Source organism: Streptomyces albofaciens JCM 4342 (assembly GCF_008634025.1).
In the GTDB taxonomy this organism is placed as follows: Bacteria; Actinomycetota; Actinomycetes; order Streptomycetales; family Streptomycetaceae; genus Streptomyces; species Streptomyces albofaciens.
This window is the reverse complement of the sequence record NZ_PDCM01000001.1, coordinates 890165-1002898: the sequence shown is the minus strand read 5'-3', so window position 1 is coordinate 1002898 and position 112734 is coordinate 890165. Positions and strand designations below refer to the sequence as shown.

Sequence of the window (112734 nt, the reverse complement as noted above, 5' to 3'; positions counted from 1 at the left end):
GCGTCGGCCATGGTGTTCACCGCGCTGGTCAGCTGGGCTATCTCGTCCTTGCCGCCCAGCGGCAGCCGCGCCGTCAGGTCGCCCTCGGCGATCCGCTGGGCGGTGGCGGCCGAGGCGGTCAGCCGCCGTCCGAGCCGGTGGGCGACCAGCAGACCGACCACGCAGCCCAGCGCGGTGCCCGCGATGCCGGACATCCACAGCACCCGGTCCAGGCTGCGCAGGGTCTCCTGCTCGCGTACGTACGGGCGCTTGAGGGCGATGATGTCGCCGTCCAGCTCGGTCGCGGCCCACAGGTGCGGCTTGGGGCCGTCCGGTTCGAGGTAGACGCCGCGCTTGCCGTGCCGGACGGCGGCCTCCAGCGGGCCGGGCAGGTCCGGCGGGTTGACGATGGCCCGGCCGCTGTCCACGCCGGCCGCCCGGTCCTGCACCAGACTCTGCAGCCGTCCGTCGATCGATTCGGCCGCCAGGTCGAACTGCGCGTCCACGGTCCGGTTGTGGACGAGCACACCGACGAGGACCGCCACCACGGCGGCCGTGGCGGCGATGGCTATGCCGATCTTCGCGCGCAACCCCATGGCGGCCTAGAACTCCGGGGTGTGCAGGCTGACCCTGCCCAGTTCGGCCGCCTTCTGCGGCGACAGGCGGTCGGAGACGAGCGTGGCGCGCGAGTAGAACGCCACCCGGTCCCGTCCCTTCTGCTTGATCAGCCCGCTGAGCGTGACCTTGACCGGGTACGGCTGGTCCCCGCACCCGGGACGGCACCAGCCGCCGCTCAGTCCGCCGGTGGCCTCGGCGGTCGCCTCGCCCCAGTGCAGCCAGCGCAGGCCGGTCAGGCTGACCGACTCCTTGAGGACGAAGGAGGCCGGGCGCTGCAACGGCCGGCGCGCCTCGTCGGAGACGTACACCGGGTCGGTGACCCGGGCCGGACCGCTCGGCGGCGAGGGGGACACGGCGGGGCCCGCCACCCGCAGGCCGCGCGGGTCGGAGCAGCCGGACAGCAGCAGCGCGGCCGCGGTGAGCGCGGCGGCGCAGGCGGTCGCGGTGAGTGAGCGCACGAGGTCCTCGGTGTACGGGAGGGGCTTTTACGACAAAGGTATCCGTGTCCGCCCAGAGTGCCCCCACGCTAAGCAGCCCATTTCACGGCACCCCCACGGCCGTGTAACAGCGGCCCATCGTTGGCCGCGGGCCCGAACCCTGTCCACGGTGCCCTTCGGCATCGGCCCCATCCCCTACGCCTCTGCTCCTACCCCGCCCGCTTCCCTCTCCCTCTCCCTCTCCCTCTCCCCGCTTGACCCTCCCCTCACGTCAGGCCCCAGCCTTACCCCGTACGGCGCGGGCCGTACGGCGGCCCGCGGGCCGTGGCACGGAGGAAGGCGGTTCCATGGCGTACTCGGTCGGACAGGTCTCGGGCTTCGCGGGCATCACGGTCCGCACCCTGCACCACTACGACAGGACCGGCCTGCTCTCCCCCGGCGCCCGCAGCCCCGCCGGCTACCGCCTCTACAGCGACGCCGACCTGGCCCGCCTCCAGCAGATCCTCTTCTACCGGCAGCTCGGCTTCGCCCTCGACGAGATCGCCGCCATCCTCCGCGACCCGCAGGCCAACGCCCTGGACCACCTGCGCGCCCGGCACCGCCTGCTCACCGAGCAGATCAGCGAGCTGCAACGGCTGGTCGAGGTCGCGGAGCGGGCCATGGAAGTGCAGCGGACGGGGGTGGAGCTGACGCCCGAGGAGCGCTTCGAGGTCTTCGGCGAGGTGACCTTCGACCTCAGTTACGCCACCGAGGCGCACCTGAAGTGGCAGCACAGCGCGGGGCACCAGCGCTCCATGGCACGTGCCGCCGCGCACACCAAGGAGGACTGGGCGCTGATCATGGCCGAGGCCGGCGCGTGGCGGCACCGGCTGCTCGCCGCGTTCGACGCCGGGGAGGCCGCCGACGGCGATCCGGCCATGGACCTGGCGGAGGAGCACCGGGCACACATCACCCGCTGGTTCACCCCGTGCCCCACCGACATGCACTGCCGGATCGCCGAGGACTTCGCCACCGACGCCCGGGCCTTCGCCCTCGTCGTCCCGCCGTCCCAGCAGCGGCCGGGCCTCGCCGCGTACCTGCGGACGGCGGTGCTCGCCAACGCGGTACGCCAGGCCGCCGGCCCCGCAAAGGCCGATCCCCCAGAGGCCGCCCCCTCTCCCACCCCGGAGCAGTCATGAAGATCCTCATCGCGGCGGCCGGTTCGTACGGCGACGTCGCCCCGTACACCGGTCTCGGCGCCCGCCTCCGGGAGGCCGGGCACAGCGTTGCCCTGGCCGCCGACAATTCGTACACGCGGCTCGTACGGGCCGCCGGGCTGGAGTTCCGCGCGCTGCCCGCCGACCCCAGGAGGGAAGAGGGCGCAGCCCCCGGCGGCAAGCGGGAGCTGATGCGCCGGGCCGCCGCCTTCGTCCGGGAACTCGGGCCGGGCATCGCCGGTGCGGCCGCCCCCGGCACCGAGCTGCTGCTCCTCTCCGCGACCACGGCCCCGCTCGGCCGGCACGTCGCCGAAGCCCTGGGCATCCCCGCGCTGGACCTCCCCCTCCAGCCGAACGCCCCCACCGCCGCCTTCCCGCCCGTCGTCACGGGCACCCGCTCCCTCGGCCGCTGGGGCAACCGCGCCGCGGGCCGCCTCTCCCTCCGGATCGTGGACCGCCTGTACGCGGACGGAGTACGGGACCTGCGCGCGCGGCTCGGCCTGCCGCCCGCCTCGGCACGCGCGCTACGCCGACGCCGGAACGCGGACAGCCGCCCGGTCCTGCACGGCGTCAGTCCGGCACTCGTCCCCCGGCCCGCCGACTGGCGTCCCGGCCTGGAACTGGTCGGCAACTGGTGGCCGTACACCGCGCCGGACGCCACCCTCCCCTCCGAGTTGGAGGACTTCCTCGCGGCCGGGCCGCCGCCCGTCTTCGTCGGCTTCGGCAGCATGGCGGCGGGCGGCCGGGACGGCCGGGACGGCGAGGGCTCCGAACGGCTCGCCGCGACCGTCGTCGCCGCCCTGCGCCGCGCCAAGGTCCGGGGCGTGATCCAGTCCGGCTGGGCGGGGCTGGCCGGCCCGGCCGACGGCGCCGACATCCTCACCGTCGGCGAAGTGCCGCACACCCTGCTCTTCCCGCGTACGGCCGCCGTGGTGCACCACGCGGGCGCGGGTACGACGGCGGCCGCACTGCGCGCCGGGGTCCCGGCGGTCCCGGTCCCGGTCACCGCCGACCAGCCGTTCTGGGCCGCCCGGCTGGCCGCGGTGGGCGCCGGTACGGGCGCGGTGCCGTTCCGCGCGCTGGCGGCGGAGAACGCGGTCGATCACCTGGCCGAGGCCATCGGGCGCGCCGTACGGGAGCCTTCGTACCGCGACGCGGCGCGTGCGGTGGCACGGCGCATGGAGGCGGAGGACGGCGCGGACGCGGTGATCAAGGTGGTTGGGGGGTGAGGTGAGGGACGTCGGGCCGGGCGCTCCGGGCGGGCCCGGAGCGCCCGCCCCGCCCTCGTCAGCCCTCCGCTCCCCGCGACAGCCGTACGGTCACGATCTGGAACGGCCGCAGCGACAACGCCACCCGCCCGTCCCGCACCTCGCCGACCGCCGAGCCCTCCACCGCACGTTCCAGCAGGTCCGTCTCCACCGCGCCCGCCACCGGGAACCCGGCCGTCAGCGTCGCCGACGCCCGCCCCCCGTGCGCCTCGTACAGCCGGACCACCACATCGCCGCTCCGGTCCTCGGCGAGCTTCACGGCCTCGGCCACCACCGCGTCGTTGTCCACGCCGACCAGCGGCGCGACCGGGCCGCCGCCCCGCACCGTGTGCTCCGGGAGGTTGATCCAATGGCCCTCGCGCACCGCGTCCGCGATGCCCGCGCCGGGGGCCAGCGCGTAGCGCAGCCGGTGGAGGCCCTGGTCGGTCTCCGGGTCCGGGTAGCGGGGCGCACGGAGGAGGGACAGCCGTACGGTCGTGGTCTGGCCGCCGTCCGGGCGGATGTCGCGGGTGACGTCGTGCCCGTACGTGGAGTCGTTGACCAGCGCCGCGCCCCAGCCGGGCTCCTCAACCTGGATCCAGCGGTGGGCGCAGATCTCGAACTTGGCGGCCTCCCACGACGTGTTGGTGTGGGTGGCGCGGAAGACGTGCCCGAACTGGGTCTCGGACGCGGAGCGGTCGGCCTTCACGTCCAGCGGGAAGGCCGCCTTGAGGAACGTCTCGGTCTCCCGCCAGTCCACCTCGGTGTCGATGTCCAGCACCTTGGCGCCCGCCCGCAGCGTCAGCGTCTGCTCGACGGTGGAGCCGTGTCCGAAGGACCGGGCGACCTTGATCCGTACCTCTTCCGGGCCGGAGTCGGTGACCGTCAGCTCGTCGACGGCCACGAGGTCGGTGACGTTGTGGCGGTAGAACTCGTCCACGTCCCAGGCGTCCCACATGTTGGGGAAGTCCGGGTGGATCTGGAGCAGGTTGGCCGCCGCGCCCGGCGCCACGGCCTCCCGTCCGGCCTCGATGTCATATGCGGACACGACCAGACCGCGCGCGTCGACCTCGATGCGCAGCCGGCCGTTGGCGAGGCGGTGGCCGCCGGTGGCCCGGCCGTCCGCGGTCAGCGGCTCGACGGTCACCGGGCGTACGGTGACGGGCGTGCCGCCCTGGCCGGGCGCGGGTTCCGCGCCGCCCGCCGGGACGCCGCCGCGCGCGTGCGGCGCGGCGTTGAAGACGATCTCCTGGTCCCCCGGGCCCGCCAGCGCGGTCTGCGCGGCGACCACGATCGCGGTCAGCTCCTCACGGACCCGCGCGTACGTATCGCGGGCCTCCCGGTGCACCCAGGCGATCGACGAGCCGGGCAGGATGTCGTGGAACTGGTGCAGCAGCACCGTCTTCCAGATCCGCTCCAGGTCCTCGTACGGGTACGCGTAGCCCGGTACCCGTACGGCGGCCGTGGCGGCCCACAGCTCGGCCTCGCGCAGCAGCGACTCGCTGTGCCGGTTGCCCTGCTTGGTCTTGGCCTGGGAGGTGTACGTGCCGCGGTGCAGCTCCAGATACAGCTCGCCCGCCCACACCGGCGCGTCCGGGTACTCCGCGTGTGCCTTCTCGAAGAACGCCTCGGGCTTTTCGATCTCGACCCGCGGCGAGCCCTCCAGGTCGCGCAGCCGGGCCGCGCGCGCCAGCATCTCGCGGGTGGCGCCGCCGCCCCCGTCCCCCCACCCGAAGGGCACCAGCGAGCGCGAACCCCGGCCCTTCTCGCGGTAGTTGCGGGCGGCGTGCGCCATCTCCTTGCCGCCGAGGTCGGAGTTGTAGGTGTCGACCGGCGGGAAGTGGGTGAACACGCGGGTGCCGTCGATGCCCTCCCACCAGAAGGTGTGGTGCGGGAAGCGGTTGACCTGGCTCCAGGAGATCTTCTGCGTCAGGAACCAGTCGGCGCCGGACAGCTTGACCAGCTGCGGCATGGCCGCGGTGTAGCCGAAGGAGTCCGGCAGCCACACCTCCTTCGTCTCGATGCCGAACTCGTCCAGGAAGAACTTCTTCCCGTACAGGAACTGCCGGGCCATCGCCTCGCCGCCGACCATGTTGGTGTCCGACTCCACCCACATGCCGCCGACCGGCACGAACTGCCCCGCCTCGATCTTCGCCCGCACCTTGGCGAACACCTCGGGCCGGTGCTCCTTGATCCACGCGAGCTGCTGCGCCTGCGACATGGCGAAGACGAACTCGGGGTGCCCATCCATCAGGTTGACCATGTTCGAGGACGTACGGGCCACCTTGCGGACCGTCTCGCGCAGCGGCCACAGCCAGGCGGAGTCGATGTGCGCGTGGCCGACCGCGCTGATCCGGTGGGCGGAGGCGTGCGCCGGGGACGCCAGCACGTCCGCGAGCTGCGCGCGGGCCCGCGCGGCCGTGCCGGGGATGTCCTTCAGGTCCACCGCGTCCAGGGCGCGTTCGACGGCGCGCAGGATGCCGTGCCGCCGCGCGTCGGCCACGTCCAGTTCGCGCATCAGGCCGCCCAGCACCTCCAGGTCCTGGACCAGCTCCCAGACCTCGGTCTCGAAGACGACGAGGTCCATCCGCCGCACCCGGTACAGCGGCGCGTGGCTCGCGGTGAGCCGGTCGCCCTCGTAGGTGGGCCGGTGATCCGCCAGTACGGGGTTGGAGGCCGCCTCCACGTACAGCTCGACCTCCTCCCCGCCGGCCGCCGGATCGGCGACGCGCACCCAGTCGTTGCGCGGGTTGAGGCCCTTCACGGCCTCGCCGTCCCGGCGGTAGACCAGGCCCTCGCACTGGAAGCCGGGCATGTTCGCCTCGAAGCCGAGGTCCAGCACGGCTTCGACGGTGTGCCCGGCCCACTCCGCCGGAACCTGCCCCGTCACCCGGAACCAGGTGGTGCCCCAGGCGGGCCCCCACGCCTCCCCGGCCTTCGTCGGCTCGTAGTCGGCGGCCAGGCCCTCGGCCGGCGGCACCGGCTCGCCCGGCGCCTCCCAGCGCTCGATCGCCAGCGGCACGGACCGGCTGCGGACGGCGGGCACGATGCGGTCGGTCAGGACACGGCGTAGACGGTGTTCGACGATGCTGCGGTCGTCGTGCATGGGGCGCTCCGGTGGGTGCGAGGCGGGTACGGAAGTCGATGGGTGGTGGGGTTCTGCGGGGTTTCTGCCCGGTGTGCCGGTGGCCTACCAGGTGAATACGGCCGTGGCCGCTGCCGACGAGGTGTGCGGTTCGCCGACCGCGCGCACTTCCGGCCGGGTTCCGGACTCGCCGGACGTACGCCGTAGTGCGGGCAGGTGGAAGGCGGTTCCGCAGGTGCCGCCGAGGAAGCGGCGCTTGCGGTCGGGGAGGGGTTGGTGGTTTTCGTGGTGGCGTACGGGCACGCCCTTGCCGGACGGCTTCCACATGAGGCGCAGTCCGGCCGCGCCGTCGCCCGTACCGCTGCGCCGCTCACTTCACGTCCGAGGGCCACACCACCTCCGTGATCCCCCGGCTCTCCAGGTACGCGGCGTCCCGAACCCGGTCCGCCAGTACGGCTCCGGCCCGTACGCCCTGGTCGGCCAGCCGTACCCAGGCCTCGAAGAAGGGGCCGCCCGGCGCGCACACCGACCGGTGCGGGGCCGTGGCCTCCTCCCCCGCGTCCAGGACGAGCGCGGTCGTCCGCCGCACCGGCCGGGGCGGCTCGGTCCGCAGCCGGGCCGCCACCTCGGCCAGCGCCCGCCCCGCCGGTTTGACCTCGCCGTCCGAGGTGAACAGCCCGAGCCCGTACTCCAGCTCGGGGAAGTCCGCCAGTTCCCGCGACACGTCGTGCGAGCACCACCAGGTGATGCCGGAAAGGCGCTCGCAGGTCAGGGCGTTCCCGACGGTCGCGGTGGCGAACGCGGCGGCGTGCTCGGGCGGTACGAGCGGGGCGGGGGCGCCCACCTCCTGGAGCCAGACCGGCCGCGCCGGGTCGTCCGCCCAGGCCGTGGCCAGCTCGATCAGGTACTCGGCCAGCCGGACGGTGGCGGTCCCGTCGTGCCCGTGCCGCTGGGCCGTGCCGTTGAAGACCCAGGAGTGGACGGTGGTGGCCCGCCCGAGCCGCGCGGCCTGCGCGGGCGTGAAGGGGTGGCCGTCCTGGAACCACACCGCGTCGTACTCGGCGTGGGTGTGCAGCCGCCCCGGCGCGGCCCGCTCACAGACCTCCAGCAGCCGCGTCAGCCACCGCCCGGCCTCCTCGTACGTACACGGGTCGGGGTCCGGGTGTGGCGGCCCGGAGAACTGGTTGATCTCGTTGCCCAGCGTCATGCCCAGGAAGTTGGGACACTCGGCAAGTGCCGAGGCGAGCGCCTCCAGGTAGCGGGCCGCGCCGTCGACGGCGTCGGGGTCGGTGAACAGGTTCCGCCGGTGCCAGGTGCGCAGCCAGGACGGTACGAAGTCGAAGCTCGACAGATGGCCTTGGAGCGCGTCCACCGCGACGTCGAGGCCGCACTGCGCGGCCGCGTCCACCAGCTGTCCGAGCTGTTCGACGGCGCGCGGGCGGACGAGGGAACGGTTGGGCTGGAAGACCGGCCAGAGGGCGAAGACACGCACGTGGTCCAGGCCGAGCGCGGCGAGCGCGTCCAGGTCGCGGCGTACCTCGTCGGGGTCGAAGTCCAGCCAGTGGTGGAACCAGCCGGTGCGGGGCGTGTAGTTGGCGCCCATACGGGGTGCGGCGTAGTTGGCGCCCATATGGGGTGCCGCGTCGTTGGGGCCCACGTGGGGTGCCGCGTCGTCGGCGCCCACATGGGGTGTCCCGTCGTTGGCACCCGTACGGGGTGCCGCGTCGTCCGGGCCGGTGGGCCGGAGGGGCCGCGGGCCGGAGGCCGTACCGGCAGACATCGTCACGTCGCTTTCCTCCACGTATCCCGTCACGTCTTCAACGCCCCCTCGCCCACGCCCCGGAAGAAGTACCGCTGGAGGGCGAAGAACAGCGCCATCATCGGGAGCAGCGCGGCCATCGCCCCCGCCGCGATGAGCCGCTGGTCATTGACCGTGGTGGCGCCGGCGAGCGATTTCAGACCGAGTTGCAGCGTGTAGTGATCGCTGTTGGTCAGCACGATCAGCGGCCACAGGAAGTCGTCCCAGGCGCCCATGAAACTGGTCAGACAGACCACCGCCAGCGCGCCCTTCGCAGCCGGCACGAACACCCTCGTGAAGCGCTGCCACTCATTGGCCCCGTCCAGGACGGCGGCCTCCTCCACCTCCTTCGGTACGGCGAGGAAGGCGGCCCGCATGATCATCAGGTTGAGCACGGATACCGCGCCGGGCAGCCAGACCCCGATGAGCGTGTCCACTAGGCCCATCGACCGCACCGTGAGGAACATCGAGATCATCACGGACTCGAACGGGAACATCAGCGTCGCGACCAGCACGGTGAAGACCGTCCGCCGCCCGCGCCACCCGGCCCGGGACAGCGCGTAGCCGCCCATCGCGGCGAAGACGCAGTTCGAGGTGACGGCCAGCGCGGCGACGATCAGCGTGTTGCCGACGTACTGGACCAGGGGGAACGATTCGGCGACGCGTACGTAGTTGTCGAGCGTCGGCTGACTGGGCAGCACGCCGCCGTAGACGTTCTCCCCGCGGCCCTTCAGCGAGGTCAGGAACTGCCAGACGATGGGGCCCAGCATGACCACCAGCATGAGGCAGAGGGTGAGGTAGCGGCCGGTGAGGCCTAGGGTTGCTTTGCGGGTGCGGTTGTGGCTGTGGCGGCGGTCGGGGCGGTCATGACGGCGGCCCGCGGTCAGGGCGCGCCGGGCCCGCCGTACGCCCGGCGAGGACAGTTCGGTCACCTCTCGTCCCCCTTCGACAGCCGGTGTCCCAGCAGGCTGAACACCAGCGTCAGCAGGAACAGCAGGATCGAGATGGCCGCCGCGTAACCGGTCTCCCCGGCGAAGCCCAGCCCCACCTGCCGGATCAGGAACGGCAGGGTCCGCGCCCCGCCGCCGGGCCCGCCACTCTCCCCGCCGAGGATGTAGATCTCGGTGAACACGCGCAGCGCCGAGATCGCCGACAGCGTCCCGACCAGCAGCATCATCGGCTTGACGCTGGGGACGGTGATGCTGAAGAAGCGGCGTGCGGCTCCCGCGCCGTCGAGCGCGGCCGCCTCGTACAGCGACGCCGGCACGTTCCCCAGCGCCGCGAGGTAGAAGACCATGTAGTAGCCGAGGCCCTTCCAGATCGTGACGATCATGGCGGAGATCAGCAGCATCGTGGAGTCGGTCAGAAACGGAACCGGCTCGGATATCAGGTGCAGCTTCTCGAACACGGTGTTGACCAGTCCGTCGCTGCGCAGCACCCACTGCCAGATCAGCCCGACCACAACCGCCGAGGCGATGACGGGCGTGTAGAAGGCGGAGCGGAAGAAGCCGATCCCGGGGACCTTGCGCTGGACGAGGACGGCCAGCGCCAGCGGCAACAGCACCAGGCAGGGCACGACGACGGCCAGGTAGACGACGCTGTTGACCGTCGCCGTCCAGAAATCGGGATCGCCGAGCGCCCGCCCGTAGTTCTCCAGCCCGACGAACCGCCCGCCCTTGAGGATCTGCGCGTCGGTGAGCGACAGGATGACGGTGTTGACGAACGGCCAGAGGCTGAACAGCGCCACCATGACCAGGCCGGGGAGGAGGAAGAGGTACGGGGTCCACCAGCGGCGGTGGGGGAGGCCCGGGTCGGTGGTGGGGGCTTTGGTGTGGGGAGTGGGGGTGGGGGTGGGGGTGGGGAGTTTTGCGGGGGTGGTGGGGTCGATGGAGTCGGCGGTGGCTGCCGGTGCGATGGGGGTCGCGTGCGTCGACGAGGGGACCGGGACGCGCGAGGCGGCCACCGGCGCCTTACGCTGCGGCCGCGCGGCCTTATCCATGTCCGTAACCTCGGCGTTGCGTGCCGCGTCCGTACGCGCGGTGGGTGCCATGTCCGCACGCGCGGTGGGCGCCGTCCCCGCACTCTCGATGCGTGTCGCATCCGTACGCCCGGTATGTGCCATGTCCGCACGCGCGGTGGGCGCCGTCCCCGCACTCTCGATGCGTGACGCATCCGTACGCCCGGTGTGTGCCATGTCCGCACGCGCGGTGCGTGTCACACCGGCACGTCCGGTGCGTGTCAGGTGCGCATGTCCGCTGCGTGTCAGATCCGCACGCCTGCTGCGTGCCATCGCCTGTCACTGCCGCTTCTTCTGCTGCGCGAGAATCTTGTTGGCCGCTTCCTGCGCGTTTTTGACCGCGGCCTGGGCGTCCTCTTCCCCCCTGATCCCCTTCTGCATCTCCCGGACCACCGCGTCGCCGACCTGCGTGGTCCACTCCACGGGCGTATTGGCGTCCAGTCGCGCGGACCTCAGCTCCTCGGCGCCGACGGTGCGTGCCATCGTCTCGGGGTCCTTGCCGTCGCCCTTGTCCGCGAAGTACGGGTCGGCCAGCCCCTTCGCGTTCGACGGGTAGATCGTCACCTGCTTCGAGAACGCGACCTGGTTGGGCCCGTTGGTCACCCACTTGGCGAACTCCGCCGCCGCGTCCGGGTGCTTGGTGTCCTTGCGTACGCCCAGCGACTGCGTATAGATCCCGATGTGCCCGAGCGTCCCCGTCACGGCCTTCGCGACCTGCGTCTTCCCGTACGCCGCCGGGGAATTGCGCTTGACGTCCTTGAGGATGCCGGGGGACCCGGGCCCGAACACCAGCTTCCCGGCCCCGTAGAGCTGCGCGAGATCGTCGGCCTTGGTCAGCGACTCCTTCGGCATCGCCCCCATCGCGTACAGCTTCTTCATCCGCTGCACCCACTCGACGGCCTTCGGCGTGTCGAAGACGAACGCGTCCTTCTCCTTGTTCAGGATCGGCACGCCCATCTTCTGCCAGTCCCCGGGCAGCCGCCCCTTCGGATCCGCCATGAACGCCGTGTACCGGCCGCCCGAAGCACCCGCGATCCGCTCCGCGTAGTCGAAGAACTGCTCCACGCTCGTCGGCGGCTTGTTCACGTCCAGCCCGGCGTCGGCGAAGAGGTCCTTGTTGTACGTGAGGATCTCGGGCGTCACGTACCAGGGGTACGCGTACACCCCGTCCCCCTTGCCCGGCAGCTTGTACTGGTCCCAGGCGCCGGGCACGTACTCCTTCGCGACCTTCGGGTCCAGCTTGGCGACGTCCGCGAGCATGCCCCGGTCGCCCAGCAGTTGGAAGGAGTCGGTGTTCAGGTTGATCACGTCCGGCAGCCCACCGGCCTGCGCGTCGGCGACCAGCTTCTCGTTGTAGCCGTCACCCGGCACGTCCTCCCAGGTCACCTTCACGTCCGGGTACTTCTTCTCGAACGCGTCGATGACGCCCTGCACGTACGCGGTGAAGTTCGGCTTGAGCTGCAACGTACGGAAGGTGATCTCACCGGCGACCTTGCCGGTCCGCTTCGGCTGCCCGTCCGCGGCCGCCCCCTCGGCACCGCCGACACCACAGGCGGCGGTGCCGGCCATCAAGGCGACGGCCAGCGCGGCGGACAGAGCGAGGCGGGGAGCGCGGTTGCTGCGGGGGGCATGGGCACCGAAGGCGTTATGGGGGCCATGGGTGTCATCGGTGCCGCGGGTGTCACCGGTGCCGTGAGTGTCACGGGTGGCATGAGTGGCACGGGTTTCACGGGTTTCACGATCGGAACTTATGGGGCCCAAGTGTCTGCGCGTCATGGTCACTCCTGCGTCGGGGAAACGCTTCTGCCCGGGAAGCGCGTCCGCGGCGGAAAGCGCTTCCACGGAGGAAAACCGCGAGGAAACAGCAAAGTAGACAGGCAAAGAAGACAGCGAAGAACCACGCACGGACCGGCACATGACCGGCCGCGCCGCCGGATGGCGATGCCAACGTTGTCGCCCGAATACGCTCCCGTCAACGCATCGCCCCCGACAACGCCCTGCGCCACCCCGCTCACCGGCCGCCCAACGCAACCCGCCCCCTTACCGCCCCCACCCGGCCACCACTCCCCACCTGCACTAATGCGCTAAAGCCAAGAGCACCGGAACCCGCTATCTCAATTCCATAACGAAGTCCGCGACTTGGCCTCTCGCCGCGCCTTCCGCACAGCGATTGACTTCTCCCGGACCTCCCGTGATCCTGAACGCACTAAAGCGCATTAGCAGTACGGACTAATGCGCTTTAGCCACGCCTCGCCCCTGACCGCCGACCACGGCAACGGGCGCACCACGGCGACCGACCAACAACCCGGGCCGTCCAGGCCGACCGGGCTGCCCAGGCCAACCGGAGGAGCTGACGCGCAACATGACCACCGGCACTGGCCCCGGCACCGGCCCCGGCTCTCCGCCCGCGGGCACTGATGCCCCCCGCCCCAACACCCCCCACCTCCCCACCACCCCCACTCCCACGACCACGCCCACTCCCACACCCGCTTCCACTCCCCCACGCCGCCGCCCGACCATGAAGGACATCGCCGAGCGCGCCGGCGTCTCCCCCTCGGCCGTCTCCTTCGCCCTCAACGACCGCGACGGCGTCTCCCCCGGCACCCGTGCCCGTATCCGCGAGGTCGCCGAAGAGCTGGGCTGGCAGCCGAACAGCGCCGCCCGCGCCCTGTCCGGCGAACGCTCCGGCTGCGTCGGCCTGGTCCTCGCCCGCCCCGCCCACACCCTCGGCGTCGAGTCCTTCTTCCTCCAGCTGGTCTCCGGCATCCAGGAAGCCCTGGCCGCCCAGCGCGTCGCCCTCCTCTTCCAGGTCGTCGAGGATTTGGAGGCCGAGTGCGCGATCTACCGACGCTGGTGGGCCGAACGCCGCGTGGACGGCGTCCTGGTCGTGGATCCCCGAGCCGAAGACCCCCGCCCCGCCCTCCTGGCTTCCCTCGCCCTGCCCACAGTCGTCATAGGCGACACCAGCACGCCATCAGCCCCACCCCCCACCAGCCCCTCCACACGCCCATCCCCCTCCACTCCCCTTTCCTCCCCCACCCCCTCACCCCCCTCCGCTTCTCCCTCCGTTTCTCCCTCCCCTCCCGGCCCCCCGCCCCCACCCCCCGCCCCCCTCTCCACCATCTGGGCCGACGACGCGGCCGCGATGCGGTCGATCATCGACCACCTGTACGCACTGGGGCACCGCCGCATCGTGCACATCGCCGGCCTGCCCGGCCTCGCGCACACCGAGCGCCGGGTCGCCGCCCTGCGTGCCGAGGCCGCCCGTCTCGGCCTGGACGCCGCCGAGGTCCGCTCCGTGTCCACGGACTACTCCGACGAGCAGGGCGCCGAGGCCACCCACCGCCTGCTCGCCGCTCCCCGCCCGCCCACCGCGATCGTCTACGACAACGACGTGATGGCCGTCGCGGGCGCCGCCGTGGCCGCCGGCCGCGGTGTGCCCGTACCCGCCGCCCTGTCCATCGTGGCCTGGGACGACTCCCCCCTGTGCCGCGTCACCCACCCACGCCTGACCTCACTCGTACGCGACACCGCCGGCTTCGGCCGCCTGGCCGCCCAGGAACTCCTCTCCCTCCTCGACGGCGCCCCCACCCGCCGCCTCCAGGCCGAACTCCCCCACCTCGAACTCCGCGAGAGCACCGCTCCCGCCCCCTGAGCCCTCCCCGTCCGACACCCCCGACGATCACTCACAGTTACCACTCGGTACGGGGAACCTCTCGGCCGTTCGGGCGCCCACCGGGCGTTTCCGGATGCGTCCGCCCGGCGTAGGGCGTGTCCTCACAACTATGAACTGGCTCCGCAGACGACTCCTGCTGCACGGCGTGGTGCCGACGGTCATCGGTACCGTCCTCGGCCTGACCGCGACCGAGGCGGTCCCGGCCGTGCCGGCCGGCCCGTGGACCCGCCCGATCGCCGCCCATGCCCGCATCAGCTCGCCCTACGGCGTCAAGGGCCACTGGGCCGCCGGCCACCACACCGGGGTCGACTTCGCCGTCCCCACCGGCACCCCGGTCTCCTCCGTCGGCTCCGGCACGGTCGTCCTGGCCAAGCGGTCGGGCGACTACGGCCTCGCCGTCACCATCCACATGACCGACGGCTACTACACCCTCTTCGGACACCTCTCCCGCATCACGGCCCGCGTCGGCCAGCGCGTCCGCGCCGGCACCCGTATCGGCTACAGCGGCGCCACCGGGCGCACCACCGGTCCCCACCTCCACTTCGAGGTCCGCAAAACCCGCCACTACGGCTCCGACATCAACCCCCTCACCTACCTGTCCCGCCGAGGCATCCGCATCACCAAACGCGCCCTCCAGCCCTAGCCCCACCCAGCCCGACAGGGCCGGGCAGCCACGCCCGCGCCCGAACGCCCCCACGCCCGACGAGGTCAGCCAGCCACACGCCGTACGCCGCATCCACGCCCGACGGCCCCGGCCCCTCGCCCTCCCCTAATCCCGCCCCCTCCTCACCCAACCCCTCCCCCTACCCCTCCCTCCCCGGCAACCCCTCGACCTCCGCCCGGTCGTACCGGCCGAGCCGCCCCGGCACCAGCCCGTGCCGCTCCGCCGTCACCTCGAACTTCCCCGCCGACCATCCCAGCAGCGCCGCCGCCTCCTTGGCCGTGACGCTCCGCTCGATCCACCGCTGCCGCTCGCCCACCACGGCCGCGACCCGCTCCCGGTCGAGTCCGTCGAGGCTCTCCAGACTGAACATGGGGTACCCACGGAACTCCCCCACCGGCCGGAGCGGCCCCTCCTCGGCCAGCACGCGTACGTCCTCGCGCTCGACCTCCAGCTCCGTACGCTCCGCCAGCCGTTTCGCCGCGTCGATCGACCCGAGCCCGGGGTGGTCGCCGAGCGTTTCCCTGATCCGCTCCGCCTCACCCCGCAGGCCGTCCACCACCTCCCGCGACCAGCGCTTGCCGTCCACGTCCGGTGGCGGGATCATCCCCAGCTGCCCGGCCCGGCCGACCTGCCACCGCTGGAGCTCCAGCTCGCTCGCCAACTGATGCGGCCCGAGCGCGTCCCCCATGACCGCCTTCCGGCGCCCGGCTCCGGCCTTGCCCCCGTCCGAAGCCTTCGCGTAGTTCTCGTCCCCCACCACGGACAGGATCTCCTCGACCCGGTCCGGCAGCGTCTTGGCCACCCCCTCCGACCACCGCTCGTCCCCCACGTCCGGGGGCGGAATCAGCCCCCTGGTCTCGGCGCGCCGTACGTGCCGAGGCTCGATCCCCAGCCACTCGGCCAGCTGATGCGGCCCGAACGCCCGTTCCTTGGCCATGTGCCCTCCCGTCGCCACCGCCATCGGATACCCGATCACGTACCCATGACGAAGCCCACCGGCCCCGCGAATCCCCACTTTAGGGCTCACCGCCGACACGCGAACTGGCCTGTGGATAACCTCCGTTCCGCCGCCATCGGCCCTGACCGCAGGCCCGCCCGACAGCGGCACGGGCCGGGACAGGACACCGGTGGGAGGATTCCGCGCATGCGAAAGAGCCCCACCGGATTTCTCCGGTGGGGCTCTGACGTCGGTGGACCTGAGGGGATTCGAACCCCTGACCCCCTCGTTGCGAACGAGGTGCGCTACCAGCTGCGCCACAGGCCCTTGCGACGAGTGAAACTCTAGCATCCCTGCCGGGGTGCTCAAAAATCGCTTCTTCTGCTGGTCAGCCGCGGGGGGTCACTCGTTTGCCGCGCGCGGGCGGTCGTCGTCGGCGTACTGGTCGAACAGGGGGGTGCGGCCGCGGGTGCGGCGGGACGTCGCGGGGTGGGGGCGCGGGTCGGCGGGCGGCGTCCGGCGGCGGGATTCGGTGGCGGGGCCGGAGCGGGCGGAGCTCCAGGCGTCGTCGGCGTCCAGGTCGACGTGGCTGGTGGCGCGGGGTGCCACCGGGGCCGTGACGTACGTCGGGAGCGGGACCGGGACCGGGTCCCAGCCGCCGGGCTCGGTGCGGTCGCGTTCGCGCTGCTGGTCGACCCACTCGGCGTGGTCGGTCTCCTCCACGAGGGCGCGCCGGCCGGCCGTGGACGCCGGCTCGGGCCGGGGGGCGGGCGCGGCGGAGTGCGACGGGTCGGCGAGCGGGGCGGCGGCGTCCTCAGCGGGGGGTTCGTCGGCGGCGGGCTGCTGGGACGCCTGCGGAGGGTGTGGCCTGCCCTCCCGCAGCCGCTGGGCCGCCGCCTCCGCCTGCCGCTGGTCCATGGTGAAGGTGAAGCGGCGGCGTTCCTGGGCGCGGAGGTAGACGATGTACGCGCTGAGGAGTATGGCCGGGATGGCCGGTGCCCAGAGGAAGGCGAGGCCACCGACGGCGGCGACGATCGTGCCGACGGTGAACGTCAGGAAGAGCACCGTGATGGTGCGCCGGCGGCGGGCCAGGACCTTGGCGCGCTTCATGCGCTCGGCGGTGTAGGGACGGCGGGAGCCGACCTTCTTACCGGAGCGCGGCGCGGCGCCGGACGAGGAACCGGCACCCGACGAGGACCCGGCGTCGGACACCGCGGCGTTCGACGCGGCTTCGGCACCGGACGGCGGGCCGCCGACCGCGGCTCCGGATCCGGACGGCGCACCGCCGGACACGGCCGCCGACGGGCGCTGGGCGGCGGGCGGCACCTCGTCCGCGGGCGCGCCGAAGTCCCGGACGTCGGCCGTCTCGGCCGCCGCTTCCGGGTCCCGCGCGTCGCTCGCATCGTCGGTGCGGCCGCCCTGTGCCGCCAGCCCCTTGGCGTAACGGCGTTCCATGGCCGCGCGTCCGGACAGGAGCCGGATGGCGGTACTGAAGCGTTCCGTCGGCCGGGCTTCATTGAGCTCGTCCTGCCTACGGAGCCACATCGGCACCAAGTAGGCGGCCCAGGCCCCGACGATGACTGCGTAGATGAGGCCGCTGCTGCTCACGCCTCACACGGTAGAGGGGTTTGCAGGGGGCCATCCGCCAATTGGGCCGGTGTGTCGCACGATCTGGCTGATATCTCGAACTTTTTTTGTGATTGTTGAGATCAGTCGCATGCGATTGTGAGCAACTGGTGAAATAATTCGAACACGTATTTTATTTGTGGGGTGTGCTGGGCTTCTCCCGGTGCCAGCGGTTGAGCAGGCCCTCGGGGACCTCCTCCGCCGTCAGCGCGAATACGAGGTGGTCGCGCCAGGCGCCGTCGATGTGCAGATAGCGCGGGCGCAGTCCCTCCTCGCGAAAGCCGAGTTTCTCCACGACCCGCCGGCTGGGCAGGTTCTCGGGGCGAATGCAGACCTCGATGCGGTGCAGGCCCACCGAGCGGAAGCAGTGGTCGACGGCGAGTGCCACCGCCGTCGGTATGACGCCCCGGCCGGCGACCGCCTCGTCGACCCAATAGCCGACGTGTCCGGAACACATCGATCCCCAGGTGATCCCGGCCACCGTCAGCTGCCCGGCCAGCCGCCCCCGGTGCTCCACGACGAACGGCAGCATGCGCCCCGCGTGCGCCTCGGCGCGCAGATGGCGGACCATCTGGCGGTACGTGGGACGGTGCGGCGCGGGGATGCCGGGCGGGGGCGGCGGGATGGTCGCCTCCCAGGGGCGCAGCCAGTCGCGGTTACGGCGGTTGACCTCCCGCCAGGCCCGCTGGTCGCGCAGCTTTATGGGGCGGAGGGCGGTCTCGCCGTCCGCCAGTACGACCGGCCAGGGGGCGTTCAGTGTGCGCTCCCGGTCGATCCCGGCCGCCCCGCGTGCGGGGCCGTTCCCGATGTCGCGCCGGTGTCCGGGCGCGGGTGGTCGCCGCCGCGCAACTGGTCCACCGCGTGCGGGAGGAGGTCGGCGAGTACGGCGAGGCCGTCGCGGACGCCGCCGGTGGAGCCGGGCAGGTTGACGATCAGCGTACGGCCCGCGACGCCGGCCAGGCCACGGGAGAGCGCGGCGGTGGGCACCTTCGCGCGGCCCGCGGCGCGGATCGCCTCGGGGATGCCGGGCACCTCGTGGTCGATCACGCGGCGGGTGGCGTCGGGGGTGCGGTCGGTGGGCGAGATGCCCGTACCGCCGGTGGTCACGACCACGTCGTACGCGGCGGTGACGGCCTCGCGCAGGGCGGCCTCGACGGGATCGCCGTCCGGCACCACCCGCGGCCCGTCGACCACGAAGCCCAGCGCGGCCAGCCCCTCGGCGAGCACCGGCCCGCCCTTGTCCGCGTACACACCGGCGGCCGCCCGGTTGGACGCGGTGATGACGAGAGCGCGGGGCGGGCCGGAGGGGACAGCCGTTACGTTCGCATCTACCGTGTCTGTCGCGCCTGCCGCACCTGTACCTGTTACGTCCGCATTTGCGACGTCCGCACCTGGTACGTCTGCATCTGCGACATCCGCACCTGTTACGTCCGCACGTGCGGCACTCGCATCGGGGGCCGTCCCCGGCCCCGGGTTCGCCGTCGTCCGCCGCGTGTCGTCGTCCGCCGCGTCCGGTCCCGGATTGGCGGTGGTGTTCCGTACGCCGTCCCGGACGCCCTGCTCCGGCTTCCGGTCCCCGGCGGTCACGACCGGCTCCAGGTGCCCGACTTGCCGCCCGTCTTCTCCTCGACGCGTACGTCCGTGACGACGGCGCCCTTGTCGACGGCCTTGACCATGTCGATCACGGTGAGGGCGGCGACCGAGACGGCGGTCAGGGCCTCCATCTCGACGCCCGTGCGGTCCGTGGTGCGGACCGTGGCCCGGATCTCCACCGCGTCATCGGCCACGTGGAGGTCCACCTCGACACCGGAGACCGCCAGCGGATGGCACAGCGGGATCAGGTCCGGGGTGCGTTTGGCGCCCATGATGCCCGCGATGCGGGCGGTGGCGAGCGCGTCGCCCTTCGGGACGCCCTCGCCGCGCAGCAGCTCGATCACGCGCGGCGCGACCAGCACGCGGCCGCTGGCGCGGGCCGTGCGCGCGGTGACGTCCTTCCCTGACACGTCGACCATGCGGGCCGCGCCCGAGGCGTCGAGGTGGGTGAGATCTTGCTGGCCGCTGCTCATCGTTCTCCCGGTCCGGACCGTGCCGCCTGTGCGACGACACCGTACCCGCAGGCGTCGGGCGTCACCCGGCTGCCCGGCGAGGACGGCGCACCCGTCTCCTCGCCCGCCCCCTTTTCCCTCCCCCTGCCCGGCCCCTCATCCCAGCAACACCACCTCCACTTCCGCCCCCGCCGCGACCTCCGTCGTCTCCTCCGGGATCACGATCAGCGCGTTGGCCTGGGCCAGCGCCTTGACCAGGTGGGAGCCGGCGCCGCCGACGGGCGTGACGGTGCCGGTGTCGGGGTCGTGGCGGCCGCGGAGGAACTGCCGTCTGCCCTTGGGCGAGTCGGCGACGGCGGTGTCACACGTGGCCCGGGAGGTGTGGCGGTGCACGTCGGGCAGGCCCATGAGCGTACGGATGGCGGGGCGGACGAACAGTTCGAAGGAGACGTACGAGCTGACCGGGTTGCCGGGCAGGGCCAGCAGCGGGGTGCGGTCGGGGCCGATGAGGCCGAAGCCCTGCGGTTTGCCGGGCTGCATGGCCAGCTTGCGGAACTCGACGACGCCCTCCTCGGCGGAGAGATCGGCGAGGGTCTCCTTGACCACGTCGTACGCGCCGACGCTGACGCCGCCGCTGGTGACCAGGATGTCGGCGCGGATGAGCTGGTCCTCCAGGGTGGCGCGCAGCGTCTCGGCGTCGTCGGCGACCGCGCCGACCCGGTAGGCGATGGCGCCGGCCGCGCGGGCGGCGGCGGTGAGCTGGAAGCTGTTGGAGTCGTGGATCTGACCGGGCGCCAGGGCCTCACCGGGCTGCACCAGCTCGCTGCCGGTGGACAGGACGACGACCCGCGGGCGCGGCCGGACCCGGACGGTGGCTCGGCCGATCGCGGCCAACAGGCCGATCTGGGCGGGGCCGAGGAGGGTGCCGGCCGGCAGGGCCAGTTCCCCGGCCCGGACGTCGCTGCCCTGGGCGCGGACGTGCTGCCGCTCGGTGACCGGGCGGTGGACGCGGACCTCGCCGCCGGCGGCCTCCGGCGCGGCGCTGTGCGCGGTCATCGCCTCGGCCGGGCCGCGGCCCGTGCCGCCGTCGGTCCACTCCACGGGGACGACGGCCTCGGCGCCGGGGGGCAGCGGCGCGCCGGTCATGATGCGGGCGGCCTCGCCGGGGCCGACGGCCGGCAGCTCGGCGCTGCCCGCGGCCACGTCGCCGACCACGGTCAGCGCGGCGGGGAAGTCGGCGGTGGCGCCCGCGACGTCGCAGACCCGGACCGCGTACCCGTCCATGGAGCTGTTGTCGAACGGCGGCAGGGCGGTGGGGACGGTCACGTCCTCCACCAGGACGCAGCCCTGCGCGTCGAGCAGATGCAGGTCGATCGGCTCCAGCGGGTGGATCTTGGACAGTACGTCGTCGAGGTGGTCGGCCACCGACCAGACGCGTTCCTGGTGGGTGGTCCGGTCGGTGGTGGCGCTCACGGTGTCACATCTCCTCGCTGACGAAGCTGCGCAGCCAGTCCCGGAACTCCGGGCCCAGGTCCTCACGTTCGCATGCCAGTCTGACAATGGCACGGAGGTAGTCGCCACGGTCGCCGGTGTCATAGCGGCGCCCCTTGAAGACCACGCCGTGCACGGGGCCGCCCAGCTCCGGGTCGGCGGCGAGCGCCTGGAGGGCGTCGGTCAGCTGGATCTCGCCGCCGCGGCCCGGCTTGGTGGTGCGCAGCACCTCGAAGACGGCCGGGTCGAGGACGTACCGGCCGATGATGGCGAGGTTGCTGGGCGCCTCGGCCGGGTCGGGCTTCTCGATCAGGTCGGAGACGAGCACCACGTCGTCGCCGTCGGGGGCGGCGGCCGCGCATCCGTAGAGGTGGATCTGCGCGGGGTCGACCTCCATGAGGGCGATGACGGAGCCGCCGTGCCGCTCCCGCACCTCGATCATGCGCTGGAGCAGCGGGTCGCGCGGGTCGATCAGGTCGTCGCCGAGCAGTACCGCGAAGGGCTGGTCGCCGACGTGCGGGGCGGCGCACAGCACGGCGTGGCCCAGGCCCTTGGGGTCGCCCTGGCGCACGTAGTGCATGGTCGCCAGGTCGCTGGACTCCTGGACGCGGGCGAGCCGGGACTCGTCGCCCTTGCGGTCCAGCGCCTCTTCGAGCTCGTAGTTGCGGTCGAAGTGGTCTTCAAGGGGGCGCTTGTTGCGTCCGGTGACCATCAGGACATCGCTGAGCCCGGCGGTGGCGGCCTCTTCCACGACGTACTGGATGGCGGGTTTGTCGACGACCGGCAGCATCTCCTTGGGCGTGGCCTTGGTCGCCGGGAGGAAGCGGGTCCCGAGACCGGCTGCCGGAATGACAGCCTTGGTGATCCGAGTACGCGATGGAGTCATGCGGATCACGATAACCGGCACTTTGCGCCGGAAGTCGGGGTCCCGGGAACGGGTCACAGGAGCGGGAGCGGCGGCGCATCATGAGCGGTTACGACGGTACGAAGTACGGGTTGCGGCGCGCCCTCCTGGACGTGAGGGCGCAGTTGCCGCCGGATGAAGTCCGGGCGACGGAAGCGGTCCTGGCGCGTCGCGCGCTGGCGCTCCCGGAGCTGGCGCGGGCGCGCACGGTCGCCGCGTACGTGTCGGTGGGGCGCGAGCCGTCCACGCGCGCGCTGTTGGACCGGCTGCGCGCCGCCGGGACGCGGGTGCTGCTGCCCGTACTGATGCCGGACAACGACCTGGACTGGGCCCCGTACGAGGACGCCGACGGCCTCGTACGCGCCGGACGCGGGCTGCTGGAGCCGGCCGGGCCCCGGCTGGGCCCGCAGGGTGTCACCGAAGCCGACGCGGTGCTGCTGCCGGGACTGGCGGTGGACCGGCGCGGGCTGCGGCTGGGCCGTGGCGGCGGTTCGTACGACCGGGTTCTGGAGCGTCTGGAGGCGGCGGATGCGTGGCCCACGCGGGTGGTGCTGCTGTACGACGCGGAGGTGCTGCCGGAGGTGCCGGCCGAGGTGCACGACCGGCCGGTGGACGTGGCGGTGACGCCGGGGGGTGTGCACCGGTTCGCCAGGTAGGGGCGGTTCGGGCGTTACGGCGGTTCAGGGGACGCCGCGGTGCGGGGTGCTACGGCGCTTCGAGCGGTACGGGAACGTATGTGCCCGGCGCGTATCTGCCCCCGTGAACGCCACCGGGCGGGCCCGAAGATCTTCGGGCCCGCCCGGCCTATGAGGTCAGCACCCCGTCACGGCGACAGCGTCAGCGTGTCCTCGGTCGCCGCCTTCACCGCCTTCTGGGAGAAGGCCCACGGCAGCAGTTCGCCCTTGGCCCACTTGTCCGTCTGGTCGTAGTAGTGGGCGCTGTACGCGTGGCCGGAGGCGCCGGTCAGGTTGATCCAGCGCGACTTGTCCAAGTCGGCCAGGTTCACGACCATGCGCATCGACGGGACCCAGGTGACCCCGTAGCCGCCGGCCGCGTTCCAGCCGGTGGCGTCCACGGCCGCCTCGCCGCCGCCCAGGTTCCAGGGGCCGCGGTTGAACAGCCCCTGGATCAGGCCCGGGCCGCTGGTGCCCAGGGTCTGGTTCTTCAGGGTCATCTGGTGCAGGCGGCCCCAGCTCCAGTTGTCGATGTTCTTGCCGAGCTTGCTGGTCAGCTCGTAGCGCGCGTCCTTCATGGCGTGCGCGAGGAGCTGGTCGCGGTTGGCGTCGAGCACGCGGCCGGGCCGGGACTCGGTCTTCCACCAGTCGTTCTTCGGGTCGTCGAGGATGGACCGCACGACCTCGAACCAGCGGTCGCCGCCGTCCGGCTGCGCCTGGTCGGGAGCCCGCTCGCCGCACTCGCGCACCAGCTTGTCCTGGTCGTCGACCGGGCCGGTGTCGTTGGCCGCGCGGACGTTGAGGCACTGGCCCTGGACCCGCAGCTCCTTGGGCATCTTGTTGCCGAAGGCCAGCTTGAGGGTGTTGCGCCAGACCGCGTTGAAGTACGCGGCGGCGGCCGAGTCGGGCTCCTGGGTGTAGTCCCAGCCCTCCAGCAGCTTCTGGGCCTCGCGGACGTATGCGTCCTTGACGTCGATCTTCAGCAGATAGGGCGTCAGCAGCTTGGCGATCTCGCTGCTGTTGTCCATCTGCATGGTCTGCATGTCGTCGGTGGAGACCTTGCCGCCGTCCTTGATCTTCGACTGGATGAGGTCGTTGATCCGCTGGCTGCGGGCGCCGTAGCCCCAGTCCTTGGTCAGCAGGTACGGGTACTTGTCCGGGTCGATGACGGCCTGGTTGGCGGTGACGATGTAGCCGCGCGCCGGGTTGTACTCGTTGGGCAGCGCCGACTGGGGCACGTCACCGGTCCAGCGGGCCTTCGGGTCCCAGCCGGGGGCGGGCAGCGTGCCGTCGTAGCCCTTGCCGCGCACCGGGATCCGTCCCGGCGCCTGGTAGCCGATGTTGCCCTTGGTGTCGGCGTAGATCAGGTTCTGCGACGGCACCTCGAAGTGCGAGGCGGCCTTGCGGAAGTCCGTCCAGTTCTTGGCCCGGTTCAGTTCGAAGACCGCGTCCATGGAGCGGCCCGGGTCCAGGGCGGTCCAGCGCAGCGAGATGCCGTAGCCGTCGCCGCGGTCCGGCGCCGCGTTGCCGACCGGGGCCCGCTTGCCGACCCGGGTCAGCTCGTCGTCGCGGTCGGAGATCAGCGGGCCGTTGTCGGTGGAGCGGACCGTGATCTCACGGCTCGCGCCGCCGGCGACCTTGATGGTCTCCTTGCGGGTCTTGAAGGGCTGCATCTTGTTGTCGACCAGGTACCCGTCGGCGTTGATCTTCTCCAGGTACAGGTCGCTGACGTCGGCGCCGAGGTTGGTCATGCCCCAGGAGATGTCCTGGTTGTGGCCGATGACCACGCCCGGCATGCCGGAGAAGGTGTAGCCGGCCACGTCGTAGTTGCACTTGGCGCTGGTGGTGCGGCAGTGCAGGCCCATCTGGTACCAGAGCGACGGCATCTGGGGGGCCAGGTGCGGGTCGTTGGCCAGCAGCGGCTTGCCGGTGGTGGTGTGCGCGCCGGAGACGACCCAGGAGTTCGAGCCGATGCCGCTGCCGTTGGGCCCGAGCAGCGCCGGGATCCGCTCCAGGGACTTGGAGACGGCGGAGAGCTGGGTCTTCAGGCCCCGGGTGGCGGAGGAGGCGGAGTTGGTTCCGGTGCCGGTGTTCGCGCCCGCACCCGTACCGCCGTTGTTTCCCGTACCCGTACCGGCGCTGTTCCCCGCGCCGTTACCCGTACCGGTGCCGTTCCCGGCGCCATTGCCCGTGCCGGCGCCCGTGTTCGCGCCGGAGCCGTTCTGCGGCTGCGTGTTGCCGCTCGGCGTGGCCTTGGCATCGAACTCCTTGGTGGCCTGGTTGACCGCGCCGCCCTCGACGATCGGCTTGTTCCGCTTGGCCGGGTACTTCGGGTACAGCTGGTCGATCTGGGCCTGGCTGAAGCGGCTGGTGAGCAGGGCCCGGTCGATCTCCTCCTGCATGTTGCCGCGCAGGTCCCAGGCCATGGCCTTGAGCCAGGCCACCGAGTCGACCGGGGTCCACTTCCCGGGCTTGTAGTCGTTCTGGAACCCGAGCGCCGCGTATTCCAGGGAGAGCGCCGAGCCCTCGTGGTCCTTGAGGTAGGCGTTGACGCCGTCGGCGTATGCCTGGAGGTACTTCTTCGTCTCCGGGGAGAGCTTGGTGTCGTACTCCCGCTGGGCGACGTCGTGCCAGCCGAGCGTCCGCAGGAAGGCGTCGGTGTCGACCTGGCTCTGGCCGAACATCTCGGAGAGGCGGCCGGCCGTCATGTGGCGGCGCACGTCCATCTCCCAGAAGCGGTCCTGGGCCTGTACGAAGCCCTGGGCGCGGAAGAGGTCTTCGTCGGTGTCGGCGTAGATCTGCGGGATGCCGTTGGCGTCGCGCGAGACATCGACGGGGGCGCTGAGACCGGCCAGCTTCAGTGAACCGGTGGTTTGCGGGTACGAGGCGCGGACGGTGCTGACGCCCCAGTACGCGCCGTAGCCGATGCCCGCCACGAGCAGAAGCACGACCGTGATCGCGACGAGGCGGCCGCGCCGCCCCTTCTTCTTGGGTTTCTTCACAGCCTTGTCAGGGGCGGGGGCGGACTTGTTGGCGGGCATCTCTGTCCTTCGAGGGGCAGGGTGGGAGTGCTGGAGCAACCATAGGCGCACGGGTCCGCCAAGCCCTACGCGGTGTAGCCGCCGACGCCTCCAAGGTTCAAGCAATGGTAAATTGTTAGTCTCAGTAACTAGATACAGTAAGGAAAGCCCGACCGCTCGACCCCTGTGCCCGACCCCCGTGCCCGTACCGGCCCGCCACGAGGAAGGACCAGCTCCTGACTGTCGACCACCTCAACGAACTCCTGCTGATCTGCGCCCTCGTCCTGCTCGTCGCGGTGGCCGCGGTCCGCGTCTCCTCCCGGAGCGGGCTGCCCAGCCTGCTCATCTATCTGGGCATAGGCATCGCCATAGGGCAGGACGGCTTCGGCGGCGTCGTCTTCGACAACGCCGAACTGACCCAGATACTGGGCTACACCGCGCTGGTGGTGATCCTGGCCGAGGGCGGCCTCGGCACGAAATGGAAAGAGATCAGACCGGCGCTGCCCAGAGCCGCGGTGCTGTCGACGTTCGGCGTCGCGGTGAGCGTGGGGGTCACCGCGGCCGGGGCCCACTACCTCGTCGGCCTGGAATGGCGTCAGGCGCTGCTCATCGGCGCCGTGGTGTCCTCCACGGACGCGGCGGCGGTCTTCTCCGTACTGCGCAGCGTGCCGCTGCCCGCCCGCCTGACCGGCGTCCTGGAGGCCGAGTCCGGCTTCAACGACGCCCCCGTCGTGATCCTCGTCGTGGCCTTCTCCACCGCCGGACCGGTGGAGCACTGGTACGTGCTCATCGGCGAGATCGCGCTGGAGCTGGCGATCGGCGCGGCCATCGGCCTGGCCATCGGCTGGCTGGGCGCGTACGGCATGCGGCACGTGGCGCTGCCCGCCTCCGGTCTGTACCCGATCGCGGTGATGGCCATCGCCGTCTCCGCCTACGCGGCCGGCGCGCTGGCGCACGGCTCCGGCTTCCTCGCGGTCTACCTCGCCGCGCTGGTCCTCGGCAACGCGAAACTGCCGCACTCGGCCGCCACCCGCGGCTTCGCCGAAGGCCTCGGCTGGATCGGCCAGATCGGCATGTTCGTACTGCTCGGCCTGCTGGTCACACCGCACACGCTGTACGACGACGCGGTACCGGCCCTGGTCATCGGCCTGATCCTGACGATCGTGGCCCGGCCCGCCTCGGTCTTCCTGGGGCTGCTGCCCTTCAGGGTGCCCTGGCGTGAGAAGGCCCTGCTCTCCTGGGCCGGGCTGCGCGGCGCCGTACCGATCGTGCTGGCCACCATCCCCATGGTGGGCGGCGTGCCCGGCAGCGACCGGGTCTTCAACATCGTCTTCATCCTGGTCGTCGTCTACACGATCATCCAGGGCCCGACGCTGCCCTGGCTGGCCAGGAAGCTGCGCCTCGGGGACGACGAGGAGGCCGCCGACCTGGGCATCGAGTCGGCGCCCCTGGAGCGGCTGCGCGGCCATCTGCTGTCCACCACGATCGCCCCGAAGTCGCGGATGCACGGCGTGGAGATCAGCGAGCTGCGGCTGCCGCCGGGCGCCGCGGTCACCCTCGTCGTACGCGACGGGACGAGCTTCGTACCGTCGCCGACGACCGTGCTGCGGCGCGGGGACGACCTGCTGGTCGTGGCCACCGACCCGGTACGGGACGCGGTCGAGAACCGGCTCCGGGCCGTCTCCCGGCACGGCAAGCTGGCCGGCTGGCTGGCGCCGGGCACGCCGGGCGGGCGGCGGCCCGTCAAGAAGGCGGGGGTACGGCCGGGCGACCGGTCCGGCGAGCGGCCGGAGGGGAAGGCCGGGAAGCCCGGCAGGCATCCGGACGGCAGGACCGGAGGGCGGCCGCCGCATACTCCGGCACGGTGAACGAGACGGCCGAAAACCCAGCGGGAGGCCCTGGTCGGCACCAGGGCTTTCCGCGTACCGGCCTGTACTATGTCATGGCAATCAAAGGAACCAACTCTGCCTGACGCAGAGCTGGCGCGACCGCTCGGCGGCCGCGGTCCCCTGCCACACGCAGCCACCTCTTCCAGGTGCGGACCACGCGGTATCACTCGGTCCAGCGCGAGAGGACAGCTCTCGGCGCGCACCCCGTGACAATCTCGCGGCAGCGCGCTACCAGGCGGCAGAAAGGCTCGGCCGTGGCATCCGCGGTCAAGGACAACGCGGGCAAGGGGACCGAGGGCGAAACCGCCCGGGAGACGACCGCCCCTGCCCAGCAGACTCCGGTCAAGGAAGCCCGTCCCGGTTACGGGCAGCTGCTGCGCACCCCCGGCGCATGGGCGTTCCTGCTGCCGGGCTTCCTGGCCCGCCAGCCCTTCGCGATGCTGACGTTCAGCATCCTGCTCCTCGTCCAGCACACCACCGGCTCGTACGGCACCGCCGGTGTCGTCTCCGCGGTGACCGGCGTCTCGATGGCGCTGTTCGCGCCGCAGAGCGGCAAGCTGGCGGACCGGTTCGGGCAGCGCGCGGTGCTCGTGCCCGGCGTACTGGTGCACGCCGCGGCGGTCGCCGTGCTGATCACGCTGGCGCTCTCGCACGCCCCCCTGTGGGCGCTGCTGGTCGTCGCCGTACCGACCGGCGCCTCGACGCCGCAGATCGGCCCGATGGTGCGCTCCCGGTGGGCGGCCAAGCTGACCGGCACTCCTCTGATGCCGACGTCCACCGCCTTCGAGTCGGTCACCGACGAGTTCACCTTCGTGGTCGGCTCGGTGCTGGCGACGGCGCTGTGCACCGGCATCCACCCGGCGGCCGGCCTGGTCGCCGAGGGCGCCCTGACGCTGGGCGGCGGCCTGCTCTTCGCGGCGCAGCGGCGCAGCCAGCCGCCGGTCCACCGCTCGGCGGACAGCTCCGCCAAGCGCGTCTCCGCGCTGTCGGTGCCGGGCCTGCGGGTCCTGATCGCGGCCCTCTTCGGCATCGGCACCGTCTTCGGCGGCATGCAGGTCTCCCTCACGGCCTTCACCGAGGACATCGGGCAGCCCGGCATCAACGGCCTGCTGTACGGCGTCTTCGCGGCGGGCAACATGCTCGCCGGCATCGTCTGCGGCGCGATCGCCTGGAAGGTCGGCCCGCGGCGCCGCCTGCTGATCGCGTACGCGCTGCTGACGCTGATGACCACCCCGCTGTGGGCGGTGGCCGTGGCGCCCCTGATGGGTGCGGTGGGCCTCCTGGTGGGCCTGTGCATCGCGCCCGCGCTGATCACCGGCTACACGCTGATCGACTCCCTGGTGCCGGCCACCGCCCGTACCGAGGCCTTCACGTGGCTGACCGGCGCGGTCGGCCTCGGCCAGGCGGCGGCGTCCACGATCGCAGGCCTGCTGGCGGACCACTTCGGTCCGCATGCCGGATTCCTGGTTCCGCTGTGCGGTACGGGGCTGGCACTGGTGGTGCTGGCGGTGTTCCGGGGACACCTGGTACCGCGCTCCGCAACCCGGGTGATCGAACGTGGGGTCGGTCACCGAACCCCGGCAACAGTGGACTGACGGGCCGGAATACTGCACTATGGAGCGTCGTTAGCACTCATTGAGTGAGAGTGCCAGGAGGAAGTCACAGTGCCGACCTACCAGTATCAGTGCACCGCGTGCGGCGAGGGCCTTGAGGCGGTGCAGAAGTTCACCGACGACGCGCTCACCGAGTGCCCCGCCTGCCAGGGACGTCTGAAGAAGGTGTTCTCCGCGGTCGGCATCGTGTTCAAGGGCTCCGGGTTCTACCGGAACGACAGCCGCGGCTCGTCGTCCAGCAGCAGCCCCGCGTCGTCCTCCTCGTCCTCGACGAGCTCCTCGTCGTCCTCGGGCAGCGGCGACTCGAAGTCGTCCAGCGGCTCTTCGAGCTCGTCCGGCTCCAGCTCGACGCCCAGCACGTCGGCCGCCTGAGCGGCGCTCCGCGCCCGGCACCTCTCGGCGGAAGCCCCGCCGTCCATGGCCTCATGGACGGCGGGGCTTCGGCGTACCCGGGGCGGCCTCCGTACGTCCTCCAGATGACCTCCGGACGGCCTCCGGGCCCCCTCCTCACCGCCCCGCTCCCCCGATTACCGTGACCCCATGGCTGACGCGGAGATCGGTGTCATAGGCGGGTCCGGCTTCTACTCCTTCCTCGACGACGTGACCGAGGTCGCGGTCGACACCCCCTACGGCGCCCCCAGCGACTCGCTCTTCCTCGGCGAGGTGGCCGGCCGCCCGGTCGCCTTCCTGCCCCGGCACGGCCGGCGGCACCACCTGCCGCCGCACCGCATCAACTACCGCGCCAACCTGTGGGCGCTGCGGTCGGTCGGCGTACGTCAGGTGCTCGGTCCGTGCGCGGTCGGCGGACTGCGCGCGGAGTACGGGCCGGGGACGCTGCTCGTACCGGACCAGCTCGTGGACCGTACGAAGGCCAGGGAGCAGACGTACTTCGACGGGACGCCGCTGCCGGACGGCGGCGTGCCGGACGTGGTGCACGTGTCGTTCGCCGACCCGTACTGCCCGGCCGGGCGGCAGGCGGTGATCGCGGCGGCCCGGGGGCGCGCGTGGGAGCCGGTGGACGGCGGCACCCTCGTGGTCATCGAGGGGCCGCGCTTCTCGACCCGCGCGGAGTCCCGGTGGCACGCGGCGCAGGGCTGGTCGGTGGTCGGTATGACCGGCCACCCGGAAGCCGTCCTGGCCCGCGAGCTGGGCCTCTGCTACACGTCGCTGACGCTGGTCACGGACCTGGACGCGGGTGCGGAGACGGGCCAGGGCGTCTCGCACGCGGAGGTGCTGGAGGTCTTCGGCCGGAACGTCGGGAGACTGCGCGAGGTGCTGTCCGACGCGGTGGGCGCCTTGCCGGCGACGACGGAGCGGGCCTGCCCGTGCGGGGGTGCGCACGAGGCCGGAGGGGGGTTGGACCACTCGGGCGGGTGAGCGGGTTTTCCACAACCGGCGGGTAGCGGGTCCGGCCGTCCACAGGGCCGAGCGGGCTCCGTCGAAGTCCGGCACGGTGGGGGTCGTCCGCACCGATTCCGGCAGCTCAGGCGGTGGTCACCGTGTCCCAGCCCTCCTCCCTCCACACCTTCCCCGGCCTCTCCCCGGCCCTCGTTCCCGCCCCTCCGCTCCCCCTCCCGCCGCCGTGTGAGGTTGCCCACTTCGCTCCCGTACGGGCCCGGGGCGGACGCCACCGACTGCGCCGCGCGGTGCGGCGGCGACGGCGGACCCTGACGGCGGGACTGGCGATGACGGCCGCGGCCCTGGCGGCGACGGCCCACCAGAGCGGCGAAGGACGCGCTTCGGGCGTCTCGGGGGCCTGCGCCGCGCCGACACCGGCATCGGGGACGACACCGGGAGCGGCGCCGGAGGCGCGTCCCGGAGGGGAGCGGTCATGAGGATTCCGACCGTCCTGCGGACCACACCGCGCACCACCCCCCGGACCGCCCCCAGGCAAGATCGAGTGGCCTTTGCCCGATTTGCTCGCCACACTGGCGCAAGTGGCGGGGTGCGTTCGGCATGCCGGCGGGAAGGCTCTTCCCCGGCTGGCCGGAACGACGCGGCGCCGATCCGTACGGACGCTCTGTCCGCTCACCGGTTCAGGTCATGGGATTGGACAGCCGCGCCCTGCCCTGCCGTAGGTTGCGGTGCTGTTCGTTGCACGGTTCGTAGTGAGTGTGGAAAGAGGCTTTCAGGTGAGCGGGAAGACGGGCGTACTCGCGGGGTTCAAGGAATTCCTGATGCGCGGCAATGTGATCGAGCTCGCCGTGGCGGTCGTGGTCGGAGCCGCGTTCACGAACATCGTGAACACCGTGGTCAAGGGCGTCATCAACCCGATCGTCGGCGCCCTGGGCTCGCAGAACCTCGACCACTACAAGGCCTGTCTGACCACCTGCCACACGGACGCCAAGACGGGCGACTACACCGACGGCATCTACATCCTGTGGGGATCGGTGCTCAGCGCGGTCCTGACGTTCCTGATCACCGCCGCGGTCGTGTACTTCCTCATGATCCTGCCGATGAACAAGTGGAAGGCCCGCCAGGAGGCCAAGAAGCCGGTGGACGACGCTCCGCCCGCCCCGACCGAGGTCGAGCTGCTGACGGAGATCCGCGACGCGCTCGTCGCGCAGCGCAACGGCTCGGTGAGCGGGTCGGTGAGCGGCTCGGGCCATGGTGGCGCCGGCTCGGTGGTCACACAGAAGACGCAGCAGTAACAGCCGTAGCAGCTGTAGCAGCGGTAAGGGGCTCCGGCCCCGGTCCCGCGGCGAAGCCGCCCCGGTGCCTCGGTCAGAGGTGGTGGGGCGGCTTTTCGTCGAGGAAGCGCGCCAGATCGGCGGCGCTGTCGTTGCCGGCCGGGCGCTCGCCCCAGCCACGGTCGGTGTCGTCCGAGGACGGGCGGCTCAGCGGATCATCGAAGATCAACGCGGCCGGCGCCTCGGGCCGGGGTTCAGGGGTGGTACTCACCCCTCCAGGGTACGGCCGTCGGAGCATCGGCCCTCAGCGGAACCGGGCAGCGGTCGTCCCGAGCCGGAAGTCGGTGGTCCGGAGCCGGGAAACGGTCGTCCGGAGCCGGAGCGCCGTGTGCGGGTCAGCGGGCGGCCAGGGCCTCGTGCCACCAGTGGTCGCGGCCCGCGGTCCAGGACACCGGGCGGCTGGTGCGGTTCACGACCAGCACGGACCGTACCTGCGGGCAGCCGCGCCGCAGCGCGCGGTCCAGTACGGGCTTGACCGGCCGTACCGCCCCGTCCCAGAACGCGGCGTCCGCCGTGATGACCACCTTCGCGCCGGACTCCCGGGTGCGGGCGGCGAGTTCCGGCACGGTCAGATAGACCGGCAGCGTCATGCGCACGGCGTCGAGCCGTCCACAGGCGAGTGTGACGATCACGGACTCCGGCACCAGCGGCAGATGCACCGCCACCGGGTCACCGGCCCGCACCCCGAGCCTGGCCAGCGCCGCCGCGGCCCGCTTGGCCTGGCCCATGAGCATGGTGTGGGTCAGCTCCTCGTGACGTCCCGGCTCGCCGTGCCAGGTGAGGGCTATCGGGGACGGGGACGCCGGGGGCTCTTGCGGTACCCGGGGCGTTTCTGCATGCTCGGAGATCACACGGCGCAACATGCGGACCAGCATGAAGATCAAAGATCAACGATCGCTGAACGTCCGCTGTACGCCATCGGCCGGCCGTACCGTACGGACGGCTCGCGCGGCGCACGATGTGCGGACCGCTCCAGCGGCGTCCCAGGACGGCGTCGCTTCTCGTGCCCTCGGGCGATATCCCGTGAGAGCCCGGAACTCCGAGTTCGGGCCCGCTGGGTGCCCGTAAGCACCCTCACGTCTTTGCCCCGTCTCCGGCACGCCCAATCCCCCACCTGCACCTTTTTCTTCCGTATGTGATGCGCCGCGCCGACCCGCGCGGCGCGGGAGGTGGGCCGGTGTACCGGATGTGCGAGGGGCGTGGCGAGCGCGGTGGTGAGAGTGGTGGTGAGCGTGGCCGTGGGGTGTGGGCCGTGGCGGCCGTGGCGATCGGTGGGTTCTGTGTCCAGCTGGACGCCTTCGCGCTGAACATGGCGCTGCCGGTGATCCGCCGGGACCTGCACGCCTCGGCGGCCGCGGGTCCGTGGGTGATCAGTGCGTACCTGCTGGCGGCCGGGGCGCTGATGCCGGCCGCCGGGCGGCTGGCCGATGTGTTCGGGAGGCGGCGGCTGCTGGTACTGGGGCTGGCCCTTTTCGGCAGTACGTCGGCGGCGTGCGCGCTGGCGCCGTCGTTGCCGTTCCTGGTGGCGGCCCATGTGGTGCAGGGCGTGGGCGGGGCGTTGGTCATGCCGGTGGGGCTGGCCCTGCTGACACGTTCCTTCCCGCCGGGGCGGGCGCGCGTCGCGACCGGATACGCCCTGGGCCTGGCCGGTCTGGCGACGGCCTGCGGTCCCTTCGTGGGCGGGGCGCTGACCGAGGCCGTGTCCTGGCGAGCCGTCTTCTGGGTCAATGTGCCGCTGTGCGGGGCGGCGGTGCTGTGCGCCCGGCGGGCTCCAAGGTCCAAGGACGGGACGAGTCCCCGGGAAGGCCGGACAGGCGGGGAAGGCCGGATGGGCCGGACGGACCGGACGGAGCAGGCAGAACGGACGGGCCGGATGGGGCGGACGGGCCGGGTGGGCTGGGGCAGGCTGGTCCTGGGGACCGGGGTGCCTGCCTGTTCGGCGATGGCCCTGGAGAGCGCGGGGACGTGGTGGGACGCAGGCGGTTGGGCTGCGGGCGCACTGGTGCTCGGGGTGCTGTTCGTACGGTCCGAGCGCCGGTCGCGCGCGCCATTGGCCGACCACACGTTGTTCCGTAACGGCCCGTACGTAGCTCTCACTTCAGCCGGTGCCGTCGGCAACGCGGCGACCGTGGTGCTGTTGTTCGTGGTCCCGCTGACGCTTCAGGACACGTTGGGGATGTCCGTACTGGGCGCGGGGACCGTCTTCCTCCTACCGGCGGCGGTGATGGCCGCGGCCGGGCCGGTGGCCGGGCGGGTGCCGCCCCACGCCGCAGAGCAGGTGATGGCCGCCAGTCTCGGCCTGGCGGGTGCGGCGTTGGGGGTACTGGCGGCGCTGCAACCGGCACCGTTCGGCGCGGTGCCGGTCAACGCAGTGCTGGGCGGCGACTCCTTGCTCGTACTGCTACCGGCCGCCACCGTGGCCGCCGCGGCCCTGGGCCTGGCGGGCGCCCTGGTGCTGACCGCCACCCAGGCCGTCGTACCCCCGCATCGCGTGGGCGAGGCGTCCGGGCTGACCAAGTGCGCGATCACGGTGACGGCCGGGCTGGGCCTGGCTCCCGCCGGGTCCGCCCCGGTCGCCGCCCTGCTCGGGGCCGCGGCCGGGTGCGCGACCGCCTGCCTGGCGCTGCTCGTCCGCAGGCGCAAGCGGCAGCGGCGGTGACGCACTCGGACCACACGCCCGGACGACAGCCCGGACGACAGCCCGGATGACCTGCCCGAACGACGTGCCCGGACGACGTGCCCGCACGACGTGCCCGGACGACGGTGGGGCTCAGCCGCGGGCGAACCGCCCTCACCCGCAAGCCGAAACGGCCCCCTCGTACCCCCCGACGATGTCCCGTACATCCCGGAATCCCCGGGCCTCCAGCAAGGCCGCGGCGATGACGGAGCGGCTGCCGCTGCGGCAGTAGAGGACGACCGGGCGGTCCGGGTCCAGCGTCGCGCAGCTGGTGGGGAGGGCGGCGAGGGGGAGGTTGACGGCGTCGGGGAGGGCGCCCGCCGCGTACTCGGACGGGTTGCGGACGTCGATCAGCTGGGCGTCGGCGGGAAGCGCTGCACCGGCGGCCAGGCGGTGGGTACGCGTCACCAGGTCGGGGCGGCGGGCCAGTTCGGCGGCCGGGTCCGGTACGTGACCGAGGACGTGGTCGTACCCGATGCGGGCCAGCCGCAGGCGTGCCTCGGACTCCGTACCCGGGTCGCTGATGAGGACGATCGGTGTGCCGGGCTCCACCACGCTGCCCGCGTACTCGGCGAACCGGGTGTCCAGGCTGGTGTGCAGCGACCCGGTGAAGTGCGCCTCCGTGTACGCGGCGAGGGGGCGGCTGTCGAGGAGGACGGCGCCCGCGTCGCGGCAGGCGGCCAGGGCCGCGTCGAGGGTGAGGGCGGCCGGCGGCGCGGGGTCCAGGAGGGGGTGGCCGTCGCGGTTGAGGGCCGCGTCGTGCGCGAAGTAGCCGGGGGTGGCGGGCTGCCCGGCGGTGACCAGCCGGATGAACTCGTCCTCCGGCATGGGCTGGAGCGCGTAGTTGTAGCGGCGCTGCTCGCCGATGGTGGAGGTGGTCTCGGTGGAGAGGTTGCGCCCGCAGGCCGAGCCCGCGCCGTGGGCCGGGTAGACGCGGGTGGCGTCGGGGAGGGTGAGCAGCTTGCCGTGCAGGGAGCGGTAGAGCCGCCCCGCCATCTCCTCCGGCGTCAGGCCGGCCGCGGCGAGCAGGTCGGGGCGGCCCACGTCGCCGACGAAGAGGGTGTCGCCGGTCAGTACGCCGTACGGCTCGGGCGCGTCCGGCTGTTCGTGGACGACGACGCAGATGGACTCCGGGGTGTGGCCGGGGGTGGCCAGGACGGTCAGCGTGACCCCGGAGGGCGCGCCCGCGGCGGCTCTGCCCGCTGTCCTGCCAGCCCTCCCAGCCCTGCCAGCCGCCTGATCGGCCCTGTCCGCCGCCCCACCGGCCGTGATCGTCGCTCCACCGGCCGTGGTCGCCGCCCCGTCCGCCGTGGTCGCCGGGTCCGCCCCCAGGTATATCCGCTCACCGTCCCGCAGCCGCCGTATCGGATAGCCCGTCTCCGCGCCTTCGCCGAAGGCGATGGTGGCGCCGGTGGCGCGGGCCAGTTCCAGGTGTCCGGAGAGGAAGTCGGCGTGGAAGTGGGTCTCGATGATCAGCTCGATGCGCAGTCCGGCCGCTTCCGCGTCGCGCAGGTAGTCGTCGATGTCGCGGCGTGGGTCGACGAGGACCGCGCGTCCGGTGGTCTCGTCGCCGATCAGGTACGACGCCTGGGAGAGGCAGTCGAGGTAGTACTGCGCGAAGTGCACGGTCGACCTCCGTGGTCCTGCGGGCCCGCCGAACCGCGGACCCCGCGGGGGGTTGTTGTGCGGATGCACGGATGTACGTACATTAGGCAGCCCAAGCCGCTGCCCACAAGTTCGGCACCGGACGGCACCGGACGGCACCGGTCGGCACCAGCCGGACGCCGGTCCGGCACCGAACCGGCGGAGAACGACGCAAGCGAACGACGCGAGTGAACAACGCAGCGGACGGCGAGGAAGAAAACGAAAGAAACGGCAACAGGGCCCGGGAGCCGCCGCGCCGGTGCGGTCCCCGCCCCGTCCATACAGCCCGTACCCGCTCGGAGGCGACTTCATGACCGCACACCCCCCGGGCCCGCGTCCCCTGGACCGGCGCTCGCCGCTTCCCCTGTGGGCCCAGCTCTCCGAAGATCTGCGGCGCCGCATGGAAGCGGGCGAGTTCACCGACGAGTTCCCCGCCGAACACCGGCTCACCGGGGAGTACGAGGTCAGCCGGCACACCGTCCGCGAGGCGCTGCGCAAGCTGCGTGCGGACGGGCTGGTGATCGCCGAGCGCGGGCGGGCCAGCCGCCTGAACACCCGGCGCATACAGCAGCCGCTCGGCTCGCTCTACAGCCTCTTCCGCGAGCTGGAGGGCCAGGGCGTGGAGCAGCGCAGCGAGGTGCTGCGGCTGGAGCGGACGGCGGACGGGCCGGTCGCCGACCAGCTCGGCCTCGTACCGGACGCGCCGCTGATCGTCCTGGAGCGGCTGCGGCTGGCGGACGGCGAGCCGCTGGCCCACGACACCACCTATCTGCCCGCCGAGGTGGCCGAGCCGCTGCTCGACGCCGACTTCCGGCACACCTCGCTGTACGGGGAACTGCAGCAGCGCTGCGGGGTGAAGGTCACCGGCGGCCGGGAGCGCATCCACCCCTTCCTGCCGGACATCCGGCAGGCGTGGCTGCTGGGGCTGGCCGACCGCGAGCCCGCGTTCGCGATCGAGCGGCTGGGCCGGTCCGGGGAGCGGCCGGTGGAGTGGCGCGAGACCGTCGTACGCGGCGACCGCTTCACCTTCGTCGCCGAGTGGACCGGCGACAGCCGGGCGGTCGAACTCGCGCCCCGGGCGTCGTGTCCGTCATGAGGGCGGGGGCTGGGCCGCGAACGCCCCGTCAGGCGCCATGCCGTTGCTAGCCGTGACGGCACTGCCCTGCGGACTGGTCATCGGGCTGCTGCTGGGCGCGCTCGGTGGCGGCGGGTCGATCCTCGCCGTACCGGCGCTGGTCTACCTCCTGCACCAGTCGCCGCACGAGGCAACGGCGGGCGCGCTCGTCGTGGTCGGCATCGGCGCGGCCTCCGGCCTGGCCTGCCACGCCCGCGCCGGCCGGGTCCGCTGGGCGGCGGGAGCGGCCTTCGGCGGGCTGGGCACCGCCGGTACGTACCTGGGCTCGCGCTGGAGCGCGGCCCTGGACCCGACGGTCCTGATGACCGCGTTCGCCGGGCTGATGCTGGCGGTGGCGGCCGTGATGCTCGTACGGACCTGGCGCGAGCGGGAGAAGGCACGCCCGACCGAACGGGAGAAAGCGAGCCCGACCGAACGGGACAAAGCGAGCCCGACTGAGCGGAAGAAAGCGAGCCCGACCGAACAGGAGTTGGCGCACCCCGCCGCACAGGAGGGAGAGCCCTCAGCCGTACAGGAGGGAGAGCCGTCAGCCGTACAGGAGGGAGAGCCCCCAGCCGTACAGGAGGGAGAGCCTCCAGCCGCACGAAAAAAGACACGGCCCGTCCCCCACCGCTCCCCGATCCCCTCTCCAATCCCCTCTCCGACCCCAGCTCCGACCCCCGCTCCGCCCCCGACCCCAACGCCCGCCACCCGCCTGGCCCCCGCCCTGCGCATCGGCGCGACCGCCACCGCCGTCGGCCTGCTGACCGGCTTCTTCGGTGTCGGCGGCGGCTTCGTCGTCGTACCGGCGCTGACGCTCGTCCTCGGCCTGGAGATGCCGGTCGCCGTCGGTACGTCCCTCCTCGTCATCCTCGTCAACTCCGTCACGGCCTTCGCCACCCGGGCCGGGGCCGGCGGTCTGGACTGGCCGCTGCTGGCCTCCTTCGCCGCCTGCGCCGCGCTCGGCAGCTGGCTCGGCAACCGGCTGGCCGCCCGGGTGCGGCCACAGGCCCTGTCCACGGCGTTCGCGTCGCTGGTCACGGTCCTCGCCATATCGATGGCGGTCACCAGCATTCCCCGCTTATAGCCACCGGGGCACAATCCCCCGGTCCCCGTCCTCGACCCCCAGGAGGAAACCCCCTATGACCCCCGCCTCGTCGCACCACCAGATCGTCATCATCGGCGGCGGTACCGCGGGCATCACCGTCGCCGCCCGGCTGCGCCGCGCCGGACTGCGCGACATCGCGGTGCTGGAACCCTCCGAGACGCACTGGTACCAGCCGCTGTGGACGCTGGTCGGCGGCGGGCAGGCGCCGCTGCGGGCCGCGTTGCGCACGGAGGCGGAGGTCATGCCGCCCGGCGTGCGCTGGCTGCGCGAGTCCGCCGCCTCGGTCGACCCTGCCGCGCGGACGGTCGGCACCGCGTCGGGGCGGACGATCTCCTACGACCGGCTGGTGCTCGCCCCCGGGCTGTCCCTCGACTGGGACGGCATACCGGGCCTGGCGCAGGCCCTCGGCCACGGCGGCGTCTCCAGCAACTACCGGCCCGATCTGGCCCCGCTGACCTGGGACTTCATCCGGCGCACCAAGCGCGGTACGGCGCTGTTCACGATGCCGTCCGGGCCGGTGAAGTGCGGCGGCGCGCCGCAGAAGATCGCGTACCTCGCCGCCGACCACTGGCGCAAGCGCGGGGTGCTGGGCCGCGTCCGTACGATCCTGGTGCTGCCCGAGCCCGCCATGTTCAAGGTGCCGGTCTTCAACCGGGCGCTGGAGGAGACGGCGCGGCGGTACGGCATCGAGGTGCGCCTCCAGTCGGAGCTGACGCAGGTGGACGGCGCCGCGCGGGAGGCGGAAATCGTCGACCACGCGACCGGCGAGAAGGAGACGATCCGCTACGACCTGCTGCACGCCGTACCGCCGCAGCGTGCGCCGCAGTGGGTGGCGGACAGCCCGCTCGCCGATCCGGCCTCCCCCTTCGGCTACGCCAAGGCCGACCGGGAGACGCTCCAGAACCCGGACTTCCCCGAGGTGTTCGCGATCGGTGACGTGGCCAACCTGCCGACGTCCAAGACGGGCGCCGCGATCCGCAAGCAGGCCCCGGTCGTCGTCGCCAACCTGCGCGCCGGGCTGCGCGGACGGTCCGCCACCGCCCGCTACGACGGCTACACCTCCTGCCCGCTGGTGACCGCCCGCCACAAGATGCTGCTGGCCGAGTTCGACTACGACCTGAAGCCCGCGCCGTCCATCCCGTTCATCGACACGACGAAGGAGCGGACGGACATGTGGTTCCTGAAGCGGTACGGGCTGCCGCAGCTGTACTTCAAGGGCATGCTCAAGGGACTCGCCTGAGCGACGTCCCAAGAGCAGCCCCCGGCGCTGGCCCCCTGCTACCCGGGCACCGACACGTCCGCCACCACACAGCTCACGTTGTCCGGCGCCCCCGCCTCATGGGCCAGCGCCACCAGGTCCCGTACGGCCTGGCCGGGGTCCGACGCCCCGGCCAGGACGTCCCGTACGGCGTCGGCGGGCACCACTCCCGACAGGCCGTCGGAGCACAGTAGGTAGCGGTCCCCGGGGCGGGCCTCGTGCAGTCCCACCTCGGGCTCACAGTCGGTACCACCGTCCAGGGCCCGTACCAGGAGCGCGCGTTGCGGGTGCGACTCGGCCTCTTCGGGAGTCAGCCGCCCCTCCTCGACGAGGGACCATACGTGGGTGTGGTCGTGCGTGATCTGCAACAGCCCGCCGTCGCGCAGCAGGTAGGCACGGGAGTCCCCCACGTGGGCGAGGGCGAGGTGGGAACCGGTCCAGAGCAGGGCGGTCAAGGTGGTGCCGGCGTGGTCCGTGCCAGCACCGGCACCAGAACCGGAACCGGTATCAGAGCCGGAACCGGTACCGGAACCGGCCGCCACCACCTCCCCCACCGACCGGTTCGCCTCCCGGGCCGCGTCCGCCAGCGCGTTCAGCAGGTCGCCGGGCCGCAGTGCCCCGCCGTCGAAGTCCTCCAGGCCGCGCAGCGCTGCGACCGCCGCGGCCCCGGCGGACGCCCCGGCCCCGCCGAACCCGTCGGCGACGGCCAGCAGCCGCTCGCCCGCGTACGCCGTGTCCTGGTTGCTCTCCCGGACCAGCCCGGTGTCCGACAGTGCCGCGTAACGGATCTCCAGGCGGCGCCGCGCCCGCGGCTGCCCCGCCGGTGTCCGCCCCGTGTGCGTGTCCATGCTCGTGCCCTTCCCTCTCAGGTGGTTCACGAGGAAGGCGGCCAGCTCACGGCGGGCGGCGGTGTCGGCCTCGGTCCGCGCCCAGTACGCCGCCACCGCTTCGGCGGCCGGTCCCGGCGCCAGCTCGCACACGTCCCGTATACGGGCCAGCGGCATACCGAGCTGCCGCAGCCAGGCGACCAGCCGCGCCCGCTCCAACTGGGCGATGCGGTAACGGCGGTACCCGTTGACGGGATCGACCTGCGCGGGCGGCAGCAGCCCCAGCTCGTCGTACAGCCGCAGCGCCTTCGGCGAGAGCCGCGAAGCCCTGGCGAACGCCCCGATACTCAGCAGTTCACCACGCCCCGGCAGCTGATGATTGCCCAGCGACTTCCCATCGCCCGCCAACTCCCCGTCACCCAGCAACGCGCCATCACCCAGCAGCGCCCCATGACCCGGTGGTACTCCGTCCGTTTCCTGACCCACCCGTTCACCCTCCTCGTACGGGGATGTCTCCCCGCTGCTCCGAGCCTGGGTCTTCCCCCAAGGGCAAGGTCAAGGGCAAGGTCAAGCGTCCGGCTGCGCCGCGAACCGCCGGGCCACGGGCGGCCGTTGCCTACGTGCGGTCCGCCCCGGGCCCACCGGCCGGATTCAAACGGCTCAGGGCCGCCACGGTGAGGGCCTCGACGCCCATGGTCAGTGTCGGCTGGCGCACCGGCGCGAAGTGCGGCGAGTGGTTCGAGGGGATGTCCTGGGCGAGGCGGCCGGAGGCCATGGCGGTGCGGAACTCGTCGGGATCCCAGCCGCCCAGCCACCAGTAGTAGAGCGGCGCGTCGGCAGCCGTGGCGATCAGGCCGGCGTCCTCGCTGCCGGCGGCCGGTTCGTAGGCGAACAGCCGCGGTGCGCCGAAGTGGTCGGTGAAGGCCGCGTTGACCTGCTCCAGCGTCCGGTCGTCGTTGCGGGTGACGGGGAACGTGTTCAGTACCTCGGTCTCCGGCTCCCGCGGCGCGCCGGAGGCGGCGGCCTCGGCCCTGGCGATGCGGTCGACGGCCGCCAGCACCTGGGTGCGGATGTGCTCGTCGAAGGTACGGACGCTGAGCTGCACCACGGCCTGGTCGGGGATGACGTTGGGGGCGTCCCCGGCCTGGAAGGAGCCGACGGTGACGACGGCCCGGTCCTTGGCCGCGATCTCCCGGGCGACGACGGACTGGAGGCGCTGGACGAAGGCGGCGGCCATCAGGATCGGGTCGACGGCCGTCTCGGGGCGGGAGCCGTGGCCGCCGGTGCCATGAAAGGTGATCTTCAGGCTGTCCGAGGCCGCCATGCAGGCGTCGTGCGCGTACGCGATCAGCCCGGCGCCGAACGGCGCGACGTGCTGGGCGAGCACCACGTCGGGGGTGGGAATGGCACCGTGCCCCTCCCCGAACAGTCCGTCCTCGACCATTGCCCGCGCCCCGTCGCCGACCTCCTCGGCGGGCTGGAAGAGCACCACCAGGGTGCCGGACCAGTGCTCCCGCCCCGCCGCGAGCAGGTCGGCGGCGCCCGCCAGACAGGTGACGTGCACGTCGTGGCCGCAGGCGTGCATCACGCCGGGGACGGTGGAGGCGTACGGCAGGCCGGTGCGTTCGGTGACGGGCAGGGCGTCCATGTCGGCCCGCAGCAGGACGACCGGGCCGGGGCCGTTGCGCAGCACGCCGACGACGCCGGTCCGGCCGATGCCGGTGGTGACCTCGTAGCCGTACGAGGTCAGGCGGCGGGCCGCCTCGGCGGACGTGCGGGATTCCTGGAAGCCCAGTTCGGGGTGGCGGTGGAGGTCTTCGTAGAGGGATTCGAGGTCCGCCATGCGGGCGTCGAGCGGGGCCAGTACGGTGTCACGCGCGCTATCGCTCATACGTAGCATTTGATCATGTAACGGACGTATGGGCGAGACCCGGACCGGTCGCGGCAGGGCCGGAAAAGGCCGCACCAGGCCGGGATCGACGGCCGGGGAAGAGGGCGGGGCGCACGCCGGATCCCCCGGAAACGCCGTACGGATAACGCGCGTTACCCACGAGAGGTTCCCGGCCGCCTTCAGACCCGCCCGGGGGACCCCCGCGCGTCTCGTGCCGCTTCCCGGCCACGGCGGGCTGTACTGGTACGCGGCACGGGTACGCGGCCCCCGAAGCGGACGGGAACGAGGAGCACCACATGCACTGGACGCACCAGAGACACTCGGCGCGTCAGAGGTACCGGACGCACCAGAGGCACGGAACGGCCCGCCCGTGATGGCCCGTATGCAGGCGCGCGGCCGTTCCGAGACGCACCGCGCCGCCACCCCGCTGGAGCTCTTCTTCGACCTGTGCTTCGTCGTGGCCGTCGCGCAGGCCGGCCGGCAGCTCGTGCACGCGCTCGCGGAGGGGCACCCGGGGCACGGCATCCCCGGCTACCTGATGCTGTTCTTCGCCGTGTGGTGGGCGTGGGTGAACTTCTCGTGGTTCTCGTCCGCGTACGACACCGACGACGCGCTGTACCGAGTGGTGACGCTCGTGCAGATCGCGGGCGTGCTGATCCTGGCGGCCAGCGTGCCACGGGCCTTCGACGGCGACTTCGCGGTGGTGTGGTTCGGCTACCTGGTGATGCGGCTCGCGCTGGTGGCGCAGTGGCTGCGGGCCGCGCGCAACAGCACCGGCCCGGAGCGGACCACCGCGCTGCGCTACGCCGCCGGGGTGACGCTGTGCCAGTTCGGCTGGCTGGTGCTGCTGCTGTCGCCGGACACCGCCCGGCCGTGGGTGTTCCTGGTGCTGGCGGTCGCGGAGATGGCCGTACCCACGCTGGCCGAGCGCGGCCACCAGACCTCCTGGCACCCGCACCACATCGCCGAGCGGTACGGCCTGTTCGTCATCATCGTGCTCGGCGAGACGGTCTCCGCCGCCACGGTGGCGGTGCAGTCCGCGGTGGACGAGCAGGACGCGCTGGGTGATCTGCTGCCCATCGCGGCGGGCGGCCTGCTGCTGATCTTCGCCGCGTACTGGATCTACTTCGCGGTTCCCATCCATCTCCACCTCGCCTCCAACCGGCAGGCGTTCCTCTGGGGTTACGGCCACTACCTGGTCTTCGGCTCGGCGGCGGCCATCGGCGCGGGCATCGAGGTGGCGGTGGAGGAGGCGGTCGGCAAGGCGCACCTCTCCGGCTTCGCGGCGTCCGCGGCCGTCACCGTCCCCGCCGCGCTGTTCCTGTTCACCGTGTGGCTGATCCACTCCCGCCACCAGAAGCGCAACCTGGCCCAGCAGCTGGTGCTGCCGGTGTCCTCCGTGCTGGTCCTGGCCTGTACGTTCGCGGGGCACGCGGCGGTCCTGCTGGCCGGGCTGACGGGAGCGGTGACGGTCGCGGTGGGCGCGACGCTGACGGCGCGGCAGGGACAGGCACTGGAGAGCTGACCGGCCGCCACCTCCATCCCTCCAGGCCCTCGGACCTCACCATTCCGGCCAATGGTCCCGTCTCTTTCGGCCATTGGGCGGGCGTGACGCATGAAGACGCGAGGTGCGGGGCCGGGCGTTTCCGTGGACGGTGTAGGGTGCGGATTGCCCGTTTTATGCCTACGACAGCCCACCGGCCCGGAGCCGACGGGCGAGGAGACGCCACGAACATGGCTGCCCGCCACGCCCAGCAACGCGGTACGCGAATAAGGATGACCCGTCGCGGCAAGGCCGTGAGCGGCCTCGCCCTGACCACGCTGGTGGGCACCGCGCTGTGGGCCTGGCCCGCCTCGGGCGACGACCACGACGGCCACCGCTCCGAGCAGGCCCGCCCGGCCCCCTCGGCGCCGGAGGTGCCCGCGCACGCCGCCGCGGGGCACGCGGGGGCGCCCGCGCCGCGCGCGATCCCGGGCCTGAGCGACGCCGCCCGCAAGCAGATCCCGGCGGACTCCCGGCAGGTGCTCGTCGTCACCGGGCAGGGCGTGGACCAGCACGACTCCTCCGTCGTCCTGTACACCCGCGCGCAGGACTCCGACGACTGGCGCCCCGGCGCGCGCTGGGCCGCGCACAACGCGTCCCGCGGCTGGACCAAGGACCACCGGTACGGTGACCTGCGCTCGCCTGAGGGCGTGTTCACGCTCAGCGACGCGGGCGGCAAGCTGGCGCCGCCGGAAGGCACCAAGCTGCCGTACGACCGCAACGACAGCTTCGTCGCGCACGGCACCGGCGTGGAGGGCGAGCCGCTGGGCGGTGCGTTCGACTACGTCATCGCCATCGACTACAACCGGGTCAAAGGGTCGTCCCCGCTGGACCAGCGGCGCCCGCAGGGCGCGGCGAAGGGCGGCGGTGTCTGGCTGCACGTCGACCACGACGGGCCCACACAGGGCTGCATCAGCCTCAAGCCCGAGGTGATGCGGGAGCTGCTGCGCACCCTGGACCCGGCGCAGCACCCGGTGATCGTGATGGGCCCGGCGGGGCACTGAGGGAGCGTCAGGCGGCCCACCGAGGCCCGTATCGCCCGTACCGCCCCCCGCGCCCGCATGGTACGCATGGGCCATGGCCGACGACACCGAACAGCAGCGCGACACGACCGGTACCCACGACACCCGCACCCCGGCCTCCCGCTCGGGCCCCCGCGACGCCCTGACCGACGTCACCGGCCTGCGGGTGGGCCACGCGCAGCGCCTCGGCGACGGGTGGCTGTCCGGCACCACCGTCGTGCTGGCCCCCGAAGGCGGAGCCATCGCGGCCGTGGATGTGCGCGGCGGCGGCCCCGGCACCCGCGAGACGGACGCCCTGGACCCGCGCAACCTGGTCCAGCGCATCGAGGCCGTCGTCCTGAGCGGCGGCAGCGCCTTCGGCCTGGACGCCGCGTCAGGTGCGGTGGCCTGGCTGGAGGAACAGGGCCGCGGCTACCGCGTCGGCCCGGACCCGGCGCAGGTCGTGCCCGTCGTACCGGCCGCGGCCCTGTTCGACCTGGGCCGGGGCGGCGACTGGCGGGCCCGCCCGGACGCCGCGTTCGGCCGCGCGGCCATCGAGGACGCGGCCGGTACGGACCTGGGCGCACCCGTCGCCCAGGGCAACATCGGCGCCGGCGCGGGCGCGGTGGCCGGCGGCGTCAAGGGCGGCATCGGCACCACCAGCCTGGTCCTGCCGTCGGGCGTCACCGTCGCCGCGCTGGCGGCCGTCAACGCGGCGGGGTCGGTGGTCGATCCGGGTACCGGCGCACTGTACGGACGGTACGGGGAACAGGCGCACGCGGCGGAGCACGGTACGCCCGTCACGCCCTCCCCCGAGGTCCACGCCGCCGCGCGGCGCCGCCTCGCCGAGGCCCGCAGCGCTTCCGAGCGGCGCTCGGCCACCTCCGTACGCCCGCCCCTGAACACCACCCTCGCCGTCGTCGCGACGGATGCGGCCCTCAACCGTGCCCAGGCCCAGAAGCTGGCGGGCATCGCGCACGACGGCCTGGCACGCGCGGTACGCCCGGCGCATCTGCTCAACGACGGCGACACCGTCTTCGCGCTCGCCACCGGGGACCGGCCGCTGGTGCCGGAAGAGGCCGCGGCCGACCCGGCGTTCGGGGTGCACGCCGAGGCCGGTGCGCTGAACGAGATCCTGGCCGCGGGGGCCGAGGCGCTGACCCGCGCGGTGGTCAAGGCCGTGCTCGCGGCGGAGACGGTGGACACTCCGGGCGGCTGCTTCCCGTCGTACCGGGACCTCTACCCGGCCCCGTAACCGGCCCGCGGCCTCCCACCCGTCGGAGCCCGCCACCCGACTCCGGTGGTAGAACGGGCCATATGTCCGCGCCGCCGCCTCCCCCCACGCTCGTCCAGCCGCCCACCGGAAGCAAGCCCGGCCCGCCGAAACGGCGCCGCCTGTGGTGGCACCGTCTGGTCCTCGGCCTCTGGTACCGGCCGGTCGAGGTGATGGACGAGGCCCGGGACCGCAGCGCCTGGAGTGCGGCGGTCCTGCTGTGCCTGGTCAGCGGCGCCCTCGGCATCGTGTCGGTGGACGCCTTCCGCAAGCAGTGGGCGCTGGACCAGCAGCTGGCGCTGCAACTGGCGGCGATCGCGGAGGCGGGGGTGCTGGTCGCCAGCCTCGCGCTGGGCGTGGTCACCCACGCCATCGCCCGGACGATCGGCGGGAACGGCCGGTTCGAGCCGACGGTCAGCCTGTTCGTCGTGCTGTTCTGGGTCACCGACCTGCCGCGGCTCGCGCTGGCGACCTGGCTGCCGCACAACTCCACCCTCGTGCAGGCCGTCGCCTGGACGACCTGGGGCTTCGGCTATCTGCTGGCCATACTGCTCATCCGGGGCCAGCACCACCTGTCCACCCTCAAGGCGGCGGTGGCGGTGGCGGTGCAGATGCTGGCGTCACTGGCACTGCTGAAACTGGGGCCGGTGCGGTGACGGGCTGACGGCCGACGCCGCGCTTGGCCGGCGGTTCAGTGCCGCTCGGGCCGCTCGTCCCCGTTCAGCTGCTTCAGTTGCCGTACGAGTCCGGCGAACGCCTCGCGCTCGGCGGCGCTCAGCTCCACCCGCTCGGACGGCGGCCCGGCCGGGCCGGTCTGCCGGGGCACCGCGCCGAGCATCGGTCTCGGGCCGCTGCCGCGCGGGATCTCGAAGCGGTGCCGGCGCACGACCCGGGCCTGGCCCACGGCCCACCCGATGGTGACGGCGAGCAGGATGGCCAGGCCGATCTGCTGGAGGAGCGAGACGGAGGGGAGCATGCGGTCCTCCAGGTCGGTGCGCGGTTCCGGGCCCGCTCACGGGCCCCGGCGGGGCGGACTCCAGCAGTAGACACCATGTCAGGGACCAACGTCAGGGGATTGAAAGGACTTACGTCCCACAAGTGACGTATCTCCCACACCTCCGCACCTCCCGCCCGCCGCCCCCACGCTTCACCCACACCCCGCCGGTCCGCCGCACGGACGCCCACGCCCCCTTCCCCTCCCCAAGATCGTCCCCCAGCATGTCGGCACACCGCCCGCGCGATGCGAGGAGTACGTACGTGCCGCAGCCGACCACCGCCGTCACCCCCACCACCGCCACCACCCCCAAGGCCCTGGCGGGCATCCTCGTGGCCGACTTCAGCCGCGTGCTGGCCGGGCCGCTGGCCGCCGCCACGCTGGCCGACCTGGGCGCCGATGTGATCAAGGTGGAGCGGCCGGGGACCGGCGACGACACCCGCTCCTGGGGGCCGCCCTTCGCCGCCGACGGCACGGCCGCGTACTTCGACGCCGCCAACCGCTCCAAGCGCGGCCTCGCCCTGGATCTGGCCGACCCCGATGACGCGGCGGCGGCCCGGGAGCTGGCCCGCCGGGCCGACGTACTGATCGAGAACTTCCGGCCGGGCGCGCTCGCCCGCTACGGCCTGGACCCGGCGACGACCGTCGCCGCCCACCCCGGCCTGGTCCACTGCTCGATCACCGGCTTCGGCTCCGGCGCGGGCGCGCACCTGCCGGGCTACGACTTCGTCGTCCAGGCCGCCGGGGGCCTGATGAGCATCACCGGCGAACCGGGCGGGCCGCCCCTGAAGGCGGGCGTCGCGCTCGTCGACGTACTGACGGCGAAGGACGCCACCACCGCCGTACTGGCCGCGCTGCGCCACCGCGACCGGACGGGGCAGGGCCAGCACGTCGAGGTCAACCTGCTGTCGTCGCTGCTCGGTTCGCTGGTCAACCAGGCGTCCGGGCAGCTGGCCACCGGCCGCGACCCCGGCCCGATGGGCAACCGGCACCCGAGCATCGCCCCGTACGAGACGCTGGCCTGCCGGGACGGCGAGCCGCTGGCCGTCGCGGTCGGCAACGACCGGCAGTTCCGCGCGCTGGCGCACGCGCTGGGCGCGCCCGGGCTGGCCGACGACGAGCGTTTCGCACGCAACCAGGACCGGGTGCGCCACCGCACCGAACTGGTCAAGGAGCTGGAGGAGCGGCTGGCGGCGGACACGCCCGCGGCCTGGACCGAGCGGCTGACCGCCGCATCCGTTCCCTGCGGGCCGGTCAACACCGTCGGCGAGGCGCTGCGGCTGGCCGAACGGCTCGGCCTGGAGCCGGTCGTGCCGGTCGGCGCGGACCGCGTACCGCAGGTGCGCAGTCCGCTGCGGCTGTCCGCCACACCGGTCGCCGCACCGTGCGCCCCGCCCGCGCTGGACGAGCACGGCGAGCCCCTGCGCGCCTGGCTGTCCGGCCCGCCCGAGGCCCCCCTGCCACCCCTTCACCATCCTTGAGGTGACGTTCATCACACCAGCGTCGGGAGTGCAACCAAACCCGCCCGTAGTTGCTGTTTACCAGCACTGACTCACAACACCCTTGCATGGAGCAGCCCGTGACAATGCCGGACAACACCGCGCCGCCCGCACCGTCCCGCACCCGTCGGCTGCGTCGCGGACTCGCGGCGGCCTCCCTCCTGGCCGCCGGCGCCCTGGCCCTGTCCGCCTGCGGCGGCGACGCCTCGGCGGGCGGCAAGGACGGCAAGGACCAGGCGGCCGGTGCGGATGCCGCGGCCGCCAAGGACGCCTCCGAGGCGAAGATCTCGGTCACCTCGAAGGACGGCGCCACCGACGCCAGCATCAACGACACCGGCGTCAAGGTCAGCGGCGGCAAGCTGACCGACGTCAAGCTGGTGCAGGCGGACAACGGCGCCGAGGTCAAGGGCTCGATAACCGACGACGGTTCGTCCTGGAAGCCGGCGAAGCAGCTGGAGCGCGGCACCAAGTACAAGCTGGTGGCCAACGCCAAGGACGGCAAGGGCCGGCCCGCCACCGAGAACCGCACCTTCACCACGGTCTCCTCGAAGAACAGCTTCATCGGCTCCTACACGCCCGACGGCGGCAAGACCGTCGGTGTGGGCATGCCGGTGTCCTTCAACTTCGACAAGGTGATCACCAACAAGAAGGATGTGCAGTCGCACATCACGGTGACCTCCAGCAGCGGCCAGAAGGTCGTCGGCCACTGGTTCGGCTCGCAGCGCCTGGACTTCCGCCCGGAGGAGTACTGGAAGGCCGGCTCCAAGGTCACGCTGAAGATCGACCTGGACGGGGTCAAGGGCGGCCAGGGCATCACCGGTGTGCAGTCCAAGACGGTGAACTTCACCATCGGCCGCTCGCAGGTCTCCACCGTCGACATGAAGACGCAGACCATGACGGTGGTCCGGGACGGCAAGACGGTCAAGTCGATCCCGATCTCCGGCGGCAGCCCGAAGAACCCGACCTACAACGGCCAGATGGTCATCTCCGAGAAGTTCACCCAGACCCGGATGGACGGCTCGACCGTCGGCTTCGGCGGCGAGTACGACATCAAGGACGTGCCGCACGCCATGCGGCTCTCCTCCTCCGGCACGTTCATCCACGGCAACTACTGGGGCAGCCCGTCGATCTTCGGCCGGGCCGGGACGAGCCACGGCTGCGTCGGCCTCCAGGACAACAAGGGCGGTGGCGGCGACACCCCGGGCAAGTGGTTCTTCGAGAACTCGCTCATCGGGGACGTGGTGGTCGTCAAGAACTCGCCCGACCGCACCGTGAAGCCGGACAACGGTCTCAACGGCTGGAACATGTCCTGGTCGGAATGGCAGGCGGGCAGCGCGAACTGATCCGCGCCGACACCCGGTAGCCCAACGGCAAGACGACGGTGGCCGGTCCCCATGGGGACCGGCCACCGTCGTTCCGCGTCCGTGCCGTCAGACGCCGGCCGGCTCCGGCTCGGCCGCCGCCGTCGCCTCCGGCCCGGCGCCCGCGGGCGCGTCCGTCCCGCGCAGGCCCTTCAGGAGGACGACCAGGGCGGCGGTGACCGCCGTACCGGCCAGCACGGCCACCAGGTACAGCAGCGGCTGCCCGATCAGCGGCACCACGAAGACGCCGCCGTGCGGGGCGCGCAGGGTGCAGCCGAACGCCATCGACAGGGCGCCGGTCACCGCGCCGCCCGCCATCGCGGACGGGATGACGCGCAGCGGGTCGGCCGCCGCGAAGGGGATGGCGCCCTCGGTGATGAAGGAGGCGCCCAGCACCCAGGCCGCCTTGCCGTTCTCCCGCTCGGTACGGGTGAACAGCCCGCCGCGTACGGTCGTGGCCACCGCCATCGCCAGCGGCGGCACCATGCCCGCCGCCATCACCGCGGCCATCACCTTCAGGCTGCCGTCGTTGGGGTTGGCCAGGCCGCCCACCGCGAACGCGTAGGCCACCTTGTTCAGCGGGCCGCCGAGGTCGAACGTCATCATCAGGCCGAGGATGACGCCCAGGATGACCGCGTTGGCGCCGGACAGCCCGCTCAGCCAGTCGGTCAGCGCCTTCTGGAGGGCCGCGATCGGCTTGCCGACCACCAGGAACATCAGGAAACCGACGACGGCCGACGAGATCAGCGGAATGACGACGACGGGCATGATGCCGCGCAGCGCGGGCGGCACCTGGACCCGCTGGACCGCCATCACCACCGCACCCGCGATCAGACCGGCGATCAGGCCGCCGAGGAAGCCCGCGTTGACGGTCAGGGAGATCGCACCGCCGACGAAGCCCGGCACCAGGCCCGGCCGGTCGGCCATGCCGTACGCGATGAAGCCGGCCAGGACCGGGACGAGGAAGCCGAAGGCGACACTGCCGATCTGGAAGAGCAGCGCCGCCCAGCTCGCGGACTCGGTCCAGACGAAGTGCTCGGCGACGGACGGCGCCTTGTTGATCCCGTACCCGCCGATCGCGAAGGCGAGCGCGATCAGCAGGCCGCCCGCGGCGACGAACGGGACCATGTAGCTGACGCCGGTCATCAGCCACTTGCGCAGCCGGGTGCCGAAGCCGTCGCCCGCCTGGCCGTCCCGGTCCATGGGCGCGGGCCCGGCCGTCGCGGGGGCGGAGACGTCGCCGCGCGCGGCCTTCTCCCGTACTTCCGCGATCAGTTCGGCGGGCCGGTTGACACCGGCCTTCACGCCCACGTCGACCGTCGGCTTCCCGGCGAACCGCGCCTTGTCCCGCACCTCCACGTCGTGCGCGAAGATCACGCCGTCCGCCGCCGCGACGACCTCCGGGTCCAGCCGCTTGAAGCCGGCCGACCCCTGGGTCTCCACGACCAGTTCGACCCCGGCCTCCCGGCCCGCCTTGGCCAGCGCTTCGGCTGCCATGTAGGTGTGGGCGATGCCGGTGGGGCAGGAGGTCACGGCGATGATCTTGAAGGGGGCGGCGGAGGCGGGTGTGTCCGCCGGTGCGGCGCCGGTCCCGGGCCCCGCCGCCTCGGGCGCGGCATCCGGCTCGGTTGTGGCCTCCGCCCCGGGTGCGGCCCCCGGCTCGGGTGCGGCCTTCGCCCCGGTTACGGCCTCCGGCTCGGGTGCGGGCGTCGGCTCGTCCCCCCGGATGAGCGCCGCCGCGGCCGCCGGATCGTCCGCCGCCCGCAGCGCCCCCGTGAACGCCTCGTCCATCAGGTGCCGGGCCAGCGTCGACAGGATCGACAGGTGGTCCGCGTCGCCGCCCGCCGGGGCCGCGATCAGGAAGATCAGGTCGGCCGGGCCGTCGGCGGCGCCGAAGTCGATCCCGGCGGCGCTGCGTCCGAAGGCGAGCGTCGGCTCGGTGACGTGCGCGCTGCGGCAGTGCGGTATGCCGATGCCGCCGTCCAGGCCGGTCGGCATCTGGGCCTCGCGCGCGGCCACGTCCGCGAGGAAGCCCTCCAGATCGGTGACCCGGCCCAGCCCGGCCATCCGCTCGGCCAGCGACCGCGCCGCCGCTTCCTTGCTCCCGGCGGACAGGTCCAGATCGACCAGTTCCGCGGTGATCAGCTCACTCATCGCGGGCTCCTTCGCTCGCTCCACATCCACGCCCGGTCCCGGCAGGAACCGGCCCGCTCCACCCCGCCCCGCTCATCCCGCCGGCTCCCGCAGCTCCCTCGCCACCGGAACCGTCTCCCCCACGGCCACCGCCGAAGGGTCCAGGTCCTTCGGCGTCGGCATGGCGCTGCCCGGCAGTTGCACCGCCGCCGCCCCGTACGCCACGGCCGAGGCCAGCGCCGGTACGCCGACGCCGCCCGCCGCCAGGAACCCGGCCAGCGACGCGTCGCCCGCGCCGACGTTGCTGCGTACGGTTCCGACCCGCGCGGAGGCGAACCGCGCCCCGTCGGCGTCCACGAGCAGCTGCCCGTCCGCGCCGAGGGAGGCGAGCACCGCCACCGCGCCCAGCGCCCGCAGTTCGCGTGCGGCCTCGACCGCGTCGCCGACGGTGCGCAGCGGCCGGCCGACCGCCTGGGCGAGTTCCTCCGCGTTCGGCTTGACCACGTCGGGGCGGGCCGCCAGGGCGGCGGTCAGCGACGGCCCGGACGTGTCGAGCGCGATGCGGGCCCCGGCCCGGTGCACCTGGGCGACCAGTTCCGCGTACCAGGAGGGGGCCAGGCCGCGCGGCAGGCTGCCGCAGCAGGCGATCCAGTCCGCGCCGGCCGACCGGGTGCGTACGGTGTCGAGCAAGGCCCGGGACTCGTCCCGCGACAGCTCGGGCCCGGCCGCGTTGATCTTCGTGAGGGTGCCGTCCGGTTCGACGGCGGAGATGTTCGACCGGGTCTGCCCGGCGACCGGCACGCCCGCGACCTCGATGCCCTCCGCCGCCAGCAGGTCGCCCAGCGCCGCGCCCGCCGGCCCGCCGAGCGGCAGCACGGCCAGCGTGCGGTGCCCGGCCGCCGCGACGGCCCGGGAGACGTTGACGCCCTTGCCGCCCGGGTCGATCCGGTCGGCGGTGGCGCGCAGCACGGCGCCGCGCTCCAGCGTCGGGATCTCGTACGTACGGTCCAGGCTGGGGTTGGGGGTGACGGTGAGGATCATGCGCGCACTACTTCCGTGCCCGCGCGCTCGATGGCGAGGGCGTCGTCGGGGCTGAGCCCGGTGTCGGTGACGAGCAGGTCCACGTCGTCCAGTCCGCCGAAGCGGGCGAAGTGCACCTGCCCGAACTTGCTGCTGTCCGCGACGAGCACGACCCGCCGGGCGGCGGCGACCGCCGCCCGCTTGACGGCCGCCTCGGCGAGGTCGGGGGTGGTCAGGCCGCCCTCCAGGGAGAAGCCGTTGGTCGCCAGGAACACCACGTCCGCGTTGATCTCGCGGTAGGCGCGCAGGGCCCAGTCGTCGACGGCGGCCCGGGTACGGTGCCGGATGCGGCCACCCACGAGGTGCAGGGTCAGGCCGGGGTGGTCGGCCAGCCGGGCGGCGACCGGCAGGGCGTGCGTGACGACGGTCAGCTCGGCCTCCAGCGGCAGCTCGGCGGCGATCCGGGCGGCCGTGGTGCCCGCGTCGAGGATCACGCTGCCGGGCGCGGAGCCGCCGGGCAGCTCGGCGAGCGCGGCCCGCGCGATGCGCTGCTTCTCGTCGGCGGCGACGGTGTCCCGCTCGGCGAGGTCCGGCTCGAAGTCCAGGCGCCCGGCGGGGATGGCGCCGCCGTGCACGCGGCGCACGAGCCCGGCCCGGTCGAGGGCCTTGAGGTCCCTGCGGACGGTTTCGGCGGTGACCTGGAACTCCTCGGCGAGCGAGAGCACGTCGACCCGCCCGCCCTCGCGCGCCAGTCGCAGGATCTCCTGCTGCCGCTCCGCTGCGTACATGGTGTTCTACGCCTGCCTCATGCCCGACCGTGTGGTTTCAAGCCAAAGGTACGACCGGAGGACCAGGAAGTAAACACATCCGGGCTGGTAATCAACACAAACGGGCATCGCCGGGCAGCAAAGAGCCCCGGTACCGAAGGGGGAAGCGGCACCGGGGCTCGTCTGTGGGGAAGGGGATCGCGGATCACCGGGGGCGCGGACAGCCGGCCCGTCATCCCACGTCGGGCCACCACCGACGGGAGCGCGGGAGCCGGGCGCGGGGCGCGTGCGCCCCTACGGGAGCGCCCTTACGCCGCCGCGTCGAACCCCGTGTCGCGCGCCATCCGCTTCAGCTCCAGCAGCGCGTGCTTCTCTATCTGCCGGATGCGCTCGCGCGTCAGGCCGTGCTGCTTGCCGACCTCGGTCAGCGTCCGCTCGCGGCCGTCCTCGATGCCGTACCGGGCCTTGATGATCGAGGCCGTACGGTGGTCGAGGCGGTCGATCAGGTCCTCCAGTTCCTCGCTGCGCAGCAGCGTCAGGACGGACTGCTCGGGCGAGGCCGCGGAGGTGTCCTCCAGCAGGTCGCCGAACTGGGTGTCACCCTCGTCGTCGACCGACATGTTCAGGCTGACCGGGTCGCGCGCCCAGTCCAGCACGTCCGTGACGCGCTCGGGCGTGGAGCCCAGCTCCTGGGCGACCTCGGCGGGCTCCGGGTCGCGGCCGTTCTCCCGGTTGAACTCGCGCTGGACGCGGCGGATGCGGCCCAGCTCCTCCACGAGGTGGACGGGCAGCCGGATCGTGCGCGACTGGTCGGCGATGGAGCGGGTGATGGCCTGGCGGATCCACCACGTCGCGTACGTGGAGAACTTGAAGCCCTTGGCGTAGTCGAACTTCTCGACCGCGCGGACCAGGCCCGCGTTGCCCTCCTGGATCAGGTCGAGCAGGGGGAGCCCGGAGCGCGGGTAGCGGCGGGCGACCGCCACGACCAGGCGCAGGTTGGAGCGGATGAAGATGTCCTTGGCCTTCTCCGCCTCGGCGGCCAGGGCTTCGAGCTCCTCGCGGGTGCCGCCGGCCGCGTTGCCGTCCTCGACGACCCCGTCGAGGATCTGGCGCGCGTAGACACCGGCTTCGATGGTCTGGGAGAGCTCGACCTCACGGGCGGCGTCGAGCAGAGGGGTACGCGCGATCTCGTCGAGGTACATGCCGACCAGGTCGCGGTCGGCGATCTCCCCGCCTACGGCGCGAACACTGTTGGCCCCGTCGGCACCGCTGCTGGTGGCCTGACGACGGGCGACGGCACGGGTTGCCATGCGTGTGCTCCCTTGCGATGAGTCTGCGTGAGTCCGGTCGCGGGATGGTGGCGGTGGGACACCGGGTGCTGTCTGGCCTCCGAGTACCCCTTCCGAAGGAAACAACGGCTGGAATCCGGACAGAATTCCCACGCCGCGCACCCATTTTCGTGATCATGCAGTACCCTGCATCCCCACCGAGGAGGGCGGATGCCGTCGGAGTACCGGGAAGTGCAGGTCAGAACGGCCACCGAAGCTGATCTCGGTGCCCTCACGGACCTCTACAACCACTACGTCCGTGAGACGACCATCACCTTTGACACGGAGCCCTTCACCCCCGAGCAGCGCCGCCCGTGGTTGCTCTCCCACCCTGAAGACGGCCCGCACCGCCTTCTGGTTGCTCAGGAGCGGGCACCCGGGGAGCGGGCACACGGGGAGCAGCCGCGCGGCGGGCGGCGCGCGGATCGCGGCGGACGGCTCCTGGGTTACGCGACCAGTAGCCCTTTCCGGATCAAGCCCGCCTATTCCACCTCGGTCGAGATCAGCGTCTACTGCGCCCCGCAGGCCGTGGGCCGCGGCGTCGGCACGCTGCTCTACAAGGCGCTCTTCGAAGCGCTCGCCGACGAGGACGTGCACCGCGCGTACGCGGGCATCGCCCTGCCCAACGAGGCGTCCGTCCGGCTGCACGCCCGCTTCGGCTTCCGGCACGTCGGTACGTACGGCGAGGTCGGCCGCAAGTTCGGACGCTACTGGGACGTCGCCTGGTACGAGAAACACCTGGGCACCGGCTCCTCCGGTTGACGCCCGCGGTACCCGGGTGTGGCCTGGAAGACGGGGAGAGTGAGAGGAGCCCGTCATGCAGACGCCCTACCACCGGCACGGCGCGACCGCCGCCCCCCAGTCGCGGAGCACGTCGCAGCCGGACACAGCGCACGCGAACACCCCGGCACAACCGGACACCCAGCCACACCCGGACAACCCGGCCGCGGCCTCCGGGTCGCACGGCATGTCCACCACCGCCGTGGCCCTGCCCGTCGCGGCGGCCCTCCTCTACGGCCTGTGGACCGTCTTCGTCGACCGCACCAGCGGTTCCTCGCTGGGCCACGCCTGGCTGCTGGGCCTGATCACGGCCATCGTCAGCGGCGTGCTCGGCCTGCTGCTGGTACGGATCCAGTCGACCCTGGTCACGGAGGTGCGGGCGCTGGCGTACGGAACGTTCTTCGGCGTCGCGATCGGCTACCTCTACAGCATCTCCAGCCCGGCCGGACACACCGTCCTGGAGTCGGTGCGCATGGGGCTGATCATGGGCGCGGTGATGTTCGCCGTCTCCCTGTACGTCTTCCGCACCCACCGCGTCCGCGAGCCCCACGGCGAACACCGCCCGCGCCGGGCCCATCGCCACCCGCACCCGTCCAACTGAGCACGCGCCCGCGGGGGTCCCGTTCTCCCGGCACGGCTGCCACTCTGCCGTCATGCCGAGACACCAGAGACCCCCGCATGTCAGCAGGCGCGCCTTACTGGCGGCCACCGCGTTCGGAGCGATGACCGCCGCCGGCGCCACCCCGGCGACGGCGGCCGTACGCGGCGCGCCCCGCCGCGTGACCTCCACCCCCATAGGCGACCCGAACGGCTTCCACATGTGGCAGCCGCTGGACCTGAACCGGCACGGGCACGTGATCGGAGCCGCGGACGGAACGGGCGGCACCGCCGACGCGCTGGTCTGGGCGGACCGGCGGCTGACCACGGCCCGGCCGCCCGCCTCCGGCGGCAGCATCTACCTGGAGGCGATCAACGACAACGGGCAGCTCGCGGGCAGTCACCGGGGCGGCGCGGAAGATCTGCAGACCGCCGCCGCCTGGCCCGGCGGGGCGGCCTCGGAGCCCGTGCTCCTGGAGACCGACCCGCGCTACCGGGACAGCCGCGCCCACTGCCTCAACAACCGCGGCCAGGTCGTCTACCGCTCCTCGGAGCGCCCCGCCCTTCCCTACCGCGGCTTCGTGTACGACCTGGCGAGCGGCGCCCGCACCGAGATCGTGCCGCCCGCCGGGCAGACCAGCGGCGTCTACCCGCGCGGCTTCAACGACAGCGGGCAGCTGATCAGCAGCGTCTACGACTCCGGCACGACGTACGCGTTCTTCTGGGACGGCCGTACCGCCACCGACCTGACCCCGCTGGGCGTCTCCGGCCTCACCGGCCTCAACGCCCGGGGCCAGGTGCTCGGCACCTACCGCCCGGCCTCGGGCGGCGGTTACAAGCGCGCCTTCCTCTGGCAGGACGGCCGGCTGACCGACCTGGGCGCCCTGGGCCCGTACGGCATCGATCTCTCGTTCACCCGCCGGCCCATGAACGACCTCGGCGACGTGATCGGGATCAGCCACACCGCCGACGGGCACCTCCCCTTCCTGTGGAGCGAGGGCCGGATGACCGAGCTGCCCGCCAACGGCAAGCGGGACGTCTGGCCGCTCGGCATCAACAACCGCCGCGAGATCGCGGGCCGTTACTCCACGGACGGCTATGCCACGCGGGCCTGCCTGTGGCGGCACGGGAAGTTCGTCGACCTGGGCACACCACGCGGTTACAGCGACTGCGAGGGCCTGATGGTCACCGAACAGGGCGACGTACTGGCCTTTGCATCCGACTACGACAGTCGGCGCAGCTGCACTTTCCTGATCACCGCTGCTTGATCACCGCTGCTTGATCACCGCGGTCCGATCGTCGCGACCCGGTCACCATGGCCCGGTCACCCCCGTTCGGCCGGCGCGACGCTCACCTCGGGCGGCTCGGCCCCGTTCCCCCGCCGGATGACGCGCAGGGGGCCGCCGGGCCGCCAGGTCTCCAGCACGATGTACGGATCCTCCACATACGTACGGACCACCTCGGTCAGCTCCGCCCGGAACAGGTGGAACGGCTCCGGCGGCTTCGTCTCGCCCACGTACCACGCGAGCACCGCCGGGTCGGTCACCTCCACGGCCCACCCGGCCACCCGTACGTCACCATCCGCCAGGTCCGTGCCGGACCCCGGATTGGCGTGCAGCGCGAAGCGCGGGTCGCGCCGCAGGTCCAGGGCCTTGCGGGAGCCCGCCATCATGCCCAGCCACAGTTCGCCGGCGCGGAAGTCCGCCTCGATGCCGGTCAGGCGCGGCGAGCCGTCGCGGCGCAGCGTCCCCAGGACGTGGTGCCGGTGCGCCCCGAAGCGCGCCTCCACCCGCTCCGCCGTCCCCGGCAGCGCGGCCACGAAACCGGCCCAGCTCACACCCGGGCTCTCACTCGTACGCTGTTCATCCCTCGTCATGCCGCCACTCTCCCCTCGATACCCGACACCCCCTGTCCGGTATCGAGCGGCGTGACGGCACGGCGCCGACCGTCCCCAGCCCTACGACCGTCCTCGGCCCTACGACCACCGCCGGCCGTACGACCATCGCCGTACGGGGGCGTAGGACCGCCGTCCGTTACCGCGCCCGCACCACCGACCTAGCCTCGGCGCATGGACACCAAGAGCGGAATTCTCGACGAGGCCCTGGAGCGCCTGCACGCCTCGGGCCCCGAGTTCCAGGGCTTTCTCGCCAACCACGGACCGATGGCCGTGGAGGCGCTGGTCAGGCACGGGCAGGCGGGTGCCGTGCACCGCTGGCTCGATCACTACGAGGAGAAACTGGAGGACGTACCGAGCCTCCAGGGCGCGGTCACCGACGCCAACTGGCGGGAGGCGCTGGGCGATCCGCGCCGGGTCGCCGACTGGACCGCCTACTTCACCCGGCTCGTCGCCGAACGCCCGTGGCGCGACGTGCTCGCCGAGTGGTGGCCGCGCTTACTGCCGGGCATCGCCGGGGCCGCGACGCATCCGGTCATCCGCGTCGGCCATGTCGTACGCACGCTCCTTGAGGACGGCGAAGAGGCGCCGCGCGTCGCGGAGTTGGCGCACGCCCTCGGGTACTGGGCCGCCCGGCACACCGCCCTGCCCGTCTCCGTGCACCCCACCGGCACCGCCTCCCCCGCCGACGCGCTGGCCGCTCTCCCGCGCGTCGCCGACCAGCAGGTGTTGCCCCTGGACGGCCTGGCCCAACTGCCCGGTACGCCTGGCTGGCAGGCCACGGCCGAATCGCTGAACGTACCGGCCGACGACCCCGACGCCGTACGCGATCAGCTCACCGCGCTCGTCGGAGCCGCCGTGCACCACTATCTCGGTCACGGGCACGGCCACGGCGTCCTGATGGTGCACACCGCCACCGCCCCCAACGCCGTCCTGCGCACCCTGCCCGCGCTGCCCCGCGAGCTGTGGGCGGCCTCGCTCGGCGCGGTCTGGACGGCGAGCGCGGCGATCACGTCGGTCTACTCGGCCGCCGAGGTTCAGCCACCCTCGGAGGAGGGCGGTCGGCTCATCGCCGGGGAGGTCTTCGAACGGGCGGCGCGGCACGGCGACGAGCACGTCATCAAGATGACCGACACCGCACTGGACGTGGCGAAGTGGTCCGCGGAGAGTGACGCGGACGCGGAGGGCGGCGCGAACGGCGGTACGGGCGGTGGCGCGAACGGCGGTACGGAGGGCGGCGCGGACGGCGGTACGGACGGTGAGGTACGCGGCCCCGGTCGGGCTTTGGCCGCCGCCGTGCGCGCACAGCAGCTGATTCCCGCTGTTTCCTGAACGGATCGGCTTTGTTTCAGAGCATCCCTGAAAAAACCGGAGCCCCATGTAGACGCCATGTACGGCGGCTCACCTGCGCGTTTCCCGACTGTCACCCTTAGTTAAAACTTCAAGAAATGACGGAGCGGTGAGACAGTGGATGGTATGAGCAACGAACCCGCAGGCGAGCCGCGCTGGCTCAGCGACGAAGAGCAGTACGCCTGGCAGTCGTACCTGCATGCCACCACGCTCCTGGAGGACCATCTCGACCGCCAGCTCCAGCGGGACGCGGGCATGCCGCACGTCTACTACGGGCTGCTCGTCCAGCTCTCCCGGGCGCCCCGGCGCCGGTTGCGGATGACCGAACTGGCCCAGAACGCCAAGATCACCCGGTCCCGGCTGTCGCACGCCGTGGCGCGCCTGGAGAAGAGCGGCTGGGTCCGGCGCGAGGACTGCCCGTCGGACAAGCGCGGCCAGAACGCCGTCCTCACCGACGAGGGCCTGCGCGTCCTGGAGAAGGCCGCGCCCGGCCATGTCTCCGCCGTACGCGCGGCCATCTTCGACCGGCTCAGCCCGGAGCAGGTCGGCCAGCTGGCCGCCATCTGCCGCACGGTGGCCGACGGCCTGCAACCGCAAGGCGCCGACCTGCCCTGGCTCCGCTGAGGAGCGAGGGCGGGCCGGCGCCGTAGGGGCCTGTGACCGTGCCGGTCACAGGCTTCCGCGCATGCGGGCAGACGGTGCAGCCGGTCAGTGCGCCATGACCGGGACCGGCACCTCCGCCTCCGCGTCGGCACCCGCCGCCGCGTCCGCGCCGTCACCGGAGCGGGCGACCGGTCCGCCGCCCTGGCTGCCGGTGGTGACCATGGTGAACGCGATGGCCGCGGCGACGGCCAGGATGCCGACCGCCCACCAGATCGCGGTGGTGTAGCCGTGCACCATCGCCTCCAGCTTCAGCAGGTCCGCCGAGGGCGCGGCCTTCGCGTGCGAGGTGGCGTACGCGGTGGTGGCGCTGGCCGCGATGGTGTTCAGCAGGGCCGTGCCGATCGCGCCGCCCACCTGCTGCGAGGTGTTGACCATCGCCGAGGCGACACCCGCGTCCCGCGGCTGGACGCCGTGCGTGGCCAGCGACATCGCGGGCATGAAGGCCGTACCCATACCGAGGCCGAGCAGCAGGAACGCGGGCAGGATGTGCGCCGCGTAGGACGTGTCCAGGTCGATCCGGGTCAGCAGGAGCATGCCGATGGAGGCGAGCAGGAAGCCCGGGGCCATCAGCAGCCGCGGCCGGACGCGGGTCATCAGCCGGGCGCCGATCTGCGTCGAGCCGGTGATCATGCCGACGATCATCGGCAGGAAGGCCAGACCGGTCGTGACCGGCGTGTAGCCCTTCACGATCTGCATGTAGTACGTCAGGAACAGGAACAGACCGAACATGCCGATGACGGCCAGGCCCAGCGACGTGTAGACACCGGCGCGGTTGCGGTCGGTGAGCACCCGCAGCGGCAGCAGCGGGGACTTGACCTTCGACTCGACCAGCACGAACGCGGCGAGCAGTACGGCGGCCGCCACGAACAGGCCGATGGTCATGCCGGCGCCCCAGCCGTCGGACTCGGCGCGGGTGAAGCCGTAGACCAGGGACACCAGGCCGAGGGTGGCCAGGATGACGCCGGGCACGTCCAGGCGGGACGGGTTGCGGCTGCCCGCGGGCTCACGGATCACCAGCAGCGCGCCGGCCGCGGCGACCACGGCGAACGGGATGTTGACGAAGAAGGTCCAGCGCCAGTTCATGTACTCGGTCAGGACGCCGCCGAGGATCAGACCGACGGCACCGCCGCCACCGGCGATGGCACCGAAGATGCCGAACGCCTTGGCCCGCTCCCGCGCCTCGGTGAACGTCACCGCGAGCAGCGACAGCGCCGACGGCGCCAGGAGCGCGCCGAAGACGCCCTGGAGGGCGCGGGCGCCGAGCAGGACGCCCTCGTTGGACGCGGCGCCGCCGAGGGCCGAGGCCAGCGCGAAGCCGACCAGGCCGATGATGAAGGTCCGCTTGCGGCCCCACAGGTCGGCGACCCGGCCGCCGAACAGCAGCAGGCCACCGAACGCGAGCGCGTACGCCGTGATGACCCACTGCCGGTTGGCGTCGGAGATGCCGAGGTCGGCCTGGGCGGAGGGCAGCGCGATGTTCACGATCGTCGCGTCGAGCACGACCATGAGCTGCGCCAGGGCGATGAATATGAGCGCTTTCCAGCGCCGGGGATCGACGTGCGTGGCCGATTCAGACATGGGTGGGTCCACCTAGTGGTGCGTGAGCGAGCAGCGGGACGTGGGCGTGAGCCGGTGTGATGTGCGTAAGTGAGAAGGCCGGTGCTGTTGTGGTGTTGATTTGGTGTTGAACGTGTGTTGATCGGGCGTTGATCGGCTTGGGGTACGGCCGGGCGGGACCGCCTGTGCCAGGGCTCGCGAAAACCGGTGGCCGGACAGCGGCGATTTCCGGCCGGACGGGCCGGAGCCGTGAGGCGGCCTTCCGCCACCGCGCGATCAGCGTCAATGCCCCCGCCGGGCCGCCCCGGCCGGGTCCCGATTCCCCGTGTTCCCCCGTGTTTCTCCATTCCCCCGTGTGGTCCGCTAGCCGTGCCGGAGGTCCTCCAGCGTGGCCGCGCAGCCGGGCAGTTCGGAGCGCGCCGGCGCCCGCAGTCCGTCCAGGAACAACAGCAGGTGCCGGTACACGAACCGGTCGAAGTCCGTACAACCGCTTCCGGGCAGCGGCCGTGTCAGTTGAGTCAGCGCGACCATCAGGTCACCGACGGCGATGTCGGTACGCAGCTGGCCGCTGTCGCGCGCGGCGCCCATCAGGGCCTCGACGGCCCCCTCCAGGCGTCCACGCGCTGCGAGCAGGTCGGGATGGTCCTTGTCGACACCGTCCGAGAGCAGCGGGCACAGGGCTCCGATCCGCTCCTCGACCGCCGCGAACACGAAGCGCCGCAACGCCTGGAAGGCGTCGGGCTCCTCGCCGAGCGCGGCCTCCGCCTTGTCCGCGGTGCGGTCCATGACAGAGAGCGTGACGTGGTGGATCAAATCCAGGCGATCCGGGAAGTGACGGTAGAGCGTCGCATTGCCGACACCGGCACGTCGAGCGATTTCATCGAGCGGGATCTCGGCCCCGAACTCGACCATCGCCTCACGCGCCGCCCCGATGATCCGCTCTCGGTTGCGCAGCGCGTCCGCCCGCAGCCGGTGCGGGGGCGTCGCCGCGCATGCGCCGGGGGCGCGGGTGCGGGACCGGGTGGCGGTCATGTCGGCACGTTCCTCTCGTGGTCGTCGTGTCGTCGCGTCGTCGTCGCGTGTCTTCGGTCGCGTCTCTTTGGATGCGCCTCTTTGGACACGGCGGCGATCCGCTAAGCGGGGAGTGATCCCCCGCTTCGGTCGGACATCCGGTTAAACGGGGAGGGCCTCCCCGGTTATTTCGGCCACGTCTGTGTTCTGCGCCACACGGGTTTCTGCGCCCAGACGGGCTTCTGGCCCCAACGGGCCTCTGCGCCACACGCGCCGTACGGGTCTCGCGCGGTACGGCGCGCCGCGCGCCGTGACGTATACATGCGCCATGAAGGTTCCGCTCCGCCCGGCCGCCCCGGTCCGCGCGGTCCGGTCGTACGTACGCCGGGCCCCCGGTACGTTCGCCTGGCTCGCGATCCTCTTCGTGACGTCGGTGATCATGCACCACCTGGCACCCGACACGCTGGAGCACGTCCTGCAACGCCGCTCCACCAACATCCACAACCTGGTGCTCTCACCCGGCCGGGTACTCCTCACCAGCGCGCTGTGGCTCGACGGCGGCGGCTGGCCCCTCTACTTCGTCCTCTTCAACATCTTCCACGTCCCCGCCGAACGCTGGCTCGGCACCTACCGCTGGCTCGCGGTCATGGGCGTCGCCCACATCGGTGCTACATATCTGAGTGAAGGCGTACTCGCCCTCGCCATCCCTACGGGCGCGGCGCCGCACTCCGCCGTCAACACACTGGACGTCGGCGTCAGCTACGCGCTGGCCGGCATCGCGGCCGTCCTGACATACCGCCTCCCCTGGCGCCCCCTCCGCTACGTCTACGCCGCAGGCGTCCTCGCCTTCTACGCGGTCCCCCTCTTCGACGACCTCACTTTCACCGACATCGGCCATTTGTCCGCTGTGCTGCTGGGGTTGGCGTGTTACCCGCTCACCCCGGGTTGGCGTCGCCGTCACACGCGTACGGGAGAAACGCGGCCCAAGCACTGGCCCCGAACGCAAGCTGGGGACCCTTCGGATCCGCGGAGTCCCGGACGTGGATAGTGTTCGGAGGTTCGGAATCCTCGATCGCCATCGCGCCCGCCTCCCGCTACTCGCGTAGTTACGACACGACGAACGCTAGACCCACCCACTGACAATCGCGCCAAACGTCTTACTTACGCGATCATTTGGTCATCCCTCGCCATCCGGCGATCAGGAAATGGCATCGTGCCAGTGCTGACGCCCGACGCTGATGAGATGCAACTGCCTGCGCGCAGTTCGGGCGACCGCCCGCCATCGCTCCGAGTCCACGCCCGAACCTTCGCCCTCCCCGTCGCTCACGTCCAGGAACGCCGAGGCCGTCATCACGAGGCGGTCGACGTACAGCTCGGCCAGCATCCGCACATCCTCGTCGCTCCAACCACGCGACACCGGTTGCGCCTTGAGCGCCGCCGCGACCTCCGTGGCGAAGCGGTCCAGTTCGCCCGCTATGGCCTGCCGTACGGCGCGTACGCCACCGTGGCGCTCGCGCGCGATGAACCGTACGTGCGCGGGGTGTTCACGTACGTACCGTTCAACGACCGCCACCGTGTGGTCGATCCGCTCCTCCGCGCCGGCCTGCTCCGCGAGGACCGCCCGCACCGTCGCGTGGAGGCTGGCCAACGACTCCTGGACCAGGGCGACCCCGAGTTCGCCGAGGTCGCGGAAGTGCCGGTAGAAGGCGGTGGGGGCGACGCCGACCGCGCGGGTCACCTCGCGCAACCCCATGCTGCTCAGGCTCTGTTCCTCCAGCAGGTCCAGCGCCGCGTCGAGCAGGGCCTGCCGGGTGCGCTGCTTCTGGGCCTGCCGGACACCGACGGTCTCCCTGTGACTCATGCCATCCAGTAAACAACCGTTCTCTCAGTTTCTCCAGCCCTACACTGGGCACCCGAGCACTGAGTGAACAACTGTCCTCCGAATGGGAAAGGCAGATCATGTTCTTCCTTGTCGCAGCCCTCCTCCTGCTGGGGATTGTGGTGGGTACCGCGGCACATCTCCCGGTCCCCGTCACGATCATCGCGGCAGTGGCCATCGGTTGCTGGCTGCTCGTCTTCGCCATCCGCGAGCGCCGCCACCACACCACCCACACCGAGGGAGCGTCCCGATGACCACCCTCATCACCGACACCGAGACCGAAGACAAGACCGGCGCCAAGCCGTCCGCCGAGCCGAAGCCCGCCCATCGCCCCGCGCCGTACGGCCAGGCCGACGGCATGGCCGTGGCCGCGTTCGTGCTCGGCCTCGTCGGCACCCTGGTCGCCAACGTCATCCTCGGCCCCTGCGCCCTCGTACTCGGCGCGCTGGCCCTGGCCCGCCACACCACCCGGCGCGCCCGCGCCGCGCTCGGCATGGCCCTCGGCGCCGCCGACCTGATCATCCTGGCGACGCTGGCCACCGCCGACGGCTCCCTGAGCTGGACGTTCGGCGGCTGACCGGACCGTTCCCCACCTGCGCGGCCGCCCGTCACCCCACCAGGGTGAGGGGCTGCTCGCATACGCGCCGGCCGGGCCCGCGCGGCGCGCCCGTGCTCGGGTACGCGTATTCGGGCGCGCAGGGCCGCTGCGCTTCGCGGGCCGACCGTACGGCATCGAGCGCGGTGAGCGTCTGGACCAGGTACGCGGCCGAGGCCAGCGTCATGTGGCGGTGCCAGCCGTCGTACGACCGGCCCTCGAAGTCGCGCAGGCCGGTACGGCCGCCGGTGCGGACGCTGTCGCGGGCCACGCGCGCGGCGGTCCGGGTGAGCAGGTGCAGTTCGGCCGGGACCTTCCCGGCCACGGCGGACGTGGTCAGCCAGAAGTCCGCGCGGGCACCCGTGCCGTGCCCGTCGTACGCCTCGGCGTCCTCGTACCGCTGGGCGTAGAGCAGCAGCTCACCCGCGCCTCCGCTCTCGCCGGTCCGCGCGGGGGCGACGCGGGCCAGAATCGCCCGCACACCAGGGGCGACGTTGTGCACCGGCAGGCTGAAACGTTCCGGGGCGGCGAGGATGCGCTGCGCGGGGAGGGCGCCGCGGCGGGACGGGCGGCCGTAACGGTCCACCAGCAGGAGCGGCAGCGATCCGGGCGTACGAGCCATGACGGGCAGTCCGAGCGGCGTCAACGCGCCCAGCACGTCGGCGGCGTGGTGCATCTGGCTGTCCCAGACCATCGGGGGAAGCTCCGCGGTCTCCGGGCAGGCGGACCGGCGCGCCAAGGAGAGGACCCGCGCAACACCCTCGTCACTCAGGGCGAACGGCCCGGAGTCCGGTGCCGGCAGATGCAGGCGCCAGTCGACCGGGGCGACGAGGGACTGGTTCGCGTACCAGAGGCCGTACGCCAGTTGCCCGTTGACCAGCTGCCCGGTGGCGGGGACGAAGCGGCGGTGGACGCCGACCGAGTTCGTACCGGACTTGGGGATGAGCATCGGGCGGACCACCCAGGAGCGCGGCCGGGCACGCCGCACCAGGTACTCCGACAGGGCTTCGCGGACGGCGCGCCAGTTCCACGGGGCGTTGCAGATGAAGTGGTGCAGGCGCTGGGCCGCGCCGGTGTCCTCCAGGGTGCGGGCGATGTTGCGGATGGACTTGCGGCCGGGGGCGGTGAGCAGTCCGCGTACGTACTGTTCACCCTTGAGGTGGTGGTCCGCCCTGGTGAAGGACACGAAAAGGTGTCTGCACAGGTCCTCGATCCACGCGTCCTGGGTGCTGGCCGGCCGCCCGGGGAGAGGCGGCGGAACGGCGGTGCGGGCTGCGGGCACGGACAAGGGACTGGCCCCCGGGGAGAGGTTGGCAGGCGGGCGACAGCCTGAGAATAAAGAACGTTCGCTATTTTTCTGGAGCCGGTGAGCGGATCACGGACTACTTCACAAAGTTCCGGAGCGGCACGAAGCCGGGGTCGCGGGAGCCCGGCCATGGCGTCGGAAGCCGCCCGCCCCGGGGCGGACCACGCCGGACGTACGGGTACGGCTGACCTTGTGCCCCCACCCGGCTCTCGGCCACCTACCCGGCCACAGCCACCTACCGGATCTCGGCCACCTGTCGGCCCGTTGTCGGCGGTCCGTCAGCGAGGCCTGGCACCTTTCCGGTGACCCTGCCAAGCGCCCGCCCGGCAGGCGTACGACGGCGAAGGAGCCACCATGACCACTCACGTAACCATCATCGGCGCCGGTCTCGGCGGCCTCACACTCGCCCGTGTCCTGCACGTCAACGGCATACCGGCCACCGTCTACGAGGCGGAGTCCTCCCCCACTGCCCGCCACCAGGGCGGGCTGCTCGACATCCACGACTACAACGGGCAGCTCGCCCTCAAGGCAGCCGACCTGATGGACGAGTTCCAGGGCCTGATCCTGGAGGGCCGTCAGGCGCTGCGCGTCCTCGACCGGGACGGGACCGTCCTGCTCGACAAGGCGGACGACGGTACGGGCGGACGCCCCGAGGTGCAGCGCGGCGAGTTGCGGCAGGTCCTGCTCGATTCGCTCCCGGCGGGCACCGTCCGGTGGGGGCACAAGGTCAGCCGTACCCGCACCCTCGGCGAGGGCCGCCACGAGGTGACGTTCGCCGACGGCAGCTCCGTCGAAACCACCCTGCTGGTGGGCGCGGACGGCGCCTGGTCACGGGTCCGACCGCTGCTCTCCACCGCCACCCCAACGTACACCGGCATGTCGTGCGTCGAGACCTATCTGTTCGACGCCGACACCCGGTATCCGGCCACCGCGAAAGCGGTCGGCGGCGGCATGCTGCTCACGCCCGCGCCGGGCAAGGGCATCCAGGCCCACCGGGAAAGGGGCGACACCCTGCACGCGTACGTGATGCTGGCCAGGCCCCAGGAGTGGTTCGCCGCCATCGACTTCACCGATGCGGCCGCGGCCACCACGCGGATCGCGCGGGAATTCGACGGGTGGGCACCCGAACTGACCGCGCTGATCACCGAAGCTGACACCACGCCCGTCCTGCGCACCATGAACACACTGCCGGTCGAGCACCGGTGGGGCCGGGCACCGGGGGTGACCCTGATCGGCGACGCCGCCCACCTCGCGCCCCCGAACGGCGAAGGCGCCAACCTGGCCATGCTCGACGGCGCGGAACTCGGCCAGGCCCTCGCCGCGCACCCCGATGACATCGAGGCCGCGCTCACCGCGTACGAGCAGGCCATGTTCCCGCGCAGCGCCGAGGTCGCCACCGAGGGCTCCGGACTCTATGAGTTCATGTTCGGCGACGACGCGCCCCACAGCCTGATCGCCGCGTTCGCCGAAGACGAGCAGGAGCAAGGCCAGGACCCGGGCCAGAACCGAGGCCAGGGTCAGAACCAGGGCCAGGGTTAGAGTCAGGTCCAGGTCCAGGTCCAGGTCCAGGTCCAGGGTTGGTAGGGGCTCAGTCCTCCAGGCCCCCGGCGAACGGCGTCCCCCGCCACTGCTCGACGGCCGGCTTCAGGGCGTCCGCCAGCATGGGCAGTCGCGGTACGAACGCGAAGCACGCCACCGCCCGCAGCATCCCCACGGCGTTGATGGCGCGCATGGCGCGCTCGTCCAGCTCCCGGAGGCCCAGGCGGCGCGCGGCGCCGTTGTACGCCGCCTCGCACTCGGGGCCGAGGGCCGCCATGTCCCACTCGACCGGCCCGAGTGTGGCCAGCTCGAAGTCGGAGTACAGCGCGCCGCTCGTCGTGGTGACGATGTTGACGGCGGGCGCGTCCCCGTGGACCGGCTGGAAGCCGACGCCGGGGAACGCCGCCTCGAACGCGGCGCGCGAGCTGACGAGCGGCTCCAGGACGGCCCATTCGCGCCGCGCGCGGTCGAGGTCGGACGGCTCGATGAGGTCGGTGCGCCCTTCGAGACCGGCGAGCCCTTCGGTGACGAACCGAGGTTCGGCGGCCGCCAGGAACGGCAGCTCACCCGGGTACGCGCGCAGCGCGGCGTGCAGGTCGGCGACCAGGCCGGAGTTGCGCACGTAATCAGGTTCGCCGTTCGCGTCCTGCTCGACGAACTGCCAGAAGGTCATGGCGAAACCGTCCCGCTGCACGGGCTCCCGGGGCACGAGCGGGCTCGGCGGCACCACCGGAACCCCCTGTTCCGCGAGCCAGGCCACGACATCCAGCTCCACCCGCTGACGCGCCGCCTGGCTGTCGGGGGTGGCGTACGACGGCAGGACGGTCGGGACCCGCACCACCACGGGCGAGGGGGCGAGGTGGACGACGACGGAGAACACGTCGTGGAGGACCTGAGGATCGGTGACCGTGAGCCCCAGGTCGCGGCCTGCGCCGACGGCGGCGTCCAACGCGCGTGACGTACGGGCGGCGAGCTGGTCAGGCGTCATGATCGCTGGCAAACCTGGCATGCCGGTGATGGTGCCATGCCGGCCGTGCGGCTGCGATGGATTTTTGCGCTGGGGACGGCTGCGGCGATCGGGGGCATGTGGTTGTGGCGATCGGCGGGGGCGTCTGGTTGCGGCGGTCGGCGGGGGGTGCGTCGTGGCGATCGGCGGGGCGTCGGGTTGCGGCGATCGGCGGGGCATGTGGTTGCGGGAGCGGGTGGGGGCACGCGGTCGTGGTGATCGGTGGCGGCACTCGGTCGCTGCAACCGGTCGTCGCAACCGGTCGCCACAACCGATCGCTACAGCCCTCATCCGACGGCGAAGCCGTCACCGCGTAGCGGCTCCCACCGGGTTCTCGTCGTTTACGGGGTCCTCGTCGCCCAGCGGGCTCCCGCCGCCCACTGGACTTCCGCCGCCCAGCGAGCTTCCGCTGCCCAGCGGGCTCCCGCCACCGCCGAGCGGATTCTCTTCGCCGCCCACCACCAGCGGCGTGCGGGCCCCCAACAGCAGCCCCCAGACCCGGTCCACGTGCTCCCACGGCGACAGCCCGGCCGTGGCGCCGCGCGGTACGCCGATACGGGCCGCGAATTCCGCGCCGGTCACCACGGACAGCGCGGTGGCGGTGACCGCTTCCGGGGTGGTCCAGCCGGCGATGTCCGCGCGCGCCCGGTCGACGAGGTCGCCGAGCCACGGCAGCCACATCGCGTACCAGGTGTTGCCGTCGCCGGGAAAGTCCCAGGCGAGTCGGGCGGCGGCCCGTACGGTCGGCTCCTCTTCGAGGAGGCGTGCAAGCGTGCGCGTGAAGGTGACGACCCGTCGCAGCTCGCCGTGCGCACCGGGGTTCGGGCGCGCGCCCGGCCTCATGAGGGACGCCAGCGCGCTGCGCGTCAGGGCGCACCCGGAATCCCGGACCGCCTCCGCGAGCGCGGCCTTCGAGGCGAAGTGGAAGGTCAGGGCGCCGATCGTCACCTCGGCAGCGGTGCTGATGCGGGCCAGCGAGGCGCCCGCGTACCCCTTCTCGGCGACCTCGTCGGCAGCCGCCCGCAGCAGGGCCCGGCGCGTCCGCTCAGCTCGGTCCTGTCGCGCCATTGTCCCGCCTCGGTGATCGCCCTCGGTTGCCAGCGCCGTACCGGTGACACCCAACCGCCCATGCTAGGGCCGGGGTTCGGCGGCCCGCACGGCGACGGGGGCAGTTGGCGGAGACTTGATCAGTATGGGAACCGGGGGCCCTCAAGGGGGCTCTTGCAACGATCGCGAGGCCGGTCGGGGCCGGGTCGGCGCAGAGGGCGAAGCGGAATCCGGGGCGCGACGCCGGGGCAGCCTCGGGGCGGATCGCCTGCCGGTCGGCGGGGGCGCGTACGGACCGGCCGGGCGCCGCTGCCGTATCGCCGGCGCGCCCCCTGTCCGGGCGCCCGCGCACCCCGGTCTCCACAGTCGCCCGAGCGTCGCTCAACAGCCGCCCGACCCGGTTCCGGGTATGACGGAAACAGCCCCGGACCTCGCGGGCTCGCAAAAAAAACGATCGTTCTTTATTCTTTGCTGGTCGGCGCCCGATCCACGGGATGACCACGGGAGGGAACGAACACATGACGACAGAAACTGCGCAGCCGACCACCCGCACACCCGCACGATCCCTGTCCGCCACCCTCCCTTCCGGCCACCCTCTCGCAGCCGTCGGCGCGACCGACAAGTCCGGCGCCCGTGATCGTTCCGGCGTCCCGGCCGACGCCTTCCCCGGCGGCACCGGCCGCGCCGCACGACCGGTCCGGGCCACTCGGTCCGCCGCGACCGGGACCACCGGCCGGACCACCGCCACCGGCCGAACCGGAAGCGCCCGCCGGAGCGGCAGGACCGGCACCACCGCCGCGGCCCCGGCCGCCACCACCGGTTCCGGTCGCGCCGCCGCCGACGCGTCGGGCTCGTTCGACGCCTTCGCGGACGACCTTTTCGGCCATCTGCCACGCACCGACCAGCGCCGCTGGGCGCACGCATACCTGCTGGCGCTGCTGACCACCGAGGGCAAGAAGTCCGTACGCCGACTGGCCGCCGCGGTGTCCGACTCGCCGACCGCCTCGCAGTCGCTGCACCAGTTCCTCAACGCCAGCCCCTGGGACTGGAACCCCGTACGGCGCGAGATCGCGCGCCGGGCCGAGGCGTCCGGCCCGGCCCGGGCGTGGATCCTGGCCCCGGCGGTGCTGCCCAAGCGGGGCGGCCACTCCGTCGGCGTGCACCGTCGCTTCTGCTCCCGCGCCGGGCGCACCGTCAGCTGCCAGCTCGCGATGGGCATGTTCCTGCCGGTGGGCGACGCGGCCGCGTCCCCCGCCGCCTCGACGGCGAGCGTCACCTCGGCCGCCGAGTGCGGTGACAGCTCGGCCGTATCCGTCGACTGGCGGCTGTTCCTGCCGCCCCAGTGGGCCGGTGACGAGGAGCTGCTGCGCCGCAACCGCATCCCCGCCTCGGAGGCGAACAACCCGCGCCCGATGTGGGTGCACGCCCTCGACCTGGTGGAGGCGCAGGCCGCCCGTACGTGCTCCGCGCCGGCGCCCGTCGTCGCCGACCTGAGCGAGTACTCCGACTCCGTACGGCTCATCGAGGCGCTGGCCCGCCAGGGGCGCGACTTCGTCATCGCCGTGCCGTCCGCCACCGCGCTGGCCACCCCGGCCACGCCCGGTATGCCCGGCGACCCGGGCGCCCGCCCGCGCCTCCTCCAGACCGCGCCCACGCCCGTACGGGTCCCGGGCTCCCCCCACACCTACCGCGCCTTCGCGGAGCCGGGGCAGACCTCCGCCCGGCCGAACCGGGTCTGGCTCACCAACATGGCGCACCGCCGCATGGGCCAGCTCGTCGGCCTGGCCCGGCTGCACCAGCTGCCCGCGGCCACCCTGCGCGCCCTGGAGACGGACTTCGGACTGCACGACTTCGAGGGCCGCTCGTTTCCGGGGTGGCACCACCACATGACGCTGTCGTCCGCCGCGCATGCCTATCGTGCCCTGACGGCGGTGCAGGACGAACAGACCCTTACTCGGGTGCGGTTCGTGTCCTGACCCTGGCAGGGGGCAGGGAGAAAGCAGGCAGGCCGACGCGCCGGGTCTTCGAGATGGCCCGGCGCGTTGGCGTGTTCGCCCGGCGCGTTCACCAGCTCTCACACCGACGCTCACACCGGCGTGCGCACCGGTACGTCCACCGGCGCGAGCTCCGGCGCGGGCGGGTCTAGGCACGCGTCTGCAAGCGGGCGCGGAGGTGGGTCCGGTACCAGTCCGCCGAGTCCGCGAGGCGCGCGAGCGGGCCGGGGCCCGGGTCGCAGGCCGCCGCCGTCCACACCTCGTCGCTGCGGTACCAGTGGTCGCGGGCGAGAAGGGCGAACTGCCGCTCGCTCACCCGGCCGGGGACGGCTTCGAGGCGCTGGAGGCAGTCGGACCAGGAGAGATCGGGGAGGGCGGCCGGAGCGTCGGGGAAGACGTCATGGGCGAGGAGGGTGTCCATGAGGTCGCCGTTGCTCACGGGGGTGGGGTGGCTGGCGTGGTACACGCCGCTGGGAATGCCGGGGGTGCCAGGGATGCCGGTGGTGGTGGACGTGTTGGGCGTGGTCGAGGTGATGGAGGCGCCAGGAGTGCCGGGGGTGTCGTACGGGGCGAGGGCCAGCCGTACGAACAGGCGGGCCAGGTCCTCGACCGCCACGACCGAGAGCAGTCCGCGGCCCCCGTCCCAGCGCGCCGGCACCCGGCCCAGCAGCTCGGCCAGCGCGGGCACCACCCACCGGTCACCGGCGCCCAGCACCAGCCCCGGGCGCAGCACCGTACCGCCCGCCGCCAGCACCGGCTGCTCGGCTGCGAGCCGGGTACGGCTGGCGGCGGAGACCGGGGCGGGCGGGATCTCGTCCACATCCAGGCCGGAGTGCGGCCCCGCCCCGTACACGGCGGCGGTGGAGAGGTGGACGATACGGCCGACACCGGCGCGTACGGCCTCGTCGACCAGGGCGGCGGTGCCGCGCACGTTCACCAGCTCGCAGTGCTCCTCGTCCCGGCCGATGTCGGAAGCCAGGTGGAGCAGCACATCGGCGCCCTCGCACAGGCCGCGGAGGGAGGCGGCGTCGGCCAGGTCGGCTCGGGCCCAGTCGATGCGGGGGTCGGAGCCGGAGCCGGAGTTGGCTCCCGAGTCGGGGCCCGAGTCGGGGCTGTCGATGCCGGAGTCGGCGGGGGGCTTGCGGGACGTGGCGCAGATCTGGAGGGGGCGCGGGGAGGGGGTGGGGTCCGTAAGGGAGGAGACGGGTCCCGTAAGGGCCGGTTCCGTAAGGGCGGGTCCCGTAAGGGCGGGTTCCGTAAGGGAGGGGGTGGGTTCGGTATGCGGGCGGGGGCTCGGGGAAGAGCCCGGTTGCGTACGCAGGAGCTCTCGCAGCACCGCGGACCCGATGAAGCCGGTCGCTCCGGTGACGACCACACGCCACGGGCGGGCCGTCTGCCCGCTACCGGCCTCCGCCCGCGCCTCGTCCTCCGTGTTCCCCGTGTTCACCGCGTTCGCCGTCACGCTCGTGCACTCGCTTCCTGATGTGCTGCTGGAACCGCTACGTGCCATGGTCTCGTACGCGTCCGTGAAGGCCCGCACCGCCTCCTACAGCGGTCCCTGCCCCTCCCGCTCACACGGGCTCACCCTCACGCCACCACCCGGCGCCGCCGTGCCGCGAAGGTCAGCAGCGGCCTGAGGGGCGGGACGGCGACGCCGGGCAGCAGATAGCGCCAGAGGGAGACCACGCGCTGGTGCAGATCGGCGCGGCCGGAGGAGATTTGCGAGAAGAGTTGCGTACCCGTGTAGGCGCTGACCAGAACCCAGGCCAGTTCGTCCACGTTCACTTCGGGGAGCAGTTCGCCCTTCTCGCGGGCGGCGCGCAACTGGCCGCCGAACTCCTCGGCCCAGGCGCGGTACGCGGAATCGTCCTGTACCCCGAACTCCCCTTGTTCCACCGCAAGTCGGACGCCCGCCCGCAGTTTGGGATTTGTCTGCAATTCCTCGGCCAGATACAGGGTGATGTCGATCAGGCGCTGGAGGCCGTCCTCTCCGGGCGGCAGGTCCAGGCCGCCGCCCTGCTCGACCATCACGGCCTGGGCCAGTGCCTCTTTTGACGGAAAGTGGAAGTACATCCCACCCTGCGTCACTCCGGCCCGCTTCATGATCTTGCTGATACTGGCGCCGCTGAACCCGAACTCGTCGAACACTTCGGCGGCCGCCCGGAGGATGACCTCACGTGTCCTGACCGCACGCTCCTGCATGGACAGCACCAGCTCCCTCGACAAACAAAACGAATACTATTTATTTTATGAAAGCCGAGGCTCTCACGCCGTGACGGCCGAACCGACCGCACAGTCGCCCGCGTTGGCCGCCTGGCGGCCGTCCAGGAACGTAGCGGACCGGCCAGAGCGCCCCGGCGGACCACCAACGGGCCGCAACGGACCGGACCTGCAGACACTCCTCAGGGGGATACCCGCATGAGCACCACCGGCCAGCTTCCGAAGTTTCCCGCACCTGCTGCCGCCGGACCTTCCCCGCGCACGCTGACGACCACCGTGCCCAAGGAGTATGTGCACAAGACGGCGTTGTCCGAAGTTCTGCTCACCAGTTGGCAGGAGACGGCCCCGGATGTCCACACCGTGACCGCGGAATGGCCGCGGGCCCATACGTTCTACTCCTCAAGAAATCGGCTGCACGACCCGCTTCTGCTCATCGAGACGATCCGGCAGACCATTCCGCTGCTCTCACATCTCGCTTACAACGTGCCGTTCGGACACCAACTCATCTGGGACCACTTCACTTATTCGCTGGTCCCTGAAGCACTGCGTACCGAGACTGCCCCCACCGAGATCGAACTACGCATCGCCTGCTCCGACATCAAACGCCGTAAGGACACACTGAGTGCATTGACCATGGATGTCGAGGCCACCCGGAACGGTGTTCACCTCGGCACCGCGGTCGCACGTTTCACCAGCCACGCACCGGCCATCTACCGCCGGCTGCGCGGTGAATACAGCGATGCCCGGGAAGCGATGGCCCGCGCTGTTCCGCTGCCGCCGCCGGTGGCGCCGCACAGGGTGGCCCGCGAGCAGTTCGAGAGCGTCATGCTCTCGCCCACGGACACCCGCAACCGCTGGCAGCTCCGCACGGACACCACCCACCCGGTCATCTTCGACCACCCCGTCGACCACGCCCCCGGCATGTTGCTGCTGGAGGCCGCCCACCAGGCGGTCCACGCGGCGCTCCACCCGATGGAGGTCATACCCGTCGGCCTGAGCACCGTCTTCACACGGTACGCGGAATTGGACGCACCGTGCTGGATAGAGGCGACGGTACTCGGCCGCCCGGAAGCGGGGGCGGGAAAGATGACGAAGTCGGGATCGGAGACGGAAGCGGGGACGGGACCGGAGACGGGGGCACGGGCAGCCACGGGCGCCGCGGATTCGCAAGCCGAAGTTCCGGCCCGAGTTCCGTCCCGAGTTCCGGTCGAAGTGCCGATCGAGGACACGGCGGGGGATACGCCGCAGACCGACGACGACGGCCTCATCCACACCCGCGTCACCGCACTTCAGAACGGGCACGAGCTGTTCACCGCGAGGGTCACGGCGAGGCCGCTGGAGAGCGTGACGGGCAGGGATTCGTAGACGGTTCATTGAGGGGCCCGCGCATAGGGCCCCTAAAAGGCGCGTACGGAACGGCGGGCGGCCTTCGACGGAATTCCAGCTCCGGCCGGGGAAGGGAGAACCGCCCCGGGCTTGCCCTGAACTGCCCCAGGGATCGCGCGGCGGCCGACCGGCGATTGCCCGCTGATGGCGCGGTGATCCGCTGACGGGGCGTGGGGGCCGCCGCGCTCATTTCGGCGCGCGCTCGGGAGTCCTCCCGACCCGCACTCCGGGGCCGCTCCGACGGGGCCAGGAGCACTTCCAGCGGGCGTGCGCGGGTCATATCGACGGACGTACGCGGTCGTTTCGGCGGGTGCGCGCGGGTCGTATCGACGGACGTACCGGTCGTTTCGACGGACGTAAGCGGGTCGATTCGACGGGCGCGCGCGGGTCGATTCGACGGACGTACGCGGCCGATTCGGCGGGCGTCGGGGAGGCGTCTCGCGTTGGTCGCGGGGAGGGTTGACGCAGCCCTCCCCGCTTCGTGTTTCGGGTGATTCCGGGGTACTCCCGGAGCACTTCCGGATGCTTCCGGGCACCTCCGGGGACTCCCCGACGAGCCCACATTGGCCGCCATCCCGACGCGACTTCGGGACATCCACCGGGCCTTCACCTCACAGCCACCTGGCCGTAAACCAGCCACCCGCTCACGTTCCAGCCACAGGCCCACTTGACATGCTCATGTTGTACCAATCGCCGGCCCCACCCTTTCCCTTGGCGCACATTTCCAGCCAAGAACGACCACTATCGGCCACGAGTACCCGCCAGGCCATGGCCACAATAGGAAGGATCAAGCCAAAACAGACCCCTCACGCCCGCGTTTGAGCCATCGGGACCCGGTGAGCCTTTGACGATCACTTGGTCTTTCTTTTACGTTCTGGAGAGCGGCACCCGCGCGGCTTGCGTGGCTGATCATCGCCGTTTTCCACCATCCCCTGCCTGCGGAGGCTCGACGGACATGGAACAGCTGATCAAGAAGATGGCCCAGGACGGCGTCTGGCGTGAGTGGGTCGCCCTGAACTCGCCGCGCGGAGCCGGGAAGGACGGCTGCATCAGCGCCACGAAGTCCGGCTGCATCAGCGCGACCACGGCCGCGCCCAAGACGGGATGTATTTCCTGACCGGGCGCTGAGCCCTCCCGGCGGGGACCCGGTCGGCGGCCCGCACAGCACCGGCCGGCTCCCCGCCACTTCAGGCCCGCACAACAGCCGCTGCCCGTGCAGCCATGACCCGCACACCTGCTGCCCGTGCAGCCGCGACCCGCACACCTGCTGCTCGCGCATCCGCTGCTCGCGCAGTCGCTGCCCGTACCACCGACGCTCGTACAACGACCGCCCGCACCACCAACGTTCCCGGCACGACGCAGGTCCCACACCCCGCTTCCCGTACGCCGCGACACCGATCACTCCCCGTCCGCCACACAAGACAGACCTGAGGGTGACCATGGATGGCCAGCCGAGCCGGTCGGGACAACCGACCGCCGACATCGTGAACCGGATAAGGGACATACCCATCTACCGCGCGTCGATAGAGCGGGGGCATTTCCCCATACTCGACAAACCGGAGATAGCCCGGGGCTTTCCGGACAATTGGATGACACCGGAACTGGCCGCAGCGCTCGCCGCCGGCAAGGCCGAGTACGTACTCTCCACGGGCACCAACCACGCCCGTATGCAGATCATTCGGCCGCCGTACTTCCTGCTGAACTCCTATTACCGGCTGTGGAGCGAGCACCCGGACATCGCCGACACCTGGCATGCGGGCTGCCAACGCGTTTCGCTGACCACCGTGTTGGCGACGGAACACGTGGCGCGCGTGAACGCGAAGAAACACGGGCGGACCACGCTCGCGCCCGTACCGGACCTGGACGACCGACGGCTCGACGACCGGACCTTCTACGTCAACCTGACGCTGGACCCGGCCCATTGGGACCGCGCGGATGTGGAACGGATGCTCGCCGAGATCCGTACGGCCCGGGAAGCGCACCCGGACGGCCGCTACCACCTCGACTGCTCCGGCTACCACCTCGCGCACCTCGTGCGGAAGGTCAGCGAATGGGGGCTGTGGGACCGGTTCCCCAAGCCGGCGAGCATCGTGCACGCCTACGAGTACACGCCGGTCAACGTACGGCGCTACCTGTACGAGCACTTCGACTGCCCGGTCATCGACCTGTTCGGCAGCACCGAACTGGGCTACCTCTACTACAGCGACCGCGACGGCCGTTACCACCCCTACCTCGACAAGATGAGCGTCGAGCTGGTCCCGGTGGCGCCGGGCAGCGGCATCTTCAGCATGATCGTGTCGAGCGTGCGGAACCCGTACATGCCGTTGATCCGCTACCGGTCCGGTGACTGCGCGCGCACGCTGGACGGCACACCGGACCCGACGAAGATCGTCCGGTTCTGCGGCCGCGAAAAGGAGCTGCTCAACTCGGCACACGGCCGAGGACCGGTGGCCCAGGGCGACCTGGACGACTGCGTGAGCGGCGCGTCGTCGAGGGTGTTCGTCCATCAGCTGCGGGTGGTTGGGGACGGTCAGGGAGGGACTGGGCTCGGCGAGGCCGAGCTGCGGTACACCACGTTCGACGGCGGCCCTCTGGACGCGTCGGAGACGGCGGCGCTGAGCGCCGGAGTGGAACGGCTGACCGGCATGGCGTGCCGGGTCGAGCACTGCGCCCACATCCCGATCGGGAAGTCGGGGAAGTACGCGTGGCTCGACCGGGGGACGGGCGGCGCGGACGGGATGGGCGAGACGGACGGGGCGAGCTGAGCGGGTGGGGGGATCCACCCGTCGCCGTACGGGCCGGACGGGCCGGACGGCATACGCGAGATCCGCGAGACCCACGAGATCCGCGCGATACGCGAGATACGCGCAGTCGCTGCGGCATACGCGGTCGCTGCGACACACGCGGTAACCGCGACACACGCGGCAGTTGCGGTGCACGCGGCAGCTGCGACACACGCGAAGACCACGGGAGAACCATGACCACGCACCTGCAGGAACAGCTTCCGCCCGCCGATCAAGAGCCCCGCATCTCCCCGGACGACCTCGTCGCCCTGCTCGGCGACCGCCTGCACGCCGAGGTGGTGGAGCATTTCGTGGCGCTGGGCGACGGCGCGGAGCCCGCGTACGTGGAACGGCAGGTCACCGAGTGCCTGCGGTACCTCTACCTCGTCTCCCGGCACCGCGAGCAGCTGAGCGGCCTCTTCCTGCCCGTCGAGCAGGACATCGACGAGATCTGGCACTACCTCATACTCCAGACGCGCGAATACCGGCAGTTCTGCGAGGAACGGCTCCCGGGCCGGTTCTTCATCGAGCACCGCAGCATCGGATACGAGGACTACCAGCAGGAGCCCGGCCGCGAGCAGGCGATCGAGGAAGCCCTGCGCTGGATACCGCTCTACGTCCGGGAGTTCGGCCCCTTCGACGAGGGTGCGCTGCCGCACTGGACGATCGTGCGCTTCCTGCACGACCAGCTGAACATGTCGCTGCGGGACATCGCGGCCCTCCAGCCCGCCGGCGCGCCCTGAGGGCGCTTCCGGGGCAGCCCGCCCCTCCCCATCACGAGGACACGGACCCATGAGCGCTCGGCCCGGCGAACCGGCCCCCCACGCCACACCACCCCATGGCCCGCACGCCGCTTCGCACAAAAACGCGCCCCCGGAGGCGCCCGAGCCCCCCGAGCAGAGGCGCGTACTGACCGTACTCGCCCTCTCCCAGACGCTCAGCGGCGCGGGGCTGGCCGCGGGCATCACGGTGGGCGCGCTGCTCGCCGAGGAGATGCTCGGCTCCACGGGGCTGGCCGGCCTGCCCGCGGCCCTGTTCACGGGCGGTGCCGCGCTCGGCGCCGTCGGGATCGGCCGCGTCTGCCAGCGCTGGGGGCGGCGCCCGGGGCTCACCCTGGGGTACGCCACGGCCGGCCTCGGCAGCCTCGGCGTCGTCATCGCCGCGGCCGCCGGCAACGTGTGGCTGCTGTTCCTGTCCCTCCTCGTATACGGGGCGGGTACGGCGACGACCCTGATGGCCCGGTACGCGGGCGCCGACCTGGCCTCACCGGCGCGCCGGGGGCGCGCGGTGAGCCTCGTGCTGTTCGCCACGACGCTCGGCGCGGTGGTCGGCCCGAACCTGGTCGGCGTCACGGGCGATGTCGCGCACGTCTGGGGCATTCCGCGCCTGGCCGGTCCGTTCCTGCTGGCCGTGGTCGCGTACGCGGCCGCGGCGGTGGTGCTGGGGGCGTTCCTGCGCCCTGATCCGCTGCGGCTGGCGCGGGCCCGCGCGGCGGCAGCGGAGTCCAGGGATGAGCTGGTGAGCGAGGCGGAAACGGAAGCGGAAGCGGAAGCGGCCGACGCGCCCGCGCCCGCGCCTGCACCCGCACCCACTCCCGCGCCCACGAACATCCGCGGCATCGTCTCCGGCGCCGCCGTCATGACCCTCACCCAGCTGGTCATGATCGCGATCATGACGATGACGCCCGTCCACATGCGGGCGCACGGCCACGCGACCGAGACCGCCGGGCTCGTCATAGCCCTGCATGTGGCGGCGATGTATCTGCCGTCGCCGCTCACCGGCCTCCTCGTGGACCGGATCGGACGACAGCGGGTCGCGGCGGCCTCCGGCGTCGTGCTGCTCGCCGCCGGTCTGCTGGCCGCGCTGGCGCCCGCGCACTCCGTACCGGCGCTGGCCACCGCACTCGTACTCCTCGGCGTCGGCTGGAACTTCGGCCTGGTCAGCGGCACCGCCATCGTCACCGACGCCGTACCGCTGGCCACCCGCGCCTCGACGCAGGGCCTGGTCGACGTGGGGATCGCCATCGCGGGCGCCACGGGCGGCATGGCGTCGGGGCTGGTCGTGGCCTCGGGCGGGTACTCGGCGCTGGGACTCGGCGGCGGGTTGGTGGCGCTCGGTCTTGTCCCTCTGCTGGCGCTTGCCGGGCGGTCGAAGGGCAAGGCCCGTACGACGACTGCCGACGCCCCGGACTCGCCCATCGTTACCGCCGCTCCCGGGGAGCGGGCATGAACGGCCGGCGCTCCCGGGGAGCGGACACGAATGGCCGGCGCTCCGGGGGAACGGCCGTGGATGGCCAGCGTTCCCGCGGAGCGGACGTGAATCACCAGCGCTCCAGGGAAACGGCCGTGAATGGCCAGCGCTCCCGGGAAACGACCATGAATCACCACCCCTCGGAGGAATCGGCCGCAAACGGCCGGCGCTCCCGGGATACGAACGTGAATCACCAGCGCTCCGAGGAAACGACCATGAACGGTGCGACCGGCGGCCGCAGTCCCCGCTCCTGGTTCTCCCGGACGCTCTCCGCCCGCCCCGACACGGCCGGTCACCCGGCCCACTACACGGCCGCCAACCGGCCGCACAGCCCGCCGGGCGCGGGGGCGGAACGTACGCCGCCCCGTCGCCCCCCGACCCTCACGGTGGCGCGTGCCGCATCCCGTACGCCGGTACGCACGCCAATTGCCCCCGGGCGCGAAGCGCGAGCTCGTATGTGCGCCGTCCCGTCCCGGCAGCCCCGCAGGGGCGCACTCGGCACCCGGCCATACGCAAGCCGGCAGCAAGAGAACCGGGCGCACGGCGACCAGACTCACCGAGGCTCCCTCCGCCCCCTCACCCTCCTCGGCATCCTCGCCGTGGTCCTGACCCTGCTCTTTTCGGGTACGGCAGCGGCCAAGGGCGGCAAGACCCCGCTCCTCCCGGCCACCGGCACCGCACCGGCCCAGGCGTCCACCCCCACCCCTGCGGCTCTTCCCGGTACACACGGGACACCCACCAAGCTGTCCCCGACGACGAAGCCCCGTACCACGGGCATCCAGTACCGGCGTGACAACGAGCGCGACCCCGGGCGGGAGAAGGAGAAGGACCGCAACCACGCGCGCCGCTGCTCGCGGACCGCGCACGGCGCGCCGTGCCCGAACCGCCGCCCGACCCCGCCGTACCTCCGTACGGCCCGGGCCTACCCGGCCGACGCCCTGTCGCCCGCGCACGCCGGCACCGCCGCCACGCTCACCACATCGAAACCAGGCGTAGCCAAGCGCCCCGCCCTGCACTGTCTGTACTGCGTCTTCCGCTGCTGAGGAGTACCGCTGGGGCTTCCTGCTCCGCACCAGTCGAACGGGTTCTGCCATGCCCTCAGTGACGCCGCGGCGCGTCCGCGGCACCTGGATGGCACCACTTAACCGACCAGCAGGAGACATTCCCTCGTGGACACCTTCATCGAACACGCACGCTCCTTCAACGCCCGCATCGCGGCCGTACACGAGGAGCGCGAGACCTACCAGCGGCTCGCCGACGGCCAGTCGCCGCTCGCCCTGTTCATCACCTGCTCCGACTCACGGATCATCCCGTCCCTGATCACCGGAGCCCTCCCGGGCGAGCTCTTCGAACTCCGTACGGCGGGCAACGCCGTACCTCCGCACCGCCCGGGCATGCCGGCCAGCGCGGAGGCCGCGACGATCGAGTACGCGATGCGCGTGCTGCGCGTCGCGGACATCGTGGTGTGCGGCCACTCGCACTGCGGGGCGGTCGGCGCCATGGCGCGCCGCGAGGACCTCGCCGGCGCCCCCGACGTACGCGCCTGGCTGACCCAGCAGGTCTCCGGCGAACTGCCCAGGGACGAGGCGCCGACGGTGGCGACCGCGGTCCAGCAGCACGTCGTCGAACAGCTGGCGCGGCTGCGCGAGTACCCGTGCGTACGCGAGCGCGTCGACGCGGGCGAGGTGAGCCTGCACGGCTGGTACTACGAGGTCCACACCGGCCTCGTCACCGCGCACCGGCCCACCACCGACACCTTCCTCCCCCTCTGACGGCGAAGGCACTCCCCATGACACCGAAAACGACTCCGGGCGCGACCAAGGGCCCCCGCCCCGCCGCCACCTCCTCCACCCCCACCCCCCAACCACCCTCACCACCTTCTTCCTCCCCCTCCTCCTCCGCCTCTCCCTTCCGCCGCTGGCCCTTCCTCCGAGCGGACTTCACGGCGTCCATCGTCGTCTTCCTGGTGGCCCTGCCGCTGTGTGTCGGCGTGGCCGTCGCCTCCGGCGTCCCCGCCGAACTCGGCCTGATCACCGGCATCGTCGGCGGCCTGCTCACAGGCTTCCTGCCCGGCAGCAGCCTCCAGGTCAGCGGCCCGGCGGCCGGGCTGACCGTCCTCGTATATGAGGCGGTACAGCAGTTCGGCCTCAGCACCCTGGGGGCGCTCGTCCTCGTGGCGGGCCTCCTCCAGGTCGCCATGGGCGCGCTGCGCCTCGGCAGCTGGTTCCGCGCGATCTCCGTGGCCGTCGTCCAGGGCATGCTCGCGGGCATCGGCCTCGTACTGATCGCCGGCCAGCTGTACGCGCTCACCGACGCCAAGGCGCCCGGCAGCGGCCTCGCCAACCTCGGCGGACTGCCGGGCCTGATCACCGGCACCGCCGGGTCGGGCGCGGCGCTGACCGCGTTCGCCGTCGGTGCGGGCACGGTCGCCGTACTGGTGCTGTGGCCGCGCTGGAAGCCCGCGGCCCGTGTCCTGCCGGCCCCGCTCGCGGCCGTGGCCCTGGCCACGCTCGCCGTCTTCGCCCTCGATCTGCCCATAGCCCGGGTCGAGGTGACGGGCCTGCTCTCGTCCATCCAGCCGCCGGGCGGCTCGGACTTCGCCCAGCTGGCGGGGGTCGGCGCGATCGGCACCGTCCTCGCCTTCGCGCTCATCGCGTCCGCCGAGTCGCTGTTCAGCGCGGCGGCCGTGGACCGGCTGCACGACGGGCCCCGTACGCAGTACGACAAGGAGCTGATGGCGCAGGGCGCGGGCAACACCGTCTGCGGCATCCTGGGCGCCCTGCCGATGACGGCGGTGATCGTACGCAGCTCCGCGAACGTCCACGCCGGGGCCCGTACGAAGGCGTCCCGCGTGATGCACGGCGCCTGGCTGCTGATCTTCGCGGCGGCGTTGCCGGCGGCACTGGGGATCATCCCGGTGGCGGCACTGGCGGGCGTACTGGTCCACGCGGGCTGGAAGCTCCTCCCGCTGCGCGACTTCGCCCCGCTGTGGCGTGAGCACCGGGGCGAGGCCGTCATCCTCGCGGCGACCGCCATCGCGATCGTCGTGACCAACATGTTCGAGGGCGTACTGATCGGCCTCCTCCTGGCGATCGCCAAGACGGCCTGGGAGACCTCCCACGTCCACCTGGAGATCACCGGCCTGGACGCCCCGTCCACCGAGCCCATCCAGGTACGGGCCCTCGGCAACGCCACCTTCCTCCGCCTCCCCAAACTCCTCGACCAACTGGAGTCCCTCCCCCACAACCGCGAGGTCACCCTCGACCTCACCGGCCTACGCCACCTCGACCACGCCTGCGCCACAGCCCTGACCGGCTGGGAAACCCAGCGCAGCAAGACAACGACCAACTCCCCGACCCCGGACAACCCGGCACACGCGCCTTAAGGGCCCGTGCACGGCGCCTGATGATCACCGGGCGCCCACTCCCCTCCGGGCCCCGAAGGCCTCCACAACCTTCGGGGCCCGGCCCGTCCCCACCCCCGCCCCCACATCCGCTACCCTGTCCAAAGCTGCCCACCAGCAGCCCGCCCGCGCCCCACCAGGCGCCGGCCATTCCCCGCCTCCGTAGCTCAGGGGATAGAGCACCGCTCTCCTAAAGCGGGTGTCGCAGGTTCGAATCCTGCCGGGGGCACAGAGAAAGAGCAGGTCAGAGGCCCTGCCGTCCGATTGGGCGGCGGGGTCTCCGTCTCTTGCGGGGCATGGGGCCCAGTGAATCGGTCAGCTCTTACGGAGCATGGAGTCCAAGTGAATCGGTCAGCACGGACCCCTACCAGAACGGGCTTCCTTTAAATACGTCGTATCCGGGTTTCCGCGGCTCTACCCTCGCCCCATGCCCCCCGCGAAGACCTCTTACGTCTGCCTCCCCTGCCGAGCCTCCTACAAGCAGTCCCACCCCGGCCGCCACGACCACGGCCGGGTCTGTCCTCGGTGTGCTGAGCCGCTCATTCACGTCGGGTCTGCCTTCGCGGCGCCCAAGAGGCGGGACGTCGCCGGCTGGCGGGTGCTTTCCGTGTTGCTGAATGCCGGGGTTCGGTTTCACAAGAGTTGTTGTGGTGGGCCCGGTTATCGGCCTCGGACGCTCGCGGAGGTGCGGGAGCGGATGGCTTGGGCGCGGGCCACTGGGGAGCCGTTTGCTCGGGTGTTGGTTCGGCGGGAGTTGGGGTAGCGGGCGCTGGTGGCCGTGGCGGTGGCCTGCTCGGTCTTCGGACGTGCCGTGGACCGGGGCGGCTGTCCGCGTGTGGTTATCGCCGTCAGCCCCGGTTCGATGTGGTGAGTTGCGCTATGTGTTCCGCGAAGCCGGCCGGGGGGAGGGGTAGGTCGAGGTCCGGGTTGTCGGTGAATTGGATGGCTTTGGAGACGTAGCCGAGTACGGCGGCGGCGGTGGTGCGGGGTGGGGGTGGGGCGAAGCCCCGGGCTGTTTCGAGGCGTACGGCCCAGGAGATGACCAGGTCGTAGGCGTCGGCCGAGGGGCGGGTGCGGGCGGGACGGTCCGGGTCGGCGTGGGCGTGCCACCAGTGGGCCTCGCCGACCTCGGCGAGGGAGAGGTGGTGCAGGTAGAGGCAGTAGGCGGAGGAGGTGTCGCCGGCGCCGGCGGCGTACTGCCACCAGAAGCGGGCGGAGTCCTCCCGGCCCGCCAGGTGGAGGACGCAGGCCAGTACGCGTGCGCCGTCGGGTTCGAGGAGGCGGCCGCCGATGAAGACGGACATCTGGTGGAGGGCGTCGGGTTCGCCGACGACGAGGGCGCAGAGGCGTTGGAGGTCCTGGGCGGCGTCGTGCATCTGGCGTTGTGCGTAGTCGTAGGGGTCACCGCGTTCGCCGGTGGTGCGGTCGCGGCCCAGGGCCGCTTCCACACGGGCCTGTATGGCGGCGTCGAAGGACAGGGCGCCGTGCAGGACGCGGTCGGTGACGCGGGCGGCCAACCGGGCTTCGGCCGCGGCTACTTCGCGTTCTGTGTACGGAGCTGTGTCGAGGCGGGCCTTGGCCAGGAGGCGGTCGAGGTCATTCGGCAAGGCGGGCATCGTCTTCCCCTTCCTCCAGGCCGAACGCCTGGCGCAGTCGGCGGAGCGCGTGGCGGATGGTCGAGCGGACACCGGCCTCGGTGATGCCCATGAGGCGCGCCGTTTCCTTGGTGGCGTATCCGAGGGCGTAACGCAGCAGCATGACGTCCCGCTGACGCTCGGGCAGCGCGCCGATGGCCTGGTAGAGGGTGAGGGACTCCTCCAACTCGCTTATCGGGTCGAGCGCGTGGCGCAGGGAGAGGGTTTCGAAGGCGGCCACGTCGACGACGACCGGGCGGCGGCCGCGGGCCCTGGCGTGGTCGATGGTGCGGTTCTTCACCACGCGCCAGGCGTACGCCTCGGGGACCGGCTGCCGCAGAACGGTCTGCCAGGCGAGCATGAGTTGTTCGAAGGCCAGGTCAACGGCTTCCTCCGCGTCCGCGCGGGACCCCAGGTGGAGTTCGGCGTACCGGATGTAGCCCGCGCGGTAGAGCTGGTGGAAGGCGCGGAAGTCGGCGGGCAGGCCGAGGGCGGGGAGGCTGGGGCCGCCAGGTTTCACCGGCGTGCCGGCCGTTTCCGGCGTGCTGGGTGCGCTGGGTGCGCTGGGTGCGCTGAAAGGATACTTCTGGGGGCCGGTGGTGGAGGCGGGTCGGGGCATACGGGCGACGGACCTGTGAGGGACCCGGGTCTGGCCGGGCCGCGGGTCGCGGTCGGCGCTCGGCTCGCGTTCGGACATCAGCGCTCGCCCTCCTGGAGGTCGTGATCGCGCTGGGGACCGTACGGGAGGCTCCCGTATGGCGAGGCGTACGGCGGGGTGTACGGCGAGCCGTGCGGGCTGCCGTACGGAGTGCCGTAGTCGCGCGCCTGGCGGGCGGGAGCGTCGGCGTGCGTAGCCGCGCGGGTACGGCCGCGGCTACTGGTGCGAGCACGGGCACGGAGGCGTTCTTGGGCGCCGGTGCCGGTGCGGGCTCCCGTGCCGGTGCGGGTTTCCGTGCCGGTGCGGGTTTCCGTACCCGTGCGCGTGAGTTCGGAGACGCCCGCCAGTACCTGGGCTGCGGCGAGGCGGCGCAGCAGCATCCGTATGTCGGCGCTGAACACGCGGACCGCGATGGCGGCCACGGCCCAGTCACGTACGAGATCAAGGTTCACGAGGCCCTCGGTCCCTCCGGTTGGGGATGGACGGTGCCTGCTCGTCCCGGCACCGGAGAGCCAGTGCGAGCTCTCTGCCCGCAATAGCGTTCAGGAGTGCTCAAGCGTGCAAGGAAAGATGGCAAAATCTTACGGAGTGCTACCAGCCAGTTACTCTTGTTCGAGGCGGTGGTCCGGAGTCCGGGAGATGCGGAGGCCAGGAGGGTCCGGAGGCCAGGAGGTCCGGAGGTCAGGACGAGCGGGTGCGGCCTCGCCGGGGGCGCTGGGAGCGCGGGGTGGAACAGCGCGGGCACCAGTAGCCGTCGCCCTGGTAGTACGTCCAGCCCATGTCGGCGATACGGGGGGCCGCCGTTTTGGCGCTGTGCAGAAGGTGGCCGAAGAGGTCCGTCTCGATATCCGGCGGCGGGTCGGCGACGACCAGGTCGAGGACGGCGCGAGCGTCGCAGCCCATGCGGTCGCACAGCAGGAAGAAACGCACGGGGCCCGGCGGCTCGCCGGCGGTCGTGAGGCTCATGCGCTCACTTTGGCCGATGACGGGGGCGGGGGCGGGCGGTTCGGAGTAACCCGCCCCCTAGGTAGGTCAGTTGGGGTGCGCGTCGACCGTGCGGCGCCGGCCTGATCAGCCGGCGGACGGGCGCCACCAGGTCGTGGTCGGCGACCAGACGCGGATACCGGTGGGCGCGCCCAGGGCCGCGGCATCGAAGCGGCGGCCGTGGTGGGCGGGGTCGGCGGCGACGGTGATGTAGTCGACGGTACGGGTGGACGGGGACGGTCGGCCGGTGACCGTACGGACCGTCGCGTACGCGGTGGCACCCGGAGCGAGGCGGTACGGGGCGCTCTCGGTGGGCGGGTCGGGCTGCGCAGCGCCGTCCAGGTCACCAAAGGTCACGGTGGGGATGCGGTCGATGACGCAGGGGGTGGTGGTGCGATTGGTGGCGCTGATGCGCAGGACATCGGGGTGCTGAGGGGTGAGGGCGGACGCGGTGATCTTCAGGGCGGATTCGGGGCAGGGGCGAGTGGCTGAAGTCGCGGGAGTGGTCGCTGAGGCAGTAGCGGTCGTGAGGGAGGTGAGGGCAACCAGGGCAGCGGCTGTGCTGGTGAAGAGGGCAGCCGTGCTGGTCACGGCCGGGCGGGGACGGGAGCAGGCAGGCCGGTGGAAGCGCATGGAGTTCTCCGTACGTCGAAGGTTCGGCGGTAGGGGCCGGTGGTTCGGCGGTGGGGGCCGGTCGTGTGCGTCGAGGGCTGGGGCTCTGTGCCGGAGAGGTGCGGGGCACGGCGGGGGCGGAGTGCGGCCCGGGGGTGGCGGAGTGCGGCCAGGGGCGGAGTGCTGCCGGACGGGGGCGGAGTGTTGCCGGAATCACGCATGGCGTTATGTGGTCTTCCTCGTCGTCTTGTGAGACGGCTGGGTGGTGGATTTCGTTGTACGGGGTTGCCAGGGCGGCGCGGCGCCCCGCCGGCCGTGCGAGCTGTGCGGGAGTAGCGCGGGAGTAGCAGAGGCGGCCGGTCCCGCGCCGAGTTATCCACAGGCTTGAGCGCGGGTGGCGGGATAGCTCGTACGCTGCTGGCATGAGCGAGGTGGAGATGGCTCCCGGGGCCGGGGAAACGGTGGACGACGCCAGTGGCGCGGTGGACGTGCTGCGGCGGGTATTCGGTTACGACGCGTTCCGCGGGGAACAGCAGACGATCATTGAGCACGTCATAGCGGGTGGCGACGCGGTCGTACTGATGCCGACCGGCGGCGGGAAATCCCTCTGCTACCAGATTCCGGCACTGGTGCGGCCCGGGGTCGGGGTGGTGGTCTCCCCGCTGATCGCGCTGATGCAGGACCAGGTCGACGCGCTGCGGGCGCTTGGGGTCCGGGCCGGGTTCCTCAACTCCACGCAGGACTTCGAGGAGCGGCGGCTGGTGGAGGCCGAGTTCCTTTCCGGGGAGCTGGATCTGCTGTATCTGGCGCCGGAGCGGCTGCGCGTGGAGCAGACGCTGAGCCTGCTGGACCGGGGCAAGATCTCCCTGTTCGCGATCGACGAGGCGCACTGTGTCGCGCAGTGGGGCCACGACTTCCGGCCGGACTACCTGGCCCTGTCGATGCTGCGCGAGCGGTGGCCCGAGGTGCCCCGGATGGCGCTGACGGCGACGGCCACGGAGGCCACCCACCGGGAGATCACCACACGGCTCGGCATGGAGAGTGCCCGGCATTTCGTGGCCAGTTTCGACCGGCCGAACATTCAGTACCGTATCGACGGAAAGAGCGACCCGAAGAAGCAGCTGCTGGAATTGCTGCGTACCGAGCACGCCGGTGACGCGGGAATCGTGTACTGCCTCTCGCGCGCTTCGGTGGAAAAGACCGCCGAATTCCTGGTGCAGAACGGGATCACCGCGCTCCCGTATCACGCCGGGCTGGAAGCGCGGACGCGCGCGGAACACCAGGCCCGATTTCTGCGGGAGGACGGGGTGGTGGTCGTCGCCACCATCGCGTTCGGGATGGGCATCGACAAGCCGGACGTCCGGTTCGTGGCCCACCTTGACCTGCCGAAATCGGTGGAGGGCTATTACCAGGAAACGGGGCGCGCGGGGCGGGACGGCCAGCCGTCCACGGCGTGGCTGGCCTACGGGCTCCAGGACGTGGTCCAGCAGCGCAAGATGATCGACGGGTCGGAGGGGGACGACGCCCACCGCAGGCGGCTGTCGGCGCACCTCGACGCGATGCTGGCGCTGTGCGAGACGGTGGAGTGCCGGCGGGTGCGGCTGCTCGCGTACTTCGGCCAGGAGAGCGGCCCGTGCGGGAACTGCGACACGTGCCTGACGCCGCCGCAGACGTGGGACGGCACGGTTCCCGCGCAGAAGCTGCTCTCCACGGTGGTGCGGTTGCAGCGGGAGCGGCGGCAGAAGTTCGGCGCCGGGCAGATCATCGACATCCTGCTGGGGAAGAAGACCGCGAAGGTCATCCAGTTCGATCATGACGCGCTGAGCGTCTTCGGGATCGGCAGCGATCTGCGCGAGGCCGAATGGCGGGGCGTGATACGGCAGTTGCTGGCGCAGCGGCTGCTCGCGGTCGAGGGCGACTACGGCACGCTGGTGCTCACCGAGGAGAGCGGTGAGGTGCTGCGGGGGCAGCGCAAGGTGCCGATGCGGCGCGAGCCGGAGAAGACGGCCAAGGCCGCGAAGGCAGCGAAGGCGGCCAAGGGGCGGCGCGCGGCTCCCGTGGACCTGCCGGAGGAAGCCGTGCCGGTCTTCGAGGAGCTGCGGGCCTGGCGGGCGCGTACGGCCAAGGAACAGGGCGTACCGGCGTACGTGATCTTCCACGACGCCACGCTGCGCGAGATCGCCACGGCCCGCCCGGCGAGCCTGGCTGCGCTCGGCGCGGTGAGCGGCGTGGGCGAGAACAAGCTGGCGAAGTACGGCGAGCAGATCCTGGACGTGCTGGCGGGGCAGGGTGCGTCGGCTGCGGACGCGCCTGCCTCGGGCGACCCGGCTGGGGGCGCCCCGGCTGGAGGCGACCCGGCCGGAGGCGACCCGGCCGGAGGCCATCCGGCTGGAGGCCATCCGGCTGGAGGCGCGCCGCCCGGGGGTGCTCCCGCCACGGGCAGGCCGGGCACGGGCGCGGCCGCCACGTTCGCGTCGGGCACGGGCACGTCGGGCACGGGCGCGGCCGCCGAAAACCCGGGTTCCGCGTTCAGCGATGAGCTGGGCTGGGACGAGCCGGACTGGGGGGAGCCGCCGTTCGAGGAGGAGTGACCGCGGGCCGGGTGGCCGAGGAGGAAGGGCCAGGCGACCGAGGAGGACGAGGAAGCGGCCGTCGGGCGCGCGTACGGAGCGTACGGGGTCGGCCGGATCGTACGGCCCCGTACAGAGCGCCCGGGGCCGGCCGGGGCCTCCCCGCCGTGGAGCCCCCTCAGGCCCGCATCCCCCCATCCACCCGGAGGACCGTCCCGGTGACGTAGGAGGAGCGGTCGCTGAGGAGCCAGGCCGCGGCCTGGGCGATCTCTTCCGGGTCGGCGGCGCGGCCGAGCGGGGTGAGGGCGTTGAGCTGCTCGATGGTGCCGGGAGACTTCTCGTCCCACTCGTGCAGCATCTCGGTGAGTGTGGTGCCGGGCGCGATGGCGTTGACGCGGATGTCCTCCGGGCCGTACGTGACGGCCGCCGTCTCGGTGAGGCTGTTGACCGCCCGCTTCGCGGCGCCGTACGCGGGCAGCTCGGGGTTGCCCATCAGGCTGCCGACGCTGGAGGTGTTGACGATGGCCCCGCGCCGCGCGGTGGCGCGGATGGCGGCGATCTCGGCGGTCATGGCGAGCCACGGGCCCTTGAGGTTGACGGCGCAGACGTGGTCGAAGTCGGCCTCCGACATCTGGTCCATCGGGCCGGGCGGCTGGCCGGTGGCGCCGTTGTTGAAGGCCACGTCGAGCCGGCCGTACAGCCGCACGCACCGGTCGACGGCGGCCTGGACACTCGTCGGGTCGGCCAGGTCGCACACCACGTAATCCGCGGTGCCGCCGGCCGCCCGGATCTCCTCGGTCACCGCCTTGAGCTGGTGCTCGGTGCGTGCCGCGAGGAGCACCCGGGCACCCTCCCGGGCGAACAGCCGCGCCGCGGCGGCGCCGATGCCCCGCCCGGCACCGGTGATGAAGGCGACCTTGTCGGCGAGCAGGCCCACGGTCGTGGCGGGCGCGGGAGTGCTACGGGCGGAAGTGCTGGGTCCGGAAGTGCTACCTGCGGAAGCGCTGGGCACGGGAGTGCTACCTGCGGGAGTCCTGGGTGCGGGAGCGCTACGGGCAGAAGCGCTGGGTGCGGGAGCGCTACCTGCGGGAGTGCTGGGCGTGGAAGTGGCGGCCACGGCCGGTGTGTCGTTCATGCCGATGAGCCTCCAAGCAGCCGCTCCGCTCATCCAGGCACCCGCAGTACCTGGATGGCCGGTGCGACGCCCACGCACACTGGTCGGGTGGATCGACGAGTACGACAAGAACTGGGCGGCTTTCTGCGCAGCAGGCGCGAGCGCATCACGCCCGCCGACGTGGGGCTGCCCGCCGGGACGCGCCGCCGCACGCCGGGGCTGCGCCGCGAGGAGGTGGCGCAGCTGGCGTACATCTCGACCGAGTACTACACGCGGCTGGAGCAGGCCCGCGCTCCGCACCCCTCCCGCGAGGTGCTGGCCCAGCTCGCCCGCGCGCTGCGCCTCTCGGACGCCGAGCGCGATCACCTCCACCACCTCGCCGGCACCCCGCCCGGTCCCCCGCCGGGGCCTTCGCGTGAGGTGCGGCAGAGCATCGTCGACCTGCTGAAGCGGCTGCCGGAGGCCGCGGCCATCGTGCTGTCGGCGACGTACGAGGTCATCGCCTGGAACGACTTGGCCGCCGCCCTGATGGAGGACTTCTCCGCGCTGCCGCGCCGGGACCGCAACCTCCTCCGGCGCGCCTTCCTCGGCCCGCACCAGGACGGCCGACGGCTGTACGGCGTATCGGACGCGGACGAGTTCGCCCGGACCGCGGCCCGGCACCTGCGCGCCGCCGCGGCCCGCTACCCCGACTCTCCGGAGGTGACCGGCCTGGTGGATGAACTCCTCGCCGGGAGCGAGGAGTTCGCCCGACTCTGGGCCGCCCACGACGTGGCCGCCCGGCCCACCCTCTGCAAGACCTTCGAGCACCCGCTCGTCGGCCCCGTCAGCGTCAGCTGCGACGTCCTGGACATCGCCGACCGGGACCAACGGGTCGCCATCTACACCGCCGCGCCCGGCTCACCGTCGGAAGAGGCGCTGCGGCTGCTCGCGGTCATCGGGACGCAGCGCATGGACGTACCGGCTACTCCGGGAACCTGAACCCCAAGCGCTCCTCCAGTGCCCGCGCCTGCTCCGGCGTGGCCAGGACCATGATGCTGTCGTAGCCACGGTGCGGTTCGCGGTCGAAATCGACTTCGCGCCAGGAGCGGGGGTCGTCCTCGTGGGCGGTCACGGTGATGGCCTCGCAGGCCGCGCCCTGGTCGTAGTAGTCGTCCGCGAGGTGGTCGGCGTCGATGGACATGGGTATGCCGTTCCGTTCGAACGTCAGGGTGTCCATCCGGCCGCCTTCGAAGTCGCCCTCGCCTTCGACGAGCCGCACATCGGTGATGGCGACCCGGCCGCCGGCGGCCTCGGCGGCGGCCTCCATCAGGTCGGCGTAGCCGTAATGGATCGAGTCGATGTCGTCGGCGTGGACGGAGACCGCCACGCCGAACTCCTCAAGGGCGCTCGCCGCCTCGTACTGGTCGATCTCCTCGTCCGCGTAGGTGGCGGCCTCTTCGAGGACGCTGCGCATCTTCTCCTCGGTCACCATGCCGATCTCGTGCAGGATCGCCCCGACACGGGTGTAGGTGTACGTATTCGATGAAACGTTCGACATGAAGGTGATCCTGCCAGACGGGGCCGCCGGAGGTGCTCGGTTCCGCCGCCGCCCGACCCCCGTCAACTCGGTTACGTACCCGACCCGTTCGGGTGCAGCGCCGCGCAGAGCACGCCCACCATTCCGTGAATCCCGGCGGAGCGGCGGGGTATGGGGCGAGAGTTGGCACGAGGCCGGACAGCGACATGGGGGACGGATGAACATTCAGGTCAGGCTGGACGATGCCGAGAGCGACCGGGAGCTGCGGTCGCTGTGCGACTGGCTGGCCGACGATCCCGCGGTCAGCCGCAGCGCGCAGGTCTCGCTGCGGGCACGCGAGATGAGACCCGGACGGATGGGGCTGGGGTTCGAGGCGGTCCAGTTGATCGTGGACAGCGCGTTCCAGCTCAGCAGCCTGGCCATCGCCATCGACAGCTGGCGCAGGGCGTACGCGGCGCGCCCCAAGATGACGGTCGAATGCAACGGCGTACGGGTCAGCTTCGCCACGGCGGACACGGACGGCGCGCGGAGCATCCTGCGTGCGCTGGAGGAGTTGCGGGAGTTGGAAGGGACGAGGGGGCTGGAAGAGGCGAGGGAACCGGAAGAGGCAAGGGAACCGGAAGAGTCGAGGGAACCGGAAGAGGCAAGGGAACCGGCGGAGACGGAAGAGTCAGAGGAGCCGAGAGAGCCGGAAGAGACGGAGGAACCGAATCCGCCCCAGGAACCGAATCCGTCCCAAGAGCCGGACCCGCCCCAGGAACCGAATCCGCTCCAGGAGCCGAGCGATGCCCGCCCCCCGGCCCCCCGGAACAGGGGCTGACCCATGACGGACTTCGGGGACCTCCCCGGGCCGGTGTTCAACCCGGCGGAGTCGGCCTGTGTGATCATCGGCGTCGATTCGTACACCAGCCTGCCGCAGCTGCCCGCCGTGCGGAACAACCTCAAGGCGCTCCGGGCCGCGCTGACCGACCGGACCATCGGGGGCATCCCGAAGCGGAACTGCCGGGTGGTGCTCAACCCGCGGACGATCACCGCCGCGTTGCGCCCGGTGGAGCAGGCGGTCCACTCGGCGAAGGACACGCTGATCGTGTACTACGCCGGGCACGGTTTCCTCGACTCCAAGCAGGAGGGGCTGTACCTCACGCTGCCCGGTACGGAGGCCGGGAAGCTGCACAGCGGCATCCCGTACGCCTGGCTGCGCAGCGTGCTCGGCACCCGTACGCCGCCCCGGCTCCGCATCGTCATCCTCGACTGCTGCTACAGCGGCAGCGTGATCAAGGGGATGTCCGCCGGGTCGATGGGCGGCGGCGCCATGTCCACCCTCGCGGCCACGCAGCAGGCGTCCAGCCGGCTCGGCGAGGCCCTGTTCGAGGGCATGGACGGTATGGAGGGCGTCTCGTACCTGCTCACCTCGACGCCGTGGAACGTCGAGGCGCTGGCCTTTGAGGGCGAGGAGTACACGGCGTTCACCGGGGAGTTCCTGCGGGTGCTGCGGGAAGGCGTTCCGGGGCCGCAGGGGGCCGGGCGGGCCCCGGATGCCACGCCCGCGCCCTCAGGGCCCGGTGAGCTGCCGGACGCGAACGGGGTGGACACCCACCTCACCCTGGAAGCGATCTACCGCGAAGTCCGCCGCGCGCTGCGGGCGAAGAACCGGCCGCTGCCCCAGCAGCAGAGCCAGAACGGCATCGAGAAACTGCCGTTCGTACAGAACCGGGCGGCGCGGCCCGTACCCCAGGTGCCGCAAGGCAGTCGGACCGCGGCCGGAGGTCCGGGGACCACGGGGGACGGCGCGACGGACCGGGAACGGGAGCTGGAGCGACAGCGTGAGCGGCAGCGGGAACAGGAGGCGGCGGAGGAGAGGAAGCGCAGGACCCGCCGCCGGGGGCTGATCGCCACCCTCTGTGCGGCGGCCGTCGCCGTACCGTCCTTCGTGTGGTGGCAGTCCGGGGACGACGAGCCGTCCTCCGGCGACTGTTCCGCCGACGTGGCGCTGATCGGCCACAGCGACGCGCTCGACGGTGTCGAGTACGAGGCCGCCGTACCGGTCGACGGGCTGTCCGGGCTGGCGATGTCCGGCCCTTCCCGCGCCTGGGCGCTGGCCGACAACTCGCCCGGCCGGATCTTCGAGCTGGACCTCGGCACCACCGGCGCCTCCCCGCCCGCCGCCCGCGCCGTCGACATGCGCACCCTCCACCCCACCGGCGGCGGCCGTTTCGACGGCGAGGGCCTGGTCCTGGAGCAGGGCGGGCGCACCGTACTGGTCGCCTCGGAGGCGGGCCCCTCCATCCGCAGGTTCCGGGTGTCGGACGGCGCGGAGCTGGGCCGTATCGAGCTGCCGCCGAACCTCGTCAAATGGGCGGGTCCGGAGAACCTGGAAGCGCTGGGCGCGTCCCCGGACGGGCGGTACCTGTACGCGGGCCTGGAGGCGCCGCTGTTCCGCGACGGCAAGGCACGCGGCCGCGGCCTGCTGCGCATCCAGCGCTTCAAGGGGACGCCCGGCGGCGCGTACGTACCGGACAAGCAGTACGCCTACCAGTCGGCGGCCGGACTGCGCGTGTCGGAGCTGGTGGCGCTGGGCGACGACCGGCTGCTGGTCCTGGAGACCAACCACGCCGAGGGCCAGGGGAACGCGGTACGGATCTTCGGCGCCGATCTGAGCCGCGCGAAGGATGTGTCCGGGGTCGAGTCGTTGCAGTCCGAGCCGGTCGACGCGTTCGCGAAGAAGTGGGAGCCGGTCGATCTCGTGAGGTGCCCGAGGGGTGGTTCGGCCACCGCGCAGCCGCAGTTGAACCCACTGCTGGAGAACGCGGAGGGGATGGCGCTCGGCACGGCGCCGCTGTCCTCGGGCCCGTACAAGGGGCGGCTGCCGCTGTTCCTCGTCTCGGACAACAACAACAGCCCGCACCAGATCACCCGGGTGTACGCCCTGGCTGTGCGGGTGGGCCGCCCGGCGGCGGCAGGATAGGCGACGCCGCGGGCGGCCCGTCCGGCGGCGGGTTGAGGCGGAGTACGGCCCGCGCGCCGCCGTCCGGCGCGTTGGTGAAGCTCAGCCCGATACCGAGGACGGCCGCCTGGCCCACCGCGATGGTCAGGCCGAGACCGTGCCCCTTGCCGCGGCCGGGCGCGTCGGTACGGAAGCGCTGCGGGCCCCGGTGCAGCAGCGCGTCCGGGAAACCGGGGCCGTGGTCGCGCACTTCCACGATGGGGACCCCGGCGGGCCCGTCACCGTACGCCGCCTCGTCCCCGACCGCCGCGGCAGCCGCGGGAGCAGCGGCGGACGCCCGACCCGGCACCCCATTCGAAGCCCCACCCGATGCCCCGTTCCGGGCCCCACCCGATGCCCCATTCGGAGCCCCACCCCATACCCCGCTCGAATTCGCACCCGATCCCCCGTCCTGATACGCACCCGATCCCCCGCCCGGATGCGCACCCGATCCCCCGCCCGGCAGACCGCCCGGCACATCCACCGTCACCACCACCGGCGGCTCCCCGTGCCGGTGCGCGTTCAGCACGAGGTTGCACAGGATGCGGTCCAGCCGGCGGCGGTCCGTCCGTACGACCGCTTCGCGCACGACCCGTACGTCCGTGTCGAGCCCCAGCCCCCGCACCGAACTGCGGACCAGCGCGCCCAGCTCGTACGAGGCCAGCTCGGCGCGTTCGGCGCCGGAGTCGAGCCGGGAGATCTCCAGCAGGTCCTCGATGAGCCGGCGCAGCGCCCGCAGCCGGTCGTTGATCATCTCCTTGGGGCGGCCCTCGGGCAGCAGCTCGGCCGAGGCGAGGATGCCGGTCAGCGGGGTACGCAGCTCGTGGGCGACATCGGCGGTGAAGCGCTGCTCGGCCTGGAGGCGGCCCTGGAGCGAACCGGCCACCGAGTCCAGCGCCGCGGCCACCGCCGCCACCTCGTCCTGCGGCGCGGGCCGGCGCCGCCCCCGGCCCTCGTCGCCGACCCGGGCGTCCAGGTCCCCGGCCGTGATGCGACGGGCTACGGCGGCCGTGGTGCCCAGCCGGCGGCTGATGCGGTGGGCGAGGAACAGCCCGGCGAGGGCGACGGCGGTGGCGGCGAGGACGGCCGAGCCGAAGATGGCCGTGTCCAGGTTCTCCAGGGAGCGGCGGGTGTTCTCGTACGGGGACCAGACCGCCATGACCTGGTCGCCGGCCGGCGCCGCCGCCCACATGACGCGCTTCCCCTGGTATGTGCCGACCATGCTGCCGCGCCGGCCGTGGTGCACCGACGCGCGCAGTTCCGGCGGCAGTTCGGCGGGGTCGAGCACGGAGTTCAGCCCTTCGCGGGACGTGCCGTACTCGTACAGTTCCAGCGCCTCGTCGAGGTCGGCCAGCGTCTCCTTGTGCACCTGGCCGACGGTCTGGCGGGCGACGGCGTTGTGGACGAGCACGCCCAGGACGGCGGCCACGGCACAGCACACCGCCGTGACGGTGAGGGCGATCTTCCAGCGGAGGGAGAGCGCCGGGCGGGTCACAGCCGGTCTCCGGGGGAGGGCGGGAGCGAAGCGGGTGGCGGCTTGCCGGAGGTCGGTGAAGGGGGTGTGGATGAGCTGGGCGCCATTGTGGGCAGCGGGTTCTGCGGAGTGCGGTAGTCGTCCAGCGTGAGGTCCCACAGGCCCATCCGGCTGCCGTCCCAGACGTAGTCGGTGACGCTGACGTAGCGCGGGTCCTTGGTGGGCTCGCGTACGGAGAGGTGTCCGGCGGCCAGTTCGACGCCCGCGAGCACGGCGCGCAGGGCGAGGACGCGGGTCACCACCTCGTTGCGGACGCTGTAGACGCGCAGTTCGCTGGTGCGTCCGTCGAGGTCGACGGCGCTGATCAGGTCGGGCCGTCCGTCGTCGGTGAGATCGTGGTAGGCGGGGCTGCGTACGGCGTTCGCGGCGGGCGGCCGTCCGCCGTCGGCCAGGTGGTCCGCGCGGACGACGGCCGCCGGGTCGGTGTCCTTCATGTCGCCGGAGGGGACCCGCGCGATGCCCGGCACGGCGCGCTGGTCGCCGGGGTCCGCCTCCCGGACGCGCGGCGAGGGCGACCGGTCCGCCCACAGGGCGTACGGCGCCTTCACGTTCCGCGCGCGCCCGTCGTCGTGCAGGCCCGTGAAGTTCGCGCAGCCCGCCGTCAGGGCGAGCGGCAGCGGCGCCACGAATGGCATCACCACCGAAAGCATCCGGCGCCGCACGGCCCACCACCACCTTTCCCGTTACGGGGGTCCCGGCCGGGGTCTTACGCCCCCCGGAGTCTTCCCGGAGCAGACACAGCCGTACGTAACGAGACAAAGTTACCCATAGTGGGGGCGCGCGGACGGTCGGTCACGCCCATGCCTGTGACATCACCGCCCGCAGAGCGGGTCCAGGCTGTTACACAACCTACGGATCGCCGTGAAACAGGCCTCGTAGATTGATCTCTGCCAGCACGACGCACCCAGCAGACCTATGGCGGCCGGAACCGCCACGACGAGGAGTAGTCCCATGCGGGCAAAGCGCCGCTCCGTGATTCGCACCGCCGCCGTCGCGACCGGTGTCGCAGCCGTTCTGGTCCTCCCGGCGAGCGGCGCGTTCGCCGCCGACGCCGCCGACTCCGCTCCCCAGGTCTCCCACGCTTCCGACGCTTCCGACGCTTCCGACGCTTCCGACGCCACCGTTTCGCACGCGATGGGCCGCAAGTCCGCCGTGCTGCCGGAGGACGGCATCGTCGGCATAGCCGAGCGGATCGGTCAGCTCCCGACGGGCGGGCTCGTGGGCGCGGCAGGTGTGCTGGGCGCGGCGGGCGTGGGCCTCACGGTGCACCGGCGCCGGCAGACGCAGCAGGGCTGAGCCCCGCCAGCCGCTGCACCTCGCCGTAACCGGGCACCCCGGCAACGTCATGGTCCGGCCTGTCCGCCCGTACGGACTCGGCCAGCCCGACCGCCGCGTGCAGCGCCGAACGGAAGAGCAGCGAACCGGTGCTGACGCGCCGTACGCCCAGTTCCGCCAGGCGGGCGAGACGGTGGCGGCCCGGCGCGTACAGGATGTTCAGCGGTGCCGGGACCGCCTCGACGAGCGTGGCGATGGTCCGCTCGTCGGCGATCCCCGGTACGAAGATGCCGTCCGCCCCGGCCGACAGATACGTTTCGGCGCGTCGCAGCGTCTCGTCCAGCGGCCGCGCGGCGGGGTCCGCCACGAGCCAGTGGGTATCGATGCGGGCGTTGACATAGAGGTCCGGCGCGCTCGCCTTGACGGCGCGGATCGACTCGGCCTGCTGCCCGGCCGGGACCAGCGGACCGTCCCCCGCGCGCCCCGGCAGCCCGTCCTCCAGATTGACGCCGGAAGCGCCCGCCCCGGCCAACTCGCGTGCCAGCTCCCCCACTTCCTCCGGACCACCGCCGAACCCGCCCTCGATGTCCACGGTGTACGGGCAGGCCAGACGGCTGCCCAGCCGTCGCGCGAGGGCGAGCGTAGCGTCCCGTACGAGGGCCGACCCCTGGCCGTCGGGTGCGCCGAGGGCGGCGGCGACGCCCAGGCTCGTGGTGCCGATCGCGGCGAAGCCCGCGGCGGCGAGGGCGGCGGCCGAGGCGGCGTCCCAGGCGTTGGGGAGCAGCAGCGGCGCGTCGCGGTGGTGGAGGGCGTGGAAGGCGCGGGTGAGGTGCGTACGGTCCGCGCCCGTGGCCGACTTGTCCGTCTCCCTGCTCACGCGCTCCCTGCTCACGCGCACGTCACCTCCAGTTTCACCGGCACCCGCAGATTCGCGGACGGCTCGTAGGCGAGGTCCGGCCGGACGAGGCGGCAGCCGCGTACGAGCAGCGCCTCCAGCACTCCGGCCGCGAGGGCCCGGGCGTGGGCGCGCCCGGGGCAGGCGTGCGGGCCGGCGCCGAAGGGAAACGTTCCGTCATCCGTGACGAGGCTGATCCGTACCGGTTCGCCACCGTCCGCGGGGGCGCGGAGGGTGCCCCGTACGGGCGGATCGGCGCTCAGCGTCCGGTCGAGCCAGTCGGTGACGGCAGCGGTGACGGCAGCGGTGACGGCAGCGGCAACGGGCCCGGCCGGACGTTCCCGGGAGTCCTCCGTCAGCATCCGGAACGCCGCGTTTCCGATCAGCCCCGCCGTCGCGTCGTACGCCTGCACGAGCAGCCCGATCCGGGCCGCCGTGGCCTCGTCCCACGTACCGCCGCAGACCGCTACGAGCCGGGCGAGGGCGCGGTCGGCGGCCGGAACGGTCTCGCCGTGCGCGTGGTACGCGCGGGCGACGTGCCCGACCAGCCCGGCCGTCTCCGCCGTGACCGGCAGCCCGAGGAATCCGGCGAGGACCTCGGCGGGCACGACGCGCGCCACCCGCGCCATCAGATCCACGCTCCCCGTGTCCGCCCCCTTCCCCGCGCCGCCCAGCACCCCTTCCGCCCGTACGCGTGCGGCGTCGCGCAGCGCGTCGACCGCATCCTCGCCACCACCACCGAGCAGGCCGGCCGCCAGCGCCCGGCGCCGTGCGTGCGCCTCCCCGCTGCTGAAGCGGGCGACCCGCGCCCGCAGCCAGGCCATCCCGCCCTCCGGTACGTCCTGGGGCACCGGCGGCACCACCCAGTCCGGATCGGTCAGCACGTCCGGGCCCACGCCCGCTTGTGTGTCACCCAAGGGTGTGTCATCCAAGGTCCGCATGGCTGGACCGTAGGACCGGATCGTTTCGGGTCCGGCCGAAACGTGACCGCGCACAATGAATCCATGACCACACAGGCACGCTCGCAGGTGCGGGCACGGGCACGGGTCCAAGCGCCGCCGCCGGACGCGGACGCGGCCCACAGCACCGAGCTGGCGCGCCTCGCGGGCCTGCTCGCGGACCGTACCCGGGCCGCCTTCTGCCTGGCCCTGCTGGACGGGCGCGCCTGGACGTCGGGCGAGCTGGCGGCGTACGCGCGGGTCGCGCCGTCCAGCGCCAGCGAGCACCTGACGCGGCTGACCGAGGGCGGGCTGCTGGTGGAGCGGCGCCAGGGCCGCCACCGTTACGTACAGCTCGCGAGCCCCCGCGTCGCCGAACTGCTCGAAGTCCTCACCGCGCACCTCGACCCGCCCGCCGCCCCGCCGCGCGGGCTGCGCGCCGTCAACGCCTCGGCCGCGCTGGCCCGCGGGCGCACGTGTTACGACCACCTGGCCGGGCGCCTCGGCGTGGCCCTCACCGACGCGATGACCGAGCGCGGCCTGCTCGACCAGGACGGCGGCTTCGCGCTCACCGGTACCGGCCGGACCTGGTTCGCCGAAGCCCTCGGCACCGACGCCGCCGCACTGCGCGCGGGCCGCCGCCCGACGGCCCGCGGCTGCCTGGACTGGACCGAGCGGCGGCAGCACCTGGCGGGCGTGGCGGGCGCCCGGCTGTGCGCGGAGCTGCTGGAGCGGGCGTGGGTGCGGCGCATCGGCAGCGGCCGTGCCGTACGGCTGACGACCGCGGGCGCGGAGGCACTCCGCGACCTGCTGGGACTGGACGCGGAGGGGGCGGCGCTCCTGTGAGGACCGCGCCTTTGCTCCATCGGGCGCCTCGGCCCTCAGCAGTGCCCCGGCCGCGCGTACAACGTCACCCGCGCCCCCTTGAGCTCCCGTGTCGCGCAGGCCTGGAACGCGGTGCGCAAGGTCGTCCGCTTGGCGATCTCCTGGTCGGTCTCGTCGAGCGGCTGTCCCTTCGCGTCACCGACCGCGACGATGCGGCGGGCCTGCATCATGTGCGCGTGGACGCGGTCGCCGGACAGCTCCGTGCCGTACAGGGTGTGCGAGGCCACCGGGCTTCGGTCGAGCGCCAGGTCCCGCAGGCGGTGGAACTCGTGCGGGTCGGCCGCCGCCCACACCCGCCGCCGGGAGGGCAGGAACAGCAGCCCGTCGCCCGGTGACGACAGCTCCTCGACCGCGCGGGTCACCGCGACCGCGTCGTCCGTACGGCTCTGCGGGCTGCGCAGGAAGACGTTGACGGGGACGAGCAGGGCCGGCACCACGGCCAGCGCCATCGACCGGTACAGCAGCCGGCGCCGGGTCTGGCCGCGGTGGCCGGCCGGGCGCAGCACCCAGTCGAGCGCGGCGCCCGCCAGGAGGGCGAAGCCGGCCACGTAGTACAGGACGTAACGGTCCACGTACATCGGCTTGAGCTGGGAGAGCAGCACCAGCAGCGCCGTGGGCAGCACCAGCAGCGGCAGCGCGACCGGCCGCAGCCGCAGCCGCCGGGCCCCCGCCCGGCCGACCGGGGCGCGGGAGCAGATCAGACCGCCCAGGACCAGGGCGATGAACGTGCCCAGCTGGACGGGGTTGGGCCATTGGAGCCAGCTGAGCTGTTCCGACTGCCCCATGCTGAACAACGCCAGCGGGACGAGCGCGACGACCACCGCGCCCGCCACCACGCACCAGGCCCGCCGGACGGCCCGCGGCAGGCCGGACAGGACGACGGCGGCGCCGTGCGCGGGCAGGGCCAGTACGGCGAATTCGTGCATCCAGCAGGCGGCCAGTGACAGCGCCCCGTAGCCCGCCCACAGGCGCCTGCCCGGACGGGCGGCGACCCGCGCCAGCAGGTACGTGGACCACACCACCAGCGCGCAGACCATCGCGTAGGAGCGGCCCTCCTGCGCGTACTGCTGCACCATCGGCAGCAGGACGAAGACCAGCCCCGCGAAGAGCCCCGCCCGCCGGCCCGCCAGCTGCCTGCCGAGCAGGGTGACACCGGCGGCGGCCGCCGCCATCGCGACCACGGACGGCAGCCGCAGGGCCACCACTCCCCCGTCGAAGACGAGGAACCAGCCGCGCATGAGGACGTAATAGAGACCGTGCACCGCGTCCACGGTCTGGAGCGTCGGCCACAGCTCCGCCAGCGTGCGGTGCGCCATGTCGTACGTGACCGCCTCGTCACGCCACATGCTCCCCTGGCGGCGGATGCCCCACAGCCCCGTAAGAAGCATCAGAGCGGCCGGAAAAAGCGCGACGGCCCCCCGCGACGCCCAGACACCTCTGGCGCGCGCGGGGGACGCGTACGCGGTCTGCGCTACATCGATGACGGACTCCGCTCCACCGGGCCGGGCCGGACTGTCCGGACACGCTTAGACCGTACGACAACCGCCGCCCACGGGCAGGCGGGGGCCTGCGGGTGGGCGGCGGCTCGTGTCGTACGGCCCGCCGGCGCTCGCTCAGCCGATGCGCGTCAGCTTCGCGCCGAAGGTCGGCTCGGCGAGGTTCTTCTGGAGGGCCACCGGCACCTTGGCCGCGGTGGACCCGCTGCCGACGGTCAGCTCGCCGACGACGGTGCCGGCCTTCGCCTCGTGCGGGACGGGCTTGCCGGCGGCCGGGCCGATCTTGAAGTCGATCTTCTGGCCGGGGACGCCGATCGCCTCCAGGTCCTTCGTCGCCACGACGGGCGTCTGACCGCCGACGCCGTCGTCCACGTAGCCGACGACCTGGCCCTTCTTGACGGTGGTGGCGGAGGTGAGGGCGTTGCGGATGGCTTCGATCATGGGCTTGGTGCGCTGCTGGACCAGGGCGAGGCTGCTGCCTCCGTTGGGGTCCAGGCCCTTGACGTGCTGCCCCATCGTGGCACCGAGGATGAGCTGGTCCTTGCCGCCGACGCCCTTGTACGCCGCCCACACCAGCGTGCCGCCGGCCGCCGTGCTGGAGCCGGTCTTGATGCCCTTGATGCTCAGCTCCGGGTACTTGGCGATGAGGTCATTGTTGTTGAAGATCCGCTCCGGAAGGCCCTTGTCCGCGTTGGGCATCGCGACGATCTTCCGGAACGCGTCCTGCTTCATGACCTCCTCGGCCAGCTTGAGCTGGTCGACGGCGGTGCTGACGGTGGTCTTCTCCAGACCGCTGGGGTCGGTGTACGTGGTGTTCTTCATGCCGAGGTCCTTGGCCGCGGCGTTCATCTTCTTGGCGAACTCCTGCTCGGACCCGGCGTCCCAGCGGGCCAGCGCGCGGGCGATGTTGTTGCCCGAGGGGATCATCAGCATCTGCAGCATCTTGTACTCGCTGTACTGCTGTCCCTCCTTGAGGCTCCCGATCGTCGACTGTCCCTCGGCCTTGCCCTCCTCGACCGTCTTGGCGTCGATCGTCAGAGTCGGGCCCTCCTCACCCTTCTTCAGAGGGTGGTTCTTCAGGATCACGTACGCCGTCATGATCTTGGCGACGCTCGCCGTCGGCACCGGCTTCTCCTCGCCGTACGTGCCCAGGCTGCCCGCGCCCACCACCTTGGCGGCGGCCTGCCCCTGACCGGGCCACGGCATCTGGAACGGGCTGCCCCCGAAGGTGTACGAGGTCTTCCCGCCCAGCGCCAGCGTCGGGTCCGGCAGCGGCCGTACCTGCTGGACGACCACGAAGATGATCGCCAGCAGGAGCACCACCGGGGTCCAGATCTTGAACCGGCGGGCGACCGTCCGCATCGGGGTCTCGGGCGGCGGCGGGGTGTTGGTCAGCTGGGCCAGCAGGTCCAGCGGCGGGAGGGGCTGCTGCTTGGTCTGCTCGGAGTCCGGCAGCGCGCCGGGCGGCGCGGTCGTGCCGGTCGTCGCCCCCGAGGGCGCCTCGGGCGCGGCGGCCTTGGCGTCGGCCCCGGCGGTGCCGGCCGCCTTCGCGCCCCACTTCGTGCCCGGGGCGACGTCCGGCTCGGCGGCCGGCTTCGTGTCCGTACCGGCAGCCGCCTTGGTGCCGGGCTTGTTCCCGGCCTTCGCGATGTCGGTCTTGGCGGCGTCGGCCTTAGCAGCGTCGGTCTTCGCGGCGCCCTTCTCCGCCTTGTCCGCCTTGCCTGCCTTGCCCTGCTTTCCGGGCTTGCCGGTCACGACCGGGCGCGGCGGCTTGATCGGCTGCGGGTCGGTGGACTTCAGCGCCACGAACTGGCTGGTGCGCTCGCCGTCCGACTCCGCGGCGCCGGACGGCCGTACGGCCTTGATCGCCGTGGTCGGCTGGTCGGCCGCCGCCTTGGGGGTCGACGGCTCGGCGGCCGGCGACTTGTCCGCCGAAGGCTTGTCGGCGGACGGCTTGCCGTCGGACTTGCCGGGTGTGGGGTCGGTCTTGGGCTCGGTCTTGGGCTCGGTCTTGGGCTCGGCCTTGGGCTCGGCCTTGGCGTCGGACTTGCCGGGCCCGTCCTCGCCCTTCGCGGCCTTCGCGGCCGTGGCCGTACCGCTGTCGTCCGCAGTCTTCTGCTTTGCGATCGAGAACGCGCGCGTCGCGTTGTCGACCGGCTTGCGCTCGCCCTCGTCGGCGCTCGGCGCCTTGAAGATCGCGGTCGGCTGGTCGACGGACTTCGACTGCTGCACGACCTTGGGCTCGCCCTCGGCCGCGGCAGCGGGAACGGAGGCGGCGGCATCCTTGGCCGCGGAGCCGGAGGAGCCCTTGGAGCCGCTCTGCGCCCCGGAAATCCCGGAACCGTCCTCAACACCGGAAGCGGACCCGGAAGGCTTGCCACCGCCCGCGGAGGGGCGCTCAGAGGCGCTCTGAGGCGCACCCTCGGCCCCGTCCTCGACGGTGTCCTCGCCCGCGCCCCCGGAAGCGCCCTTGAGCGCGCCCTTCGCGCCGTCCTTCGCGCCGTCCTTCGCGCCGCCCTTGGCGCTGTCCTTCGCCGCGCCCTCGGGGGCCTTCTTCGTCGCCGTACCGGCGTCTGCCGACGCCTTCGTCACCGGCGCCTCAGCCGCCTCATCCTTCGCACGGCTTTCCGGCGTCGGCTCCGACTTCGGTTTCGACTTCGACTCCGGCTTCGGCGCCGGCTTCGACGCCGCCCCCTGCTCCGGCCTCTGCTCCGGCTTCGATTCGGCCTCGGTGTTGCCCCCGGTCACGCTCTCCTCACCGTTCTCGCCGTCCTCGCCGTTCTCGCCGTCCTCGTCGGACGACGCCACCCACGCGGCGACCGCCTCGCGCAGCCGCGCGTCCCGGCCCCCGCCGTCGGCCTTGCCGGCCTCCGCGCCGGCTTCCGTACCGTCCTTCTCGTCGCGCTCGCCGGCCTTCTCCTCGCGCTCGCCGGTCTTCTCGTCCGGCTTCGGCGCCTCTCGGAAGACCGCGAGTCGCGGGTCGCGTTCGCTCCCCGCCGTCTCCCCCGACGACTGCTTCTGCTCCGGCTTGCCGGGGGACTCGCCCGCCACCTATGTCTCCTTCACACGTCGCGATACGTCGCGCTCTGTCTGGCCCAGTGTTCCCAAGTGTCCTGTGTCCGCGAGGCACGTCCGCACCGCCACGCGAAACGCTGGGCGCCCCGCCCCACAAGAGGCGTCGCCAAGCAGCTAGACGAGAACGACATACCTACAGGTTCCCTGCCTAACCCCCCACGCGCTCTCGACAGATGAATGTGAGAGGGGTCACCCTGTCATTCATCCACGCGGGGAGGCATGGATGGGCAGGAGCCGCAGAACAATTCCGGAGGAGCTTCTGCTGCTCGCTTTGGACCCGGCAACGGGAACCACAGCGCAGCCGCAGTCGCTCGACCTCGGTCTGGCCGGGGCCCAGCTAGTAGAGCTGGCTCTGGCCGGACGGATAGCCCCAGACGGGGATCGTATCGCCGTGGTGCTGCCACGGCCGACCGGAGATCCGACTCTGGACTCCGCGCTTGAGTTGCTGCGACGTCGCGGCAGCCCGGTGCGCGCCGTCCACTGGATCGGCGGGCCCCGGCTGGGGCTGCGCCAGACGTATCTCACGCACCTGGAGCGGTGCGGCATGGTGCATGCCGTGGCGGGCCAGATGTGCGGGGTACTGCCGACGACTCGCTATCAGGCGACGGACACGGCCATCAGCCGGGAGATCAAGGCCCGGCTCGACAGTGCGATCCGCACCGGCGTACCGCCGGACCCGCGGACCGCGGCGCTCGCCGCGCTGGCCCACGCGGTCGGCCTCGGCAAGCACCTCTATCCCGGGAACGAGGGGCGCTCCTCGCGCTCCCGCCTCCGGGACCTGATCCGGCACGACCCGATGGGCGGGCTGGTCGCACATGCCGTCATGGATGTGCAGAACGGCGTCGCGGCGCAGCCGAGGCGCGCACCGGTGGCGACCGCCTCCGGGCCTGGTGCGGGCCGGCAGCCCGCGAGCCGCGTCGCGGCGGAACCGGCGGGCGTGCCGGCCCAGCCACGGCACGGTTCCATGGCCCGCGTCGGGGCGCGTTGACGCCTCGCGTCAGCGGGCGTTGACAAAAACCGGGTACGACACGGGCAATTCACAGAGCGCACACACCCCACGTACCACCCTCGCACCACCTTCGTATCACCCCACGCACCACCCTCCGTATCACTCACGCACCACTGTCCCCACAGTCCCGTTCGGGAGCCGCAGCAAGCGCGGGGTGGCGGGCCGGCCGTTCCGGACGACGGCCGGGCCGCCACCCCGCGCGCATGCCGGACGGGGCCGCGGCCGTGTGGGTACGTCCGGACAGCCACCGCGTGCGTACGTCCGCTCGCCTTGTGTGTCCATTCCACTGCGCCGCGCGGACCTGGGATGGCAATCTGCTGAGCAGGAGAAAGCAGCAGTACGGAGCCGGAGGTGCACGTCCCGTGGCGTCCAACATCAATCCCACCGTCCGACGTCGCCGGCTGGGTCAGGAGCTGCGCAGGCTCCGCGAGCTGAAGGGCATGACGGCCGAGGAGGTCGCCGAGCGCCTGCTCGTGTCACAGTCGAAGATCAGCCGCCTGGAGAACGGCCGCCGCAGCATCAGCCAGCGGGACGTCCGGGACCTGTGCGGGGTCTACGAGGTCGACGACCACCGCGTGGTGGATTCGCTGATGCAGATGGCCAAGGATTCGCGGCAGCAGGGCTGGTGGCACGCGTTCGGCGACATCCCGTACAGCGTCTACATCGGCCTGGAGACCGAGGCGGCCTCGCTGCGGGTGTACGAGTCGCTGCTCGTGCCGGGCCTGCTCCAGACGCCCGGTTACGCCGAAGCCGTCATTCCCGGCACGGTCCCGGAGCTCACCCAGGAGCAGCTGGAAAAACGTATCCAGGTACGGATGCGCCGCCAGGAGCGGGTCAACCACCCGGACAACCCGCTGCGACTGTGGGTCGTCATGGACGAGAGCGCGCTGCGCCGGGTCGTGGGCAGCCACCTGATCATGCGCGAGCAGCTCGACCACCTCGTGGAGGTCAGTCACCTGCCGCACGTGACGGTCCAGGTGCTGCCGTACGACGCGGGCGCGCACGCCGGCATGTCGGGGACGTTCTCGATCCTGGAGTTCGACGACGCGGCCGATTCGAGCGTGGTCTACATCGAAGGCGTCACGAGCGATCTGTATCTGGAGAAGACCAACGACGTCCACAAGTACACGATCATGTACGAGCATCTGCGGGCACAGGCGCTCAGCGCGGACCAGAGCCGGGAGTTCATCGCCTCGGCGGCGAAGAAGCACGCGGACGCCATGGCCTGAGCGGGACGTCAGGGCGGCCGAAGGATGGCCGGAGGATGGCCGGAGGATGGCCGAATCGGGGATTCCGACGCGCAGCGCGGCACCGTACACCGGGGTGCCCACCCTTGAGAAGAGATCAAGGAATATGCCATACGAATGAGTGAACTGCCCCTGCCCTCGGTGATGTTGGCGCGTAGCGTCAGGTCTACCGAATCCGCGGCAACGCGGTGCACCTCAGAGCGAGTCGGAGTGAACATGGCCATTCAGCCCAATTCCGCATTCTCCTGGACGAAGTCCTCGTACTCCGGTGGCAACGGCGCCTGCGTCGAGATCGCCGTTCCGGCGGCGGCCGCCATCGCGGTGCGCGACTCCAAGGACCCCGACGGCCCGCGTCTGACCTTCGACACCTCCGCGTGGAGCACCTTCGTGACGGGCGTGAGCAAAGGGGCCTACGACCTGACCTGAGCCGAATCCGTACACCGCATAACCAGCACCACCCAGAGCCCTCTCGACTGGATCGCCGTCCCGGCCGAGGGGGCTCGGCCTTGCCCGGACGGACACGGACGGCCGCGGACGGACACGGGCGGGTACGGGCGGGTACGGGTGGGTACGGGCGGGTACGGGTCGGGCCGGGCCGGTACGGTTGGACACCCGCACCCCGGCGCCTCAGCGCAGCTCGTCCACGTACCGGTCGGTTCCGGGCACCGTGGGGATGAACGGCGCCACCAGCTCCACCCGCCCCGGCCAGGGGCCGGCCGGCTCCGCATCCGGCCCCGTGAACCACGGCTCCCAGCACGCGCGCGGGTCCTCCTGGAGGAACCACAGCAGCGTCAGCCGGTTGTCCACGCCCTCCACCTGCCGTACGTACGGCATCCGGTCGTCCGGGAGCGGCCTGGGCCGGAAGACCGTCACCATGGCCGCGGGCGAGCCCGCCAGCCGCCGCGGCAGCCACGCGTCCCGCAGCCACCGGAGCAGCGCGGCGCGCCCGTCCGCGTCCGCCGCGTCGATGATCTCGACGACCAGACCGGCGTACGGATGGTCCAGGGCGTGGAAGTCGCGCGGGCCGCGGTCGCCGTCCCGGTAGACGGTGACCGCGTGGTCGTGGAAGGCCGTGAAGACGTGGGTGCGGGCGTGGTGGATGCGGCCGTCGGCGTTCAGGCGCCGGTTGATGGCGACGGTCCACCGCATGTGGTCGTCGTAGCGGCCCTCGGTGATCCAGTACGTCGAGAGGTAGCAGCCCGCGGTGACCGGCCGGGCGACGGCGGACCGCGCCGGGCGGCGCAGGAGCCGGAGCTCGCGGGTGGCGACCCAGCGGCGCCCGGCGAAGATCCACGGCATCGCCATGGCCCCGGCGATGTAGTGGTCGTCCTCATACCAGCGGTTGTACGCGCGCTCCTGCCCGGGATGCGGCTCGACCATGGTGATCAGCGCGTGTCCCGGGCGCACACCGTACGGGCCGACGGCGGCCAGGTCGGCATAGGTACCGCTGCCGGGAGCGGTGTGCTCGTCCGTGGCGGGAGGGGTGTGGGGGTCTCCCGGGGTCCGGGCCGGGGCATGCTCGTCCGTGCGAGGGTCGCGGGTCATGACCCTCAGGTGTAGCTGATGGACCGTCAGTTGACGAGAGCCGCGATGGTCAGGTCCGCCGACGCCGTAGCGGTCAGGTCCGCCGCTACCGTGACGGCCCGGCCGGCCGACGCCGTGACGGTCCAGTCCGCCGACGCCGCAGCCGTCCCGCCCCGCCCCGCCACCCGAAAGGTTCACCATGCGGGCAGCCCTGCACGGCCGCGGCTCGTCCGCCTAAGCTCCCTGCATCCTGCACCTATCGAGGGACGGGCGTCTTCGCGCGCCCGGGGTGCGGGCGCCACACGACGGGAGAACGCCATGCCGCACGACCTCCGCCCCGCCCCCGCACTGGCCGCGCGCGCGGCGCACACCGGAGGCTCCCCCGTACGCGAGATCCTCGCACTGACCGCCCGGCCCGAGGTCATATCGTTCGCCGGCGGGCTGCCGGCGGGCGAGCTGTTCGACGCCCGGGGCATCGCGGCGGCCTTCCGGTACGTACTGGACGAGACGCCGCGCCAGGCCCTCCAGTACTCGACGACCGAGGGCGATCCGGCGCTGCGCGCGGCCGTCGCCGCCCGGGTGAGCGCCCGCGGCCTGGCCACCGACGCGGACGGCCTGCTGGTCACCACCGGCTCGCAGCAGGGCCTGTCGCTGCTGGCCACGGCGCTACTGGAGCCGGGTGACACGGTGCTGGTCGAGGACCCGTGCTATCTGGCGGCGCTCCAGGTCTTCGGGTTCGCCGGCGCGCGGGTGGTGCCGGTGCCGACCGACGACGCCGGCCTGGACCCGGCCGCGCTGGACGAGATCGCGGCGCGCGAGCGGCCGAAGCTGGTCTACCTCGTGCCGACGTTCCAGAACCCGACGGGCCGGACGCTGTCCGCCGAGCGGCGGGCCGCGGTGGCCGAGGTGGCGGCCCGGCGCGGCCTGTGGATCATCGAGGACGACCCGTACGGCGAGCTGCGCTTCGAGGGCGAGCCGGTGCCGTACCTCGCCACGTTCCCCGGCGCCGAGGACCGTACGGCGCTGCTCGGCTCCTTCTCCAAGATCGTGGCGCCGGGTCTGCGGCTGGGCTGGCTGCGCGCGCCGGCGGCGCTGCGCCGCGCCTGCGTCATCGCCAAGCAGGCCGCCGACCTGCACACCTCGACGGTCGATCAGGCGGCGGTCGCCCGGTACCTGGCGGGCCCCGGCCTGGACGCCCACCTGGACCGCGTGCGCGGCGCCTACCACGCGCGCCGCGACGCCCTGGTGGACGGCCTCGGCGAGGCCCTTCCCGACGGCTCGCGCTGGAACCGGCCGGACGGCGGGATGTTCGTCTGGGCGACGATGCCCGCCGGATACGACGCGACGGCGCTGCTGCCCGAGGCGATCGGGCACGATGTCGCCTACGTCCCGGGCGCGCCCTTCTACGCGGGTCCGGCGGATGCCGGCTCGATGCGGCTGTCCTTCGTGACGCATCCGCCGGAGGAGATCGAGGAGGGGCTGCGGCGGCTGGCGAAGACGTTGCGGGAGGTGCGACCGTAGCCAGCCGCTCAGCCACGACCTATCCTGACGGACCGTCATATGTGGTCGGCGGCCCACCCCGGCGTGCCGCCGACGGACGGCCCGACCGGGAGGCGAGCATGCTGCTGCGGGACAAGACCGTCGTCGTGTCGGGCGTCGGTGCCGGGCTCGGGCACCGGGTCGCGATGGCGTGCGTACGGGACGGCGCCTCGGTGGTGCTCGGCGCCCGTACGAAATCCCGGCTGGCCGAGGCGGCGGCGCAGGCCGACCCGTCGGGCGAGCGCGTCGCGTGGCGGGTGACGGACATCGCGGACGAGGCGCAGTGCGCGGAGCTGGCCGCGCTCGCGGCCGAACGCTTCGGCGGGATCGACGCGCTCGTCCAGGTGGCCGCGCTGGACTCGCACTTCGGCGGGCTGGCCGACGCCGACTTCGAGGCCTGGCGGCGGGTCGTGGACATCAATCTCATCGGCTCGCTGCGCATGGCCCGCGCCTGCCTGCCGTCGATGACGGAACGCGGCGGCGGGTCGGTCGTGCTGATCGGCACCCAGTCGTCGGTGGCCGCGCCGGCCGAGGTGTGGCAGACGGCCTACGCGGCGTCCAAGGGCGCGCTGGTCTCGGCGATGTACGCGCTCGCGCGCGAGCTGGGGCCGCGCCGCATCCGGGTCAACACCGTGCAGCCGGGCTGGATGTGGGGCCCGCCGGTCGAGGCGTACGTCCGGTACGCGGCGCAGGCCGAGGGCATACCGGAGCGCGAGGTGCTGGACCGGCTCACCGCGCGGATGGCGCTGCCGGAGATGGCGACGGACGCCGATGTCGCCGAGAGTGCGGTGTTCCTGGCGTCCGACCGGGCGCGGGCGATCACCGGCCAGTCGCTGCTGGTGAACGCCGGCGAGGTCATGCGCTGACCGGCCGCCCCCTCCGTACGGGTTGCGCACATGACCCGTCCCGCCCTGGCCCGTCTCAGCGCCCCGCCCCCAC

98 protein-coding genes, 2 tRNA genes and 2 pseudogenes (1 of these 102 running past the window's edge) are annotated in these 112734 nt (G+C 72.3%); 51 read left to right on the top strand and 51 right to left on the bottom strand.

What is annotated here, in order from left to right:
• A protein-coding gene (locus tag CP973_RS04725; protein ID WP_150237806.1) for a sensor histidine kinase crosses the window boundary here: on the bottom strand, positions 1–575 show its 5' end (the start). The gene continues 877 nt to the left of window position 1, outside the view; only the first 575 of its 1452 coding nucleotides appear in the window; the start codon lies at positions 573–575; the stop codon falls past the left edge of the window.
• Between the two features lie 6 nt (positions 576–581).
• A complete protein-coding gene (locus CP973_RS04720; RefSeq protein WP_150237804.1) occupies positions 582–1055 on the bottom strand; it encodes a hypothetical protein in 474 nt (157 codons plus the stop codon).
• A gap of 326 nt (positions 1056–1381) precedes the next feature.
• On the opposite strand from CP973_RS04720, the gene CP973_RS04715 reads away from it, so the two are divergent.
• A complete protein-coding gene (locus CP973_RS04715) occupies positions 1382–2212 on the top strand; it encodes a MerR family transcriptional regulator (protein WP_150237802.1) in 831 nt (276 codons plus the stop codon).
• On the top strand, positions 2209–3459 hold the full coding sequence (locus CP973_RS04710) for a glycosyltransferase (RefSeq protein WP_150237801.1): 1251 nt from the start codon (positions 2209–2211) through the stop codon (positions 3457–3459). Before CP973_RS04715 ends, CP973_RS04710 begins: the two co-directional genes overlap by 4 nt.
• 58 nt (positions 3460–3517) lie before the next feature.
• Here the strand turns inward: CP973_RS04710 and CP973_RS04705 are convergent, their stop codons facing one another.
• The 6 genes from CP973_RS04705 to CP973_RS04675 form a co-directional block, all read right to left on the bottom strand.
• On the bottom strand, positions 3518–6583 hold the full coding sequence (locus tag CP973_RS04705) for an alpha-mannosidase (RefSeq protein ID WP_150237799.1): 3066 nt from the start codon (positions 6581–6583) through the stop codon (positions 3518–3520).
• A gap of 84 nt (positions 6584–6667) precedes the next feature.
• On the bottom strand, positions 6668–6898 hold the full coding sequence (locus tag CP973_RS04700; RefSeq protein WP_425281987.1) for a GH85 family endohexosaminidase C-terminal domain-containing protein: 231 nt from the start codon (positions 6896–6898) through the stop codon (positions 6668–6670).
• Between the two features lie 34 nt (positions 6899–6932).
• The gene (locus CP973_RS04695) at positions 6933–8165 is read right to left on the bottom strand and encodes a glycoside hydrolase 5 family protein (RefSeq protein WP_150243149.1); all 1233 of its coding nucleotides are present in this window, start codon (positions 8163–8165) and stop codon (positions 6933–6935) included.
• A 206-nt stretch (positions 8166–8371) separates the two neighbouring features.
• A complete protein-coding gene (locus tag CP973_RS04690; protein ID WP_150237795.1) occupies positions 8372–9292 on the bottom strand; it encodes a carbohydrate ABC transporter permease in 921 nt (306 codons plus the stop codon).
• Positions 9289–10359: a carbohydrate ABC transporter permease gene (locus CP973_RS04685; protein WP_425281936.1), complete on the bottom strand. Its 1071-nt coding sequence runs from the start codon at positions 10357–10359 to the stop codon at positions 9289–9291. The genes CP973_RS04690 and CP973_RS04685 overlap by 4 nt, the downstream gene beginning before the upstream one ends.
• Positions 10360–10656: 297 nt before the next feature.
• A complete protein-coding gene (locus CP973_RS04675; RefSeq protein ID WP_150237793.1) occupies positions 10657–11946 on the bottom strand; it encodes an ABC transporter substrate-binding protein in 1290 nt (429 codons plus the stop codon).
• Between the two features lie 949 nt (positions 11947–12895).
• On the opposite strand from CP973_RS04675, the gene CP973_RS04670 reads away from it, so the two are divergent.
• Together CP973_RS04670 and CP973_RS04665 are read left to right on the top strand one after the other, a co-directional pair.
• Positions 12896–14032, top strand: a complete 1137-nt coding sequence (locus tag CP973_RS04670) for a LacI family DNA-binding transcriptional regulator (protein WP_150243145.1) — start codon at positions 12896–12898, stop codon at positions 14030–14032.
• A gap of 130 nt (positions 14033–14162) precedes the next feature.
• Positions 14163–14696 (top strand): M23 family metallopeptidase, encoded by a 534-nt coding sequence (locus tag CP973_RS04665; RefSeq protein WP_150237791.1) that lies wholly within the window; start codon positions 14163–14165, stop codon positions 14694–14696.
• Positions 14697–14856: 160 nt separating this feature from the next.
• Here the strand turns inward: CP973_RS04665 and CP973_RS04660 are convergent, their stop codons facing one another.
• The 8 genes and pseudogenes from CP973_RS04660 to galU form a co-directional block, all read right to left on the bottom strand.
• Positions 14857–15654, bottom strand: a complete 798-nt coding sequence (locus tag CP973_RS04660; protein WP_150237789.1) for a hypothetical protein — start codon at positions 15652–15654, stop codon at positions 14857–14859.
• A 254-nt stretch (positions 15655–15908) separates the two neighbouring features.
• Positions 15909–15981 (bottom strand) — tRNA-Ala (locus CP973_RS04655).
• Between the two features lie 75 nt (positions 15982–16056).
• Entirely contained in the window at positions 16057–17262 is a 1206-nt protein-coding gene (sepX, locus tag CP973_RS04650; protein WP_150237788.1) for a divisome protein SepX/GlpR, read from the bottom strand.
• 151 nt (positions 17263–17413) lie between these two features.
• Entirely contained in the window at positions 17414–18037 is a 624-nt protein-coding gene (locus tag CP973_RS04645; RefSeq protein WP_150237787.1) for a GNAT family N-acetyltransferase, read from the bottom strand.
• Positions 18034–18579 (bottom strand): annotated as a pseudogene (locus CP973_RS04640) (MogA/MoaB family molybdenum cofactor biosynthesis protein); the annotation flags it as partial. The pseudogene CP973_RS04640 and the gene CP973_RS04645, both read right to left, overlap by 4 nt.
• Before the next feature lie 284 nt (positions 18580–18863).
• Entirely contained in the window at positions 18864–19346 is a 483-nt protein-coding gene (moaC, locus tag CP973_RS04635; protein WP_150237785.1) for a cyclic pyranopterin monophosphate synthase MoaC, read from the bottom strand.
• Positions 19347–19481: 135 nt separating this feature from the next.
• Entirely contained in the window at positions 19482–20798 is a 1317-nt protein-coding gene (glp, locus tag CP973_RS04630) for a molybdotransferase-like divisome protein Glp (RefSeq protein ID WP_167538264.1), read from the bottom strand.
• A gap of 4 nt (positions 20799–20802) precedes the next feature.
• A complete protein-coding gene (gene galU, locus CP973_RS04625) occupies positions 20803–21702 on the bottom strand; it encodes a UTP--glucose-1-phosphate uridylyltransferase GalU (RefSeq protein WP_150237784.1) in 900 nt (299 codons plus the stop codon).
• A gap of 80 nt (positions 21703–21782) precedes the next feature.
• Between galU and CP973_RS04620 the strand changes: the two genes are divergently transcribed.
• The gene (locus CP973_RS04620) at positions 21783–22376 is read left to right on the top strand and encodes a 5-formyltetrahydrofolate cyclo-ligase (RefSeq protein WP_150237782.1); all 594 of its coding nucleotides are present in this window, start codon (positions 21783–21785) and stop codon (positions 22374–22376) included.
• 167 nt (positions 22377–22543) lie between these two features.
• On the opposite strand, the gene CP973_RS04615 is transcribed toward CP973_RS04620, so the two are convergent.
• Complete coding sequence (locus CP973_RS04615; protein WP_208853130.1) at positions 22544–25435, bottom strand: penicillin acylase family protein; 2892 nt, start codon at positions 25433–25435, stop codon at positions 22544–22546.
• 275 nt (positions 25436–25710) lie between these two features.
• On the opposite strand from CP973_RS04615, the gene CP973_RS04610 reads away from it, so the two are divergent.
• From CP973_RS04610 to CP973_RS04585, 5 genes are all read left to right on the top strand, one after another.
• Positions 25711–27282: a potassium/proton antiporter gene (locus CP973_RS04610; protein WP_244409280.1), complete on the top strand. Its 1572-nt coding sequence runs from the start codon at positions 25711–25713 to the stop codon at positions 27280–27282.
• 392 nt (positions 27283–27674) lie between these two features.
• Complete coding sequence (locus CP973_RS04605; protein WP_244409732.1) at positions 27675–28898, top strand: MFS transporter; 1224 nt, start codon at positions 27675–27677, stop codon at positions 28896–28898.
• A 69-nt stretch (positions 28899–28967) separates the two neighbouring features.
• Positions 28968–29288 (top strand): FmdB family zinc ribbon protein, encoded by a 321-nt coding sequence (locus CP973_RS04600; protein ID WP_150237776.1) that lies wholly within the window; start codon positions 28968–28970, stop codon positions 29286–29288.
• A 168-nt stretch (positions 29289–29456) separates the two neighbouring features.
• A complete protein-coding gene (locus CP973_RS04595) occupies positions 29457–30293 on the top strand; it encodes an S-methyl-5'-thioadenosine phosphorylase (RefSeq protein WP_150237775.1) in 837 nt (278 codons plus the stop codon).
• A gap of 800 nt (positions 30294–31093) precedes the next feature.
• Complete coding sequence (locus CP973_RS04585) at positions 31094–31567, top strand: MscL family protein (RefSeq protein WP_244409730.1); 474 nt, start codon at positions 31094–31096, stop codon at positions 31565–31567.
• A gap of 73 nt (positions 31568–31640) precedes the next feature.
• On the opposite strand, the gene CP973_RS04580 is transcribed toward CP973_RS04585, so the two are convergent.
• Entirely contained in the window at positions 31641–31817 is a 177-nt protein-coding gene (locus CP973_RS04580) for a hypothetical protein (protein ID WP_150237768.1), read from the bottom strand.
• 124 nt (positions 31818–31941) lie between these two features.
• Positions 31942–32469, bottom strand: coding sequence for an AMP-binding protein (locus tag CP973_RS04575; protein WP_244409279.1), 528 nt, complete (start codon positions 32467–32469; stop codon positions 31942–31944).
• 389 nt (positions 32470–32858) lie between these two features.
• On the opposite strand from CP973_RS04575, the gene CP973_RS04570 reads away from it, so the two are divergent.
• Positions 32859–34265: an MFS transporter gene (locus CP973_RS04570; protein ID WP_150237766.1), complete on the top strand. Its 1407-nt coding sequence runs from the start codon at positions 32859–32861 to the stop codon at positions 34263–34265.
• Between the two features lie 132 nt (positions 34266–34397).
• Here CP973_RS04570 and CP973_RS04565 read toward each other — a convergent pair whose 3' ends face one another.
• Entirely contained in the window at positions 34398–35909 is a 1512-nt protein-coding gene (locus CP973_RS04565; RefSeq protein ID WP_150237763.1) for an MBL fold metallo-hydrolase, read from the bottom strand.
• A gap of 328 nt (positions 35910–36237) precedes the next feature.
• Between CP973_RS04565 and CP973_RS04560 the strand changes: the two genes are divergently transcribed.
• The 3 genes from CP973_RS04560 to CP973_RS04550 are packed head-to-tail and all read left to right on the top strand — an operon-like array spanning position 36238 to position 39389.
• Positions 36238–37023, top strand: coding sequence for a GntR family transcriptional regulator (locus CP973_RS04560; protein ID WP_150237761.1), 786 nt, complete (start codon positions 36238–36240; stop codon positions 37021–37023).
• A gap of 52 nt (positions 37024–37075) precedes the next feature.
• Entirely contained in the window at positions 37076–38128 is a 1053-nt protein-coding gene (locus CP973_RS04555) for a sulfite exporter TauE/SafE family protein (protein ID WP_244409278.1), read from the top strand.
• A 55-nt stretch (positions 38129–38183) separates the two neighbouring features.
• The gene (locus CP973_RS04550) at positions 38184–39389 is read left to right on the top strand and encodes an NAD(P)/FAD-dependent oxidoreductase (protein WP_150237756.1); all 1206 of its coding nucleotides are present in this window, start codon (positions 38184–38186) and stop codon (positions 39387–39389) included.
• Between the two features lie 38 nt (positions 39390–39427).
• Here the strand turns inward: CP973_RS04550 and CP973_RS04545 are convergent, their stop codons facing one another.
• Both CP973_RS04545 and CP973_RS04540 read right to left on the bottom strand, forming a co-directional pair.
• Positions 39428–40606: a MerR family transcriptional regulator gene (locus CP973_RS04545; protein ID WP_167538417.1), complete on the bottom strand. Its 1179-nt coding sequence runs from the start codon at positions 40604–40606 to the stop codon at positions 39428–39430.
• 244 nt (positions 40607–40850) lie between these two features.
• Positions 40851–42125 (bottom strand): amidohydrolase, encoded by a 1275-nt coding sequence (locus CP973_RS04540; RefSeq protein ID WP_150237753.1) that lies wholly within the window; start codon positions 42123–42125, stop codon positions 40851–40853.
• 373 nt (positions 42126–42498) lie between these two features.
• On the opposite strand from CP973_RS04540, the gene CP973_RS04535 reads away from it, so the two are divergent.
• The 4 genes from CP973_RS04535 (at position 42499) to CP973_RS04520 (ending at position 46598) form a co-directional block, all read left to right on the top strand.
• Positions 42499–43650: a low temperature requirement protein A gene (locus CP973_RS04535; RefSeq protein WP_150237752.1), complete on the top strand. Its 1152-nt coding sequence runs from the start codon at positions 42499–42501 to the stop codon at positions 43648–43650.
• 251 nt (positions 43651–43901) lie between these two features.
• Complete coding sequence (locus CP973_RS04530) at positions 43902–44672, top strand: L,D-transpeptidase family protein (protein ID WP_244409277.1); 771 nt, start codon at positions 43902–43904, stop codon at positions 44670–44672.
• A 73-nt stretch (positions 44673–44745) separates the two neighbouring features.
• Positions 44746–45924, top strand: coding sequence for a P1 family peptidase (locus tag CP973_RS04525; RefSeq protein WP_244409276.1), 1179 nt, complete (start codon positions 44746–44748; stop codon positions 45922–45924).
• Positions 45925–45986: 62 nt separating this feature from the next.
• A complete protein-coding gene (locus CP973_RS04520; RefSeq protein WP_244409275.1) occupies positions 45987–46598 on the top strand; it encodes a Yip1 family protein in 612 nt (203 codons plus the stop codon).
• Positions 46599–46633: 35 nt separating this feature from the next.
• Here CP973_RS04520 and CP973_RS04515 read toward each other — a convergent pair whose 3' ends face one another.
• The gene (locus tag CP973_RS04515) at positions 46634–46918 is read right to left on the bottom strand and encodes a hypothetical protein (RefSeq protein WP_150237749.1); all 285 of its coding nucleotides are present in this window, start codon (positions 46916–46918) and stop codon (positions 46634–46636) included.
• A gap of 281 nt (positions 46919–47199) precedes the next feature.
• Here CP973_RS04515 and CP973_RS04510 point away from each other — a divergent pair, with 281 nt between their 5' ends.
• Together CP973_RS04510 and CP973_RS04505 are read left to right on the top strand one after the other, a co-directional pair.
• On the top strand, positions 47200–48417 hold the full coding sequence (locus CP973_RS04510) for a CaiB/BaiF CoA transferase family protein (RefSeq protein WP_150237747.1): 1218 nt from the start codon (positions 47200–47202) through the stop codon (positions 48415–48417).
• A 104-nt stretch (positions 48418–48521) separates the two neighbouring features.
• On the top strand, positions 48522–49778 hold the full coding sequence (locus tag CP973_RS04505) for a L,D-transpeptidase (RefSeq protein WP_167538416.1): 1257 nt from the start codon (positions 48522–48524) through the stop codon (positions 49776–49778).
• A gap of 87 nt (positions 49779–49865) precedes the next feature.
• Here the strand turns inward: CP973_RS04505 and CP973_RS04500 are convergent, their stop codons facing one another.
• The 4 genes from CP973_RS04500 to CP973_RS04485 form a co-directional block, all read right to left on the bottom strand.
• Positions 49866–51950, bottom strand: a complete 2085-nt coding sequence (locus tag CP973_RS04500; RefSeq protein ID WP_150237741.1) for a fructose-specific PTS transporter subunit EIIC — start codon at positions 51948–51950, stop codon at positions 49866–49868.
• 72 nt (positions 51951–52022) lie between these two features.
• Positions 52023–52970: a 1-phosphofructokinase gene (pfkB, locus tag CP973_RS04495; RefSeq protein ID WP_150237738.1), complete on the bottom strand. Its 948-nt coding sequence runs from the start codon at positions 52968–52970 to the stop codon at positions 52023–52025.
• Positions 52967–53737: a DeoR/GlpR family DNA-binding transcription regulator gene (locus CP973_RS04490; protein ID WP_003979573.1), complete on the bottom strand. Its 771-nt coding sequence runs from the start codon at positions 53735–53737 to the stop codon at positions 52967–52969. The genes pfkB and CP973_RS04490 overlap by 4 nt, the downstream gene beginning before the upstream one ends.
• Before the next feature lie 287 nt (positions 53738–54024).
• On the bottom strand, positions 54025–55026 hold the full coding sequence (locus tag CP973_RS04485) for a sigma-70 family RNA polymerase sigma factor (RefSeq protein WP_150237735.1): 1002 nt from the start codon (positions 55024–55026) through the stop codon (positions 54025–54027).
• A gap of 189 nt (positions 55027–55215) precedes the next feature.
• Here CP973_RS04485 and CP973_RS04480 point away from each other — a divergent pair, with 189 nt between their 5' ends.
• Genes CP973_RS04480 through CP973_RS04470 form a run of 3 tightly spaced genes read left to right on the top strand, consistent with a single transcriptional unit; the run spans position 55216 to position 57689 of the window.
• A complete protein-coding gene (locus CP973_RS04480) occupies positions 55216–55806 on the top strand; it encodes a GNAT family N-acetyltransferase (RefSeq protein WP_150237733.1) in 591 nt (196 codons plus the stop codon).
• 55 nt (positions 55807–55861) lie between these two features.
• Positions 55862–56425, top strand: a complete 564-nt coding sequence (locus CP973_RS04475; protein WP_150237731.1) for an ABC transporter permease family protein — start codon at positions 55862–55864, stop codon at positions 56423–56425.
• A gap of 52 nt (positions 56426–56477) precedes the next feature.
• Entirely contained in the window at positions 56478–57689 is a 1212-nt protein-coding gene (locus CP973_RS04470; protein WP_150237730.1) for a hypothetical protein, read from the top strand.
• Between the two features lie 56 nt (positions 57690–57745).
• Here CP973_RS04470 and CP973_RS04465 read toward each other — a convergent pair whose 3' ends face one another.
• Positions 57746–58297: a pyridoxamine 5'-phosphate oxidase family protein gene (locus tag CP973_RS04465; RefSeq protein WP_244409274.1), complete on the bottom strand. Its 552-nt coding sequence runs from the start codon at positions 58295–58297 to the stop codon at positions 57746–57748.
• Positions 58298–58489: 192 nt separating this feature from the next.
• On the opposite strand from CP973_RS04465, the gene CP973_RS04460 reads away from it, so the two are divergent.
• Positions 58490–59647: a questin oxidase family protein gene (locus tag CP973_RS04460; protein WP_150237728.1), complete on the top strand. Its 1158-nt coding sequence runs from the start codon at positions 58490–58492 to the stop codon at positions 59645–59647.
• 144 nt (positions 59648–59791) lie between these two features.
• Positions 59792–60289 carry a MarR family winged helix-turn-helix transcriptional regulator gene (locus CP973_RS04455; RefSeq protein WP_150237727.1) on the top strand — a complete coding sequence of 166 codons (498 nt, stop codon included), beginning with the start codon at positions 59792–59794 and terminating at the stop codon, positions 60287–60289.
• 84 nt (positions 60290–60373) lie between these two features.
• On the opposite strand, the gene CP973_RS04450 is transcribed toward CP973_RS04455, so the two are convergent.
• Positions 60374–61906 carry an MFS transporter gene (locus CP973_RS04450; RefSeq protein WP_150237725.1) on the bottom strand — a complete coding sequence of 511 codons (1533 nt, stop codon included), beginning with the start codon at positions 61904–61906 and terminating at the stop codon, positions 60374–60376.
• Positions 61907–62248: 342 nt separating this feature from the next.
• A complete protein-coding gene (locus CP973_RS04445; RefSeq protein ID WP_150237722.1) occupies positions 62249–62917 on the bottom strand; it encodes a TetR/AcrR family transcriptional regulator in 669 nt (222 codons plus the stop codon).
• A 307-nt stretch (positions 62918–63224) separates the two neighbouring features.
• On the opposite strand from CP973_RS04445, the pseudogene CP973_RS04440 reads away from it, so the two are divergent.
• A pseudogene (locus tag CP973_RS04440) lies at positions 63225–63851 on the top strand (rhomboid-like protein); the annotation flags it as partial.
• Here the strand turns inward: CP973_RS04440 and CP973_RS04435 are convergent.
• Together CP973_RS04435 and CP973_RS04430 are read right to left on the bottom strand one after the other, a co-directional pair.
• Positions 63832–63975: a DUF397 domain-containing protein gene (locus tag CP973_RS04435; protein WP_150237721.1), complete on the bottom strand. Its 144-nt coding sequence runs from the start codon at positions 63973–63975 to the stop codon at positions 63832–63834. The pseudogene CP973_RS04440 and the gene CP973_RS04435 sit on opposite strands and share 20 nt — an antisense overlap.
• 119 nt (positions 63976–64094) lie before the next feature.
• Positions 64095–64757 carry a TetR family transcriptional regulator gene (locus CP973_RS04430; protein ID WP_150237719.1) on the bottom strand — a complete coding sequence of 221 codons (663 nt, stop codon included), beginning with the start codon at positions 64755–64757 and terminating at the stop codon, positions 64095–64097.
• A 98-nt stretch (positions 64758–64855) separates the two neighbouring features.
• On the opposite strand from CP973_RS04430, the gene CP973_RS39845 reads away from it, so the two are divergent.
• Together CP973_RS39845 and CP973_RS04425 are read left to right on the top strand one after the other, a co-directional pair.
• Positions 64856–65029 (top strand): hypothetical protein, encoded by a 174-nt coding sequence (locus CP973_RS39845; protein ID WP_167538262.1) that lies wholly within the window; start codon positions 64856–64858, stop codon positions 65027–65029.
• On the top strand, positions 65026–65352 hold the full coding sequence (locus CP973_RS04425; protein ID WP_150237717.1) for a hypothetical protein: 327 nt from the start codon (positions 65026–65028) through the stop codon (positions 65350–65352). Before CP973_RS39845 ends, CP973_RS04425 begins: the two co-directional genes overlap by 4 nt.
• A gap of 31 nt (positions 65353–65383) precedes the next feature.
• Here CP973_RS04425 and CP973_RS04420 read toward each other — a convergent pair whose 3' ends face one another.
• Positions 65384–66652 carry an IS701 family transposase gene (locus CP973_RS04420; RefSeq protein WP_425281986.1) on the bottom strand — a complete coding sequence of 423 codons (1269 nt, stop codon included), beginning with the start codon at positions 66650–66652 and terminating at the stop codon, positions 65384–65386.
• 378 nt (positions 66653–67030) lie between these two features.
• Here CP973_RS04420 and CP973_RS04415 point away from each other — a divergent pair, with 378 nt between their 5' ends.
• Positions 67031–68215, top strand: coding sequence for an FAD-dependent oxidoreductase (locus CP973_RS04415; protein ID WP_150237712.1), 1185 nt, complete (start codon positions 67031–67033; stop codon positions 68213–68215).
• 49 nt (positions 68216–68264) lie between these two features.
• Here the strand turns inward: CP973_RS04415 and CP973_RS04410 are convergent, their stop codons facing one another.
• Together CP973_RS04410 and CP973_RS04405 are read right to left on the bottom strand one after the other, a co-directional pair.
• Positions 68265–69215 carry a phosphotransferase gene (locus CP973_RS04410; RefSeq protein WP_150243129.1) on the bottom strand — a complete coding sequence of 317 codons (951 nt, stop codon included), beginning with the start codon at positions 69213–69215 and terminating at the stop codon, positions 68265–68267.
• Between the two features lie 312 nt (positions 69216–69527).
• Entirely contained in the window at positions 69528–70289 is a 762-nt protein-coding gene (locus CP973_RS04405) for a TetR/AcrR family transcriptional regulator (RefSeq protein WP_150237710.1), read from the bottom strand.
• Positions 70290–70786: 497 nt separating this feature from the next.
• Here CP973_RS04405 and CP973_RS04400 point away from each other — a divergent pair, with 497 nt between their 5' ends.
• Positions 70787–72244, top strand: a complete 1458-nt coding sequence (locus CP973_RS04400; protein ID WP_341874791.1) for a transposase — start codon at positions 70787–70789, stop codon at positions 72242–72244.
• 166 nt (positions 72245–72410) lie between these two features.
• Here the strand turns inward: CP973_RS04400 and CP973_RS04395 are convergent, their stop codons facing one another.
• Both CP973_RS04395 and CP973_RS04390 read right to left on the bottom strand, forming a co-directional pair.
• A complete protein-coding gene (locus tag CP973_RS04395; RefSeq protein ID WP_244409272.1) occupies positions 72411–73724 on the bottom strand; it encodes an NAD-dependent epimerase/dehydratase family protein in 1314 nt (437 codons plus the stop codon).
• 125 nt (positions 73725–73849) lie between these two features.
• Entirely contained in the window at positions 73850–74464 is a 615-nt protein-coding gene (locus CP973_RS04390; RefSeq protein WP_150243125.1) for a ScbR family autoregulator-binding transcription factor, read from the bottom strand.
• A 216-nt stretch (positions 74465–74680) separates the two neighbouring features.
• On the opposite strand from CP973_RS04390, the gene CP973_RS04385 reads away from it, so the two are divergent.
• From CP973_RS04385 to CP973_RS40690, 10 genes are all read left to right on the top strand, one after another.
• Complete coding sequence (locus tag CP973_RS04385; RefSeq protein ID WP_150237706.1) at positions 74681–75847, top strand: ScbA/BarX family gamma-butyrolactone biosynthesis protein; 1167 nt, start codon at positions 74681–74683, stop codon at positions 75845–75847.
• Between the two features lie 976 nt (positions 75848–76823).
• Positions 76824–76985, top strand: a complete 162-nt coding sequence (locus tag CP973_RS39840; protein WP_167538260.1) for a hypothetical protein — start codon at positions 76824–76826, stop codon at positions 76983–76985.
• A gap of 322 nt (positions 76986–77307) precedes the next feature.
• Positions 77308–78633 carry a phenylacetate--CoA ligase family protein gene (locus CP973_RS04380; protein WP_150237704.1) on the top strand — a complete coding sequence of 442 codons (1326 nt, stop codon included), beginning with the start codon at positions 77308–77310 and terminating at the stop codon, positions 78631–78633.
• Between the two features lie 212 nt (positions 78634–78845).
• A complete protein-coding gene (locus CP973_RS04375) occupies positions 78846–79394 on the top strand; it encodes a glycine-rich domain-containing protein (RefSeq protein WP_150237702.1) in 549 nt (182 codons plus the stop codon).
• A 49-nt stretch (positions 79395–79443) separates the two neighbouring features.
• Positions 79444–80880 (top strand): MFS transporter, encoded by a 1437-nt coding sequence (locus CP973_RS04370; RefSeq protein ID WP_150237700.1) that lies wholly within the window; start codon positions 79444–79446, stop codon positions 80878–80880.
• 620 nt (positions 80881–81500) lie between these two features.
• Entirely contained in the window at positions 81501–81944 is a 444-nt protein-coding gene (locus CP973_RS04365; RefSeq protein WP_150237698.1) for a hypothetical protein, read from the top strand.
• A gap of 126 nt (positions 81945–82070) precedes the next feature.
• Positions 82071–82673 carry a carbonic anhydrase gene (locus CP973_RS04360; RefSeq protein WP_150237696.1) on the top strand — a complete coding sequence of 201 codons (603 nt, stop codon included), beginning with the start codon at positions 82071–82073 and terminating at the stop codon, positions 82671–82673.
• 17 nt (positions 82674–82690) lie between these two features.
• Complete coding sequence (locus CP973_RS04355) at positions 82691–84286, top strand: SulP family inorganic anion transporter (protein ID WP_244409271.1); 1596 nt, start codon at positions 82691–82693, stop codon at positions 84284–84286.
• 174 nt (positions 84287–84460) lie between these two features.
• Positions 84461–84533 (top strand) — tRNA-Arg (locus CP973_RS04350).
• 198 nt (positions 84534–84731) lie between these two features.
• Positions 84732–85067 carry a deoxyxylulose-5-phosphate synthase gene (locus CP973_RS40690; protein ID WP_150237694.1) on the top strand — a complete coding sequence of 112 codons (336 nt, stop codon included), beginning with the start codon at positions 84732–84734 and terminating at the stop codon, positions 85065–85067.
• A gap of 85 nt (positions 85068–85152) precedes the next feature.
• Here CP973_RS40690 and CP973_RS04340 read toward each other — a convergent pair whose 3' ends face one another.
• From CP973_RS04340 to CP973_RS04320, 5 genes are all read right to left on the bottom strand, one after another.
• Positions 85153–85920: a hypothetical protein gene (locus CP973_RS04340; protein WP_150237693.1), complete on the bottom strand. Its 768-nt coding sequence runs from the start codon at positions 85918–85920 to the stop codon at positions 85153–85155.
• Entirely contained in the window at positions 85901–86458 is a 558-nt protein-coding gene (locus CP973_RS04335; RefSeq protein WP_244409270.1) for an RNA polymerase sigma factor, read from the bottom strand. The genes CP973_RS04340 and CP973_RS04335 overlap by 20 nt, the downstream gene beginning before the upstream one ends.
• A 176-nt stretch (positions 86459–86634) precedes the next feature.
• Positions 86635–87048, bottom strand: coding sequence for a hypothetical protein (locus CP973_RS04330; RefSeq protein WP_150237691.1), 414 nt, complete (start codon positions 87046–87048; stop codon positions 86635–86637).
• 229 nt (positions 87049–87277) lie between these two features.
• A complete protein-coding gene (locus CP973_RS04325; RefSeq protein WP_003979891.1) occupies positions 87278–87562 on the bottom strand; it encodes a hypothetical protein in 285 nt (94 codons plus the stop codon).
• A gap of 105 nt (positions 87563–87667) precedes the next feature.
• Positions 87668–88171, bottom strand: a complete 504-nt coding sequence (locus CP973_RS04320) for a DUF4232 domain-containing protein (RefSeq protein ID WP_244409269.1) — start codon at positions 88169–88171, stop codon at positions 87668–87670.
• A gap of 458 nt (positions 88172–88629) precedes the next feature.
• Here CP973_RS04320 and recQ point away from each other — a divergent pair, with 458 nt between their 5' ends.
• Complete coding sequence (gene recQ / locus CP973_RS04315; protein WP_150243117.1) at positions 88630–90783, top strand: DNA helicase RecQ; 2154 nt, start codon at positions 88630–88632, stop codon at positions 90781–90783.
• A gap of 157 nt (positions 90784–90940) precedes the next feature.
• Here recQ and CP973_RS04310 read toward each other — a convergent pair whose 3' ends face one another.
• Positions 90941–91897 carry an SDR family NAD(P)-dependent oxidoreductase gene (locus tag CP973_RS04310; RefSeq protein WP_425281934.1) on the bottom strand — a complete coding sequence of 319 codons (957 nt, stop codon included), beginning with the start codon at positions 91895–91897 and terminating at the stop codon, positions 90941–90943.
• A gap of 87 nt (positions 91898–91984) precedes the next feature.
• Between CP973_RS04310 and CP973_RS04305 the strand changes: the two genes are divergently transcribed.
• Positions 91985–92857, top strand: coding sequence for a helix-turn-helix transcriptional regulator (locus CP973_RS04305; RefSeq protein WP_150237685.1), 873 nt, complete (start codon positions 91985–91987; stop codon positions 92855–92857).
• Here CP973_RS04305 and CP973_RS04300 read toward each other — a convergent pair.
• A complete protein-coding gene (locus tag CP973_RS04300) occupies positions 92841–93416 on the bottom strand; it encodes a hypothetical protein (protein WP_150237683.1) in 576 nt (191 codons plus the stop codon). The two genes, CP973_RS04305 and CP973_RS04300, sit on opposite strands and share 17 nt — an antisense overlap.
• 196 nt (positions 93417–93612) lie before the next feature.
• On the opposite strand from CP973_RS04300, the gene CP973_RS04295 reads away from it, so the two are divergent.
• Both CP973_RS04295 and CP973_RS04290 read left to right on the top strand, forming a co-directional pair.
• Complete coding sequence (locus tag CP973_RS04295) at positions 93613–94215, top strand: effector-associated constant component EACC1 (RefSeq protein WP_150237680.1); 603 nt, start codon at positions 93613–93615, stop codon at positions 94213–94215.
• Positions 94216–94218: 3 nt separating this feature from the next.
• Positions 94219–96360, top strand: a complete 2142-nt coding sequence (locus CP973_RS04290; RefSeq protein WP_150237677.1) for an esterase-like activity of phytase family protein — start codon at positions 94219–94221, stop codon at positions 96358–96360.
• Here CP973_RS04290 and CP973_RS40685 read toward each other — a convergent pair.
• Both CP973_RS40685 and CP973_RS04280 read right to left on the bottom strand, forming a co-directional pair.
• Entirely contained in the window at positions 96305–97873 is a 1569-nt protein-coding gene (locus CP973_RS40685; RefSeq protein ID WP_150237675.1) for a sensor histidine kinase, read from the bottom strand. The genes CP973_RS04290 and CP973_RS40685 overlap by 56 nt on opposite strands.
• Positions 97870–98547, bottom strand: coding sequence for a hypothetical protein (locus tag CP973_RS04280; RefSeq protein WP_244409728.1), 678 nt, complete (start codon positions 98545–98547; stop codon positions 97870–97872). The genes CP973_RS40685 and CP973_RS04280 overlap by 4 nt, the downstream gene beginning before the upstream one ends.
• Positions 98548–98863: 316 nt before the next feature.
• Here CP973_RS04280 and CP973_RS04275 point away from each other — a divergent pair, with 316 nt between their 5' ends.
• A complete protein-coding gene (locus tag CP973_RS04275; RefSeq protein ID WP_150237672.1) occupies positions 98864–99208 on the top strand; it encodes a hypothetical protein in 345 nt (114 codons plus the stop codon).
• On the opposite strand, the gene CP973_RS04270 is transcribed toward CP973_RS04275, so the two are convergent.
• Both CP973_RS04270 and CP973_RS04265 read right to left on the bottom strand, forming a co-directional pair.
• On the bottom strand, positions 99171–100064 hold the full coding sequence (locus CP973_RS04270; protein ID WP_150237671.1) for an isocitrate lyase/PEP mutase family protein: 894 nt from the start codon (positions 100062–100064) through the stop codon (positions 99171–99173). The genes CP973_RS04275 and CP973_RS04270 overlap by 38 nt on opposite strands.
• Before the next feature lie 11 nt (positions 100065–100075).
• Positions 100076–101023 (bottom strand): cytochrome P450 family protein, encoded by a 948-nt coding sequence (locus tag CP973_RS04265; RefSeq protein ID WP_208853128.1) that lies wholly within the window; start codon positions 101021–101023, stop codon positions 100076–100078.
• Positions 101024–101086: 63 nt separating this feature from the next.
• Here CP973_RS04265 and CP973_RS04260 point away from each other — a divergent pair, with 63 nt between their 5' ends.
• Positions 101087–101866 carry an ArsR/SmtB family transcription factor gene (locus CP973_RS04260; RefSeq protein ID WP_244409268.1) on the top strand — a complete coding sequence of 260 codons (780 nt, stop codon included), beginning with the start codon at positions 101087–101089 and terminating at the stop codon, positions 101864–101866.
• Between the two features lie 35 nt (positions 101867–101901).
• Here CP973_RS04260 and CP973_RS04255 read toward each other — a convergent pair whose 3' ends face one another.
• Positions 101902–103293: a glycosyltransferase family 39 protein gene (locus CP973_RS04255; protein WP_150237669.1), complete on the bottom strand. Its 1392-nt coding sequence runs from the start codon at positions 103291–103293 to the stop codon at positions 101902–101904.
• A gap of 225 nt (positions 103294–103518) precedes the next feature.
• Positions 103519–106452, bottom strand: coding sequence for a serine hydrolase (locus CP973_RS04250; protein WP_150237667.1), 2934 nt, complete (start codon positions 106450–106452; stop codon positions 103519–103521).
• 247 nt (positions 106453–106699) lie between these two features.
• Between CP973_RS04250 and CP973_RS04245 the strand changes: the two genes are divergently transcribed.
• The 3 genes from CP973_RS04245 (at position 106700) to CP973_RS04235 (ending at position 109158) form a co-directional block, all read left to right on the top strand.
• Positions 106700–107464, top strand: a complete 765-nt coding sequence (locus CP973_RS04245) for a GOLPH3/VPS74 family protein (RefSeq protein WP_030182595.1) — start codon at positions 106700–106702, stop codon at positions 107462–107464.
• 383 nt (positions 107465–107847) lie between these two features.
• Positions 107848–108714: a helix-turn-helix domain-containing protein gene (locus CP973_RS04240; RefSeq protein WP_150237659.1), complete on the top strand. Its 867-nt coding sequence runs from the start codon at positions 107848–107850 to the stop codon at positions 108712–108714.
• 234 nt (positions 108715–108948) lie between these two features.
• The gene (locus CP973_RS04235; RefSeq protein WP_150237656.1) at positions 108949–109158 is read left to right on the top strand and encodes a DUF397 domain-containing protein; all 210 of its coding nucleotides are present in this window, start codon (positions 108949–108951) and stop codon (positions 109156–109158) included.
• Positions 109159–109359: 201 nt separating this feature from the next.
• Here CP973_RS04235 and CP973_RS04230 read toward each other — a convergent pair whose 3' ends face one another.
• Positions 109360–110277 carry a hypothetical protein gene (locus CP973_RS04230; protein WP_150237655.1) on the bottom strand — a complete coding sequence of 306 codons (918 nt, stop codon included), beginning with the start codon at positions 110275–110277 and terminating at the stop codon, positions 109360–109362.
• Between the two features lie 297 nt (positions 110278–110574).
• Here CP973_RS04230 and CP973_RS04225 point away from each other — a divergent pair, with 297 nt between their 5' ends.
• Positions 110575–111777, top strand: coding sequence for an aminotransferase-like domain-containing protein (locus tag CP973_RS04225; protein WP_150237653.1), 1203 nt, complete (start codon positions 110575–110577; stop codon positions 111775–111777).
• 98 nt (positions 111778–111875) lie between these two features.
• Positions 111876–112661 (top strand): SDR family oxidoreductase, encoded by a 786-nt coding sequence (locus tag CP973_RS04220; protein WP_150237651.1) that lies wholly within the window; start codon positions 111876–111878, stop codon positions 112659–112661.
• The last annotated feature ends 73 nt before the right edge of the window (positions 112662–112734 follow it).

What these genes read in the sequence shown, in the direction of transcription:
- CP973_RS04715 (WP_150237802.1), top strand. Translation starts at nt 1,382, where the DNA reads ATGGCGTACTCGGTCGGACAGGTCTCGGGCTTCGCGGGCATCACGGTC.
- CP973_RS04710 (WP_150237801.1), top strand. Translation starts at nt 2,209, where the DNA reads ATGAAGATCCTCATCGCGGCGGCCGGTTCGTACGGCGACGTCGCCCCG.
- CP973_RS04705 (WP_150237799.1), bottom strand. Translation starts at nt 6,583, where the DNA reads ATGCACGACGACCGCAGCATCGTCGAACACCGTCTACGCCGTGTCCTG.
- CP973_RS04695 (WP_150243149.1), bottom strand. Translation starts at nt 8,165, where the DNA reads ATGGGCGCCAACTACACGCCCCGCACCGGCTGGTTCCACCACTGGCTG.
- CP973_RS04685 (WP_425281936.1), bottom strand. Translation starts at nt 10,359, where the DNA reads ATGGATAAGGCCGCGCGGCCGCAGCGTAAGGCGCCGGTGGCCGCCTCG.
- CP973_RS04675 (WP_150237793.1), bottom strand. Translation starts at nt 11,946, where the DNA reads ATGGCCGGCACCGCCGCCTGTGGTGTCGGCGGTGCCGAGGGGGCGGCC.
- CP973_RS04670 (WP_150243145.1), top strand. Translation starts at nt 12,896, where the DNA reads ATGAAGGACATCGCCGAGCGCGCCGGCGTCTCCCCCTCGGCCGTCTCC.
- CP973_RS04665 (WP_150237791.1), top strand. Translation starts at nt 14,163, where the DNA reads ATGAACTGGCTCCGCAGACGACTCCTGCTGCACGGCGTGGTGCCGACG.
- CP973_RS04660 (WP_150237789.1), bottom strand. Translation starts at nt 15,654, where the DNA reads ATGGCCAAGGAACGGGCGTTCGGGCCGCATCAGCTGGCCGAGTGGCTG.
- moaC (WP_150237785.1), bottom strand. Translation starts at nt 19,346, where the DNA reads ATGAGCAGCGGCCAGCAAGATCTCACCCACCTCGACGCCTCGGGCGCG.
- galU (WP_150237784.1), bottom strand. Translation starts at nt 21,702, where the DNA reads ATGACTCCATCGCGTACTCGGATCACCAAGGCTGTCATTCCGGCAGCC.
- CP973_RS04620 (WP_150237782.1), top strand. Translation starts at nt 21,783, where the DNA reads ATGAGCGGTTACGACGGTACGAAGTACGGGTTGCGGCGCGCCCTCCTG.
- CP973_RS04615 (WP_208853130.1), bottom strand. Translation starts at nt 25,435, where the DNA reads ATGCCCGCCAACAAGTCCGCCCCCGCCCCTGACAAGGCTGTGAAGAAA.
- CP973_RS04595 (WP_150237775.1), top strand. Translation starts at nt 29,457, where the DNA reads ATGGCTGACGCGGAGATCGGTGTCATAGGCGGGTCCGGCTTCTACTCC.
- CP973_RS04585 (WP_244409730.1), top strand. Translation starts at nt 31,094, where the DNA reads ATGCGCGGCAATGTGATCGAGCTCGCCGTGGCGGTCGTGGTCGGAGCC.
- CP973_RS04575 (WP_244409279.1), bottom strand. Translation starts at nt 32,469, where the DNA reads ATGTTGCGCCGTGTGATCTCCGAGCATGCAGAAACGCCCCGGGTACCG.
- CP973_RS04560 (WP_150237761.1), top strand. Translation starts at nt 36,238, where the DNA reads ATGACCGCACACCCCCCGGGCCCGCGTCCCCTGGACCGGCGCTCGCCG.
- CP973_RS04550 (WP_150237756.1), top strand. Translation starts at nt 38,184, where the DNA reads ATGACCCCCGCCTCGTCGCACCACCAGATCGTCATCATCGGCGGCGGT.
- CP973_RS04540 (WP_150237753.1), bottom strand. Translation starts at nt 42,125, where the DNA reads ATGAGCGATAGCGCGCGTGACACCGTACTGGCCCCGCTCGACGCCCGC.
- CP973_RS04535 (WP_150237752.1), top strand. Translation starts at nt 42,499, where the DNA reads ATGGCCCGTATGCAGGCGCGCGGCCGTTCCGAGACGCACCGCGCCGCC.
- CP973_RS04530 (WP_244409277.1), top strand. Translation starts at nt 43,902, where the DNA reads ATGACCCGTCGCGGCAAGGCCGTGAGCGGCCTCGCCCTGACCACGCTG.
- CP973_RS04525 (WP_244409276.1), top strand. Translation starts at nt 44,746, where the DNA reads ATGGCCGACGACACCGAACAGCAGCGCGACACGACCGGTACCCACGAC.
- CP973_RS04520 (WP_244409275.1), top strand. Translation starts at nt 45,987, where the DNA reads ATGTCCGCGCCGCCGCCTCCCCCCACGCTCGTCCAGCCGCCCACCGGA.
- CP973_RS04515 (WP_150237749.1), bottom strand. Translation starts at nt 46,918, where the DNA reads ATGCTCCCCTCCGTCTCGCTCCTCCAGCAGATCGGCCTGGCCATCCTG.
- CP973_RS04505 (WP_167538416.1), top strand. Translation starts at nt 48,522, where the DNA reads ATGCCGGACAACACCGCGCCGCCCGCACCGTCCCGCACCCGTCGGCTG.
- CP973_RS04500 (WP_150237741.1), bottom strand. Translation starts at nt 51,950, where the DNA reads ATGAGTGAGCTGATCACCGCGGAACTGGTCGATCTGGACCTGTCCGCC.
- pfkB (WP_150237738.1), bottom strand. Translation starts at nt 52,970, where the DNA reads ATGATCCTCACCGTCACCCCCAACCCCAGCCTGGACCGTACGTACGAG.
- CP973_RS04490 (WP_003979573.1), bottom strand. Translation starts at nt 53,737, where the DNA reads ATGTACGCAGCGGAGCGGCAGCAGGAGATCCTGCGACTGGCGCGCGAG.
- CP973_RS04485 (WP_150237735.1), bottom strand. Translation starts at nt 55,026, where the DNA reads ATGGCAACCCGTGCCGTCGCCCGTCGTCAGGCCACCAGCAGCGGTGCC.
- CP973_RS04480 (WP_150237733.1), top strand. Translation starts at nt 55,216, where the DNA reads ATGCCGTCGGAGTACCGGGAAGTGCAGGTCAGAACGGCCACCGAAGCT.
- CP973_RS04475 (WP_150237731.1), top strand. Translation starts at nt 55,862, where the DNA reads ATGCAGACGCCCTACCACCGGCACGGCGCGACCGCCGCCCCCCAGTCG.
- CP973_RS04470 (WP_150237730.1), top strand. Translation starts at nt 56,478, where the DNA reads ATGCCGAGACACCAGAGACCCCCGCATGTCAGCAGGCGCGCCTTACTG.
- CP973_RS04465 (WP_244409274.1), bottom strand. Translation starts at nt 58,297, where the DNA reads ATGACGAGGGATGAACAGCGTACGAGTGAGAGCCCGGGTGTGAGCTGG.
- CP973_RS04460 (WP_150237728.1), top strand. Translation starts at nt 58,490, where the DNA reads ATGGACACCAAGAGCGGAATTCTCGACGAGGCCCTGGAGCGCCTGCAC.
- CP973_RS04455 (WP_150237727.1), top strand. Translation starts at nt 59,792, where the DNA reads ATGAGCAACGAACCCGCAGGCGAGCCGCGCTGGCTCAGCGACGAAGAG.
- CP973_RS04450 (WP_150237725.1), bottom strand. Translation starts at nt 61,906, where the DNA reads ATGTCTGAATCGGCCACGCACGTCGATCCCCGGCGCTGGAAAGCGCTC.
- CP973_RS04445 (WP_150237722.1), bottom strand. Translation starts at nt 62,917, where the DNA reads ATGACCGCCACCCGGTCCCGCACCCGCGCCCCCGGCGCATGCGCGGCG.
- CP973_RS04435 (WP_150237721.1), bottom strand. Translation starts at nt 63,975, where the DNA reads ATGGCGATCGAGGATTCCGAACCTCCGAACACTATCCACGTCCGGGAC.
- CP973_RS04430 (WP_150237719.1), bottom strand. Translation starts at nt 64,757, where the DNA reads ATGAGTCACAGGGAGACCGTCGGTGTCCGGCAGGCCCAGAAGCAGCGC.
- CP973_RS39845 (WP_167538262.1), top strand. Translation starts at nt 64,856, where the DNA reads ATGTTCTTCCTTGTCGCAGCCCTCCTCCTGCTGGGGATTGTGGTGGGT.
- CP973_RS04425 (WP_150237717.1), top strand. Translation starts at nt 65,026, where the DNA reads ATGACCACCCTCATCACCGACACCGAGACCGAAGACAAGACCGGCGCC.
- CP973_RS04415 (WP_150237712.1), top strand. Translation starts at nt 67,031, where the DNA reads ATGACCACTCACGTAACCATCATCGGCGCCGGTCTCGGCGGCCTCACA.
- CP973_RS04405 (WP_150237710.1), bottom strand. Translation starts at nt 70,289, where the DNA reads ATGGCGCGACAGGACCGAGCTGAGCGGACGCGCCGGGCCCTGCTGCGG.
- CP973_RS04400 (WP_341874791.1), top strand. Translation starts at nt 70,787, where the DNA reads ATGACGACAGAAACTGCGCAGCCGACCACCCGCACACCCGCACGATCC.
- CP973_RS04390 (WP_150243125.1), bottom strand. Translation starts at nt 74,464, where the DNA reads ATGCAGGAGCGTGCGGTCAGGACACGTGAGGTCATCCTCCGGGCGGCC.
- CP973_RS04385 (WP_150237706.1), top strand. Translation starts at nt 74,681, where the DNA reads ATGAGCACCACCGGCCAGCTTCCGAAGTTTCCCGCACCTGCTGCCGCC.
- CP973_RS39840 (WP_167538260.1), top strand. Translation starts at nt 76,824, where the DNA reads ATGGAACAGCTGATCAAGAAGATGGCCCAGGACGGCGTCTGGCGTGAG.
- CP973_RS04380 (WP_150237704.1), top strand. Translation starts at nt 77,308, where the DNA reads ATGGATGGCCAGCCGAGCCGGTCGGGACAACCGACCGCCGACATCGTG.
- CP973_RS04375 (WP_150237702.1), top strand. Translation starts at nt 78,846, where the DNA reads ATGACCACGCACCTGCAGGAACAGCTTCCGCCCGCCGATCAAGAGCCC.
- CP973_RS04370 (WP_150237700.1), top strand. Translation starts at nt 79,444, where the DNA reads ATGAGCGCTCGGCCCGGCGAACCGGCCCCCCACGCCACACCACCCCAT.
- CP973_RS04355 (WP_244409271.1), top strand. Translation starts at nt 82,691, where the DNA reads ATGACACCGAAAACGACTCCGGGCGCGACCAAGGGCCCCCGCCCCGCC.
- CP973_RS40690 (WP_150237694.1), top strand. Translation starts at nt 84,732, where the DNA reads ATGCCCCCCGCGAAGACCTCTTACGTCTGCCTCCCCTGCCGAGCCTCC.
- CP973_RS04340 (WP_150237693.1), bottom strand. Translation starts at nt 85,920, where the DNA reads ATGCCCGCCTTGCCGAATGACCTCGACCGCCTCCTGGCCAAGGCCCGC.
- CP973_RS04325 (WP_003979891.1), bottom strand. Translation starts at nt 87,562, where the DNA reads ATGAGCCTCACGACCGCCGGCGAGCCGCCGGGCCCCGTGCGTTTCTTC.
- recQ (WP_150243117.1), top strand. Translation starts at nt 88,630, where the DNA reads ATGGCTCCCGGGGCCGGGGAAACGGTGGACGACGCCAGTGGCGCGGTG.
- CP973_RS04310 (WP_425281934.1), bottom strand. Translation starts at nt 91,897, where the DNA reads ATGAACGACACACCGGCCGTGGCCGCCACTTCCACGCCCAGCACTCCC.
- CP973_RS04300 (WP_150237683.1), bottom strand. Translation starts at nt 93,416, where the DNA reads ATGTCGAACGTTTCATCGAATACGTACACCTACACCCGTGTCGGGGCG.
- CP973_RS04295 (WP_150237680.1), top strand. Translation starts at nt 93,613, where the DNA reads ATGAACATTCAGGTCAGGCTGGACGATGCCGAGAGCGACCGGGAGCTG.
- CP973_RS04290 (WP_150237677.1), top strand. Translation starts at nt 94,219, where the DNA reads ATGACGGACTTCGGGGACCTCCCCGGGCCGGTGTTCAACCCGGCGGAG.
- CP973_RS04280 (WP_244409728.1), bottom strand. Translation starts at nt 98,547, where the DNA reads ATGCCATTCGTGGCGCCGCTGCCGCTCGCCCTGACGGCGGGCTGCGCG.
- CP973_RS04275 (WP_150237672.1), top strand. Translation starts at nt 98,864, where the DNA reads ATGCGGGCAAAGCGCCGCTCCGTGATTCGCACCGCCGCCGTCGCGACC.
- CP973_RS04265 (WP_208853128.1), bottom strand. Translation starts at nt 101,023, where the DNA reads ATGCGGACCTTGGATGACACACCCTTGGGTGACACACAAGCGGGCGTG.
- CP973_RS04260 (WP_244409268.1), top strand. Translation starts at nt 101,087, where the DNA reads ATGACCACACAGGCACGCTCGCAGGTGCGGGCACGGGCACGGGTCCAA.
- CP973_RS04255 (WP_150237669.1), bottom strand. Translation starts at nt 103,293, where the DNA reads ATGCTTCTTACGGGGCTGTGGGGCATCCGCCGCCAGGGGAGCATGTGG.
- CP973_RS04245 (WP_030182595.1), top strand. Translation starts at nt 106,700, where the DNA reads ATGGGCAGGAGCCGCAGAACAATTCCGGAGGAGCTTCTGCTGCTCGCT.
- CP973_RS04235 (WP_150237656.1), top strand. Translation starts at nt 108,949, where the DNA reads ATGGCCATTCAGCCCAATTCCGCATTCTCCTGGACGAAGTCCTCGTAC.
- CP973_RS04230 (WP_150237655.1), bottom strand. Translation starts at nt 110,277, where the DNA reads ATGACCCGCGACCCTCGCACGGACGAGCATGCCCCGGCCCGGACCCCG.
- CP973_RS04225 (WP_150237653.1), top strand. Translation starts at nt 110,575, where the DNA reads ATGCCGCACGACCTCCGCCCCGCCCCCGCACTGGCCGCGCGCGCGGCG.
- CP973_RS04220 (WP_150237651.1), top strand. Translation starts at nt 111,876, where the DNA reads ATGCTGCTGCGGGACAAGACCGTCGTCGTGTCGGGCGTCGGTGCCGGG.